The 111,209-nt window shown below is 64.1% G+C and carries 113 protein-coding genes, 1 tRNA gene, 1 pseudogene and 1 other annotated feature (2 of these 116 running past the window's edge); of the genes and pseudogenes, 70 read left to right on the forward strand and 45 right to left on the reverse strand.

What is annotated here, in order from left to right; all coding sequences use genetic code 11:
* Positions 1–85: the 5' portion of a hypothetical protein gene (locus V2I08_RS00250; protein WP_310221226.1), read on the reverse strand. The gene continues 137 nt to the left of window position 1, outside the view; only the first 85 of its 222 coding nucleotides appear in the window; it begins with the start codon at positions 83–85; its stop codon lies off the left edge, out of view.
* 142 nt (positions 86–227) lie between these two features.
* Between V2I08_RS00250 and rpmB the strand changes: the two genes are divergently transcribed.
* The gene (gene rpmB, locus V2I08_RS00255; protein ID WP_096061165.1) at positions 228–521 is read left to right on the forward strand and encodes a 50S ribosomal protein L28; all 294 of its coding nucleotides are present in this window, start codon (positions 228–230) and stop codon (positions 519–521) included.
* Between the two features lie 133 nt (positions 522–654).
* On the opposite strand, the gene V2I08_RS00260 is transcribed toward rpmB, so the two are convergent.
* Together V2I08_RS00260 and V2I08_RS00265 are read right to left on the reverse strand one after the other, a co-directional pair.
* Positions 655–1,749: an AI-2E family transporter gene (locus tag V2I08_RS00260; protein WP_349633359.1), complete on the reverse strand. Its 1,095-nt coding sequence runs from the start codon at positions 1,747–1,749 to the stop codon at positions 655–657.
* Positions 1,750–1,810: 61 nt separating this feature from the next.
* The gene (locus V2I08_RS00265) at positions 1,811–3,307 is read right to left on the reverse strand and encodes an alkaline phosphatase (RefSeq protein ID WP_349633360.1); all 1,497 of its coding nucleotides are present in this window, start codon (positions 3,305–3,307) and stop codon (positions 1,811–1,813) included.
* A gap of 143 nt (positions 3,308–3,450) precedes the next feature.
* Here V2I08_RS00265 and V2I08_RS00270 point away from each other — a divergent pair, with 143 nt between their 5' ends.
* The 7 genes from V2I08_RS00270 (at position 3,451) to V2I08_RS00300 (ending at position 9,136) form a co-directional block, all read left to right on the forward strand.
* Positions 3,451–3,804: a helix-turn-helix transcriptional regulator gene (locus tag V2I08_RS00270; RefSeq protein ID WP_349633361.1), complete on the forward strand. Its 354-nt coding sequence runs from the start codon at positions 3,451–3,453 to the stop codon at positions 3,802–3,804.
* Positions 3,801–4,322: an arsenate reductase ArsC gene (locus tag V2I08_RS00275; protein ID WP_349633362.1), complete on the forward strand. Its 522-nt coding sequence runs from the start codon at positions 3,801–3,803 to the stop codon at positions 4,320–4,322. Before V2I08_RS00270 ends, V2I08_RS00275 begins: the two co-directional genes overlap by 4 nt.
* Positions 4,319–4,765, forward strand: a complete 447-nt coding sequence (gene arsC, locus V2I08_RS00280) for an arsenate reductase (glutaredoxin) (protein WP_349633363.1) — start codon at positions 4,319–4,321, stop codon at positions 4,763–4,765. The genes V2I08_RS00275 and arsC overlap by 4 nt, the downstream gene beginning before the upstream one ends.
* Positions 4,766–4,767: 2 nt before the next feature.
* A complete protein-coding gene (gene arsB, locus V2I08_RS00285) occupies positions 4,768–5,826 on the forward strand; it encodes an ACR3 family arsenite efflux transporter (RefSeq protein ID WP_349633364.1) in 1,059 nt (352 codons plus the stop codon).
* Entirely contained in the window at positions 5,823–6,584 is a 762-nt protein-coding gene (gene arsH / locus V2I08_RS00290; protein WP_349633365.1) for an arsenical resistance protein ArsH, read from the forward strand. Before arsB ends, arsH begins: the two co-directional genes overlap by 4 nt.
* A 61-nt stretch (positions 6,585–6,645) precedes the next feature.
* Positions 6,646–6,699, forward strand: a sequence feature (sul1 is cis-regulatory element that is thought to sense ions involved in sulfur or methionine metabolism; They are found in Alphaproteobacteria).
* Positions 6,700–6,788: 89 nt separating this feature from the next.
* Positions 6,789–8,273 (forward strand): SulP family inorganic anion transporter, encoded by a 1,485-nt coding sequence (locus V2I08_RS00295; protein ID WP_349633366.1) that lies wholly within the window; start codon positions 6,789–6,791, stop codon positions 8,271–8,273.
* An 11-nt stretch (positions 8,274–8,284) separates the two neighbouring features.
* The gene (locus V2I08_RS00300) at positions 8,285–9,136 is read left to right on the forward strand and encodes a universal stress protein (RefSeq protein ID WP_349633367.1); all 852 of its coding nucleotides are present in this window, start codon (positions 8,285–8,287) and stop codon (positions 9,134–9,136) included.
* A 34-nt stretch (positions 9,137–9,170) separates the two neighbouring features.
* Here the strand turns inward: V2I08_RS00300 and rpoN are convergent, their stop codons facing one another.
* The 8 genes from rpoN to araD1 form a co-directional block, all read right to left on the reverse strand.
* Complete coding sequence (rpoN, locus tag V2I08_RS00305; protein ID WP_349633368.1) at positions 9,171–10,691, reverse strand: RNA polymerase factor sigma-54; 1,521 nt, start codon at positions 10,689–10,691, stop codon at positions 9,171–9,173.
* A gap of 134 nt (positions 10,692–10,825) precedes the next feature.
* Positions 10,826–11,611, reverse strand: coding sequence for an LPS export ABC transporter ATP-binding protein (gene lptB / locus V2I08_RS00310; protein WP_349633369.1), 786 nt, complete (start codon positions 11,609–11,611; stop codon positions 10,826–10,828).
* Positions 11,612–11,845: 234 nt separating this feature from the next.
* On the reverse strand, positions 11,846–14,797 hold the full coding sequence (locus V2I08_RS00315) for a TonB-dependent receptor (RefSeq protein ID WP_349633370.1): 2,952 nt from the start codon (positions 14,795–14,797) through the stop codon (positions 11,846–11,848).
* A 256-nt stretch (positions 14,798–15,053) separates the two neighbouring features.
* Positions 15,054–16,481: a glycoside hydrolase family 43 protein gene (locus tag V2I08_RS00320; RefSeq protein ID WP_349633371.1), complete on the reverse strand. Its 1,428-nt coding sequence runs from the start codon at positions 16,479–16,481 to the stop codon at positions 15,054–15,056.
* 12 nt (positions 16,482–16,493) lie between these two features.
* Positions 16,494–17,495: an arabinan endo-1,5-alpha-L-arabinosidase gene (locus V2I08_RS00325; RefSeq protein WP_405053604.1), complete on the reverse strand. Its 1,002-nt coding sequence runs from the start codon at positions 17,493–17,495 to the stop codon at positions 16,494–16,496.
* Between the two features lie 190 nt (positions 17,496–17,685).
* Complete coding sequence (locus V2I08_RS00330; protein WP_349633372.1) at positions 17,686–19,251, reverse strand: alpha-L-arabinofuranosidase C-terminal domain-containing protein; 1,566 nt, start codon at positions 19,249–19,251, stop codon at positions 17,686–17,688.
* Positions 19,252–19,273: 22 nt separating this feature from the next.
* Positions 19,274–20,200 (reverse strand): Gfo/Idh/MocA family oxidoreductase, encoded by a 927-nt coding sequence (locus tag V2I08_RS00335; RefSeq protein ID WP_349633373.1) that lies wholly within the window; start codon positions 20,198–20,200, stop codon positions 19,274–19,276.
* A 4-nt stretch (positions 20,201–20,204) separates the two neighbouring features.
* Positions 20,205–21,197 carry an AraD1 family protein gene (gene araD1 / locus V2I08_RS00340; RefSeq protein ID WP_349633374.1) on the reverse strand — a complete coding sequence of 331 codons (993 nt, stop codon included), beginning with the start codon at positions 21,195–21,197 and terminating at the stop codon, positions 20,205–20,207.
* Between the two features lie 191 nt (positions 21,198–21,388).
* Here araD1 and V2I08_RS00345 point away from each other — a divergent pair, with 191 nt between their 5' ends.
* Positions 21,389–22,153 carry a FadR/GntR family transcriptional regulator gene (locus tag V2I08_RS00345; RefSeq protein ID WP_349633375.1) on the forward strand — a complete coding sequence of 255 codons (765 nt, stop codon included), beginning with the start codon at positions 21,389–21,391 and terminating at the stop codon, positions 22,151–22,153.
* A 376-nt stretch (positions 22,154–22,529) separates the two neighbouring features.
* Here V2I08_RS00345 and V2I08_RS00350 read toward each other — a convergent pair whose 3' ends face one another.
* The gene (locus V2I08_RS00350; protein WP_349633376.1) at positions 22,530–23,840 is read right to left on the reverse strand and encodes a sugar MFS transporter; all 1,311 of its coding nucleotides are present in this window, start codon (positions 23,838–23,840) and stop codon (positions 22,530–22,532) included.
* A 123-nt stretch (positions 23,841–23,963) separates the two neighbouring features.
* Here V2I08_RS00350 and V2I08_RS00355 point away from each other — a divergent pair, with 123 nt between their 5' ends.
* Together V2I08_RS00355 and V2I08_RS00360 are read left to right on the forward strand one after the other, a co-directional pair.
* Positions 23,964–25,109, forward strand: a complete 1,146-nt coding sequence (locus V2I08_RS00355) for an aldose epimerase family protein (RefSeq protein WP_349633377.1) — start codon at positions 23,964–23,966, stop codon at positions 25,107–25,109.
* On the forward strand, positions 25,109–25,966 hold the full coding sequence (locus V2I08_RS00360) for an SMP-30/gluconolactonase/LRE family protein (protein ID WP_349633378.1): 858 nt from the start codon (positions 25,109–25,111) through the stop codon (positions 25,964–25,966). The genes V2I08_RS00355 and V2I08_RS00360 overlap by 1 nt, the downstream gene beginning before the upstream one ends.
* Before the next feature lie 164 nt (positions 25,967–26,130).
* Here the strand turns inward: V2I08_RS00360 and V2I08_RS00365 are convergent, their stop codons facing one another.
* Complete coding sequence (locus V2I08_RS00365) at positions 26,131–27,315, reverse strand: cation:proton antiporter (RefSeq protein WP_349633379.1); 1,185 nt, start codon at positions 27,313–27,315, stop codon at positions 26,131–26,133.
* A 133-nt stretch (positions 27,316–27,448) separates the two neighbouring features.
* Here V2I08_RS00365 and V2I08_RS00370 point away from each other — a divergent pair, with 133 nt between their 5' ends.
* The 7 genes from V2I08_RS00370 to V2I08_RS00400 all read left to right on the forward strand — a co-directional run bounded on the left by V2I08_RS00370 (position 27,449) and on the right by V2I08_RS00400 (position 31,474).
* On the forward strand, positions 27,449–28,042 hold the full coding sequence (locus V2I08_RS00370; RefSeq protein WP_349633380.1) for a nitroreductase family protein: 594 nt from the start codon (positions 27,449–27,451) through the stop codon (positions 28,040–28,042).
* Between the two features lie 181 nt (positions 28,043–28,223).
* Positions 28,224–28,499: an HU family DNA-binding protein gene (locus V2I08_RS00375; protein ID WP_310221272.1), complete on the forward strand. Its 276-nt coding sequence runs from the start codon at positions 28,224–28,226 to the stop codon at positions 28,497–28,499.
* Positions 28,500–28,505: 6 nt separating this feature from the next.
* The gene (locus V2I08_RS00380; RefSeq protein WP_349633381.1) at positions 28,506–28,769 is read left to right on the forward strand and encodes a hypothetical protein; all 264 of its coding nucleotides are present in this window, start codon (positions 28,506–28,508) and stop codon (positions 28,767–28,769) included.
* A 184-nt stretch (positions 28,770–28,953) separates the two neighbouring features.
* A complete protein-coding gene (locus V2I08_RS00385; RefSeq protein ID WP_349633382.1) occupies positions 28,954–29,697 on the forward strand; it encodes a DUF4198 domain-containing protein in 744 nt (247 codons plus the stop codon).
* 44 nt (positions 29,698–29,741) lie between these two features.
* Complete coding sequence (locus V2I08_RS00390) at positions 29,742–30,122, forward strand: hypothetical protein (protein WP_349633383.1); 381 nt, start codon at positions 29,742–29,744, stop codon at positions 30,120–30,122.
* Positions 30,123–30,131: 9 nt separating this feature from the next.
* Positions 30,132–30,866: a HupE/UreJ family protein gene (locus V2I08_RS00395; protein ID WP_349633384.1), complete on the forward strand. Its 735-nt coding sequence runs from the start codon at positions 30,132–30,134 to the stop codon at positions 30,864–30,866.
* The gene (locus V2I08_RS00400) at positions 30,863–31,474 is read left to right on the forward strand and encodes a hypothetical protein (protein ID WP_349633385.1); all 612 of its coding nucleotides are present in this window, start codon (positions 30,863–30,865) and stop codon (positions 31,472–31,474) included. Before V2I08_RS00395 ends, V2I08_RS00400 begins: the two co-directional genes overlap by 4 nt.
* Positions 31,475–31,530: 56 nt before the next feature.
* Here the strand turns inward: V2I08_RS00400 and V2I08_RS00405 are convergent, their stop codons facing one another.
* The 7 genes from V2I08_RS00405 to gluQRS form a co-directional block, all read right to left on the reverse strand.
* On the reverse strand, positions 31,531–33,978 hold the full coding sequence (locus V2I08_RS00405) for a TonB-dependent receptor (protein ID WP_349633386.1): 2,448 nt from the start codon (positions 33,976–33,978) through the stop codon (positions 31,531–31,533).
* Between the two features lie 227 nt (positions 33,979–34,205).
* Positions 34,206–35,165, reverse strand: a complete 960-nt coding sequence (gene egtD, locus V2I08_RS00410; RefSeq protein ID WP_349633387.1) for an L-histidine N(alpha)-methyltransferase — start codon at positions 35,163–35,165, stop codon at positions 34,206–34,208.
* A 5-nt stretch (positions 35,166–35,170) separates the two neighbouring features.
* Positions 35,171–36,439, reverse strand: a complete 1,269-nt coding sequence (egtB, locus tag V2I08_RS00415; protein ID WP_349633388.1) for an ergothioneine biosynthesis protein EgtB — start codon at positions 36,437–36,439, stop codon at positions 35,171–35,173.
* A gap of 76 nt (positions 36,440–36,515) precedes the next feature.
* Positions 36,516–37,367: a GGDEF domain-containing protein gene (locus tag V2I08_RS00420; protein ID WP_349633573.1), complete on the reverse strand. Its 852-nt coding sequence runs from the start codon at positions 37,365–37,367 to the stop codon at positions 36,516–36,518.
* Between the two features lie 128 nt (positions 37,368–37,495).
* Positions 37,496–38,065 (reverse strand): cob(I)yrinic acid a,c-diamide adenosyltransferase, encoded by a 570-nt coding sequence (locus tag V2I08_RS00425; RefSeq protein ID WP_333973452.1) that lies wholly within the window; start codon positions 38,063–38,065, stop codon positions 37,496–37,498.
* Positions 38,066–38,071: 6 nt separating this feature from the next.
* Positions 38,072–38,308 carry a twin transmembrane helix small protein gene (locus tag V2I08_RS00430; RefSeq protein WP_310221288.1) on the reverse strand — a complete coding sequence of 79 codons (237 nt, stop codon included), beginning with the start codon at positions 38,306–38,308 and terminating at the stop codon, positions 38,072–38,074.
* A 9-nt stretch (positions 38,309–38,317) separates the two neighbouring features.
* Positions 38,318–39,283 (reverse strand): tRNA glutamyl-Q(34) synthetase GluQRS, encoded by a 966-nt coding sequence (gene gluQRS, locus V2I08_RS00435; RefSeq protein WP_405053605.1) that lies wholly within the window; start codon positions 39,281–39,283, stop codon positions 38,318–38,320.
* 121 nt (positions 39,284–39,404) lie between these two features.
* On the opposite strand from gluQRS, the gene V2I08_RS00440 reads away from it, so the two are divergent.
* Positions 39,405–39,971 carry an HNH endonuclease gene (locus V2I08_RS00440; protein ID WP_037473320.1) on the forward strand — a complete coding sequence of 189 codons (567 nt, stop codon included), beginning with the start codon at positions 39,405–39,407 and terminating at the stop codon, positions 39,969–39,971.
* A 4-nt stretch (positions 39,972–39,975) separates the two neighbouring features.
* On the opposite strand, the gene V2I08_RS00445 is transcribed toward V2I08_RS00440, so the two are convergent.
* On the reverse strand, positions 39,976–40,710 hold the full coding sequence (locus V2I08_RS00445; protein ID WP_349633390.1) for a Crp/Fnr family transcriptional regulator: 735 nt from the start codon (positions 40,708–40,710) through the stop codon (positions 39,976–39,978).
* A gap of 27 nt (positions 40,711–40,737) precedes the next feature.
* On the opposite strand from V2I08_RS00445, the gene V2I08_RS00450 reads away from it, so the two are divergent.
* The 3 genes from V2I08_RS00450 to V2I08_RS00460 are packed head-to-tail and all read left to right on the forward strand — an operon-like array spanning position 40,738 to position 43,709.
* Positions 40,738–40,920 carry a hypothetical protein gene (locus tag V2I08_RS00450; RefSeq protein WP_349633391.1) on the forward strand — a complete coding sequence of 61 codons (183 nt, stop codon included), beginning with the start codon at positions 40,738–40,740 and terminating at the stop codon, positions 40,918–40,920.
* Positions 40,907–42,190: a UDP-N-acetylglucosamine 1-carboxyvinyltransferase gene (gene murA, locus V2I08_RS00455; protein ID WP_349633392.1), complete on the forward strand. Its 1,284-nt coding sequence runs from the start codon at positions 40,907–40,909 to the stop codon at positions 42,188–42,190. The genes V2I08_RS00450 and murA overlap by 14 nt, the downstream gene beginning before the upstream one ends.
* Positions 42,183–43,709 (forward strand): PAS domain-containing protein, encoded by a 1,527-nt coding sequence (locus V2I08_RS00460; RefSeq protein ID WP_349633393.1) that lies wholly within the window; start codon positions 42,183–42,185, stop codon positions 43,707–43,709. The genes murA and V2I08_RS00460 overlap by 8 nt, the downstream gene beginning before the upstream one ends.
* Here V2I08_RS00460 and V2I08_RS00465 read toward each other — a convergent pair.
* From V2I08_RS00465 to V2I08_RS00475, 3 genes are all read right to left on the reverse strand, one after another.
* Positions 43,657–44,091 carry a response regulator gene (locus V2I08_RS00465; protein ID WP_349633394.1) on the reverse strand — a complete coding sequence of 145 codons (435 nt, stop codon included), beginning with the start codon at positions 44,089–44,091 and terminating at the stop codon, positions 43,657–43,659. The two genes, V2I08_RS00460 and V2I08_RS00465, sit on opposite strands and share 53 nt — an antisense overlap.
* 101 nt (positions 44,092–44,192) lie before the next feature.
* Positions 44,193–44,423, reverse strand: a complete 231-nt coding sequence (locus V2I08_RS00470) for a DUF2188 domain-containing protein (protein ID WP_349633395.1) — start codon at positions 44,421–44,423, stop codon at positions 44,193–44,195.
* Between the two features lies 1 nt (position 44,424).
* Complete coding sequence (locus V2I08_RS00475) at positions 44,425–45,042, reverse strand: DNA-3-methyladenine glycosylase 2 family protein (protein ID WP_349633396.1); 618 nt, start codon at positions 45,040–45,042, stop codon at positions 44,425–44,427.
* Positions 45,043–45,122: 80 nt separating this feature from the next.
* Here V2I08_RS00475 and V2I08_RS00480 point away from each other — a divergent pair, with 80 nt between their 5' ends.
* Positions 45,123–45,440, forward strand: coding sequence for a 2Fe-2S iron-sulfur cluster-binding protein (locus V2I08_RS00480; RefSeq protein ID WP_043154185.1), 318 nt, complete (start codon positions 45,123–45,125; stop codon positions 45,438–45,440).
* Positions 45,441–45,515: 75 nt separating this feature from the next.
* Here the strand turns inward: V2I08_RS00480 and V2I08_RS00485 are convergent, their stop codons facing one another.
* Entirely contained in the window at positions 45,516–46,256 is a 741-nt protein-coding gene (locus V2I08_RS00485; protein WP_096060986.1) for an RNA methyltransferase, read from the reverse strand.
* Between the two features lie 105 nt (positions 46,257–46,361).
* Here V2I08_RS00485 and V2I08_RS00490 point away from each other — a divergent pair.
* The 4 genes from V2I08_RS00490 (at position 46,362) to V2I08_RS00505 (ending at position 50,579) form a co-directional block, all read left to right on the forward strand.
* Positions 46,362–46,448: transfer RNA gene (locus V2I08_RS00490), tRNA-Tyr, on the forward strand.
* A gap of 280 nt (positions 46,449–46,728) precedes the next feature.
* On the forward strand, positions 46,729–47,061 hold the full coding sequence (locus tag V2I08_RS00495; RefSeq protein WP_349633397.1) for a helix-turn-helix transcriptional regulator: 333 nt from the start codon (positions 46,729–46,731) through the stop codon (positions 47,059–47,061).
* Positions 47,058–48,359, forward strand: coding sequence for a HipA domain-containing protein (locus V2I08_RS00500; RefSeq protein ID WP_349633398.1), 1,302 nt, complete (start codon positions 47,058–47,060; stop codon positions 48,357–48,359). The genes V2I08_RS00495 and V2I08_RS00500 overlap by 4 nt, the downstream gene beginning before the upstream one ends.
* 366 nt (positions 48,360–48,725) lie before the next feature.
* Positions 48,726–50,579 (forward strand): ABC-F family ATP-binding cassette domain-containing protein, encoded by a 1,854-nt coding sequence (locus V2I08_RS00505; protein WP_349633399.1) that lies wholly within the window; start codon positions 48,726–48,728, stop codon positions 50,577–50,579.
* Between the two features lie 4 nt (positions 50,580–50,583).
* Here the strand turns inward: V2I08_RS00505 and V2I08_RS00510 are convergent, their stop codons facing one another.
* Both V2I08_RS00510 and V2I08_RS00515 read right to left on the reverse strand, forming a co-directional pair.
* The gene (locus V2I08_RS00510; RefSeq protein WP_349633400.1) at positions 50,584–51,081 is read right to left on the reverse strand and encodes a GNAT family N-acetyltransferase; all 498 of its coding nucleotides are present in this window, start codon (positions 51,079–51,081) and stop codon (positions 50,584–50,586) included.
* A gap of 20 nt (positions 51,082–51,101) precedes the next feature.
* Positions 51,102–51,464 carry a hypothetical protein gene (locus V2I08_RS00515; protein WP_349633401.1) on the reverse strand — a complete coding sequence of 121 codons (363 nt, stop codon included), beginning with the start codon at positions 51,462–51,464 and terminating at the stop codon, positions 51,102–51,104.
* Between the two features lie 115 nt (positions 51,465–51,579).
* On the opposite strand from V2I08_RS00515, the gene V2I08_RS00520 reads away from it, so the two are divergent.
* Genes V2I08_RS00520 through fixJ form a run of 3 tightly spaced genes read left to right on the forward strand, consistent with a single transcriptional unit; the run spans position 51,580 to position 54,187 of the window.
* Positions 51,580–52,395, forward strand: a complete 816-nt coding sequence (locus V2I08_RS00520) for a universal stress protein (protein WP_349633402.1) — start codon at positions 51,580–51,582, stop codon at positions 52,393–52,395.
* Between the two features lie 20 nt (positions 52,396–52,415).
* The gene (locus V2I08_RS00525) at positions 52,416–53,567 is read left to right on the forward strand and encodes a PAS domain S-box protein (RefSeq protein ID WP_349633403.1); all 1,152 of its coding nucleotides are present in this window, start codon (positions 52,416–52,418) and stop codon (positions 53,565–53,567) included.
* A complete protein-coding gene (gene fixJ / locus V2I08_RS00530) occupies positions 53,564–54,187 on the forward strand; it encodes a response regulator FixJ (RefSeq protein WP_349633404.1) in 624 nt (207 codons plus the stop codon). The genes V2I08_RS00525 and fixJ overlap by 4 nt, the downstream gene beginning before the upstream one ends.
* Positions 54,188–54,296: 109 nt before the next feature.
* On the opposite strand, the gene V2I08_RS00535 is transcribed toward fixJ, so the two are convergent.
* From V2I08_RS00535 to purM, 3 genes are all read right to left on the reverse strand, one after another.
* Positions 54,297–54,806, reverse strand: a complete 510-nt coding sequence (locus tag V2I08_RS00535; RefSeq protein WP_349633405.1) for a hypothetical protein — start codon at positions 54,804–54,806, stop codon at positions 54,297–54,299.
* Positions 54,807–55,195: 389 nt separating this feature from the next.
* Positions 55,196–56,146 (reverse strand): phosphoribosylglycinamide formyltransferase, encoded by a 951-nt coding sequence (gene purN / locus V2I08_RS00540; protein ID WP_349633406.1) that lies wholly within the window; start codon positions 56,144–56,146, stop codon positions 55,196–55,198.
* Positions 56,147–56,247: 101 nt separating this feature from the next.
* Complete coding sequence (gene purM / locus V2I08_RS00545; protein WP_349633407.1) at positions 56,248–57,342, reverse strand: phosphoribosylformylglycinamidine cyclo-ligase; 1,095 nt, start codon at positions 57,340–57,342, stop codon at positions 56,248–56,250.
* 131 nt (positions 57,343–57,473) lie between these two features.
* Here purM and V2I08_RS00550 point away from each other — a divergent pair, with 131 nt between their 5' ends.
* From V2I08_RS00550 to V2I08_RS00600, 11 genes are all read left to right on the forward strand, one after another.
* On the forward strand, positions 57,474–58,772 hold the full coding sequence (locus V2I08_RS00550) for a heavy-metal-associated domain-containing protein (RefSeq protein WP_349633408.1): 1,299 nt from the start codon (positions 57,474–57,476) through the stop codon (positions 58,770–58,772).
* Positions 58,769–59,407, forward strand: a complete 639-nt coding sequence (locus V2I08_RS00555; RefSeq protein WP_349633409.1) for a chromosomal replication initiator DnaA — start codon at positions 58,769–58,771, stop codon at positions 59,405–59,407. Before V2I08_RS00550 ends, V2I08_RS00555 begins: the two co-directional genes overlap by 4 nt.
* A gap of 3 nt (positions 59,408–59,410) precedes the next feature.
* Positions 59,411–61,549: an RNA degradosome polyphosphate kinase gene (locus V2I08_RS00560; RefSeq protein WP_349633410.1), complete on the forward strand. Its 2,139-nt coding sequence runs from the start codon at positions 59,411–59,413 to the stop codon at positions 61,547–61,549.
* 5 nt (positions 61,550–61,554) lie between these two features.
* Entirely contained in the window at positions 61,555–63,069 is a 1,515-nt protein-coding gene (locus V2I08_RS00565) for a Ppx/GppA family phosphatase (RefSeq protein WP_349633574.1), read from the forward strand.
* Positions 63,070–63,115: 46 nt separating this feature from the next.
* The gene (locus tag V2I08_RS00570) at positions 63,116–63,790 is read left to right on the forward strand and encodes a queuosine precursor transporter (protein WP_349633411.1); all 675 of its coding nucleotides are present in this window, start codon (positions 63,116–63,118) and stop codon (positions 63,788–63,790) included.
* 220 nt (positions 63,791–64,010) lie between these two features.
* Positions 64,011–64,928 (forward strand): acetylglutamate kinase, encoded by a 918-nt coding sequence (gene argB, locus V2I08_RS00575; RefSeq protein WP_349633412.1) that lies wholly within the window; start codon positions 64,011–64,013, stop codon positions 64,926–64,928.
* A gap of 97 nt (positions 64,929–65,025) precedes the next feature.
* A complete protein-coding gene (locus V2I08_RS00580) occupies positions 65,026–65,340 on the forward strand; it encodes a YggT family protein (protein ID WP_349633413.1) in 315 nt (104 codons plus the stop codon).
* 32 nt (positions 65,341–65,372) lie between these two features.
* Positions 65,373–65,663, forward strand: coding sequence for a DUF167 family protein (locus V2I08_RS00585; protein WP_405053606.1), 291 nt, complete (start codon positions 65,373–65,375; stop codon positions 65,661–65,663).
* The gene (folD, locus tag V2I08_RS00590; RefSeq protein WP_349633414.1) at positions 65,660–66,553 is read left to right on the forward strand and encodes a bifunctional methylenetetrahydrofolate dehydrogenase/methenyltetrahydrofolate cyclohydrolase FolD; all 894 of its coding nucleotides are present in this window, start codon (positions 65,660–65,662) and stop codon (positions 66,551–66,553) included. The genes V2I08_RS00585 and folD overlap by 4 nt, the downstream gene beginning before the upstream one ends.
* Entirely contained in the window at positions 66,550–67,206 is a 657-nt protein-coding gene (locus V2I08_RS00595; protein ID WP_349633415.1) for a hypothetical protein, read from the forward strand. Before folD ends, V2I08_RS00595 begins: the two co-directional genes overlap by 4 nt.
* Positions 67,203–67,823 (forward strand): MarC family protein, encoded by a 621-nt coding sequence (locus V2I08_RS00600; protein ID WP_310221341.1) that lies wholly within the window; start codon positions 67,203–67,205, stop codon positions 67,821–67,823. The genes V2I08_RS00595 and V2I08_RS00600 overlap by 4 nt, the downstream gene beginning before the upstream one ends.
* Before the next feature lie 144 nt (positions 67,824–67,967).
* On the opposite strand, the gene V2I08_RS00605 is transcribed toward V2I08_RS00600, so the two are convergent.
* Positions 67,968–68,648 (reverse strand): OmpA family protein, encoded by a 681-nt coding sequence (locus tag V2I08_RS00605; protein ID WP_349633416.1) that lies wholly within the window; start codon positions 68,646–68,648, stop codon positions 67,968–67,970.
* Positions 68,649–68,798: 150 nt separating this feature from the next.
* Between V2I08_RS00605 and V2I08_RS00610 the strand changes: the two genes are divergently transcribed.
* Positions 68,799–70,115 carry a hemolysin family protein gene (locus V2I08_RS00610; protein WP_349633417.1) on the forward strand — a complete coding sequence of 439 codons (1,317 nt, stop codon included), beginning with the start codon at positions 68,799–68,801 and terminating at the stop codon, positions 70,113–70,115.
* 15 nt (positions 70,116–70,130) lie between these two features.
* Here V2I08_RS00610 and V2I08_RS00615 read toward each other — a convergent pair whose 3' ends face one another.
* Entirely contained in the window at positions 70,131–70,742 is a 612-nt protein-coding gene (locus V2I08_RS00615) for a GNAT family N-acetyltransferase (RefSeq protein ID WP_349633418.1), read from the reverse strand.
* A gap of 15 nt (positions 70,743–70,757) precedes the next feature.
* On the reverse strand, positions 70,758–71,369 hold the full coding sequence (locus V2I08_RS00620) for a cytochrome c family protein (protein WP_349633419.1): 612 nt from the start codon (positions 71,367–71,369) through the stop codon (positions 70,758–70,760).
* A 186-nt stretch (positions 71,370–71,555) separates the two neighbouring features.
* Between V2I08_RS00620 and V2I08_RS00625 the strand changes: the two genes are divergently transcribed.
* The 7 genes from V2I08_RS00625 (at position 71,556) to V2I08_RS00655 (ending at position 76,382) form a co-directional block, all read left to right on the forward strand.
* Positions 71,556–72,446 (forward strand): prephenate dehydratase, encoded by an 891-nt coding sequence (locus tag V2I08_RS00625; protein ID WP_349633420.1) that lies wholly within the window; start codon positions 71,556–71,558, stop codon positions 72,444–72,446.
* A 49-nt stretch (positions 72,447–72,495) separates the two neighbouring features.
* The gene (locus V2I08_RS00630; RefSeq protein ID WP_349633421.1) at positions 72,496–73,227 is read left to right on the forward strand and encodes a sterol desaturase family protein; all 732 of its coding nucleotides are present in this window, start codon (positions 72,496–72,498) and stop codon (positions 73,225–73,227) included.
* On the forward strand, positions 73,224–73,661 hold the full coding sequence (locus V2I08_RS00635) for a DUF2141 domain-containing protein (protein WP_310221355.1): 438 nt from the start codon (positions 73,224–73,226) through the stop codon (positions 73,659–73,661). The genes V2I08_RS00630 and V2I08_RS00635 overlap by 4 nt, the downstream gene beginning before the upstream one ends.
* Before the next feature lie 84 nt (positions 73,662–73,745).
* A complete protein-coding gene (locus V2I08_RS00640) occupies positions 73,746–74,594 on the forward strand; it encodes a MipA/OmpV family protein (protein WP_349633422.1) in 849 nt (282 codons plus the stop codon).
* Positions 74,595–74,680: 86 nt separating this feature from the next.
* Positions 74,681–75,592 (forward strand): tetratricopeptide repeat protein, encoded by a 912-nt coding sequence (locus tag V2I08_RS00645; RefSeq protein ID WP_349633423.1) that lies wholly within the window; start codon positions 74,681–74,683, stop codon positions 75,590–75,592.
* On the forward strand, positions 75,592–76,206 hold the full coding sequence (locus V2I08_RS00650) for an LON peptidase substrate-binding domain-containing protein (RefSeq protein WP_069065984.1): 615 nt from the start codon (positions 75,592–75,594) through the stop codon (positions 76,204–76,206). Before V2I08_RS00645 ends, V2I08_RS00650 begins: the two co-directional genes overlap by 1 nt.
* Positions 76,203–76,382, forward strand: a complete 180-nt coding sequence (locus V2I08_RS00655; RefSeq protein ID WP_349633424.1) for a Trm112 family protein — start codon at positions 76,203–76,205, stop codon at positions 76,380–76,382. The genes V2I08_RS00650 and V2I08_RS00655 overlap by 4 nt, the downstream gene beginning before the upstream one ends.
* Here V2I08_RS00655 and V2I08_RS00660 read toward each other — a convergent pair.
* From V2I08_RS00660 to V2I08_RS00680, 5 genes are all read right to left on the reverse strand, one after another.
* A complete protein-coding gene (locus tag V2I08_RS00660) occupies positions 76,375–76,806 on the reverse strand; it encodes a RidA family protein (protein WP_349633425.1) in 432 nt (143 codons plus the stop codon). The two genes, V2I08_RS00655 and V2I08_RS00660, sit on opposite strands and share 8 nt — an antisense overlap.
* Before the next feature lie 16 nt (positions 76,807–76,822).
* Positions 76,823–78,076: an aminotransferase class V-fold PLP-dependent enzyme gene (locus tag V2I08_RS00665; protein ID WP_349633426.1), complete on the reverse strand. Its 1,254-nt coding sequence runs from the start codon at positions 78,074–78,076 to the stop codon at positions 76,823–76,825.
* Positions 78,073–79,209, reverse strand: coding sequence for an aminotransferase class I/II-fold pyridoxal phosphate-dependent enzyme (locus V2I08_RS00670; protein WP_349633427.1), 1,137 nt, complete (start codon positions 79,207–79,209; stop codon positions 78,073–78,075). The genes V2I08_RS00665 and V2I08_RS00670 overlap by 4 nt, the downstream gene beginning before the upstream one ends.
* 63 nt (positions 79,210–79,272) lie before the next feature.
* Complete coding sequence (locus V2I08_RS00675) at positions 79,273–81,846, reverse strand: TonB-dependent receptor (protein WP_349633428.1); 2,574 nt, start codon at positions 81,844–81,846, stop codon at positions 79,273–79,275.
* 257 nt (positions 81,847–82,103) lie between these two features.
* Positions 82,104–82,685: a TlpA disulfide reductase family protein gene (locus V2I08_RS00680; RefSeq protein WP_349633429.1), complete on the reverse strand. Its 582-nt coding sequence runs from the start codon at positions 82,683–82,685 to the stop codon at positions 82,104–82,106.
* A gap of 43 nt (positions 82,686–82,728) precedes the next feature.
* On the opposite strand from V2I08_RS00680, the gene argH reads away from it, so the two are divergent.
* Genes argH through V2I08_RS00700 form a run of 4 tightly spaced genes read left to right on the forward strand, consistent with a single transcriptional unit; the run spans position 82,729 to position 86,396 of the window.
* A complete protein-coding gene (argH, locus tag V2I08_RS00685) occupies positions 82,729–84,099 on the forward strand; it encodes an argininosuccinate lyase (protein ID WP_349633430.1) in 1,371 nt (456 codons plus the stop codon).
* A complete protein-coding gene (locus V2I08_RS00690) occupies positions 84,096–84,353 on the forward strand; it encodes a hypothetical protein (RefSeq protein WP_349633431.1) in 258 nt (85 codons plus the stop codon). The genes argH and V2I08_RS00690 overlap by 4 nt, the downstream gene beginning before the upstream one ends.
* A 19-nt stretch (positions 84,354–84,372) precedes the next feature.
* Positions 84,373–85,638, forward strand: coding sequence for a diaminopimelate decarboxylase (gene lysA, locus V2I08_RS00695; RefSeq protein WP_349633432.1), 1,266 nt, complete (start codon positions 84,373–84,375; stop codon positions 85,636–85,638).
* Entirely contained in the window at positions 85,638–86,396 is a 759-nt protein-coding gene (locus tag V2I08_RS00700; RefSeq protein WP_349633433.1) for a siroheme synthase, read from the forward strand. Before lysA ends, V2I08_RS00700 begins: the two co-directional genes overlap by 1 nt.
* Positions 86,397–86,399: 3 nt before the next feature.
* On the opposite strand, the gene V2I08_RS00705 is transcribed toward V2I08_RS00700, so the two are convergent.
* Positions 86,400–87,014 (reverse strand): response regulator, encoded by a 615-nt coding sequence (locus V2I08_RS00705; protein WP_349633434.1) that lies wholly within the window; start codon positions 87,012–87,014, stop codon positions 86,400–86,402.
* A gap of 53 nt (positions 87,015–87,067) precedes the next feature.
* A complete protein-coding gene (locus tag V2I08_RS00710) occupies positions 87,068–87,727 on the reverse strand; it encodes a TetR/AcrR family transcriptional regulator (RefSeq protein ID WP_349633576.1) in 660 nt (219 codons plus the stop codon).
* 88 nt (positions 87,728–87,815) lie between these two features.
* Between V2I08_RS00710 and V2I08_RS00715 the strand changes: the two genes are divergently transcribed.
* Genes V2I08_RS00715 through V2I08_RS00725 form a run of 3 tightly spaced genes read left to right on the forward strand, consistent with a single transcriptional unit; the run spans position 87,816 to position 92,009 of the window.
* Positions 87,816–89,330 carry an efflux transporter outer membrane subunit gene (locus tag V2I08_RS00715; RefSeq protein ID WP_349633435.1) on the forward strand — a complete coding sequence of 505 codons (1,515 nt, stop codon included), beginning with the start codon at positions 87,816–87,818 and terminating at the stop codon, positions 89,328–89,330.
* Entirely contained in the window at positions 89,323–90,468 is a 1,146-nt protein-coding gene (locus V2I08_RS00720) for an EmrA/EmrK family multidrug efflux transporter periplasmic adaptor subunit (RefSeq protein ID WP_349633436.1), read from the forward strand. The genes V2I08_RS00715 and V2I08_RS00720 overlap by 8 nt, the downstream gene beginning before the upstream one ends.
* 11 nt (positions 90,469–90,479) lie before the next feature.
* Positions 90,480–92,009, forward strand: coding sequence for a DHA2 family efflux MFS transporter permease subunit (locus tag V2I08_RS00725; RefSeq protein WP_349633437.1), 1,530 nt, complete (start codon positions 90,480–90,482; stop codon positions 92,007–92,009).
* On the opposite strand, the gene V2I08_RS00730 is transcribed toward V2I08_RS00725, so the two are convergent.
* Entirely contained in the window at positions 92,006–93,586 is a 1,581-nt protein-coding gene (locus V2I08_RS00730; RefSeq protein ID WP_349633438.1) for an ABC-F family ATP-binding cassette domain-containing protein, read from the reverse strand. The genes V2I08_RS00725 and V2I08_RS00730 overlap by 4 nt on opposite strands.
* Positions 93,587–93,790: 204 nt before the next feature.
* Here V2I08_RS00730 and V2I08_RS00735 point away from each other — a divergent pair, with 204 nt between their 5' ends.
* From V2I08_RS00735 to ccoS, 9 genes are all read left to right on the forward strand, one after another.
* Positions 93,791–94,534, forward strand: coding sequence for a Crp/Fnr family transcriptional regulator (locus tag V2I08_RS00735; protein WP_349633439.1), 744 nt, complete (start codon positions 93,791–93,793; stop codon positions 94,532–94,534).
* A gap of 143 nt (positions 94,535–94,677) precedes the next feature.
* The gene (gene ccoN / locus V2I08_RS00740) at positions 94,678–96,339 is read left to right on the forward strand and encodes a cytochrome-c oxidase, cbb3-type subunit I (protein ID WP_349633440.1); all 1,662 of its coding nucleotides are present in this window, start codon (positions 94,678–94,680) and stop codon (positions 96,337–96,339) included.
* Between the two features lie 12 nt (positions 96,340–96,351).
* Positions 96,352–97,101, forward strand: coding sequence for a cytochrome-c oxidase, cbb3-type subunit II (gene ccoO, locus V2I08_RS00745; RefSeq protein ID WP_349633441.1), 750 nt, complete (start codon positions 96,352–96,354; stop codon positions 97,099–97,101).
* Entirely contained in the window at positions 97,098–97,274 is a 177-nt protein-coding gene (locus V2I08_RS00750) for a cbb3-type cytochrome c oxidase subunit 3 (RefSeq protein ID WP_349633442.1), read from the forward strand. The genes ccoO and V2I08_RS00750 overlap by 4 nt, the downstream gene beginning before the upstream one ends.
* A complete protein-coding gene (gene ccoP / locus V2I08_RS00755; protein ID WP_349633443.1) occupies positions 97,267–98,205 on the forward strand; it encodes a cytochrome-c oxidase, cbb3-type subunit III in 939 nt (312 codons plus the stop codon). Before V2I08_RS00750 ends, ccoP begins: the two co-directional genes overlap by 8 nt.
* A 123-nt stretch (positions 98,206–98,328) precedes the next feature.
* Complete coding sequence (gene ccoG / locus V2I08_RS00760; protein ID WP_349633444.1) at positions 98,329–99,765, forward strand: cytochrome c oxidase accessory protein CcoG; 1,437 nt, start codon at positions 98,329–98,331, stop codon at positions 99,763–99,765.
* Positions 99,762–100,223: a FixH family protein gene (locus tag V2I08_RS00765; protein WP_349633445.1), complete on the forward strand. Its 462-nt coding sequence runs from the start codon at positions 99,762–99,764 to the stop codon at positions 100,221–100,223. Before ccoG ends, V2I08_RS00765 begins: the two co-directional genes overlap by 4 nt.
* Positions 100,223–102,370 carry a heavy metal translocating P-type ATPase gene (locus V2I08_RS00770; protein WP_349633446.1) on the forward strand — a complete coding sequence of 716 codons (2,148 nt, stop codon included), beginning with the start codon at positions 100,223–100,225 and terminating at the stop codon, positions 102,368–102,370. Before V2I08_RS00765 ends, V2I08_RS00770 begins: the two co-directional genes overlap by 1 nt.
* Complete coding sequence (gene ccoS / locus V2I08_RS00775; protein WP_037476351.1) at positions 102,367–102,510, forward strand: cbb3-type cytochrome oxidase assembly protein CcoS; 144 nt, start codon at positions 102,367–102,369, stop codon at positions 102,508–102,510. The genes V2I08_RS00770 and ccoS overlap by 4 nt, the downstream gene beginning before the upstream one ends.
* Here the strand turns inward: ccoS and V2I08_RS00780 are convergent, their stop codons facing one another.
* From V2I08_RS00780 to V2I08_RS00790, 3 genes are all read right to left on the reverse strand, one after another.
* The gene (locus tag V2I08_RS00780; RefSeq protein ID WP_349633447.1) at positions 102,511–105,435 is read right to left on the reverse strand and encodes a CHAT domain-containing tetratricopeptide repeat protein; all 2,925 of its coding nucleotides are present in this window, start codon (positions 105,433–105,435) and stop codon (positions 102,511–102,513) included. It abuts the gene before it with no gap.
* 76 nt (positions 105,436–105,511) lie between these two features.
* Complete coding sequence (cysS, locus tag V2I08_RS00785) at positions 105,512–107,023, reverse strand: cysteine--tRNA ligase (protein ID WP_349633448.1); 1,512 nt, start codon at positions 107,021–107,023, stop codon at positions 105,512–105,514.
* 291 nt (positions 107,024–107,314) lie between these two features.
* Complete coding sequence (locus tag V2I08_RS00790; protein ID WP_349633449.1) at positions 107,315–108,253, reverse strand: right-handed parallel beta-helix repeat-containing protein; 939 nt, start codon at positions 108,251–108,253, stop codon at positions 107,315–107,317.
* Between the two features lie 336 nt (positions 108,254–108,589).
* On the opposite strand from V2I08_RS00790, the gene V2I08_RS00795 reads away from it, so the two are divergent.
* The 4 genes and pseudogenes from V2I08_RS00795 to V2I08_RS20575 form a co-directional block, all read left to right on the forward strand.
* Positions 108,590–109,018 (forward strand): hypothetical protein, encoded by a 429-nt coding sequence (locus tag V2I08_RS00795; protein WP_349633450.1) that lies wholly within the window; start codon positions 108,590–108,592, stop codon positions 109,016–109,018.
* Between the two features lie 102 nt (positions 109,019–109,120).
* Positions 109,121–109,459 (forward strand): hypothetical protein, encoded by a 339-nt coding sequence (locus V2I08_RS00800; protein ID WP_349633451.1) that lies wholly within the window; start codon positions 109,121–109,123, stop codon positions 109,457–109,459.
* Entirely contained in the window at positions 109,456–109,842 is a 387-nt protein-coding gene (locus V2I08_RS00805) for a hypothetical protein (protein ID WP_349633452.1), read from the forward strand. The genes V2I08_RS00800 and V2I08_RS00805 overlap by 4 nt, the downstream gene beginning before the upstream one ends.
* Before the next feature lie 95 nt (positions 109,843–109,937).
* Positions 109,938–110,039: pseudogene (locus V2I08_RS20575) on the forward strand (IS5/IS1182 family transposase); the annotation flags it as partial.
* Here V2I08_RS20575 and V2I08_RS00810 read toward each other — a convergent pair.
* Positions 110,028–110,147, reverse strand: a complete 120-nt coding sequence (locus tag V2I08_RS00810; RefSeq protein WP_349633453.1) for an Arm DNA-binding domain-containing protein — start codon at positions 110,145–110,147, stop codon at positions 110,028–110,030. The pseudogene V2I08_RS20575 and the gene V2I08_RS00810 sit on opposite strands and share 12 nt — an antisense overlap.
* 367 nt (positions 110,148–110,514) lie before the next feature.
* On the opposite strand from V2I08_RS00810, the gene V2I08_RS00815 reads away from it, so the two are divergent.
* A protein-coding gene (locus V2I08_RS00815) for a helix-turn-helix domain-containing protein (protein ID WP_349633454.1) crosses the window boundary here: on the forward strand, positions 110,515–111,209 show its 5' portion. The gene runs 124 nt beyond the window's last position; 695 of the gene's 819 nt are visible here — the first part of the coding sequence; it begins with the start codon at positions 110,515–110,517; the stop codon falls past the right edge of the window.

The raw sequence follows: 111,209 nt of genomic DNA on the forward strand, positions 1-111,209 counted from the left end.
TCTTTTGCAGGTCGATGAAGCCCGTGGCGATACCGCCAGCCAGGACCAGCAGGATAATGACAAGTAGACCACCAATGAATCGCATTTCGACCTCGCTTAGGATAACAACGGCTCAACGCAGGCCTCACCCAAAGGGTTGCATTGAACGCGCGCGGGTTGACGGGAGGCACGAATCCCATTATCGGCGCGACTTTCCGAACGAACCCGAATTACAAGGTTGATTGACTATGTCGCGCATTTGCGAGCTGACCGGCAAGGGTCGCCAGGTGGGTCACAATGTTTCCCACGCCAATAACAAGACCAAGCGGGTGTTCCTGCCCAATCTGCAGAATGTTTCGCTGATCTCCGAAACGCTGGAATCCAGCTTCAAGCTGCGCGTGTCGACCCATGGTCTGCGTTCGGTCGAACATAATGGCGGCCTCGACAACTGGCTGGTCAAGACCAGCGACGACAAGCTGTCGCTCAAGGCCCGCCGCCTCAAGCGCGACATCGTCAAGAAGCAGGCCGCCTCCGCCGCCTGATTTCTCTCGATTCGTTTCGGCATAAGAAGCGGCCCCGCAACGGGCCGCTTTTTTGCGTGCCCGGTGCATGATGGCGCGATCTTTGTCGTGTAGCCTCGGCAGGCATCCGTCGCATGGCTACAGGGCGTCTTTCTCAGTCCTTGCCTGCGACCTTGATCGGCTTGCCGAGCATAGCCTGGACATATAGGCGCTGGACGAACACGAAGATGACGACCGTCAGCGGCGCGGCGAGCAGGACGCCGAGAAAGCCGAAGAGCAATCCGGCGGCAAAGACCGCGAACAGCAGCACGGCGGGCTGTACGTTGACCGCATGTTTCTGGATCATCGGTTGCAGGAAATTGCCCTGTAACTGCTGGATCGCCAGGAATAATATGATGGTCCATAGCGCCGTCATCGGCGATACGGTGAAGGCCAGCAGCACGGCGGGCACGCCGGCGATGACCGGCCCGATCATCGGAATGATATCGAGCAGGCCAGCGATGACGCCAAGCCCACCGGCCGCGGGCACGCCAAGCAGGGCAAGCCCCAGCCAGGTCAGCACGGCAATGACCAGCGACGATACCGCCTGGCCGAGCATCCATCCGCGCAGACCACCGGACGCATCGTCCAGCGCCATCGCCACCATGTCTTCCGCCCGCTTGGGGATGAGCAACAGCAGCCCCCGGCGATAGGTGGCGGGATCGCCCGCCAGAAAAATCGCCCCCACCAGAACGAGGACGAAGTCCGCCAGGCTGCTGCCCGCCGCAAGGGCATAGCCGCCCGCCTGGGACACGAGCTGGGACATGTCCTCGCCGCTGCCCTCGATCAACTGCCGCGCCCGGTCGCCAAGGCCATAGCTGTCCAGCAGATTTTCCACGCCTTGCAAAGCGCGGGGGACGGTTTCGCGGATCGTGTCGAATTCGCGGGCCAGTTGCGATCCGAACAGCGTGAAGGCGCCGATGAACAGGGCGATGATGCCGACAACGGACAGGGTGAGCGCAAAAGAGCGGTTCATGCCGGTGATCCGGCACAGCCAACTGGCAATCGTGTCGAACACCGCGCCGATCACGATCGCGGCGAAGACCAGCATCAGGAAGCGGGTGAGTTCGACCATGATCCATGCGAGGCCGACGATTCCCACCACGATCAACGTCGCGGTGGCGATACGGCCGGGGCTGTAGGACGATGAAGCGGCAGCCGGTATCGGCTGCGAGGGTGCCGTGGCGGCGTCGTCATGATCAGGGGTCATGCACATCTTCTATCGTGCATGACCCATCGTGCAACCTGTTGCTGGCGCGAAAACCTGACCCTTATTCGGCGGCAGGCCCGGCCAGCGCATCGCGCATGATATAATAAAGGCTGTGCTGCTCGATCGTGCCCTTGACCAAGTGCGCCATCGGCCCTGAAGCGCGGGCGAGGACATCATCGCCGCCATGGGTTTCCGACCCCAGCGGCACCAGCGCCTGCTGGCGATAGTCGAGCGCGGTGGTGTCTGTCTGGAGCGGATCGGCGCGCGGCGTGTCGATCGTCGCGCCGGGGCCATTGGCATAGCCCAATGTCGTATAGCCCTTGCCATCCTTGGCCTTGAGCGCCTGGCCGCCATTGGTCACTGTGCCCAAAATCGGGTTGCCCCGGCCAGGATAGCCGCTGATCGCGAAGGTGTGGCTATGGTCAGCCGTGACCAGCAGCAGCGTATCGGCGCGATCGGTCATGTCCATCGCGACCTTCACCGCCTCATCAAGGGCGATCGTGTCTTCCAGCGCGCGGCGGGCGTTACCGGCATGGTGGGCATGGTCGATCCGGCCCGCTTCCACCAGCAGGACATAGCCCTTGTCGCGGCTGCCCAACATGGTGATCGCCGAACGGGTCATGTCGGCCAGCGACGGTTCGCCGCCCGCATCCTTGGCGCGGTCGGCCTCATATTGCATGTGATCAGGCTCGAACAGGCCGAGCAGGCGGGGCGTGCGGGTCAGGTCAACCTTGGCGAAGTCCGCGCTGTTCCACACATAAGCCCCGCGCGGATTGCGTCGCTGCCATGCCTTGGTCAGATCCTTGCGGTCGGTGCGCTTGCCCATAATGGTGCCATATTCAGGATCGCGCGCGGTGGTCGGCAGGAAGTTGGCGCGGCCCCCGCCCAGGATCAGGTCGAGCCGGGCACCCACGTCGCCCTCCACCATCTGCCGGGCAATGTCGATGCACCCCTGCGCGCGGGCGTCGGCGGGCAGGTCGCTATCGGCTTCCCAGTCGCGCTGGGCGGTGTGGGCATAGGTTGCTGCGGGCGTCGCATGGGTGATGCGCGCGGTCGAGATCACGCCGGTCGCCATGCCCTGATCTTGCGCAAAACCGAACAGCGAGGGCAGGCGATGCGCCTTGCTGGCCGCGCAGTCATTTTCCGGTACTTCCGGGCCAACGCCGATGACGCCGTTGCGGGTCTTCACCCCGGTCAGGATCGCCGTCGCGGTCGGCGCGGAATCCGATACCTGCCCGTCATGCGAATAGGTTTTGACCAGCGCCGTACTGGACAGCCGATCCATGGTCGGCACGAAGGATTCGCCGTCCACGCCCTGCCGCTGTCCCTGATGGATGCGCGCCGCCGTCAATGTGCTGACCCCCATGCCATCGCCGATGAACAGGATGATGTTGCGCGCCTTGCCGACGACCGGCGCGTCTGCCTTGAGCCGTTCCAGTTCGGCCATCGCCTGCGCCCGATAGGCGTCGGTGGTGGTGGCATGTTGCGCCAGTGCCGGGCTGGCGGCGATCAGCAGGGCAAGAACGGACGAACGGGCAAGACGGCGGGCAGCGACCATGAAGAGACTCCTTTGCCGCACCCCCTTTCATCCAATCATGACAGAGGTGCTACACAATGCCTATATTTTCACATCTATCGAAATATCATTGACGGGTATGGCTCAGCGCCATATTTCGACAACTATCGAATAAAGGACTCGCCATGGATCAGGACAAGGCCGTTGCGGCGCTCGCCGCGCTGGCGCAGGACACCCGCCTTTCGGTCTTCCGCCTGCTGGTGAAGGCCGGACCTGACGGCATGATTGCGGGTGCCCTGGCCGAAGCGATGGATGTCCCGCCATCGACCATGTCACATCATTTGGCGAAGCTGGAACAGGCGGGCCTCGCCACCTCCTGGCGCACCAGCCGCCTCATTCACTATGCCGCTGACTATGCCGGAATGCAGGGCTTGCTCGGCTTTCTGATGGCCGATTGCTGCCAGGGCGATCCGACGCTGTGCGCCGGCCTTCTGTCTTCCATCCAATGCGACATCGTTTCTCAGGGAGCCTCAGCATGACCGACAAAGTCTATAATGTCCTGTTCCTGTGTACCGGCAATTCGGCCCGCTCGATCCTGGGCGAAGCGCTCATGAACAAGCTCGGCGCAGGCCGCTTTCGCGCCTGGAGCGCGGGCAGCCAGCCCAAGGGCGAAGTTCATCCCATGGCGCTCTCCGTGCTGTCGGGGCTGGGGTTCGAGACGGAGGGCATGCGCTCGAAAAGCTGGGACGAGTTCGCCGCGCCCGACGCGCCGCAGTTCGATTTCATCTTCACCGTCTGCGACAATGCGGCGGGCGAGGCCTGCCCGGTGTGGATCGGCCATCCGATGACCGCCCATTGGGGGATCGAAGACCCGGCCGCGGTCGAAGGGGAGGGGCAACGCGATGCCTTCCTGACCGCGCTGCGCTATCTGCGCAACCGCATCACGCTGTTCCTCGAACTGCCGCTCGACGCCCTGGATGCCATGGCGACGCAGCGCAAGCTCAAGGAAATCGGCCAGAGCGAGGGCGCCAGCGCCCAGGCGGGAGCGAACGCATGACGCCCGACATCATCATCTATCATAACCCTGAATGCGGCACATCGCGCAACACGCTGGCGATGATCCGCAATGCGGGCATCGAACCGCATGTGATCGAATATCTGAAGACGCCACCGTCGCGCGCACTGCTCGAAAGCCTCATCGCCCGCGCCGGAATGACGCCGCGCGCCCTGCTGCGCGAAAAGGGCACGCCCTTTGCCGACCTGGGGCTGGATGATGACAGCCTGTCCGACGCGGCACTGATCGACGCGATGATGGCCCACCCCATCCTCATCAACCGCCCGCTGGTGGTCTCGCCGCTCGGCGTCAAACTCTGCCGCCCGTCCGAAGCGGTACTGGATATCCTCCCGGCGGCGCAGCAGGGTGCGTTCGCCAAGGAAGATGGCGAGCAGGTGGTCGATGCGGCAGGACATCGCGTAGCGGCCTCGGTCGGGAGCGCCTGACCATGAGCGCTGCATCCGCCTCGCCGCTCGGCCTGTTCGAACGCTGGCTGTCACTCTGGGTCGCACTGGCGATCGCTGTTGGGGTGATATCGGGCAATGTCGCGCCCGGTGCCTTTGCGGTGCTGGCCGGGCTGGAAATTGCGTCGGTCAACCTGATCGTCGCGGTGCTGATCTGGGCGATGATCTATCCGATGATGGTCGGCGTCGATTTTAGCAGCATCCGCGACATCGGCCGCAAACCGCGCGGCTTGATCATCACCATCGTCGTCAACTGGCTGATCAAACCCTTCACCATGGCGGCGCTCGCCGTCCTGTTCTTCGACTATCTCTATAGCGGCCTGATCCCACGGGGCGATGCCGACCAATATATTGCCGGGCTGATCCTGCTGGGCGCAGCGCCCTGCACCGCAATGGTGTTCGTCTGGTCGCAGATGACGCGCGGCGACCCGGCCTATACGCTGGTGCAGGTGTCGGTGAACGACCTGGTGATGATCGTCGCTTTCGCGCCGATCGTCGCGCTGCTGCTCGGCGTCACCGACATCGTGGTGCCATGGGAAACGCTGCTGCTCTCGGTCGGCCTCTATGTCGTCATCCCGCTCGCGGCGGGGGCTTTCACCCGGCATCGGGTGATCGCGGCGCATGGCGGCGATGGGGCGGCGGTCGACGCCTTCACCGCCCGGCTCAAGCCCTGGTCGATCATTGGCCTGCTGGCGACGGTGGTGCTGCTCTTCGCCTTTCAGGCCGAAACCATCGTCGGCCAGCCATTGCTGATCGCGTTGATCGCGGTGCCGATCATCCTTCAATCCTATGGCATTTTCGCGCTTGCCTATGCCTGGGCCTTCGCCTGGAAGGTGCCGCACCGGATCGCGGCACCCTGCGCGCTGATCGGCACGTCCAACTTCTTCGAGCTGGCGGTCGCGGTCGCGATTGGGCTGTTCGGCCTGTCGAGCGGGGCCGCGCTGGCGACGGTGGTGGGCGTGCTGGTCGAAGTGCCGGTGATGCTCTCGCTGGTCGCCTTCGCCAACCGCACCCGGTCGCGCTTTGCGGAGGATGCGGCATGAGCGACACGGTGCCGTTCGCCTATCTCCGCACGCTGGCCGATCCCGACCATCTGCCCGCCCTTCACCCGGACTATGCCCACCGCCGACCCGCACTGGGCCTCGGCGCTCTCGACCCGCCGCCGCGCATCCTGCTGCTCTACGGATCGCTGCGCGAACGCTCCTATTCGCGGCTGGTGGTCGAGGAGTCTGCGCGCCTGCTCCAGTTTTTCGGCTGCGAAACGCGCATCTTCGATCCGCGCGACCTGCCACTCCCCGATCAGGTGGCGGGCGACGACCATCCCGCCGTCCATGAACTGCGCGCCCATTCGCTCTGGTCGGAGGGACAAATCTGGTGCAGCCCCGAACGCCATGGCCAGATCACCGGCATCATGAAGGCGCAGGTCGATCATCTGCCGCTGGCCTATAAAGGGCTGCGCCCGACACAGGGGCGCACCCTGGCGGTGATGCAGGTGTCGGCCGGATCGCAATCCTTCAACAGCATCAACACGCTGCGCGTCCTTGGCCGGTGGATGCGGATGTTCACCATTCCCAACCAGTCCTCGGTCGCCAAGGCCTATGAGGAATTTGACGAAGCGGGCCGGATGAAGCCCTCCGCCTATTATGACCGCATCGTCGATGTGGTGGAGGAACTGGTCCGCTTCACCGTCCTGCTGCGGCCCCATGCCGAGCAATTGGTGGACCGCTATTCGGAGCGCAAGGATCGTAACGAACCCGTTGCCACCCATGTCGAGAAGGCCGGGCTGGCGACATCGGTCTGATATAGGGACCGGCTTATCGCTCTTGCGTCGGCCCTGCATCTTGGATAGGGGAACGTCATCCATTGGACCCGGCCCTGCCGGGTGGCTCGGCCCGGCGCCTATCCCTGGGATAACCATTAGCGAATTTGGGCTTCGCTTTTGCGAGTTTCGTGCTTTTCCCGCGCACGCACGCGATGCCCCGCTAGCCAATCTAGGTTTTTTTGAATGCTATCCATCGCCTCGCTGCAACGCGAATGGCTCGCCAATCCGCGCGCCGACATCCTGGCCGGGATCGTCGTCGCCCTGGCATTGATCCCCGAAGCCATCGGCTTTTCGATCATCGCCGGCGTCGATCCGCGCGTTGGCCTCTATGCCTCTTTCTCGATCGCCGTGATCACCGCCCTAGTCGGTGGTCGCCCCGGCATGATTTCCGCTGCTACAGCCGCCATCGCGGTGCTGGTGCTGCCCCTGATCCGTGATCATGGCGTCGAATATCTGTTTGCCGCCACCATATTGATGGGCGTCATCCAGGTCGTCGCGGGCTTCCTGCGACTCGACATGCTGATGCAATATGTGTCGCGGTCGGTCATTACCGGCTTCGTCAATGCGCTCGCGATCCTGATCTTCATCGCCCAATTGCCGCAGCTTATGGGCGTGACCTGGGTCACCTATGCGATGGTCGCGGGTGGCCTTGCCATCATCTACCTGTTCCCCCGCATCACCAAGGCGGTGCCTTCGCCGCTGGTCGCGATCGTCCTGCTGACGATCCTGTCCATCTATGGCGGGCTGAGCGTCAACACGGTGGGCGACATGGGCGAACTGCCCTCAACCCTCCCTGCCTTCCTCATCCCCAACGTTCCACTGACGCTGGAGACATTGCAGATCATCCTGCCCTATTCGCTGACCATGGCGGCCGTCGGCCTGCTGGAATCGATGATGACGGCGCAGATCGTCGATGACCTGACCGACACCGGGTCGGACAAGCGCCGCGAGATGAAGGGGCAGGGCATCGCCAATTTCGCTACCGGCTTCCTGGGCGGCATGGGCGGTTGCGCGATGATCGGCCAGTCGGTCATCAACGTGAAGTCGGGCGGTTCGACCCGCCTGTCGACCTTCGTATCGGGCGTTTTCCTGCTGTTCCTGATCGTCGTGCTTGGCCCATTGGTGGCCCAGATCCCGATGCCTTCGCTGGTCGCGGTGATGATCATGGTGTCTATCGGCACGTTCAGTTGGCGTTCGATCAAGGATCTGCGGACCAATCCGTGGCAATCCTCGGTCGTCATGGTCGCCACCGTCGTCATCGTCGTGTGGACGCATGACCTGGCGCAGGGTGTGCTGGCGGGTGTCATCCTGTCCGGCCTGTTCTTCGCCAGCAAGGTCAAGCGCCTCTTCACGGTCACGTCAGCGCTGTCGGCCGATGGCAAGGCGCGCACCTATCGCGTCGCGGGCCAGGTGTTCTTCGCCTCGTCGGACAGCTTCACCGCCGCCTTCGACTATAAGGAAGTGATCGACCATGTCGTGATCGACGTCAGCGACGCGCATTTCTGGGATATTTCCGCGATCGGCACGCTCGACAAGGCGATCCTGAAATTCCGTCGCGAAGGCACTGTGGTCGAGGTGATCGGCCTCAATGACGCCAGCGCCGCGATGGTCGAACGCTATGCCCTACACGACAAGCCGGGTGCCGACGCGCAACTCGGCGCGCATTGAGGAAAGACGCCATGACCAAGATACTCGCCTGTATCGACGCATCGGCCTATGCGGCCAGCGTCGTCAACCTCGCCGCCTGGGCGTCCAAGCGCCTCGCCCTGCCGGTCGAACTGCTCCATGTCGTCCAGCGCAAGGATGCCGTGGCCCAGCGTCATGACCTGAGCGGCACCATCGGCCTGGGTGCCAAGAGCGAATTGCTGGAGGAATTGACCCGGCTGGAGGAAGCCGACTCCCGGCTCCAGATCGAACGCGGCCGCGTGCTGCTCGCCACTATGGCCGATCGGCTGCGCGCCGATGGGGCCACTGCCATCGCCCCGTTGCACCGCCATGGCGGCATCGTCGAAACGATCATCGAGCGGGAAGAGGATGCCCGCGTCGTCGTTATTGGCAAGCGCGGCGCAAGCCATGAATTTGCCACCGACCATATCGGATCGAAGATCGAGCGCGTCGTGCGCGCCAGCGCCAAGCCGGTGCTGATCGCCTCGCGCACGGTGCAAGCCCCACAGTCCGTCGTCCTCGCCTATGACGGCAGCAAGCCCGCCGACCGCGCGCTGGAACGGGTGGCCAACTCGCCTTTGTTCGCAGGGCTGCCGGTTCAGGTCGTGACGGTCGGCCCCGATGACGACAAGCATCGCGCCCTGCTCGACAAGGCCCGCGCCGCTTTGTCGGCCAGCGCGACCGTCACCGCGACGATCCTGTCCGGCAAGCCAGAGGATGCCATCGCCGAGTTAATGAATGAAAAGCCGCAAGCGCTGCTGGTCATGGGCGCCTACGGCCACTCACCGCTCCGCACCCTGATCGTCGGCAGCACGACCACCACCCTCATCCGCACCGTCCACGCGCCGGTTCTGCTGGTGCGGTGACCTGCCCTTCGGCCTGATCTCGCCATAACGGGGATCAGGCCGCCTTTCCCTTCAACGCCTTCTGCCGCCGCCGCTGCACCGACGATCCGATCCCCATCGCTTCGCGATATTTGGCGACGGTGCGGCGGGCTATGTCCATGCCGCGCGCGCGCAGCAGCTCGACCAGCGTGTCGTCGGACAGGATCGCCTGCGGCTCTTCGGCCATGATCAGCGTCTTGATATGGCTCTTGACCGCTTCGGCCGAGACGGAGCCATCACCTTCGGCATTCGACACGCCGCTGGTGAAGAAATATTTGAGTTCATATTGGCCGCGCGGGCAGGACAGATATTTGTTCGACGTCACCCGGCTGACGGTCGATTCATGCATTTTGATCGTGTCGGCGACGGTGCGCAGCGTCAGCGGCTTCAAATGCGCGACGCCCTTGCGAAAGAAATCCTCCTGACAACGGACGATCTCGCTCGCGACCTTGATGATCGTCTTCTGCCGCTGGTCGAGCGCCTTGACCAGCCAGTTGGCGCTGGCGAGGCAATCGGCCAGCCACGCCTTGGCATTCTTGTCCTGCTTGCCGGTCGCCAGTTCGACATAATAGCTGCGGTTGACCAAAACGCGGGGCAGGGTGGCGCTGTTGACCTCGATGCTCCATCCCTCGGCGGTCGGGCGCACGAACAGGTCGGGCGTGACCGGCGCAGCGCGGTCGCTCGAAAATTTAAGGCCTGGCTTGGGGTCATAGCCGCGCAATTCGGCGATCATGTCGGCCATATCCTCCTCATCCACCCCGCAGATGCGGCGCAACTGGGGCAGCGCGCCCTTGGCCAGCAGGTCGAGATTGGCGAGCAGGCGCGCGATGCAGGGGTCGTAGCGGTCGGCTTCCTTGGCCTGCAGCGCCAGGCATTCGGCCAGCGACCGCGCGCCGATCCCGGTCGGGTCGAAGCTGTGGATGACGCCCAGCACCCGCTCGACCTCGACCAGCGGCAGGCCCATCGCATGGGCGGTCTGTAGCAGGTCCGCCTCCAGATAGCCCGCCTCGCTGATCTGGCCGATCAGTTGCGCCGCGACGATCAGGTCCACACCCGACAGCACGGCGCGCGCCTGATCCATCAAATGTTCCTGCAGGCTGGCCCCCGGCGCGGCGAAACTGTCGAAGTCCGGCGCTTCGTCGCCATAGCCGCCCGTCATTGCGTCCATGCCGCCGCCGCCAGCGCCCAGCGCGCTCTCCATCCGGTCGCCGGGGCCATCGTCGATGAACGTGTCCGCGCCATGATCGACGTCGAGCGGGCTGTCCGCGCCGCCCAGCCCCTGCGCGATCAGATCGTCGCTCGCGCCGGTTTCGGCGGCCAGCGTCGGGCGGTCAAGCTCGCGGTCGATGCCGTCGGCGGGCGGCGGACCGTCATCGCCGCCACCCGATTCGAGCAGCGGATTTTTCTCCAGCTCGCCCGCGACAAACGCCTCGATCTCCAGATTGGACAGCGCCAGCAGCTTGATCGCCTGCTGCAACTGCGGCGTCATGACGAGCGACTGGCTCTGCCGAATGTCGAGGCGTGGACCCAGCGCCATCAGGCAGCGCGCCTTGTGCTGGCGCACCGGCTCGCGCCCCCACCCGGACGCCCAGCCAGCATAGACTGTGGGAGGCCGGGTGGGGGTGCGGGCCGGTGCGGCTCAGAAAGAAAATGCCCCCGCTTCATCTTACATCACAACGAGAAATTCTCGCCGAGATACAGGCGGCGGACGTCGGCATTGGCGACCAGCTCGATCGGGCTGCCGGTGAACAGCACCTGCCCGTCATAGATGATGCAGGCGCGATCGACGATTTCCAGCGTCTCGCGGACATTATGGTCGGTGATCAGCACGCCGATGCCGCGCGTTTTCAACTGCTTCACCAGGTCGCGAATGTCGGCGATCGACAGCGGATCAATGCCCGCAAACGGCTCGTCCAGCAGCACGATCGAGGGATTGGCCGCCAGCGCGCGCGCAATCTCGCAGCGGCGGCGCTCGCCCCCGGACAGTGCCATCGCCGCCGAATCGCGCAGCCGTGTGAGGCCGAACTCATCGAGCAACTGTTCCAGCCGCGCGGCGCGCGACGCCTTGTCCGGCTCCGCCATTTCCAGCACCGCGCTGATATTCTGCGCCACGGTCAGGCCACGGAAGATCGAGGTTTCCTGCGGCAGATAGCCAAGGCCCAGGATCGCGCGGCGATACATGGGCAGGCTGGTGATATCCTGCCCGTCGAGCAGCACGCGGCCGCGATCGGGCCGCACCAGGCCCATGACCGAATAGAAGCAGGTCGTCTTGCCCGCGCCATTGGGACCGAGCAGGCCGACGACCTCGCCCTTGCCGACGGTCAGCGACACGTCCGACAAGACCACGCGATTGTCGTAGCTTTTGGCGATCGAGATGACCGACAGGCCATCGCCCAGCTCGTGCGGGACGGGGGGGCGAGGGGCGGCGGGCCGTTCCTGGGTGGTGACGTCGTGCATGGGTCCATCCTTGCGGCCGGACGGCGAACCGCCCGCGCCAGTTGGCATCCTTTGTGCATGGGATCGCCGCCGGGGCAAGGGGAAAATGGCGCGATGGCCGTGCTGCGGGGCAGGGCGACCCCACCATCCACCCTCGCTCCAAACAAAAATGGCGGCCGTTCCGGGGTGGAGAGACTCCCGGAACGACCGCCACCATAGGGAGCGTGGCGAGGAAACGCCACGTTCCATGGGCACTCACTTGAAGGTGTAGCGGACACCCAGTGCGAAGGTCCGGTCGATCAGCAGCGTGCTCGAATTAAACTGCTGCGGATTGCCGACATCGCCGAACTTGTAATAATTTTGCTGCTTCGCCTTGGTCAGGTTCACCGCGTCGAAGGTGATGCCGATATCTTCGTTCACATTCAACGTAAGCTGGAAGTCCAGGCTCTTTTCTGGCGCGCGCCAGAAGCCGATGGGGTTGGCGAAGGACCGGCCTTCGTTGGACTGAAGGAAACCCTTGCGCCAGATATAGGAGAGGCGGGCACCGATCGGGCCTTTGTCATAGGCGAGCGTGGCGTTGTAGGACAGTTTGGACACGCCAAAGAAGGCCGACTTCGTTTCGCCGGTGATTTCGCCCGCATTGTTGACCACGGGGATCGTCTGTTCGGAATCCAGGATCGTCGCGCTGCCTGTGAAGCCCAGGCCATCAAGAACTGATGGCAGATAGGAGGGGAAGTAGGTCAGCCCCAGTTCCAGCCCCTTGAGCGTGCCGTTGGAGGCATTTTCCGGCCGGGTGATGTTGAAGATTTCGGTATAGGTTTCGTTGCGCGGCAGATAATTGTCGGGAATGACCTCGCGTGCGGTCAGCGGCACGACCAACCCCTCGATCTTGCGCTGGAACGCCGTCACATAGATGGCGCTGTTGCGGTCGAAATACCATTCGATCGCCAGATCCATATTCTTCGAATGGGTCGGCCGCAAATTGGCATTGCCTGACGTGCCGGTGCCAAAGCCGATCCGCGACAGATCGCCTGCCAATACGCGGTTGGGGTTGAGGTCGCCGAACGCCGGACGACGCAGCGTTTCGCCATAGTTGAAGCGGATACGCAGATTGTCGGTGATGGCATAGCGCGCGGTGAAGGACGGCAGGAATTTGTCCGAAGCGGTGGACACGGTCGTCCGGGCGAAATTGGCACCACGGTCGAAATAATCATAGTCGGTGTCGATCGCGACATAGCGCACGCCGCCCTGAAGCTGGAGCGGCCGACCGAAAATCTCCAGCTCGCCATCGGCCACGATATAGGCCGCCAGATTGCTTTCGTTGATGCCGAACACCCGGCCAAAGCTCAACTGGTCGGACAGCAGCAGGCCGGGGGCCACGGCGCGATACAGGCTGCGGACGGCATCCTTGTTCATGCTGCGCGGATCGGCCAGCACCCAGCTTGTCGGCACATCGGCGCGACCGTTGAAGAAGCCCTCATTGGTGAAGGGGTTGCCCTCACCAAACTGAGAGAGGCTGACGGGAAGGCGCTCAGGGTTGGCGGAACTGATCGGGCGCGTCGGGTCATAGGCTGGGTTGGGCAACGTGTATGCGCCAGCGCCCTGGTCGCGGACATAGCTGTCGGCCGTGCGGCTGTCATAGCGCCAGCCCGCCTTGACGCGGCGCAGGAAGCCCGTGTCCCACTCATATTCGCCGTCGAGCATCATCGTCAGCGCGCTGCCGGTGCTCTTGGTCCCGCTGTCGAACAGATTGCCGACGGTCCACTGGCTTGCGTCGGTCAGGACACCCTGATTGCCAAAGCTATAGGCGGGCAGGCCGCCGCCCGCGTTGAAATCGACATCAATATCGAGCGGGCCGCGATCGGTGCGAATGGCAAAGAAGCTCGTCTCGTTCTTGCTGTCCTGATAGGCGATGTCGGCCGAAATCTTGCCGCGCTCGCCCACGTCCCACTTGGCGTTGAAGGCATAGACATAGCTGTCGGTGCGGTTGGTGGCCAGGTCGCCGCTGTTGAAGCCTGCCACCGCACCGGCCCGACGCGACTTGATGATGTTCGTGCCTTCATACAATTCGAAGCTGTTGCCCACATCGGCGGGCAGATTGCCCCACCAATCGACGAAGCTGAAATTCAGGCTGTTGAACGTTTCACCCCGGAAACCCGTATAGAAAACCTCGGCGGTGTAGACCGAGCTGTCGTTCGGTGCCCATTGCAGCGCGGCGTTGATCGCCGGGCGCTCGCGCTTGCCGTAGAGATCAGAAGCGATCACCGCGTCGCGCGCGAGATAATAGGGCACCTCTACCCCGTTGATATTAAGTGTTGATCCTGCCTGGGTCGGTAGGCCGGCATCCAGTCCGGGCGTCCAAAGGTTACCCTGGGGGTTTGAAGCCGTGACTGCACGGCAATCCGTGGTGAACATGCGTTCCAATGCGCCCCAGGGTGCCGGTGGCCGCGCACAATTGTTAGCCGGACTAATGGGCGGGCGAGCGCCGTTAGCCGTCAGGAACGGCACCATGGCACCGGCCTGCAAATTCTGGTTGCGGAACTCGGCGCGGGTGAAGCTGGCATTCACCAGGAAGCCGATGTCGCCAATGCCGGTTTCCCAGCGGTTGCTGACCAACAGCGCGACATTGGGATTGGCCTTGTCCGCCAGTTCCGAATAGACGCCGCGCGCCAGGCCCGAAATGGTGAAGCCGTCAAAGTCGAGCGGGCGACGGGTCTGCACGTCGATCTGGCCCGCAAGCCCGGTTTCGAGCTGGTCGGCCGAACGGGTCTTGTAGACATCGACCTGCTTGACGAGGTTCGCTGAAATATCCTGCAACGCAAAGGACGTGCCGGCCGCGGTGAAGATGTTGCGGCCATTCAGCGTGGTCAGCGGATCGGTCAGGCCGCGAATGGTGATGGTCGCTGCTTCGCCGCCGGCGCGATCGGTAACCTGGATGCCGGTCACGCGCTGGAGCGCTTCAACGACATTGTTGTCGGGCAGCTTGCCGACATCTTCCGACACGATCGAATCGACGATCTGGGTCGATTCCCGGCGAACGTTCAACGCGCCGACGATCGAGGCGCGCACGCCGGTGACGACGATGTCGGCGACCTCCTCCTCAGGGGCGGCCTGCGGCGTGGCGGGCGCGGTCTGGGCCTGCGCGGCCGTCGCCAGCATCATCGCAAAGAGCGATGCGGAACCTAGTGCGATTGGCTTGATGGCCATGTCAGATATCCTCCCTGGAGCTGGCCCATGGCCATGCATGAATTACTCGGACTAATTATTGCTCCGACAAATGAATCGCAAGCGTAAAATGCTCCGGTCTCGATACGAATGATCGTGGCTAGTCACATTATTGCCACAGCCTTCAGATTGCTGGAAATGGCCGAGGCATGCGGGAGCAATATATATCGGAAAAGGCCAGCCTCCGGTGGGAGACTGGCCTTGAATGCCTTTTATTTGTCTGAGTAAATTATAATGGTCAGTCGGCACGCCAATAAGCCGTAGCGTCACGGCTGGGCACCAGCCGCAATTGATCGCCCGCCATGCCGATGGCTTTGCCCGGCGTTGAGATGGCCACGAAGCGCAGCATGTCGCCCGCTTTCTCCTCGAAACGGACGAACTGGCTGCGCAGTGCGAAGTCTGCGCTCTTGCTGTCCTTCTCCAGGCTGATCGACCCATCCTTGGCCGCGACCAGATAATGATCGGGCATCAATATGGGGGATAGCATGATGCTCTTGGCACCGGCGCGGCCCGGCGACTGGCGGAACTGCGTCTGGGGCAGGGCCGGGTTGCCCGCGACCAGGCGGGTGCCGTCATGCGCCATCAACCGCTTGGGGTCGGCCACCGCGATGAAGCGTTCGGGCATCGGCCCATTGCCCACCGGCACGCCGAAATCGGGCGTGCCATCGGCGGTATAATAGAGCCGCTGCACACGGGTATGGCGGTCGGGGTTGAGCAGCGGATCGCCCTGAATCGTCTCATAGTCGCGCCCATGATAGACCAGGATATCCCGGCCCTTCTCGTCCACGGTGAAGCTGTTATGGCCCGTCCCATAGACGCTGGTGGCGGCATTGGTGACGAACACCGGCTGCGGCGATTTGACCCAGCTCTTGGCGTCCAGCAGGTCGGCATTCTCGTCCGCCGTCAACAGTCCCAGGCAATAGCGCGCATCGGTCGCGCTCGCCGAATAGGTCATGAACAGACGACCGTTGCGATGCAGGATAGCGGGCGCTTCGGCGACCTTGTAGCCGCGGATTTCCCAATCCAGCGTCGGCACGGCGATCCGCGTCGCCTTGCCCAGCTTGAGCGCCGATTCCAGCTTGGCTATGTACAGGTTGCTGTTCGTTTCGATGCCCGGCTCGCGCTGCGCCCACACCATATAGCGCGTGCCCTTATGCGTGAAGATGGTCGAATCGAGGTTGAAACTGTCCCAGGGCGTCTGCAATTCACCCAGCACGCTCCATTTGCCGACCATCGGATCGGGGCCGTCGCACACCACCGCATAGGAGCGGATGCGGAACACATCCTCGCCGCCGCCGCTCGGACCAGCGGCGAAATAGACGATCCACTTGCCGTCCACCATATGCAGTTCGGGCGCCCACAGAAAACCCGACATCGGCCCGGTCTTTTCATGCCGCCACAGCACCACTTCGGTCGCGGTGGCCAGCCCCGCTATGGTCTTGGACCGGCGCAGCACCAGCCGGTCATATTCGGGGACCGACCCGGTCATATAATAATAGCCATCGTCATGGCGGAAAATCTGCGCATCGGCGCGCTGCTTGATCAGCGGGTTGACCGGCACGGGGCCGTCCGCAGTCGGCGCAACAGGCACAGCGCCCAGCTTGCCGCAGGCGGCCGGCAATATCGCGGCACCGGCCAGGAAGAGGCGGCGGTTGATGTTGTTCATAGGGTCGTTTCCTCAATAATCTGCGACGGGCCAGCCGTCCGCGCCCCAGCGCACCGGCGCGATGCGCAGGGTGGGGGCACCGTCGGCTTGCTTGTCATAGGCGTGGTAGACGACATAATCTTTGCCGTCCTTGTCGTGCAGCCATCCGGCATGGCCTGGCCCACGGAAGCGCTGCTGCTCCTGCAAATCGGCGCGCAGGAAGATGGTGCCGCCACCCTCCATCATCGCACTGCCATCCTTGCCCAGATACGGCCCGGTAATGTCCTTGGACCGGCCGATCACGGTATAATAGGTGCTGTTCACGCCCTTGCAGCAATAATCATAGGACGCCATCAGCCAATAATAGCCGCCATGGTCGATGATGAAGGGCGCTTCGACCGGGGCCGGGCCGCCAGCCGGGGCGGCGCGGCGCGCGATCGACACGGGCTTGGCCGTCGCATCCTTGGGCTTGCCGCTCTTGGGGTCCAGCTCGAACAATTTGAGGCCGGTCCAGAAGCTGCCGAGCGAGAGCCAGTGGCGGCCTTCGCGGTCGATGATGAAATTGGGGTCGATGGCATTATAGTCATCGTCCTTGGTGGACATGACGACCATGCCTTCGTCGCGCCATTTGAAGTCCGGCGACTTGGGGTCGAGCGTCGGGCTGGTGGCCAGGCCGATCGCCGAGCGGTTCGAACCGAAGGTCGAGACGGAGTAATAGAGCCGGTAGCGGCCATCCACGAAACTGATGTCGGGCGCCCACATGCCATCGCTGCCAGGGATAGCCTGCTTCGCCCAATCGGGCAGCGCGGTGAACACCGGCGGCCCTGCCGTCCAGCGCACAAGGTCGGGCGAGGTGCGGGTCTCGATCAGCCGCTGGCCATGACCCGTCCCGAACACATGATAGACGTCCCCCTGCCGGATGATCACCGGATCATGGGAGGGGGCAAGGTCGCCGGTCAGGCGGCTGTTGAGCGTCGGCGCGCTTGACTGGGTAGCGGTGGGCTGCGCGGTGGCCACCGTGGAAACGCCAAGCAGGGCAAGGCAGGTCAGCGGGATCAACTTCAACAATATCTGTCCTTTTCCAAGATAGGGTCTGGCGCGAAATCCCAACCCCTTGGTTCGTTCGCCCTGAGCCTGTCGAAGGGCCTTACTTCTATGAAGAAAGTGCAGGGCTTCGACAGGCTCAGCCTGAACGGCTCAGAAAGTCAGGTGTGTGGCTTCCGCTTTATTGCAGGTCGAGCACCACCACCGACATCGGTGGCAAGGTGACGGTCAGCGTGCCCCCATTCACCTGCGCGCCGGTGAAGGCGGCGGGCTTGATGGTTTCGGGCGCATCGAACGTGTTATGCGCGTTCATCACGCCAGCGGTCAGGACACGGCCCGATACCGTTCCGGCGGTCAGGCCATCGAGCTTCACCGTCACCGTGTTGGGCTGGGTCGGGTCGAGGTTGGACAGGCCGACATGGACCTTGCCATCCTTGCCCCGCACCGCAGACCCGCTGACCGCGGGCATCACGAACTCGTCCTTATTATACCAGGGCGTGTCGATGCTGATCGGCAGGACCGTGGCATCCTGCCAGGGCTTGTACATTTCGAACACATGATAGGTGGGGGTCAGCACCATCTTCTTGCCGTCGGTCAGGATCATCGCCTGCAGGACGTTCACCATCTGGGCGATGGCGCTCATCTTCACCCGGTCGGCATGTTTGGCGAAGATGTCGAGATGGATGGACGCGACCAGTGCATCGCGCAGCGTATTCTGCTGGCGCAGGAAGCCGGGATGGGTGCCGGGGTCTTGCGCATACCAAGTGCCCCATTCGTCCACCGCCAGGAAGACGCGCTTCTTGGGATCATATTTATCCATGATGGCGGTGTGCTTGGTGATCAGCTCGTCCATATGGACGGCCTTGGCCAGCGTGTCGGCCCACAGCGTCTCGTCGAAATTCACCGGGTCCGCCTTGGGCGGCCAGCCACCCTGGGGCAGGGTGTAATAATGGAGCGAAACGGCGTCGAGCTGATCGCCCGCCTCCCGCATCATCACCTCGGTCCAGTTATAATCATCGACATTGGCACCCGCCGCGATCTTGAGGATCTTGGTGCCGGCAGGTGCCTTGATGAAGGTGGCATAGCGGCGCGTCACGTCGGCGGCATATTCGGCGCGCATATTGCCGCCACAGCCCCACAATTCGTTGCCGATGCCGAAATAGGGAACGGCCCAGGGTTCCTTATGCCCGTTCTTGGCGCGCTCGTCGGCCAGCGTCCCGGCGGGCGAGGTCATATATTCGACCCATTCGCCCATTTCCTGCGGGCTGCCATTGCCGACATTGCCTGCGACATAGGCCTCCGCGCCGATCTGGCGGATCAGTTCGAAAAATTCATGGGTGCCGACCGTATTGGGTTCGGTTACGCCGCCCCAATGGGTGTTGATCTTGACCGGGCGCTTGGCCTTGCCGCCAATCCCTTCCCGCCAATGATATTCGTCGGCAAAGCAACCGCCCGGCCAGCGGACGACGGGCACCGACAGGTTCTTGAGCGCGGAGATCACATCGTTGCGAAAGCCATTGGTGTTGGGGATCGACTTGTCATTGCCGACCCACAGCCCGCCATAAATGCCATTGCCCAGATGCTCGGCGAACTGGGTGAAGATGCGCTTGTCATAGACCGGGCCGGGCTGGGCCGCATTGATCGTCGCGGTGGTCGGCTTACCGTTGGTGTCGGCAAAAGCGCTGGTGGTCAGCGCGCTTGCGCAGAGCAGCAGTGCGGCGGTGGTACGGCGCAGGGTTTTTATCATGTCGTCCTCTCCCAAGTGGAAATCAGTCGTGAAAAGCGTCGGTCGGTTCGCGGCGGCCGCGCAGGAAGGCGTCGGCCACCAGCCGCAACGGGCTGGTATCGACATCGCTGCGCCCACCCCGGATCAGCGTGGCGAAACGGCTGTAGAGCCCCGGATATTCGACATCCTCGCCATGTTCGGTGCCGCTGGGCAGCGTCAGCACCGCGCCGCCATGCGCCAGTTTCAGCGTGCCCGCGTCCGTTTCGACGATGATGTCCCAGCTTTGCGGCCCGGTCTGCCGCCAGTCGAGATCCATGTGGATCGGCGCGCCGCCAGTATCGCGGAAATGCAGGTCGGCCGCGATCGGCGCAGCGCGGTTCTCCGGCAGCACCAATGTCGCTTCCTTCAGGAAGAAGGGGCGCGGCAGGATATGGGTGACGATCGAGAGTGCATTGATCCCCGGATCGAACACGCCAAGCCCGCCCGGCTGCCAGATCCACGCCTGACCCGGATGCCACACGCGCACATCCTCGCGCCAGACGATCGACACTTTCTCGATCCGGCGCTCGGCCAGCCAGGCGCGGGCCGGGGCGACCCCTGCCGCGAACCGGCTGTGCCAGGCGGCGAACAGGGTCGCATCGACCTTGTCCGCCTGGACTTTAAGCGCCTCGACCTCCGCCAGCGTCGCGCCGGGGGGCTTTTCCAGAAAGACGTGGATACCACGGCTCAGCGCCTGCGCCGCCAGATCATAGCGGACCTGCGGCGGGGTGCAGAGCGCCACCGCGTCGACCGCCGGACCCTCGGCCAGCAGCGCGTCGAGGCTGGCCAGATGCGGCACCCCCGTCAGCCCGGCATCATGCGGACTGACGGTGGCGGCCAGGCTGAACGCATTATTGCCCCGGATTGCCGGGACATGCTGGTCACGCGCAATCTTGCCGATGCCGATGATCGCAATACGGATCGGGTCCATCGCTTCAGAGCGCCTTAACGGCCACTTCCTGCGGCGCGGCGCGCGTCAGCACATTGCGCACCGGCAGGGTGAAGGGCGCGGCGAGGATCTCGAACACATCACCCTCTTGGCACGATATGCCGTCGCTGAACGACAGGGTCGCGGTGCCGAAGAAATGGACATGCACGTCGCCCGCGCGGCGGAACAGATCATATTTGAAATGATGATGTTCCAGGTTCGCGAAGCTGTGCGACATATTGCCTTCGCCCGACAGGAACGGCTTTTCCCAGATCGTCGCGCCATCGCGCAGGATGCGGCTCGATCCTTCGATATGTTCGGGCGGCTCGCCCACCAGCAGTTCGGGGCCAAGTGCGGCCTGACGCAGCTTGGAGTGGGCCAGCCACAGATAATTGTGCCGCTCGGTCACATGGTCGGAAAACTCGTTGGCGAGCGCGAGGCCCAGCCGATAGGGCGTGCCATCCTCGCCAATGATATAGATGCCGGCCAGCTCCGGTTCCTCGCCGCCATCCTTGGCAAAGGCGGGCATGGTCAGCGGATCGGTCGGTCCGACCAGTTGCGACCCATCACCCTTGTAGAACCATTCGGGCTGCTGTCCCGTCTCGCCGGGGGCAGGCTTGCCGCCTTCCAGGCCTTCCAGGAACATCCGCATCGAATCGGTCTGCTTTTCGACCGCCGCCGCCTCGCGGTGCATCTTGTCGCGACCTTCGGCGGAACCAAGATGGGTCAGGCCCGTGCCGGTCAGCAGGATATGCGCGTCATCGTCATGGTCGATGGGGGCGAGCAGGCGACCCGCTTCGAATTCGGCGGCGATGTCCACTGTGTCGCCCTTGGGTGCGGCTGCCACGGCGGCGGTCAGGCTGATGCCCTGCGCGATGGCATGCAGCGCCAGGGCGCGGATCGAGGTGAAGCCGACCACGAAGGCGGCGCTGTCGCCTTGCGCGGCGATAACGCCCCGTTCGCCGCTTTCGGCACGGTGCTGCAACAGGCGCAATGTCATGAAAATCTCTCCTCCCGCGCGCCACTCACGGCGCTGAACGCTTGCCGAAGACACGCCATTGCCCACCTCGACCCAAGCCGGGGGGCAGTGAATCTCCGAATTACTCCGACATATTACAGGAAGATGGTAATGGCAATGCTTGTATTCTAGACGGAGTTGTGCCTGATTATAGGTGGGTGAGAGGAGCAGGAATGGCGAAGGAGGAACCGTCTTTGCACGAGGATGAGGCGGAGGCGGGCCTGTCGCCAAAGACTGCGCGTGGCCCCGGCAGGCGGCTGCACGGCGCGATCGCGCACAAGCTCGGCACCGCCATCTTGTCCGGCCAATATGCCCCTGGCGATGTCCTGTCGGGCGAAGTCGCCTTTGCCGAGGAACTGGAAGTGTCGCGCAGCGCCTATCGCGAAGCGATCCAGGTGCTGACCGCCAAGGGGCTGGTGGAAAGCCGCCCGAAAGCCGGCACGCGGGTCTTGCCGCGCACTCGCTGGAACCTGCTCGATCCCGAAGTCCTCGCCTGGGCCTTTGCCGGGGAGCCGGATATCCAGTTCGTGCGCGACCTGTTCGAACTGCGCGCCATCGTCGAACCGGCGGCGGCCAGGCTCGCGGCGCAGCGGCGCGACAAGGAAGATCTGCGGCTCATGAAGGAAGCGCTCGCCGCGATGCGCCGCCACACGCTGGCGACTGAACTCGGCCGTGCGGCGGATCGCGATTTCCACAACGCCATCCTGAACGCGACCCGCAACGATGCGCTGCAAGTGCTGTCCGCCAGCATCGGCGCGGCGGTCAACTGGACCACCCAATATAAACAACGCGCCCGCGCCCTGCCGCGCAACCCCATCCCCGACCATGTCCGCGTCTATGACGCGATCGCCGCCGGCGACACGGCCGCCGCGTCGGAAGCTATGGGCGCGCTGGTCGACCTGGCACTGGAAGACACGGCCAGCGCGATGGAACGCTAAAAAATCCTCCCCCGGCGGGGGAGGGGGACCGTTCGCGAAGCGAATGGTGGAGGGGTGTCACCCTATCGAGAGCGTGACACCCCTCCGTCAGCACTTCGTGCTGCCACCTCCCCTACCAGGGCAGGGCTATCGCATATGGCACCCAACCTATCCAAAGCCGTCACCCTGAACTTGTTTCAGGGTCCATCTATCATCACGAGCCGCCGTTTTTGGGGCACGATGGATGCTGAAACAAGTTCAGCATGACGAAGTAAAAGGGCAGCCGTTCCATATGCGATTGCCCTGCCTACCAGGGGAGGATTTCATACACATGAAAAAAAGCCGGAGCGAACATCCCGCTCCGGCCTTTTCAGCGCCTCAGGTGCGACCCTTGGGCTTATTCCGCCGCGACCTGTTGATCGGGCAGGGCGTTCGTCACCTTCGACCCCCACAGCGCGTAGAACAGGATGTACAGTTCGCATGCGGCGGTCAGCAGGAACGACCATTGCAGGCCATATTCGTCCGCCAGCCAGCCCTGCACCACCACCAGCGCGCCACCGGCGATCGCCATGATCAGCAGGCCCGAACCCTCTTCGGTCAACGGCCCCAGGCCCTTGATGCCCAGCGTGAAGATGGTCGGGAACATGATCGAGTGGAACAGGCCGACGAGGATCAGCGCCCACATTGCGATCGGCCCGGTAGTGAACACGGTGACCAGCATGACGATGAACGCGCCGATCGAGAAGGCTGCCAGCACATGGCCCGCATCGAACTTCTGCATGATCGCGGCGCCAGCGAAGCGGCCGACCATCATGCCCGCCCACAGGAAGGTCAGGTAGCGCCCCGCCTGTTCATGGGTCAGGTTGGCGATATCGGGCTGGCTGACGAAATTGATGAACAGGTTGGCGACGCCGATTTCCGCGATCAGATAGATGAAGATCGCCGGAATGCCCCACACCAGATTGCGGTGGTTCCACAGCGAATGTTTCTTGCGCTCTTCCTTGCTGTGGCGCGAGGTGGCGTTGCCCATGGCGGGCAGGGGGAAGCGCGCGATGATCACCGCCAGCACCACCAATATGACGGCGACGATGATATAGGGCAGGATCACCGACTGCGCGTCGGCCAGCCGTTCGGCCTGCGTCAGCACCGTGCCCGTTTCGGACGTGCCACCTTTGGACCGGCCCAGGATCAGATAGGCACCGAACAGCGGCGCGAGCATCGTGCCCGCCGAGTTCATCGCCTGCACCAGATTGAGGCGCGAGGAGGCAGTTTCGGGCTTGCCGACGACCGCGACATAGGGGTTGGCCGCGACCTGTAGCAGGGTGATGCCGCTCGCGATCACGAACAGCATCAGCAGCGTGACGCCATAGGAGGGGATCGACGCCGCCAGCGTCATGCCCAATGCGCCCGCCGCCATGACGAGCAAGCCCACCACCAGCGATTTCTGGTAGCCGACCCGCTCGATCAGCTTGGCCGACGGGATCGACGCGACGAAATAGGCGATGAACCACACCGATTCGATCAGCGTGGTCTGGGTGTAGCTCAAATCAAACACGCTGCGCAGATGCGGCAACAGCGTGTTGTTGATGACGGTGATGAAGCCCCACATGAAAAAGAGGCTGGCGAGCAGGCCCAGCGCCGGGCCATAGCGCGTTGCGGGATTATGCGTCGCGGTGACGCCCGCGCCTGATGTTACGGGTCCTGCCATCCATCCTTCTCCACTGCATTTCCGGGGACGGGCCACCCGGATAGGGGTTGCGCCCGCTTATTTTGTCGGAGTATATTCCCCGAAACCGCGCGTCAATGGGCGGTCGGTATCGGGAGGAAGTCCATGCAAAAGGTCATCATCAAAACAGCGCTGTCATACGCATTGGCCATGGCGCTGACAAGCACGGCGGCGCTGGCCGCCGACGCCAGCCGCGCGCCCGCAGGCACGCTGGCGGACGGCACGGCGGTCGAAACGATCACGCTGACCAACGGCTCTGGCGTATCGGCCAAGATCCTGACCTATGGCGCGACGCTCCAGTCGCTGTCGGGTCCGGACAAGGATGGCAAGATCGCCGACGTGCTGCTCGGCTATGATGATCTCAAGGGCTATGTCGATCATCCCAATTATTTCGGCGTGACTGTGGGCCGCTATGCCAATCGCATCGCGGGCGGCACCTTCAAGTTGGGCGACACCAGCTATCAGCTCCCGCTCAACGACAAGACCAATTCGCTGCATGGCGGGGACAAGGGCTTCGACAAGCTGCCCTGGAAGGTCGTGTCGGTAAAGAGCGGCCCGACCGCCACCGTGGTCCTGTCGCTCGTCAGCGCCGATGGCGATTCGGGCTATCCCGGAAAGCTCGACACGACCGTCACCTACACGCTCGACGAAGCAGGCAATCTGGGCATTGTCTTCGCCGCCAAGACCGACAAGCCGACCATCGTCAACATGACCAACCATGCGATCTTCAACCTCGCGGGTGAAGGATCGCCCGATGGCGCGCTCGGCCATATGCTGACGATTCCGGCCAAGGCCTATACGCCGGTGGATGAAAAGCTGATCCCGACCGGCGAATTGAAGCCGGTGGACGGTGGCGTGTTCGATTTCCGCGCGCCCCGCCGCGTCGCCGATGGCATTCGCGACGGGCGTGACCAGCAGATCGTCTATGGCCGCGGCTATGACCATAATTGGGCGCTCGACAAGGGCGCGACCAAGGCACCCGAACTGGCGGCGCGGCTGGAAGATCCCGTGTCGGGCCGGGTGCTCGAAGTGCTGACCACCGAACCCGGCGTGCAATTCTATGCCGGCAATTTCCTCGACGGCACATTGGTCGGCAAGGGCGGCCATCTCTATCGCATGGGCGACGGCATCGCGCTGGAGCCGCAGAAATTCCCCGATGCGCCCAACAAGCCCGCTTTCCTGTCGGCGCAGGTCGATCCCGGCAAGCCCTATCGCCATGCGATGGTCTATCGGCTGTCGGTCAAGCGCTGATGACGGCTTGGCGTCTGATCGAACGGGGCGTCGCCGATACGCTGGGCGAAGGCACGCTCTGGTCGGCGCGCGATAATGCGGTCTATTGGGTCGATATCCTGGCCCCGGCGCTCAACCGGCTGTCCCTGGCGGACGGCACGGTCGAGCGCTGGGCCATGCCCGAACCGCTCGGCTGGGTGGTGGAGCGCGAAGGCGGCGGCTTTGTCGGCGGCTTCCAGAGCGGCTTTGCCGACATCCGCCTCGATCCGCTGACGATCACGCCCTTCGGCGACCCCGAACCGCATTTTCCTGGCAACCGCATGAATGATGGCAAGGCGGACGCAAAGGGGCATATCTGGTGCGGCACGATGGACATGGCCGAGGACCATGATCGCGGTTCGCTCTATCGCCTCGCGCCCGACCGTAGCTGGAGCGTGATCGACGCCGACTATCGCGTGCCCAATGGGCCGGCCTTCTCGCCCTGCGGCCGCTGGCTTTATCATAGCGACACCGCCAAGCGGCAAATGTACCGCTTCACCCGGACGGCGGAGGGCGCGACCGATCGCCAGCCCTTCCTCCGCTTTGCCGAGGCGGATGGCTATCCCGATGGCATGACGGTGGATGCCGACGGCCATATCTGGGTTGCCCATTGGGGCGGTGGGCGGGTGAGCCGCTTCACCCCCGACGGCGTGCTGGACCGCTCGATCGCGCTGCCCGCGCGGCAGGTGACCAACATCTGCTTTGGCGGGGCCAACCTCGACCGCATGTTCGTCAGTTCGGCAACGGTCGGGCTGGACGATGCCACGCCGCACGACGGCGGCTTCTTCGAAGTCGATTGCGGCGTGCGCGGCCTGCCGACCCATCAATTTGCAGGCTGACGCCTAAAAAGCGCGCGCAAAGGGGCTTGCGGCGCGGCGCGGAATCTGTTTTATGGCGCGAGACAGCGTTGTCATACCTCTCCAAAGTGAGGCAGCGCTGCAATCCCGGACGGCCCGCTACGGCGAACTGCACGCGCCATGGGTCGTCCGGGACGATTTTTCCCTTATAGCTGCGTTAATTTCGCCAGGCCTCGGCGCGCCATGGGCATGGTCAGCATCGTGCTGCCGATCGCCATCAGCAGCAGCGCTGTAAAGCTGGTGCCGGTGATGATCTGCCGATCAAGCAGAATATTGGCGAAGATGATCATGATCAGCGCCTTGGTCTGCAGCAGCCAGCCGATCACCCCGGCCTCGCCTTTGGGCCAGCCCAGGAGTCGCCCGGCCAGCGCCACCCCGGCCAGCTTGCCGACCACGGCAGCCGCCAACAGCAGCAATGCCCCGCCGATCACCTCGAACCCGCCCATATCCCATTGGGTGCGCAGGCCTGTGCTGAGGAAAAAGACCGGCATCACCGTCAACAGCATATGGTCGCGCAGCATATCCATCTGCGCCTCGTTGAACCATTGCTTGTCCAAAATCGCGCCCGCCAGGAACGCCCCCACCATGAAATGCAGCCCGGCCCAATCGGCCGCGAAGCCCAATAGCGCGAGCGACAGCATCCCCAGATACAGCCGGTCGCGCCCGCCGATTCGTCGCATCACCGCGCGCAGCCCCCAGGCGACGAACGGGAACAGCAGCAGAAATCCCGCCTGCCGCTCCACCCGTTCCCAATCGAGCAGGATCAGCGCCAGAACGCCCCAGATGGCGATATCGTCCAGGCTGGCATAGCGCAGCACCCGTTGCCCCAGCGGTTGGCGCAGGATGGCGAGCCGATCCATCAATAGGACCAATATGGGCAAAGCGGTGACGGCACAGGCCATGCCCATGCCCAGCAACGCCTGCCAATACTGCCCCTTCGCGCCGATCCAGCCCGGCTGCGTCAGGATCAGCGCGGCGGCCAGCGCCCCCAGCACCAGCGGCGTCACCAGCGCCAGCCCCGCCGTCGTCCATGTCTCGCGCCGCGCGACCCAGGCCTGGTGCAGGTCCAGTTCGATGCCCGCCAGCCAGACGAAGATCATCACCGCCCACCAGGCGATGCCGTTCAGCGCGGCAATGACGCCGGGCGGAAACAGGAAATCATGCACCTGCGGCAGCGCGACGCCCAGCACGCCGGGGCCAAGCAGCACGCCCGCAACGATCTGCACCACCACCAGCGGCATCCAATTGTCGGTGCGCAGCAATCGCCACACCAGCCAGGGCAGCCCCATGACAAGCGCCAGCGCGAGCAGAAAAGTCTCTGTGATCGTCATGCCCCGCTCCCCGCATCGGTGCGCAGGATTAGCGGCGACGCGCGCCCTGCGCCAGCGGCACGCGCCAAAATCCCCGCTCTTCGCAGCCGCGAAAAATCCCCTATATGGAAGGCCAGCCTTTTAGGGAGATATTATGGACACTGACCCCCGCGCCGTCACCCGGCCTGTCGACCCCCTGTTCCTCGATCGCTGGTCGCCTCGCGCCTTCGACGCTTCCGCCCTGCCGCAGGCGGATCTCGACACCCTGCTCGACGCCGCCCGCTGGGCACCGTCGGCCTTCAACTATCAACCCTGGCGCTTTCTCTATGCCCATCGCGACAGCGCGGATTGGGTCCGTTTTCTTGGCCTGTTGCTGCCGGGCAACCAGGGCTGGGTGCAGCATGCGTCGGTCCTCACCTTCATCCTGTCTGACAGCCTCTCGTCCGCGCCGGGATCGCAGGAGGCAAGGCCCTCGCACAGCCATAGTTTCGATGCCGGCGCGGCCTGGGCGTTGCTCGCGTTGCAGGCGACCCGGATGGGCTATCATTGCCACGCCATGACGGGTGTCGATTTCGACGCCGCCCGCCGCGAACTCGCCGTGCCGGACCGTTTCCGCATCGAAGCTGCCATTGCCATCGGGCGCATGGGCGACAAGGCGACTCTCCCTGAAGCCCTGCAGGCGCGCGAAGCACCAAGCGGTCGCAACCCGATCGACAGCTTCGCTTTCGCGGGCAATTTCGTCGCCTAAGGAGTCGTCCCGGCCATCATCGTGCCGCCGCACTATGGCGTCATGACGGATTGGCCGGGGCAATCCGGCGCGTTCATGGCAATATGTCTAAGGGAAAGCGTCGAAATTTGCCCTTTAGGCGATGGACCGGCGCATACGAACGGGCTAGGGCGGATGCCATCACACTTGAAGAGGACGTCCTATGAATAACAGTGACCTGATCGACACCGTCGCCACCGCCCACGACCTTTCGAAGGCGGATGCCAAGAAGATCATCGACGGCGTGATCACCGCGATCGTCGATGCGGCGGCCAAGGGCGAAGAAATCTCGCTCAACGGTTTCGGCAAGTTCAAGGTCAAGGAAAGCGCCGCGCGCGAGGGCCGTAACCCCGCCACTGGCGAGACGATCCAGATCGCCGCGTCCAAGAAGCTGGGCTTCACCGCTGCCAAGGCGGTCAAGGACAAGCTGAACGGCTGATCCAATATGCAATTTGACGACCAGTTGCGTCGCTATTTCGGCCACACGGACATTAACGCCGTGCCCGCCGAGGCGATCGCAGCGGGCGTCGAGCGCATGCGCGTCGATCTTGGTCTGGAAAAGGACCGGGGTCGACGTTTTGCGTTGTGGTGCCTGCTCTTCCTGATGGGCGACGCCCCCGACCTCGACATCGCCTTCAAGGACGCGGCCGATCGCGACGCCGCCCGCAATTTCATGGATCTTGCGCAAAGCGGCGAACCGCTCGACTAGGCCCTTTCGGGTCATTCCAGCCCTCAACGATCCACATCCCCATTTCCGCCATCGGGCGATCATCCACTGTGCGCGCATCCTTTTCCGGCACATCTTGCCTGCGCACGCCTGAAAAACGGCATCCGGCGGGCCGTCGCTGACATAGCCTGTGTGCCAGGGCCATCAGGGCCAGGGGAGATGATCGATGAAACTGCCACGCATCCTTGCCGTCACCGTCGCCGGATCGGCGCTTCTGGCCATGGCCACGCCCTTGAGCGCGCATGGCATCTGGTTCGCCCAGCGCGCGACGCAGATCGCCCTTGTCTATGGCGTCGGGGCCGACGATCTCGATGCGGTCAAGCGCCTGCCGCTCGTGAAAACCGTTACCGGCTATGATGCCGACTGGGCACCCGTCACCACCAGTCTGCGCGCGGCCGGGCCGATCCCCGTCGTGGACAGCGAAGAGCCGATCGCGGCGGTCGCGGCGATCATGGACTATGGCCTGTGGAGCAAGACCCCCGACGGCAAATGGCATAATAAGGGCCGCGACGAAGTGCCCACGGCCACGCTTGCCGAACATAATTGGAAATATGCCGTCCATCTCGCCAAGATGCCGACCGGCCCCGTGCCCTTGTTCGAAGGACATAAGCTCCAGATCGTCCCCGTCGATCCCGCCATCCCGCAGATGATGGGTGAGCCGCTCAAGGTGCGCGCTTATTATGAGGGCAAGCCGATCGCGGGCGCGACCATCATGTCCGACTATGTCAACGATCCCGACGAAGTCGCGGTCAAGACCGGCGCGGACGGCACCGCCACCATCACGCTGCGCAACCAGGGGCTCAACGTGCTGATGGGCATCTATGTCGGGCCAGCCGACGACAAGGCGAAGGTCGATCATGTCGAATATCGCTCCTCGCTGTCCTTCGTGCTGCCGCATCTGCCCGAATAAGGCAGCGCCGCCACCTCTTGTCGCTACTCTGTAAGGAGACACCCATGAAACTCGACCTGATGAAGCTTGGCCTCGCTGTCGGCGCCCTCGCCCTGACCCCCACCGCCGCCTTCGCCCATGGCAGCATGAAGCCCCAGCATGGCGGCCTCGTTCAGATGTCGGGCGAAACCATGGTGGAACTGGTCGCCAGTCCCAAGGGCGTCGATATCTTCATCAGCGAAGAGGATGAGCCGCTGCCCGCATCGGCCTATACCGCCACGCTGACGCAGACCGCATCGGGCCAGAAGACGCAAGCTGCGCTCAAGCCCGCCGGTGGCAACAAATTGTCCGCCCCCGGCTTCAAGGCCGCCAAGGGCGCCAAGATCGTCGTCGCGCTGGTCGACAAGAGCGGTGCCAAGGTCTTCACCACCTTCCAGACCAAGTAAGCGGCGATCATGCGCAGCGCGATCCGCCCCTTGCCCGTCCCCTTCGGCCTGCGGCGGGTCGCGCTGCTGCTCCTGGGGCTCATGCTGGCCTGCATCGGCCAGGCCCTGTTGGCCCATGGCGTCAACGAGAATGACCGCGCCTTCATCGAAGGCGCATCGGGGGTCAACATCATCCCCTATATGTATCTGGGCGCCAAACATATGGTGACCGGCTATGATCATCTGCTCTTCCTCGCCGGGGTCATCTTCTTCCTCTATCGGTTGAAGCAGGTCGGCACCTACGTCACCCTCTTCGCGATCGGCCACAGCACCACCTTGCTGCTGGGCGTCATCCTCGACCTGCGCGCCAATCCCTTCCTGATCGACGCGATCATCGGCCTGTCGGTGGTCTATAAGGCGATCGACAATCTCGACGGCTTCCGCACCTGGTTCGGCATATCGCCCAATCCCAAGGCGGCGGTGCTCATCTTCGGCTTCTTCCACGGCTTTGGCCTTGCGACCAAGCTGCAGGATCTGACCCTGTCGAGCGACGGGATGATCCCCAACCTCCTCGCCTTCAACATCGGCGTCGAAATCGGCCAGTTCATCGCGCTCACCTTCATCCTGCTCGCCATGACCTTCTGGCGCAGGACCGACAGCTTCCGCCGCAGCGCGGTCCTCGCCAATGCGGCGCTGATGACCGCGGGCTTCGTCCTCGTCGGCTTTCAGTTGACCGGCTATCTGATCGAAAAGGGCCTGACATGACCAGCAGCCAGCAACCCGCGCCACCCACGCGCATCACGACCCCGCCCGCCACGCTGGCAAAAGCCACCGGGGCCGCCGCGATCGGCGCGGTCGCCATCCTGACCCTGTTCGTGCTGCCCGCCGAATATGGCATCGACCCGACCGGGGTTGGCGGCGCGCTCGGCCTCACCGCCATGGTAGCCGCGCCAAGTGCGCCTGCGCCAGCAGCGGCCCAGCCCGTAGCCAGCACCGCACCGACCCTGCCGACCAAGGACAATATCGCGCGCATCGCTCCCTGGCGGCAGGACAGCATGACCATCACCCTCGCGCCGCACAGCGGCCAGGAAGTGAAGGCGCATATGCAGCAGGGCGACAGTTTCGTCTTCGAATGGCAATCCACCGGCGGCCCGGTCAAGGTCGACATGCATGGCGAAGCACCCGATGCGACCGACGGCGCCTTCACCAGCTATTGGGAAGAGCGCGAACAAACCAGCGCCAGGGGCAGCTTCACCGCGCCCTATGCCGGCACCCATGGCTGGTATTGGCGCAACAAGGGCGACACGCCCGTCACCGTCACGGTCAAGACGACCGGCTTCTACAAGGACTTGTTCCAGCCCGCGGGCGCATGATCCCTTAAAAACGCAACCTGCGCCGGAGCATCCCGCCCCGGCGCAGGCCTTCCAGCTTAGAAACGATAGCCGACCGTCGCGCCATAGGTGCGCGGCGGCAGGTAGGTCACACCGATGATGCGCCCGGTCGAGATGGCAAAGGTGCTGCTCTCGCGCAGCGTATCGTTGATATTCTTGACCCAGAGCGATGCCGTCACCGTATCGGTCTTGTCCACCCAGCGCAGCGACGCATCGAACATCGTGTAAGCGCGCGTGCCTTCCACCAGCCGCTTGAACTCGGTGAAATAGATGTTGCTGCGCCCGGTCATGTCGCCGCTGATGGTGAAGGTGCCAGCTTCCTGCATGATCGGCAGGTCGACTTCGATCCCGGCGCTATAGGACCAGGTCGGCGAGTTGCGCGTGGGGTTGCCCGCCAACTGGATGTTGCACGGCGCATTGGCGTTGAGCGCATCGGCCCCGCATGGCGCACCAAAGGCGGTGGGATCGGGGTTGGTGACCGGGTTGTAAGCGGGCTGCCCCGCCTGCGCCACGTTCACCGGATCGAGCGGATCGACCGTGATGAAGTCATCATATTTGCTGTCGGTATAGGAAACCGATCCGCGCAACCGCACGCCATCGACCGGCCGCGCCAGCAGGTCGGCTTCAACGCCGGTCGCCGATGTCTTCGCCGCATTTTCGAAGATGGTGGTAAAGCCCGCCGGGCCACCGCCGATCGTCTTGTTGATCTGCAGATCGTCCAGCTTGTAATGATAGGCGGCCAGATTGACCTGCAAACGACGGTCGAGCAGTTCCGCCTTCACGCCGAGTTCGTGGTTCTTCATCTTTTCCGGCCGCACGATCGTCGTGCTGCCCGCCGCATTCTCACCCGACCCGGCCTTGAAGCCTTCGGAATAGGTATAATAGATCAAAAGATCGCTGTTGGGCTGCCATTGCAGGCCGATTTCCGGGGTGAAATCCTTGAATGTGCGTTCGCGATAGGTGCCCTCGATGGTCGTCTTGCGCACCTGCGCGACGGTGGGGTTGCCGTTGGCGGTCAGGATGATCGACGGGTTGGCACTATCCACCTTCTCATGGCTGTAGCGTCCGCCCAGTTTCAGCGACACGCCATTGAGGCCAAAGGCAGCGCCCAGGTCGAAATTCAACTGCCCGAACGCCGCATAGGCGCGGGTGCCAAGGCTCGACTTCAGGCAGACCCGGTTGGGTGATGTGCCCGCCGGGAAATTGCACATCGCCAGCGCTTCGGCCAGCGTCACCGATCCGACCGGCGCTGCCACATTGTCGACGAAGGTCGGCCGCGTCGCCAGCACGGTGATGTTGGACGCCAGGTCGTTGGTCGAACTCAACCCCACCTGATCGCGCGGCCGCTGGCGCTCGTGGAAATAATAAAGGCCAACGACACCCTTCACGATGTCGCTGTCATATTTGAACTGCAATTCGTTGCTGAACTGATGCGCGTCGATCGTGCGCGTCTGGATCGAGGTGGAGTTGGGCAGGGTGGCGACCAGCGCTGACCCGTCCAGATCCTGGATCAACTGCGTCTTGAAATCGCGATAATTGGTGATGTTGCCGATGCTGAACGCATCGCTCAGCTCGATGTTGAGCGTGCCGGTGACCGAATAGCTTTTGGTATCGACCGAGGGCGGCTCGTCGCTGCCCAGGTCACGCGGGTTGGTCGCGAAACCGCCGGTGCCGGTGGGCGCAAGGCGCGGCACGCCGGGGAAGGCGGGGCCACGATAATGGACCGCGCCGCTATTGTCGTTCTGGCGGAAATATTCGCCCGAAATCAGATAGTCGATCTTGTCCGACGCGATCAGGTGGATCTGGCCGCGCACCATGTAGCGATTAAGGTCATCGACATCGCTGCCGCCCTTGAACGGGTTGCCGCCATAGCCGTCGCGCGCTTCGACCTTGCCCGCCAGGCGAAAGCGGATCGCATCAATGATCGGCCCGCCGATCGCGGCTTCGCCGATCATTGCATTATAATTGCCATAGCCCAGCCGACCATAGCCGCTGAACTCGGCGGTCGGCTTGGCGGTGATCAGGTTGATCGACCCGCCGACCGCGTTGCGGCCATACAGGCTGCCCTGCGGCCCGCGCAGCACTTCGACCCGCTCCAGATCGAACAGCGACGTCAACTGCGCCTCGGCGCGCGCGACATAGGCACCATCGACATGCAGCGCGACGCCGGTGCTGGACCCGGTGGTGGAAGTATTGGCACCCACGCCGCGGATGAACACCTTGGCCTGGTTGAAATCATTGCCGAACGTGACCGACGGCACCAACTGCTGGATATCCTGCAGATTGTTGATCCCGGCATTGGTCAGCGCGTCGCCACTGACGGCGGAGACCGCAACGCTCACATCCTGCAACGACTGGCTGCGCTTCTGCGCGGTAACGATGATGTCCATGCCGTCCGTCTGCGCCAGCGTGGCTGGAGCCAGTCCCAGACTGGAAACAGATGCAAACAAGACACAAATGGCGCGTGATTTTGTGAATGCGGTCATGGCACCCTCCCAGGATACGGACATCGCGAAAATGTGTCCTGCGAATACAATTAACATACGGACTATCCCCGCGCAATTGCGGCTATTACCTGTTCAAAGGGGCATTTTTGACGGATAATGGGGGCGGTTGCCCGACCCCGAATCCAGCACAAGAGCGCAAAGCGCCTCTATTGCTGGTCTGTAAACACTGCGGAAAAGGCGCTCTGCCATTGTTGCTGGGGAAAATGCTACCCCGCCTGCGCCAGCATCAGCGAAAACAACCCGTCCGCATCGGTCCATTCCCGCACCGGCTCCCAGCCGCCCGATCGCAGCAGCAGTCGACCGTCGCGTATCCCATATTTATGGCTGCTTTCGCTGTGGATCGTCTCGCCCTGCGCCATGCGGAAGCTCTCTCCCGCGACATGGAAATGCAGCGGCCGCACCGCCTCCAGATGCATTTCGACCCGTGCCTTGTCGTCATTCCAGATCGCGCGATGGGCAAAGCCGTCGATCGGCATGTCACCCTCCAACTCGCGGTTGATCCGGGTGAGCAGATTGAGGTTGAACGCCGCCGTCACCCCCTCTGCATCGTCATAGGCGGTGATCAGCCGGTCGCGATCCTTGATCCGGTCCATGCCGATCAGCAACATGGCTTCATCGCCCAGCAGGCGGCGCATCGCCCGCAACAGGTCGACCGCCGCGTCCGGCTCCATATTGCCGATGGTCGATCCGGGGAAGAAGCCCAGCCGGGGCATAGCCTTGATCGCATCAGGCAGGGTGAGCGGCTGGTTGAAATCCCCTTCCACCGGGATCACCGGCAGGTCGGGAAAGCCGCGCGCCAATGTCGCGCTGCTCGCGCGCAGAAAATCGCCGCTGATATCGATCGGCACATAGGCACCCGGCGCGATCGCGCGCAGCAGGTGCGGCGTCTTGCGCGAACTGCCCGCGCCAAACTCCACCACCGCGCGGCCTTCGCCTACCGCCTGCGCAAAGTCCGTGCCGTGCTTCTCCAGCAGCGCCGTCTCGGTGCGCGTGGGATAATATTCGGGCAGGTCGGTGATCGCCTCGAACAATTCGGACCCGCGCTGGTCATAGAACCAGATGGGCGGCGTCGCCTTGGGGCTGCGCGACAGGCCTTCGATGATATCGCGGCGAAAGGCCGGGTCGACCGCTTGCGTCGCGGTCGGGGCGTCGTCGGTCAGCAGCATGGTCGTTACAGATCCTTCGCCAGTCGCAGCCCGGTGAACTGCCAGCGTTGATGGGGGTAAAAGAAGTTGCGGTAGCTGGCCCGCACATGGCCGCGCGGCGTGGCGCAACTGCCGCCTTTCAGCACGAACTGGCCCGACATGAACTTGCCATTATATTCGCCGACCGCGCCCGGCGCGGCACGAAAACCGGGATGCGGGCGGTAGGCGCTGCCGGTCCATTCCCACACATCGCCGAACATCTGCGTCAGCGAAGTGGTGGCATCGGCCGGTTGGGGGCGGGGGCAGGCGGCCCCATCCAGCAGATTGCCCGACGTCGGCGCGATATTCTGCGCTGCACTTTCCCATTCCGCCTCGGTTGGCAGCCGCGCGCCCGCCCAACTGGCATAGGCGTCGGCTTCATACAGGCTGATATGCGTCACCGGCGCGGCCGGATTGACGGGCTGGCGTCCATCAAGGCCAAAGCGGGTCCAGCCCTGTTCGCCCTGCGCCCAATAGGCTGGCGCATCGACGCTTTCCGCCTGCACCCAGGCCCAGCCATCGGCCAGCCAGTGGGCGGCGGTGCGATAACCGCCATCCTCGATAAAGGCGATCCATTCGCCATTGGTGATTGGCCGGTGCCCCAGCGCATGGGGATGGAGCAACGCCTTGTGCCGTGGGCCCTCGCAATCGAAGGCGAACCCACCCCGGCCCTCGTCGCCAATCTCGACCAGCCCCTCGCGCCCTTCGATCCAGTGCAGCGCATCCGGCAGGTCCATGGAGGCGGCGGCGGGTCCGGCGAACAACGCTGGTTCCATCGGATTGAGCGAAAACAGATGCAGCAGGTCGGTCAGCATCAATTCCTGATGCTGCTGCTCATGATGCAGCCCCAGCGTCACCAGCGTCCTCGCCTCGCGCGACAAGATGGGGATCGCCGCGAGCACCGCCGCATCGACATGCGCGCGATAGTCGCGGATCTCGTCCAGCGACGGCCGCGTCAGCATCCCCCGCATCGGCCGGGCATGGCGCGCGCCCTCCGCCTCATAATAGCTGTTGAACAGGAAGGCGTAGCGGGGATCGAACGGCCGATAGCCCGGCACATGATCGCGCAGCACGAAGGTTTCGAAGAACCAGGTGCCATGCGCCAGATGCCATTTGGCGGGGGACGCATCGGGCATGGACTGGACCGTCGCATCGGCGTCGGACAGGGGAAATCCAAGCGCCTGTGTCAGCGCGCGCACCTCGCGATAGCGCGACATCAGCGCGTCCCTGTCCAACTCGGTCCAGCTTCTGGCCATGCCTGCCCCTTACGCTATGCTCGCATGATGATGGAGCAAAAAGCGCATGACTGCCCTTTAGGGTTCCCCTCCTTTTTCAGCAGCAAACCGGCTGGGCGGCACGGCACACCCGGTCGCGCCCCTGTTGCTTGGCATCGTAGAGCGCCCGGTCGGCGCTCGCGATCGTCTCGTCGATCGGCGTCCCCTGCCAGCGCGCGACACCGGCGGAAAAGCTGATCGCGCGGCCATTGACCTGGCCGATCGGATCGTCGCGCATCTGGGTGGCGATCCGCGACAGCGACCAGCAGGCCTCATCCTCGATACAGTCGGGGAAGAAGACCATGAACTCCTCGCCACCCCAGCGCGCGACATGATCGACCCGGCGCAACTGCGCCGCCAGCCGTTGCGCAAAGGCCGCCAGCACCCGGTCGCCCTCGTCATGGCCCATCCGGTCGTTGACCTGCTTGAAATGATCGATGTCGATGATCGCCACGCATCCCTTGCGCCGCGCCTGGGGCAGCATGTCGATCTGCATCAGGAAACCGCGCCTGTTGGCGATGCCGGTCAGCGGGTCTTCATGCGCGGCGACGTTCAGATCCTGCATCTGGGCGCGGGTGACATGGGCGGCGCGATGCACCCCGGCATAAAGCGTCTGGATGACATCGCCGACCTGGGGCAGGGGCGTGGGGTCGCTATCCTGCCCCTGCAATGTCTGCGCCAGCGCATGGATGGGATTGAGCAGCGCGCCGATCCCGTACAGCGCGATGCCGGTGCCGATCACCGTCGCCAGCGTCAGCAGCACGAACTCCGCCAGCGCCAGCCGCCCGGTTGCCAGCCCCCAGGCCATATAGCCCAGCAGCGGCATATGGGTGGCGACGAAGCAGAGGGTGAAGAGCCGGAGCCTGAGCGATCGGGGGAAAATGAAGGAGGTCGCGAGGTAGAAATGCATATCAGCCCAGTCATGATTATCGACCGGGCGGAAAATCGTCGGCGCGCCTAAACGCATCCTGAAGAAATAGGGTTAATGCGCGTCCCTGCGACCAATCGTGCCAGGCATGAGTCGAGCGACCCGACCGCTCAGCGCGACGCGCCCGGCACCCATTTGACGTCGCGCGCGCCATTGTCGTTCAGGCGGCGTGCCATCACGAACAGCAGGTCGGACAGGCGGTTGAGATAGATCAGCGCCTGCACGTTCAGCGTCACGTCGACCGCCGCCGCCGTCGCGCTGCGCTCGGCCCGCCGCGTAATCGCGCGCGCCAGATGCACCGCCGCCGCGGCCGCCGAACCGCCGGGCAGCACGAAACTGTCGAGCGGTGCCAGCTCCGCATTCATCGCGTCGATCTGCTGCTCCAGCCGCTCGACCTGGCTTTCGATGATCCGCAACGCCCAGGGCGGGTCGCCCGCATCGGTGATCGGCGTCGCCAAATCAGCACCCAGATCGAACAAATCATTCTGGATCATCGTCAGCCACGCCGCTTCGGGCGCATCGCCGATCGCCAGTACGGCCAGGCCGATCGCGCTATTGGCTTCATCCACATCGCCCACCGCCTGCATGCGCGGGGCATATTTGGGCAGGCGCGTACCGTCGGCAAGGCCGGTGGTCCCCGCATCGCCCGTGCGGGTGTAGATCTTGTTCAGCTTGACCATGAAACCTTACCCGTTGCCCTTCATCAGCAGCAGGATCGCGACGATGACGATCGCGATGGCCTGAAACAGCACGCGGTTCATCATCGCCTTATTCTGCTTCAACCGCGATGGACCGGGACCGCTGCCTTCGGGCGCGTTCAATTCCTCCTTCGTCGTTTGAAGGAAGCTGATGATGCCACGGATCAGCGCGAACAGCGTCGCGGCCATGGCAAGGATGAGGGCGATGACGAGGACAATGTTCATGGAAGCAATCTAGGCGCTTGCCAGCCTGATTCCAACCGGAAAGCGTCTGCCTCTTAGGGCAGCCGCCAGTTCGGCGGGATCGACGCCCTGCGCGCGCAGATCGGCAAGCGCGATCGACCCGTCGCGCTTGGCCAGCCGCCTGCCATCCGGCCCGACCAGCAACGGATGGTGGCAATAGGTCGGGGAGGATAGGTCAAGCAACGCCTGCAACAGCCGGTGAATATCCGTCGCCCCTTTCAGATCATCGCCGCGCAGGACATGACTCACCCCCATCGCCGCATCGTCCAGCGTACAGGACAGATGATAGCTCGCCGGCGCATCCTTGCGCGCCAGCACCACATCGCCATGCGCCAGCGGATCGGCAGAGTGCAACGTCTCCCCCTTTTCATCGTCATCCCCGCGAAGGCGGGGACCCATCTCCCAACCTTGCGTCAATTCGATTCCGTCGGAGATGGGTTCCCGCCTGCGCGGGAATGACAAGGTAGAGAAGGCGAGCGCCCGCCACCTTACCGCCCCAACCCGCGCCACCGCCGCCGCCATATCGATCCGCCAGGCATGCGCCTCGCCCGCCGCGATCTGCCGCGCCCGCGTGCCCTCGCTCAACCCCCGGCACGTCCCAGGATAGACCGGCCCCTCCGGCCCATGCGGCGCGGTCAAACTCGCCTGAATGTCGCTGCGCGTGCAGAAACAGGGATAGAGCAGCCCCATGGCCCGCAACCGATCCAATGCCGCCTCATATACCCCCAACCGCTGCGACTGGAAAACGACATCCCCATCCCACGTCACGCCCAGCCAGGTGAGATCCTCGATAATCCCCGCCACATGCTCGGCCCGGCTGCGCGTCCCGTCAATATCCTCGATCCGCAGGCGAAAACGGCCCCCCGCCGCGCGCGCCATGTCCATGGCCAGCAACGCGGACCAGCCATGGCCGACATGCAACCGCCCCGTCGGGCTGGGGGCAAAGCGGGTCACCATATGCGGTAGGGCGTTCGTATCGGTCATACAGGCTCTTGACGGACGATATTGGTTGATGCTGTCATGCGGATGTCATGTTGCTGGTTAATCAGCGGCGTCGGCAAGGGGGTAGAAGGTTTCTATGTACCATCCCGACCTTATACGGCACCCGGAAAACTGCCCGGCGCTCGTACTCAATGCGGATTATACCCCGCTCAGCTATTATCCGCTGAGCCTGTGGCCGTGGCAGACGGCGATCAAGGCGGTATTTCTCGACCGCGTGGACATCATCGCCAGCTATGAGCGGCAGGTGCATAGTCCCAGTCTGGACATGAAAATCCCTTCGGTCATCGCGCTCAAACAATATGTGCGCCCGTCCGAACATCCCGCCTTCACCCGCTTCAACCTGTTCCTGCGCGACAAATTCGCCTGCCAATATTGCGGCGTCAGCACCGACCTGACCTTCGACCATGTCGTGCCGCGCCGCGCGGGCGGGCGCACGACCTGGGAAAATGTCGCCACCGCCTGTTCGCCCTGCAACCTCAAAAAGGGTGGGCGCACCCCCAAGCAGGCGGGCATGCGCCTCCATGTCGAACCGATCCGCCCGACGACCTGGCAGCTACAGGAGCATGGCCGCGCCTTCCCGCCCGGCTATCTGCACGATAGCTGGCGCGACTGGCTCTATTGGGATGTTGAACTGCTGGCCTGAGGCGTCAGCCGACCGGCAGCCAGTCCAGGTCCATGTCCTTCAGGCGATTGGTATAATGGCCAATCTCTTCCAGGCGGGCGATATCGCGCAGCGTGATGCGGCCGTTGGACCGGCTGATCAGCCCTTCCTCCTCCATCTGCCGGATCATGCGGTTCACATGCACCGAAGTCAGGCCGATGGAATCGCCAATTTCTTCCTGCGTCAACCTCAGGTCGAAACTGTCGGTAATCGCATCGTCCGTGACGCGGATGCGGTCGAACATGTCGAGCAGGAAGGAGGCAACCCGTGCCTTGGCCGATGTCCGCCCCAGCGACGCGAGCCGGTCGGTCATCGCCACCCGCTCGGCATTGGACAGCAGGAACAGCAACGCGGCCACCCGCGGCGATTCATCGAGCAGTCGGCGCAGCGCATGTTTGTCGAACGGACAAATAATCGCATCGGTCAATGCGATCAGCGATTCGGGCGCGCGGCTATAGATGGTGCTCGCCGACCCGATGAAGTCACCCGGAAAATAGACGCGCAATATCTGGCGGCTGCCGTCGGGCATGATGACGAAGCTCATCATCCGGCCTTCACGCAGCACGAACAGTTCGGTCACCGTATCATTGACACGCTGAACCATCGCCCCGCGCTTTACCTTGCGGGGGTTTTCTTCCAACCGTGCCAGTGCCGTCTTTTCCGCGTCCGACAGGGGCACCTGTTTGGCCAGCCTTGCGGCGAAACAACTCGTTGCCACCAATAACACCTTTTTCCAATTCTCGTTACGATGGCAGAACGCCCGAAGCGCCTTTTGGCTGCATTTACGTCCTTCGCACTAAACTCGATCAAGCTGGCGACGATTGTTGCGGCTATATTGCAAACGTGCCGCGCACAGGCGACGAATGCTATGGCGTCCGCCTTGCGCGGCGCGCATTTGCCGCTATTAACCCTGTCCGATGGACCGCATTGATATTCGCGGCGGCAACGCACTGAACGGCCGCCTTCCCATTTCCGGCGCGAAAAATGCGGCTTTGACGCTGCTGCCCTGCGCCTTGTTGACCGATGAACCGGTAACGCTGCGCAATCTGCCGCGTCTGGCCGACGTCGACAGCTTCGGCCACCTGCTGAACCAGTTGGGTGTCTCGACCATGATCGAGGGGGCAAGGCCGGAGGATTTCGGCCGCGTCCTCACCATGCGGGCAGGCCGCGTCACCTCGACCGAAGCGCCCTATGACATCGTGCGCAAGATGCGCGCGTCGATCCTGGTGCTTGGTCCCTTGCTCGCCCGTGCCGGCGAAGCGCGGGTGTCGCTGCCGGGCGGCTGCGCCATCGGCAACCGGCCGATCGACCTGCATTTGAAGGCGCTCGAAGCCTTTGGCGCTGTGCTTGAGATTACCGCAGGCTATGTCCGTGCGAGCGTGCCCGATGGCGGCCTGCCCGGCGGCCACTTCACCTTTCCGGTGGTATCGGTCGGCGCGACGGAAAATGCGCTGATGGCCGCCGCGCTCGCCAAGGGCACCTGCATCCTCGACAATGCCGCGCGCGAACCGGAAATCGTCGATCTGTGCAAGTTGCTGATCGCCATGGGTGCCGATATCGAAGGCGTCGGCACCGACCGGCTGGTCATCCACGGCCGCGAACGGCTGCATGGCGCGACCTACAGCGTGATGCCCGACCGGATCGAAGCGGGCAGCTATGCCTGCGCCGTCGCCATCGCCGGCGGATCGCTCGATCTCGCCGGGGCCAATGAAAACGACATGCACGCGATCATCGTCGCGCTGCGCGAGGCGGGGGTGCAGGTCGATCCCTATAAGGGCGGCATCCGCGTCGCCTCGGACGGCAAGCTGCGCCCGCTCACCCTCTCGACCGCGCCTTTCCCGGCCTTCCCGACCGACATGCAGGCGCAGTTCATGGCGATGCTGACCATGGCCGATGGCGCGTCGGTGCTGACCGAAACCATCTTCGAAAACCGCTATATGCACGTACCCGAACTGGCGCGCATGGGCGCGGACATTGCCGTCAATGGCCGCACGGCGGTCGTGCGCGGCGTGCCCCGCCTCGTCGGTGCGCCGGTGATGGCGACCGACCTGCGCGCCTCGATGAGCCTCATTCTCGCGGGCCTCGCGGCCGAGGGCGAAACCCAGGTCAACCGCGTCTATCATCTCGATCGCGGCTATGAACGGCTCGAAGAGAAATTGTCCGCCGTCGGCGCGGATATCGAACGGGTCAGCGATGGCTGAGGGCCGCGGCCTGGAGACGGATCGTGCCGCGCTGCTCGCGCTCTACGATCTCGATGCCGGTGGTTTCCGCAATCTGGACGAGATCACGGAGTTCGCCGCGACGCTGTGCGACGCGCCGATTGCGCTGGTCAGTATCGTCGAGGATGTGCGTCAGCGCTTCCTGGCCCGTACCGGGCTGGATGCGGAGGAAACCCCGCGCGACGTCTCCTTCTGCGCGCACGCCATGCTGGGGTCGGAGATTTTCGTCGTCCCCGACGCGACCCAGAACCATCGCTTCGCCGACAATTTGCTGGTCACTGGCCCGCCGCATATCCGCTTCTACGCGGGCGCGCCGCTGGTCGGTGCCGATGGCGTGCCGCTTGGCGCGCTATGCGTCATCGACACCAAGCCGCGCGCCGATCTGACGCCGATGCAGCGGCAGGGGATGGTCCTGCTCGCGCGGCAGGTGATGGTCGAACTGGAAGGGCGTCGGCGTGACCGCGACATCATCACCTTCCAGAATGAGAGCGCGGCCGCGCTCGCCACCAGCGATCGCATGTTCCACACGCTGGCTGACACGATGCCGCAAATGGTCTGGTCGACGCTGCCGGATGGCTTTCATGATTATTATAACGCCCGCTGGTATGAATATACCGGCACGCCTGCCGGCTCGACCGATGGCGACGGGTGGAGCGGCGTCTTCCATCCCGACGATCAGGAGCGCGCCTGGGGCCGCTGGCGCACCAGCCTCGTCACCGGCGAACCCTATGAGATCGAATATCGCCTGCGCCATCATAGCGGCGACTATCGCTGGACGCTGGGCCGCGCCTTGCCGATCCGCAATGCCGACGGCGAGATCACCCGCTGGATCGGCACCTGCACCGACATTCACGAACAGAAATTGATGATGGAAGAGCGCGAGATGATCGCGCACGAACTGTCTCACCGGATCAAGAATATCTTTTCGGTCATCGCTGGCCTCATTGGCCTGTCCGCGCGCCAGCATCCGCAGATCAGCGATGTCGCCGACGACCTGCGCGACCGCATCCTCGCGCTTGGCCGCGCCCATGATTTCGTGCGCCCCCACAGCGCTGAGTCCGCACCGCAGCCGGGGCAGGGGGTGGGCAGCCTGTCGGGCATTCTCAAGCAGATTTTTGCGCCCTATCGTGGCCCGGATGGATCGCGCATCCTGCTGTCGGGCGACGATGCCGCGATTGACGACCGCTCGGCGACCCCGCTGGCGCTGCTGTTCCATGAACTGGCGACCAATGCCGCCAAATATGGCGCGCTCTCCGTGCCGGAAGGGCGCGTCCACCTGACCGTCAGCGCGGAGGGCGATGATGTCCGCATCGACTGGCGTGAAGAAGGCGGCCCGACCGTCACCTCGTCCAATCTGGACGGGTTCGGCAGCCGGTTGATGACGCTCAGCGTCGAACGGCAGCTAGGTGGTCGACTGGAACGCGAATGGCGCGCGGAAGGGCTGGCGATCAGCCTCTGGATTCCGCGCCGGGCAATGAGCCGGGCGGCAGGAAAGGAATAAAGCCCGCAATATCGGCGCTGCTCAGTTCCGGGCTATCCTCCGCGGCCAGGCGCAGGGCGGCGGCGATGCTATGCGCGCGAAACGGCTTGGTGATCACGCCCAGCGCGGCAACGGATGCCGGGCCGATCTGCGCCGGATTGGCGGTCACGTAAATCACGCGAACCCCATGCTGCGCGGCCAGTTCGACGCCGATCGACGGTCCGGTCGGCCCATCGCGCAGGTTCAGATCGACGAGCGCGATATCGCACGAATTGGCGCAGGCGAGCGCTGCGTCCCGGTCAGCCGCGATCGCGCCGACATGAAAGCCGGCATCCTCGACGATCTGCTCGATTTCCAGTGCGACGAATATCTCGTCCTCGACGATCAAAACCTTCTTGCTCATTCCTGTTTCCATATAACCTGGATCAATGGAATGTCCCGCGTGCGGATTCAGTTCCCCCTCTGGCGGATAAAGCTTTGCAAACCTGCCCTATTAGGCAGGCTTTACGCCCCCTCACTGGTCCACAATGTCTCGAACGCCGTGCCCTTCATCAGCAGCACCGACGCCGGATAGCCGCCCTCGCTCGCCTGCCGTGCGGTCGCCGTCGCACTCTCGACCGCCGCGGCCTGGGTCGCGAACGGGCCATAATAAGTATTGTTCAAATTGATCTTCCACACGCCCTCATGGTGCAGGACGATGTAGCGGGCATGGGGCAGGGTGGGGGGCAGAGACATGTTACAAAACCTCAATATTATAATGGTGCCAGGCCATGATCGCCGCCGCGCCGCGATGCGGTCGCCAAGCGTCGGCCAAAGCGCGGGTCGCTTTCTCGCTCGGCCGTTCGGGCAACCCCAATATCCGCCCGGTCTCGATCTGCACCGCCAGGTCGCCCGCAGGCCAGATATCGGGCCGCCCTTCGGCAAACAACAGATAGATTTCCGCCGACCAGCGCCCGATCCCCTTGATCCGCACCAGTTGCGCGATCGCTTCCTCGTCATCGGCGGGCAGGGCGTGCAAGTCCAGCGCGCCCGAAACCACCATCTCGGCCAGGCTGCGGGCATAGCCCTGCTTCTGCCGCGACAGCCCGCACGCGCGCAACGCATCATAGTCCCGCGCCAGCAGCACGTCCGGCGCACAACCCGCGCCCAGTTCGGCCTCCAGCTTGCGCCACACCGCGCCCGCCGACGCGACGCTCACCTGCTGCCCGACGATCGTGCGCAGCAATGTCTCATAGCCCGGTTCGCGCACGCGCGGTTCGGGATAGCCCGCCCGCGCCAGCGCCGCGGCAAACCCCGGCTCGATCGCGGCGATCGCGTCCAGACTGTCGCGCAACTGTTGCGCCGTCGTCACCATGATCTTTCCCTCCGCAGCGCTTGATTTTCCGGCGTCGCTCCGTCAGAGCGGCGGAGATAATTTCCTAGGGGACTGGATAGATGCCGAAACTGATCGTGGTCAACCGTGCGGGCGAAGAACAGGCTGTCGAAGGCGACAATGGCCTGTCGGTGATGGAAGTCATCCGCGACAACGGCTTTGACGAATTGCTCGCCCTGTGCGGTGGCTGCTGCTCCTGCGCCACCTGCCATGTCTATGTCGATCCCGACTTCGCCGATGTGCTGCCCGCGATGAGCGAGGACGAAAACGACCTGCTCGACAGCTCGGACCATCGCAATGACACCAGCCGGCTGTCCTGCCAGGTCGTGCTGAGCGACGCGCTCGACGGCCTGCGCGTCACCATCGCCCCCGAAGACTGACCCAAATAATCCTCCCCTGTAAGGGGAGACGGAGGGGTGTCACCCTACCAAGTGGGCGACACCCTTTCCCTTCCGCTACCGACTCGCCGCCGCATACAACGCAATCGCCGCCGCATTGGAGACGTTCAAACTCTCCATCCTGGGGCTGATCGGCAGCTTCGCCAATATGTCGCAATGCGCCATGCTGTTGTGGCGCAAGCCTTCGCCCTCGGCCCCCAGCACCAGCGCCACGCGCGATTCGCCGATCGCCTCGCCCAGCACGGTGTCGGCGTCGCCATCCAGGCCGATGCGCCAATAGCCGGCTTCTGCAATCTCATCGAGCGCCCGCGCCAGGTTCACCACCCGCACCCACGGCATGATTTCCAGCGCGCCCGACGCCGCGCGCGCCAGCACGCCCGATTCGGGTGGCGCATGCCGGTCCTGCGTGACGATGCACAAAGCGTCGAACGCCGCCGCCGACCGCAGGATCGCGCCGACATTATGCGGGTCCGTCACCTGGTCCAGCACCAGGATCGGGCGCTTGTCGTCGCGCCCCTGTTCCAGCACTTCGTCCAGCCAGACATCGTCCAGCGGTTCGACTTCGGCGACGATGCCCTGATGCGGCGCGTCCGACGGGACCATCCGGCCCATGTCGGCGACGTCGGCATAGACGATCGGCAGCACCGGCGGCAGATCGAGCGGGGCGAGCGCTTCGCGCGTGCCCCATATCTTGCGCACGATGCGATTGGGGTTGGCGAGCGCCGCGATAACGGCGTGACGCCCATAGAAGCGCGGGAAGGCGCCCTTGGGCTTGGCGGAGCGATGACCTCTTTTCATGATTGCGCTCATTTCACATCCACCCATTGACAGGCAAGCCTCGTTTCGCCATTGAGCCGCCTCCGGCGCGATGAAAGGCAGTTTTCTGTCATCGCACAGGGTACTGGACAGGTGGCCGAGTGGTTAAAGGCAGCAGACTGTAAATCTGCCGGGCTACGCCCTACGTTGGTTCGAACCCAACCCTGTCCACCACCCTTGCCGTCGGCGCGGGCGGCCTTTCCTTCCCCTACGAACAAAGCACGCGGTTGAGCATGGTGGCTTTCCAACCTGCAGGCGTGTTTGGCATCCTAGATAATGCTTCAAAAGTGACGCATTGGAGAAAGAAATCCTCCTTTTATCCTCGAAATTGAAGCATTGTTATGCTGCACTCTTCGGTGTGGGCAACTTATCTATCTCCTCATATTTGAGGAATAAATGTTGAAATTTGCGGATAATGCAGTATATTTGAAGCATTATGCATATTGCGCCCACAATGCCGGAAGCGACGATATTGGCGGAGCTTGGCCAGCGCGCGCAACGCTATCGTGTCGGTATGAACCTCACGCAAGTTGAGCTTGCCAGGCATGCGGGCGTCTCACGGAGCACAATCGAGCGCTTCGAAGCCGGCAATTCTGTTCAGCTCGATAAACTGTTGCGCATATTGAGGGCGCTCCGCCTGTCCGCTAATCTGGATCAACTTATTCCCGAAGCAAGCATTCGCCCCATCCAGTTGGCGGATTCCGGGGTCGAAATGAGGCAGCGCGCCTACAAACGCAGGGCCGGCACTGCGAAAGAGCAGGCATGGACCTGGGGTGACAAAAAATGACGACTGCCGAAATATGGTTATGGAACAGCCGCATCGGGGCCGTGACGCTTCCGCCTGGCGAACGGTTCGCTAGCTTTGAATATGATCCAGCCTTCCAGCGCAGCGGGATCGAACTGTCGCCGCTCGCCATGCCGCTCGGCGGTGCCGTATATCGGTTCCCCGCCTTGGCGACGCAGAGCTTCCACGGCTTGCCGGGCATGCTCGCCGATGCACTGCCCGACAAATATGGGAATGCCCTGATCGACGCATGGCTTGCGACCCAAGGTCGAAAGAGCGCGGACTTTAACGCTGTGGAAAGACTGTGCTATACCGGCATGCGCGGCATGGGCGCACTCGAATTCATGCCTGCGCAAGGCCCTCCGTCAACCGTCGCCGCCGCGGTCGAGATTGATGCGCTGGTCAGGCTCGCGTCCGAAGTGCTCGTCCATCGCAAGGATCTGCGTGTCACATTCGCTGGCGATGAAAAGGCGGAGGCGCTCCGCGAGATACTGCGCGTCGGCACGTCCGCCGGTGGCGCACGGGCCAAGGCGATAATCGCCTGGAATCCTGATACCAACGAAGTGCGCTCCGGGCAGGTGCGGGCGCCTCACGGCTTTGGCTATTGGCTGATGAAGTTCGACGGGGTTGCCAATAACAAGGATCATGACCTTGCCGATCCCAAAGGCTTTGGGACGATCGAATATGCTTATTCGAAGATGGCTCTGGCCGCAGGCGTCGATATGACGGAATGCCGCCTATTCGCTGAAGGGGGCCGCCGACACTTCATGACCCGACGCTTCGATCGCCTGCCCGATGGCGGCAAATTGCACATGCAGTCGCTGGCGGCGCTTGCGCATCTCGATTTCAATGCGCCGCGTGCCAATGCCTATGAGCAGGCGTTCACGACGATTCGCGCGCTAGGGCTTGGCCAGGACACCCTCGACCAGCAGTTTCGCCGTGCCATATTCAACATCGTCGGTCGCAACCAAGACGACCATGTCAAGAATATCGCCTTTCTGATGGACCCCACGGGCGCCTGGCGGCTGGCACCGGCGTTCGATATTGCCTATGCCTATAATCCCGGCGGCGACTGGACGTCGCAGCACCAAATGTCATTGGCGGGCCTGCGCGACAATTTTACGCTCGACAGCCTGATCGCCGGCGGCAAATCAGCAGGCGTATCAGCGCGCGCTGTCCGCGCGATAGTCGGCGAAGTGACCGAGGCTGTCGCTCAGTGGCGTTTGATCGCCACGGATGTCGGGGTGCCGCCTGCCTTTGTGGATGACGTCGAAGCCCATCTTCGGCTCGACATCCGATAACGGTTGCGGTCCGCCGGCGGGACGGTCGGCATCCCGATCGAGCGTCGATCGGTGGAATGACCGGGGTGCAGCGGCGCGTTCACACCCCTTATCCACCATCGTCAAAAATCCCCCTGTCCTACATCCCCCACCCCATGCCACACTCCCCCCGCGCTCTTTCTCCCCGTCAGATTCCCCCACCCTGCGGCCCGTCCTCCGCACCCCACCCACTTCGCAAAAATTCTCCTATTGCGAAATCCGCGCCACCCGTCTGTCCCCACGCTTTTGCGTCGGCCACGACACTGTATACTTCGCAACTGCCCGCGCCCTTGCAAAACGCCGCTTCGTGGCCTTTGCTGCACCGCACGCCCATGCTAGGGGCGCGCCATGCTTAATCTGAATGCCATCACCGTGCGCCTGGGCGGCCGCATCATCCTTGACCGTGCCGCCGCCGCGCTGCCGCCCCGGTCGCGCGTCGGCCTCATCGGCCGCAATGGCGCGGGCAAGTCCACGCTGATGAAGGTGATGATCGGCCAGCTCGACCCGGACGAGGGCAGTTGCGACATGCCGCGCGACACCCGCCTTGGCTATATCGCGCAGGAAGCCCCGTCGGGCACAGCGACCCCGTTCGAAACCGTGCTGGAGGCGGACAAGGAACGCGCCGCGCTGATGGAAGAGGCCGAACATACGCAAGACCCCGATCGCCTCGGCCATATCTATGAGCGGTTGACGACGATCGACGCCTATACTGCGCCCGCCCGCGCCGCCCGCATTCTGGTGGGCCTGGGCTTTGACGAGGAAATGCAGGGCCGCCCGCTCGACAGCTATTCGGGTGGCTGGAAGATGCGCGTGGCGCTCGCCTCGCTGCTCTTTTCCAACCCCGACCTGCTGCTGCTCGACGAACCCTCGAACCATCTCGATCTCGAAGCCACGCTCTGGCTCGAAAATTTTCTCAAAGCCTATCGCGGCACCGTCGTCGTCATCAGCCATGAACGCGACCTGCTCAACAATGTGGTCGACTATATCCTCCATCTCGAAGGCGGTAAGGTCACCCTCTATCCCGGCGGCTATGATGCCTTCGAACGGCAGCGCGCCGAACGGCTCGCCCAGCTCGAATCGGCCCGCACCAAGCAGCAGGCCGAGCGCGAGAAGTTGCAGGACTATGTCGCCCGCAACTCCGCCCGCGCCTCGACCGCGAAACAGGCCCAGTCCCGTGCCAAGGCGCTGGCCCGGATGCAGCCGATCGCCGCCGCCATCGAAGATCCGACGCTGCATTTCGGTTTTCCCAGCCCGGCGGAACTGCGCCCGCCGCTCATCACCATGGACATGGCCTCGGTCGGCTATGGCGACACGCCGATCTTGAAGCGCATCAACATGCGCATCGACCCGGATGACCGGATCGCGCTGCTGGGCCGCAACGGTAATGGCAAGACGACGCTGGCCCGCCTCATCGCCGCGCAACTCGCGCCAATGGAAGGCGAAATGGCCAGCAGCCCCAAGATGAATGTCGGCTATTTCACCCAATATCAGGTGGAAGAACTGGACGTCACCGACACGCCGCTCGAACATATGACCCGTGTTATGAAGGGCGCGACCCCCGGTGCGGTGCGCGCCCAACTCGGCCGCTTCGGCTTCTCCGGCGAGCGCGCGGTGCAGAAGGTCGGCTCCATGTCGGGCGGCGAACGTGCCCGCCTGGCGCTCGCCCTCATCACCCGCGACGCCCCGCACATGCTGATCCTCGACGAACCGACCAACCATCTCGACGTCGACAGCCGCGAGGCGCTGGTCCAGGCGCTCAACGATTATTCGGGCGCGGTGGTGATCGTCAGCCATGATCGCCACATGATCGAACTGGTCGCCGACCGGCTCGTGCTGGTCGACAATGGCACCGCCCAGCCGTTCGACGGCAGCCTTGATGACTATACCGACATCATCCTGCGCAAGGCCGACGGCAACAGCAGCAGCGGCGACGCGCCCAAGGTCGACCGCAAGGCCGACAAGAAGGCCGCCGCCGAATGGCGCGAAAAGCAGAAGCTGCTCAAGAACGCCGTCAACAAGGCCGAACGCGAAATGACCGCGCTCGCCGCCGAACGCACCCGCATCGACGCCGCGCTCGCCAACCCCGCCAAGGCAACGGCCAAGACCAGCGACCTGATGGTCCAACGCGCCGCAATCGAAAAGAAACTCGCCGCCGCCGAGGAAGTGTGGATGGAAGCGGGCGCGGCGCTGGAGGCGGGGTGATCCGTTAGAAACAGCGCTCCAGCAGCATCAGCGCCGGATCGCCCTCGACGGCACGGGCGGTAAAGCCCATTTCCCGCTCCAGCGTGATCGCGGCATGATTGTCGCGGCTCTCGATCGACTGGAGCTTCTTGATGCCCCAGTGCCGCGCTTCCTGCGCCATATGGTCGAGCAGGGTCCAGCCGATCCCCTTGCCCTTAAATTCGGGCAGGATCGAAATGGCGACTTCGCCAATGTCGCCCGCCTTGTCCGCTGCCAGCGTTGCCGCCGCGATGATCGTCGCGCCACCCGGCTCGAACGCCAGCACCGTTTCATGCCGGTGATGCTCGAAGGCGGTGATGTCGTGCAACTGCGCCGGGCTGACATGGTGCACCGCGCTCAGAAAGCGGAAACGCCGGTCCTCGTCGGACACTTCGTCGAAGAAGGCGGCCAGTGCCACCTCATCGTCATGGGTGGCCGGGCGCACCGTGAAAGGAAAGCCGTACCGGGTTTCAAGCGCGATCATCAGATAACATCCTTTTGCATTCAGGCCGCCGCCAACGCCTTCACCAGGAAGGGCAGGGCAGCGCCATCGGGTTCGATCAGGGTGATCATATTGCCCGCCCGGATCGCTTGCGCGTCCAGCCGGAACAGCCGTTCGTCATCTTCCTTGCCCGGCGCATAGGCCAGCGCCCAACCCTCGGCCGTGCGCAACAGGCTGCCGTGCCGGTCGGGTTCGTTGGGCCAGAAGCGCCGCACCGTCGCCAGTTCGGGGTGGGCGCGATAGGCCGACTCGTCGATCACGCCATCCTCTCCCAGCGGCAGTCGCAGCACATAGCTGCGCGCCACCGACCCGTTGGGAAAAGCAGGAGAGCTGGCCAGCTCCAGGCGTATCGTGGTCCACGTCATGCCGGAATGAATCGGATTTAGGCGCAGAAAATTCTATAAGGACTATCCCTGATGGTGCGCGTGCCGGGGGACGCCTAGCCAGGAAAGGGAGACAAACCCTGCCGGGAGACGTGCGATGAAATCGATCCTGCTGCATATTCATGACGATATTGGCGCGGACAGCCGTATGCAGGCCGCCTGCGACCTCGCCCGCGCCTGTGATGCCCATGTCCATTGCGTCCAGGTGACGCCGCTGCCCGATCTGGTCGCGGCGGACGTCTATGGCGGTGCCGGTTACGCCCCCTCGATCTCGGCCGAACTGCATGAGATTGACGAAGCCTATCGCACCAAGGTGGAGGCACGGCTGGGGCAGGAGGACATCGCCTGGGACTGGCGTCAGATTGACGGCGATAGCGTCGCGGGCCTGCTGTCGGCCGCGCGGCTGAGCGACGCGATCGTCGCCACCCTGCCCGAAGGCGGTCGGGTCACCCTGTCCGATCCCTTGCCGATCGTCGCCGATCTGGCGCTGGGCGGACGGACGCCGGTGCTGGCCGTGCCGCAGGCGTGCAAGGGCTTTGCCGTCACGGGCACGGCGCTGGTCGCCTGGGACGGGTCGCCCGAATCCTGTGCCGCCCTGCGCGCCGCCGTGCCCTTGCTGCGACTGGCGCAGTCAGTAGAGATCGTCATCGTCGAGGAAGTCGACAAAGCCGAATTTCCCTCGACCGCCGCGCCCGAATATCTCGCCCGCCACGGCATCAAGGCGCAATTGCATAGCTGGCCGCGCAAGGGCCGGGCGGTCGATGCGGCCCTGCAGGAAGCGATTGGCACGCTGGCGGCGGACTGGGTGGTCATGGGCGCGTTCGGCCATAGCCGCTGGCGTCAACTCGTGTTCGGCGGCGTCACTCGCGCCATGCTGCGCGATACCCGCGTCCCCCTCTTGCTGGCGCACTGAAAGGGGGCCATGGTCGGCGCATGGCTGTAGCGGATGATGAAAGCGATGCGCTGACCGACGCGCACAGTCTGGAACAGGCTTTGCTCGGCTCGATCCTGGCGACCATTCCCGATGCGCTGATCGTCATCGACATGCGCGGGCGCATCGTGTCGTTCAGTGCGGCGGCGCAGCGCATGTTCCAATATGCCGAAACCGACGTTCTGGGCGAAAATATCTCGATGCTGATGCCGTCCCCGGATCGGGAGCGGCATGACGGCTATATCGGCCATTATATCGACACTGGCGAAAAGCGGATCATCGGCATCGGCCGCCTGACCGCCGCGCGGCGGCGCGACGGGTCGACCTTTCCCATCGAATTGTCGGTCGGGGAAGTGAATGATCAGGGCCAGCGCCTCTTCACTGGCTTCATCCGCGACCTGACCGAACGGCAACAGGCCGAACGGCGCGTCGCTGATTTGCAAGCCGAACTCGCCCATGCCGGGCGCGTTACGGCGATGGGCACACTCGCCTCCGCATTGGCGCATGAACTCAACCAGCCCCTGACCGCCATCGCCAATTATATGGAGGCCGGCCGCGACCTGCTCGCTGCCCCTGGCGACCTCGACCGCGCCATGCTGGGCGAAGCGATGGACGAAAGCGCGCGCCAGGCGCTGCGCGCGGGCGAGATCATCCGATCGCTGCGCGAATTTATCAAGCGCGGCGAAACCCTGCGCCAGCCCGAACCGCTGCGCGGCCTGCTGGCCGAGGGCGCAGCGCTGGCCTTCATCGGCACCGACAGCCGGGGCATCGACATGGACGTGCAGGTCGACCGGCAGGTCGACCGGGTGCTGGCCAACCGCGTGCAGTTGCAGCAGGTCATCATCAACCTCGTCCGCAATGCGGTGGACGCGATGCACGACAGCCCGGCCCGCATCCTGCGCCTCAGCGCCGCGCCCGCCGACGATGGCAAGGTCGAAGTGGTCATCGCCGACAGCGGCCCTGGCCTGGACCCCGCCATGTCGCGCACGCTCTTCACCCCCTTCACCACGACCAAGGCCAATGGTATGGGGGTTGGCCTGTCGATCAGCCAGACGATCGTCGAAGGCCATGGCGGGCGCATCTGGGCCACGCCCTCGCAATGGGGCGGGACTGCCTTTCATTTCACTTTGGACCGGGCGGACGACGAGTCATGAGCGAACCCTATCCCCTCTATGTCGTGGATGATGACGAAGCGATCCGCCGCTCGCTCTCCTTCCTGCTCAAGACCAGCGGCTTTGGCGTGCAGGTCTTCGAGGGCGGGCTGCCCTTCCTGAAGGCCGCCGCCACGCTGGAGCCGGGCTGCGTCCTGCTCGATGTGCGGATGCCCGACATGGACGGGCTGGAGGTGCAGCGCGAATTGCGCGCGCGCGGCGTCATGCTGCCGGTCATCATCATGACCGGCCATGGCGACATCGACATGGCCGTCGCGGCGATGAAGGCAGGCGCGAGCGATTTCATCGAAAAGCCGTTCGAAAAGGCGACCCTGCTCGCCTGCATCGAATCGGCCCGCAAACAGTCCATCGCCACACGCGGCCTGGGCGCACGCGCGCAGGAAGCGCAGGCCCGGCTCAACATCCTGACCGACCGCGAACGCGAAGTGCTGGACGGACTGGTCGAAGGCCTGCCCAACAAGACCATCGCCTATGACCTCGGCATCAGCCCCCGCACCGTCGAAATCCACCGCGCCAATTTGATGCAGAAACTGGAAGTCCGAAGCCTCGCCGAAGCGCTGCGCATCGCCTTCCATGCTGTCGAGGGGGCACCGGCGCAATAGGCCGGTCGATGACGTCTGCCCTAAAAATCCTCGCCTGGAAGGGAAGGATGACTGAAACGACCAATGCAGGTCATAGGTGGCGAAAAGATTAGAGCCTAATAGCAGACGTTCAAGTGAGCAGCCCCCAGCGTTTCATATCAGGCGGCGTATCCGCTGGGTGCAGGCTGTATTGACCATCTGCGCGAAAGGCGAAGACGGCATCTGGCCCATAGATAAACCATTGTTCGGTAGTTGGATCATCGCCGACTGCCCACGTTTCAAGAGCGCCACCGAGATCAAATTCAAATCGGGATCGGCCAACGGCAGGGAATACCGAAATATTGGTCAGTTTCTGCCCATCGAGGTTGACCATGGCGCGGAAAATATCATCTCTGCTATCCGCGCTCCACGCGATTGGCTGACCATCAACTGATACACGCCATTCGCAGCAATAAATCCAAATGTGCCACTGCCCCTGAACGTAGGCCTGCCGTCGTAATCCTTGCTGCTCCGAGCGCCATTCTTGAACTGTCAGTTTGGGATCACCAAACTCGAAGGTTAAAAAGCTGCCATAACCTTGTTTGGCTCCCCATGCCGGGTGGCCGATTATAGGCAAGGTAAAATCATCAAGAGCCATCATATGGCGTTGATCGCATCGGTCTCGAAAGTCTGCAATGCGCGGCTAAATCTAAAAACCCGTCAGTCGCTTACCCACCCTTTTCCGTCACCCCAGCGAAGGTTGGGGTCTCAGGAGATGGCGCGATAGAGGTGCGCCAGGCACCAAGCCCAACAGTTCCGCGCCTTCGCCTGAGATGCCAGCCTGCGCTGGCATGACGGGTGAAGTCACCCAATGTTGGCAGTATCCCGTTCCGTAGCGACCAAAAGCAGGGCCTGTTCCCCCTCCCGCCAGCGGGAGGGGGTTAGGGGGTGGGCTTGCGCGACGGTGCGTTGGCCCACGCCGCTGCGACCAAGTGGCTGCTACGCAACCCCAACTCTCGGCGCCCCGCCCGCCCTAAAAACGCAACCCCCCTAAAATGCTTCCGCAATATCCATCAGCCCCAGCAGCTTCTTCGGCGCAACCTGCCGCCAGCTCGCGCGCAGCCGTTCCGCGATATGGTCCCAGTCCGTATCGCCGAGGTCCAGGCGAATGCCGACCCAGTCATTGCCGAAATAGGCGGGGCGATAATAGCGCGCCGGGTCGGCCTCCATCAGGCTCGCCTGTTCCTCCGGCGCGGTGGTCTTGACCAGCAGCGCGATGATGCCGTCGCCATGATGGTCGCGCGTGAAATAGGCGAACTTCTTGCCCTTGACGATGCCGAAGCAGGGCATGCCATGCGAGAGGATCTCGTCCGCCTGCGGCAAGGCCAGCGCGCTTTCACGCACTTTGTTCAACAGCCAGTCGGGGTGGCGCTCGCGGCTGACGAAGGCGGCGAGGGTGCGGCTGTAAAGCTGATGCTCCGCGATCAGCGTGCGCGCCGCAAGCGTATCGGCATTGTCATCGGGCAGGATCGCCACCGGCGTCTGGCCCAGCACCGGCCCATCGTCCAGCGCCGCCGTCACGATATGCACAGAACACCCGGTATGGCTGTCACCCGCGTCGATCGCGCGTTGATGTGTGTCCAGCCCCTTATATTTGGGCAGCAGGCTGGGATGGATGTTGAGCATCCGCTCTTCCCATCCGGCAACAAATTCGGCCGACAAGAGCCGCATATAGCCCGCCAGCGCGACATAGTGCGCGCCCGCCGCACGCAATTGCGCATCCATGATCTGGTCGAACGCGGCGCGCTTCAAGCCCTTGTGGCTCTGGCCAAAGGTCGCGATCCCTTCGGCGGCGGCCAGCTTCAGCCCCGGTGCTTGCGGATCATTGGCGGCGACCAGCACGATCTCATAGGGGCAATCATCGGCCTTGGCGGCATAAAGCAGCGCCGCCATATTGGACCCGCGACCGGAAATCAGGACGCCGACTTTGGCTTTGTGCATAACAACATCCGTTCGGTTCGAGCTTGTCGAGAACTATGCGCGCCGTTCTCGCCCTTCGACAAGCTCAGGATTCTCGAACCGAACGGAGGAGGGGACGGGGCTCACCCCAGATGCGTCGCCGACCAGTCGGCCTTCGCGCTCCATGTCTCGGTCGACCCGCGCACGGTGCAGCCCTTGTCGCCCGCCTGCACCACGCCGATGCGGTGGACGCTTTCGCCCGCCGCGGCCAGCGACGTGGTGACGCCCGCGACATGGGCTTCGTCCACGGCCAGCACCATGCCGATGCCACAATTGAAGGTGCGCGCCATCTCCGCCGGCTCAATATGCCCCTGCGCCTGAAGGAAGGCCATCAGCCGCGGCTGTTCCCAGGTGTCGGCATCGACCATCGCGTGACAGCCGTCGGGCAGCACGCGGGGGATGTTTTCCAGCAAACCGCCGCCGGTGATATGCGCCAGCGCATTGACCATGCCTGCGCGCACCAGCGGCAGCAGGCTCTTCACATAGATGCGCGTCGGCGCCATCAGCGCGTCGATCAGCAGCACTTCATTGTCGAAGATCGCAGGACGATCGAGCTTCCAGCCCTTGTCGGCGGCGAGGCGACGGACCAGCGAGAAGCCGTTGGAATGGACGCCCGACGAAGCGATGCCCAGCAGCACGTCGCCCGCCTTCACCCGGTTGCCGGTCAGCACCTTGGTCCGTTCGACCGCGCCGACGCAAAAGCCCGCCAGATCATAGTCGCCCGGCGCATACATGCCCGGCATTTCGGCGGTTTCGCCGCCGATCAGCGCGCAGCCCGCGATCCGGCAGCCCTCGGCGATCCCGGCGATGACGCGCTCGGCCACGCCGCTCTCCAGCTTGCCGGTGGCATAATAATCGAGGAAGAATAGCGGCTCGGCTCCCTGCACGATCAGGTCGTTGGCGCACATGGCAACCAGGTCGATGCCCACGCCATCATGGCGGTCATGGTCGATCGCCAATTTCAGCTTCGTGCCCACGCCGTCATTGGCCGCGACCAGCAGCGGATCGGTAAAGCCCGCCGCCTTGAGGTCGAAAAAGCCGCCAAAGCCGCCAAGGTCGGCGTCCGCGCCGGGGCGGCGGGTGGCCTTGGCCAGGGGGGCGATGGCGCGCACCAGCGCATTGCCGGCGGCGATGTCGACGCCAGCCTTGGCGTAGCTATAGGATTCGGTATCGGTCATGGCAGACGCCCCTAGAGCAATCGATGCGAAAACGGAACCTTCCATCATTGGCCCCCTGTAACGGGCCGAACGGCATCAGGGGTGAAGGTTGGCGCTTGGCATATAGGGCAAATCCCGCCAAAAGGGCGCGCGTGAGCCTTGCCCAGACCTTCTCCCGCCTGTCCCTGTCGCCCGGCGCAGCCCTGCGCGCGCTGTCGCGCCCGGCGCAGATCCTGTTCGCCATCGCGCTCGGTCTGGCCGCCGCCGCGCTGTTCGCGCAGATGGAGGGGGAGCGCGGCGTCCCGCCGATCGCCAGCGGCGGCGATTTCGAGGTGCCGGGGGTCAAGGTCGATGTCGTCGCCAAGGATGCCGACAGCGCCCGCTATGCTGGCTGGCGCATGGCCCAGCGGCAGGCTTGGCGGATGCTGTGGAGCCGCACGCACAGCGGCGCGGGCGCGCCGTCCCTGTCCGATTCGCAGATCGAGGCGATGGTATCGGGCATCGAGATTGATTATGAACAGGTCGGGCCGACCCGCTATGTCGCGACGCTGACTATCTTGTTCGACCGCGCGCGGACCGGCCAGTTGCTGGGCGTTTCAGGCAATGTGATGCGCTCGCCGCCTCTGCTCGTCATTCCTGTGCTGTGGGATGGCGGATCGGCCGTCTCCTATGAACGCACCAATGAATGGCAAAAGGCCTGGGCGCGCTATCGCACCGGGGACAGCGCGATCGACTATGTCCGCGTCGCCGGGTCGATCGCCGACCCGATCCTGCTGAACGCCGGCCAGACCGGACGGCGCGGCCGCCTGTGGTGGCGCGTTTTGCTTGACCAATATGGTGCGGCCGATGTGGTGATCCCGATCGCCCGGCTCGATCGCGCCTATCCCGGTGGCCCGGTCACCGGCACCTTCACCGCCCGCTATGGCCCCGACAACAGCCTGATCGGCAGTGTCACGCTGCGCGCTTCGAACGACAGCGGCCTGGCCAAGATGCTGGACGAAGGCGCGCGGCGGATCGACGAACTCTATATCCGCGCGCTCAATGATGGCCGCCTGCGGCCCGACCCCTCGCTCATCATTGAGGAGCCGGTCGATCCGGCCACGCTGGAACTGGAGACTGTCAGCGAAACGATCGTCGAGACGAGCGAATTGCCCCCGGTCGCGCCCAGTGGCGCGAGCTTCACGATCCAGTTCGACACGCCCGATGTCGGGTCGGTGACACAGGGCGAGGCATCGGTGCGTGCGGTGCCGGGCGTCCGGTCGGCTACGACCAGCAGCCTCGCTTTGGGCGGCACCTCGGTCATGCAGGTCCGGTTCGAAGGCACGATGGACATGCTGCGCACCGGGCTTCAGGCGCGCGGCTACACCGTCGCTGCCTCCGGCACGACCTTGCGGATCGTCCGGCGTCAGGCACCGGCCGGGTCGGGCGGACCTGCTCCCACCGCGCAATGAGCCAGATCAGCCTGCCCTTTGACTGGCATGGCGATGCGCGCGACGGGGACTTCCTGGTCAGCGAGGCCAATGCCCAGGCCGTCACCCATCTGGAACGCTGGCGCGACTGGCCGCTATCGGTCAGCGTGCTGACCGGCCCGCCGCGATCGGGGCGCTCGACGCTCGCCCGCCTTTTCGCGCGGATGAGCGGCGGCACCATCATCGACGATGCGCAGGGGCAGGACGAACATCGCCTGTTCCACGCCTGGAACGCGGCGCAGACCGACCGGCGACCGCTGCTGCTGGTGGGGTTGGCCTCGCCTTCCACCTGGACCGTCGCCTTGCCCGACCTGCGCTCCCGCCTCGCGGCGGTGCCCCATGTCGCCATGGCCGAACCCGACGAGCCGCTCGCCCGCGCCCTGATCGCCCGCGCCTTCGATCGCGCCGGGGCGGGCTATGCGGCGGACCTGCCCGACTGGCTATTGCGCCGGATTGAGCGTAGCTATGGGGCGATCGACGCCGTCACCCGCCTGCTCGACGCGGCGGCGCTGTCATCTGGTCGTAAGATTTCCACCGCACTGGCGAAACAGGCTCTGCAAGATGCCGGTTTTCTGCCTATAGTGCCGCCCGATCCTTCCACCGCCAACCGCGAGTAATCCGTGGCCGAAGCCGATCCTACACCCAGCCTGTCGCTGCATGGCGACCGCTATTTTAACCGCGAACTCTCCTGGCTCGCCTTCAACCAGCGGGTGCTGGAGGAAGCGATGAACCGCGCCCATCCCTTGCTGGAACGGCTACGTTTCCTGTCCATCTCCGGCGCGAACCTGGATGAATTTTTCTCCGTCCGCGTTGCGGGGCTGAAGGGGCAGCAGTTGCAGGATGTCGACCTGCGCTCGGTCGACGGGCTGACCGCCGGGCAGCAGCTCGCCGCGATCGCCGCTGAAACGACGCGGCTGATGATGGCGCAGCAAAAGGTCTGGGGCATATTGCATGGCGAACTGGCGCAGGTGGGGATCGAGGTGGTCGGCCCGACCAGCCCGATGGACGCGCTGAGCGAAGCCTGGCTGCGCGATCATTTCCTCACCCAAATCTTCCCGATCCTGACGCCTCAGGCGCTTGATCCGGCGCATCCCTTTCCCTTCATCCCCAATCAGGGCCTGTCGATCGTGTTCGACCTGCTGCGCCTGTCGGACAAGCAACCGATCCGCGAACTGGTGATGATCCCCGCCACGCTCGCCCGCTTTGTGCGCGTGCCTGGCCCGACCGCCCGCTATATCGCGCTGGAGGCGGTGGTGCGCCGCTTTTCGGGCGACCTTTTCCCCGGCTATCAGGTGCGCAACAGCGGCGTGTTCCGCATCATCCGCGACAGCGACATTGAAATCGAGGAAGAGGCCGAAGATCTGGTCCGCCACTTCCGCAGCGCGATCAAGCGCCGCCGCCGCGGCCGCGTGATCCGCATGGAGATAGAAGAGCGTATTCCTGAGCCGGTCGAGGAAATGCTCCAGGACATGATCCAGGGGCATGAGGCGATGATTGCCGAGGTCGAGGGGTTTGTCGGCATCGGCGACCTGTCCGGCATCGTTGACGAGGACCGGCCCGACCTCAAATTCGAACCCTATGCGCCACGCTTTCCCGAACGCATCCGCGAATATGGCGGCGATTGCTTCGCCGCGATCCGCGCCAAGGACATTGTCGTCCACCATCCCTATGAGGCGTTCGACGTCGTCGTTTCTTTCCTGAAACAGGCGGCGGTCGACCCCGATGTGGTGGCGATCAAGCAGACGCTCTATCGCGCGGGCAAGCAATCGGCGATCATCCGCGCGCTGATCGACGCGGCGGAGGCGGGCAAGTCCGTAACCGCCGTGGTCGAACTCAAGGCCCGTTTCGACGAGGAACAGAATATCCTGTGGGCCGATGCGCTCGAACGCGCGGGGGTGCAGGTCGTCTATGGCTTCATCGACTGGAAGACCCACGCCAAGATTTCGATGGTGATCCGGCGCGAGGGCGAACAGTTTCGCAGCTACTGCCATTTCGGCACCGGCAATTATCACCCGATTACCGCGCGCATCTATACCGATTTGAGCTTCTTCACGGCTGATCCGGCCTATAGCCGCGATGCCGCCGCCTTGTTCAATTACATCACCGGCTATGTCGAACCCAAGCGGCTGGAAAAGCTGGTGATGTCGCCGCGCGACCTGCGCGATCGCCTCTGCGCGCTGGTCGATGACGAGATTGAGCATAGCCGCGCCGGACGGCCCGGCACCATCTGGGCCAAAATGAACTCGCTGGTCGATCCCGTGTTGATCGAAAAACTCTACGCCGCCAGCAATGCGGGCGTGCAGATCGACCTGATCGTGCGCGGCATATGCTGCCTGCGGCCCGGCGTTCCCGGCATGTCCGACAATATCCGGGTGAAATCGGTCGTCGGCCGCTTCCTGGAACATAGCCGTATCGCCGTGTTTGGCAACGGCAATGCGCTGCCCAATAATGGCGCGAAAGTCTATATCAGCTCGGCCGACTGGATGCCGCGCAACTTCGACCGGCGCGTCGAATTTATGGCACCGATCGAAAATCCCACCGTCCATGACCAGATTCTCGACCAGGTGATGGTCGCTAACCTCATCGACACCGAACAAAGCTGGGAACTGGATAGCGATGGCCATTATACCCGCGTCGATGCGGGCGAAAAGCCGTTCAACCTGCACCGCTATTTCATGACCAACCCGTCGCTGTCGGGCCGTGGCGCGGCGCTCGACAATGAAGCGGTGCCGACCCTGCGCCTGCGCGGGCGGGTTTGACGCGCATGAACTCGATGCTCAGCCGGGTCCGTGCCGCTGCCCAGACCATGGCGACCTCGCCCCAGCCCGCGAACGCGCGCACGGCGATCATCGACATCGGTTCCAACAGCGTGCGCCTCGTCGTCTATGACGGGCCACGGCGGCTACCCTTCATCCTCTTCAATGAAAAGGTGATGGCGGGACTGGGCGCGTCGCTCGCCCGGACCGGCCGGATCGAGGAACAACCGATGGAGCGCGGCCTGCGCGCGATCGGCCGTTTCGCCCATCTGTGCCAGGATATGAAGGTCGCCCATATTCGCTGCGTCGCCACGGCGGCGGTGCGCGACGCGACCAATGGCGATGAATTTATCGCCCGTGCCGCCGCCATGGGCCTGACCGTCGAGATATTGACCGGGGCGCAGGAAGCGATCGGTGCGGCCATGGGCGTGTTGTCGGGCATTCCTGGCGCGGACGGCATCGTCGGCGATCTGGGCGGCGGTAGCCTCGAACTGGCGCGGATTCGCAATGGCGCGGTCGAACAGACGATCTCGCTGCCCCTGGGTGTGCTGCGCTTGCCGGAAATCCGCGCGAAGGGGCCGGGCGCACTCGAACGGCGGGTCAAGGCGATGATGGAGAAGGCGGGCTGGCAGCCGGAACCCGACCTGCCCTTCTATCTGGTCGGCGGATCGTGGCGCGCGCTGGCGCGGTTCGACATGCAATTGACCAATTTTCCGCTGCCGGTCGTCCATCAATATGAAATGACCGCCGCGCGCGCCGAACAATTGACGCGCATCGTCTCGCATGTCGGTCGCGCCCGGCTCAAGAGCATCCCGGCGATGAGCGGGTCGCGCATCCCGACCCTGCCCAACGCCGCTGCCTTGCTGTCGGTCGTGGTGCGGCAATTGCGGTCGAGCCGCCTGATCGTCTCGGCCTATGGCCTGCGCGAAGGGCTGCTCTACGAGGATTTGCCCGCCGATATTCGACAGGATGATCCCCTGCTGGTCGCGGCCGAGGCGGAAGGGGAGGCGCAGTCGCGCTTCCGGGGCCATGGCGACCGCATCGAACGCTGGATCGCGCCACTCTTTCTGGACGACAGCGCCGATCTGCGCCGCATCCGCCGCGCCGCCTGTCTGCTGGCCGATGTTGGCTGGCGCGCCAATCCCGACTTCCGCGCCGAGCGGGGGGTGGAGATCGCGCTGCACAGCAATTGGGTCGGCATCACCGCCGCCGAACGCGCGATGCTGGCGCAGGCGCTGCACAGCAATTTCGGTGGCGGCCTGTCCGTGCCGGTGGGCGTCGAGCAGCTCGCCTCCCCCGAAGCCCTGCGGCATGCCGCGCTCTGGGGCCTCGCAATCCGGCTCGCCCAACGCCTGTCGGGCGGTGTCGAAGGGCCGCTCACCCTGTCGCGGCTGGGGCGGGCGGGCGATCTGCTCACCCTGTCGCTGCAACAGGAGGACGCGGAACTGTTTGGCGAGGCGGTGGAGCGGCGCTTGCGTAACCTGGCGCAGGCGATGGGCCTCAAATATCAACTGACCACCTGATCCGCGCCATCTTCCCCCACCTCGCAAATATGGCTAAGTGCCGACGATGACCACCTCTCCCGCGCCGATCAGCCGCTCGCTCTTTTCCTTCGCGATTTTTTATGGCGGCATGGTCTGCATTGCGGGCGTGCTCGGCAATAAACAGGTAACGCTGGGACCGATTTCCGCGCTTGGACCTATGGTTGGCTTGGGACCGCTGGCGGTGGAGGCGGGCATTTTCGCCTTCCTGCTGCTGGTGACGATTTCCAGCGCGGTGGCCGAACTCCATGGCCGCGCCGTCGCCAACCGGCTGGTGCAGATCGGTTTCCTGCCGCTGATCGCCTCAATCCTGCTGTCCATCATCGTCCTGTCCGTGCCTGCGGCCAATGACATGGACCCGGCGCGCGCCGACGCCTTTGCCATGATGATGGGCGGCACGCCGCGCATCTGGCTCGGCGGCATCATCGCCTATGGCCTTTCGCAGACGCTCAACGTTACCTTGTTCGCGGCGCTCAAGGGACGGGAGGGCAGCCGGATGCTCTGGCTGCGCGCGGCGGTCGCCAGCATCCTCTCGCAGATTGTCGATACGTTGCTGTTCGTATCGATCGCCTTTTACGGCATCTTCCCGATCGGCGAACTGCTGCTGGGGCAGATGCTGGCCAAGGTTGTGCTGTCCGCGCTGCTCGTCCCGCCGGTCATCTATCTGCTGGTCGGCCTCGGACGGCGGCTCGACCGCGCCTGACTTGCAGCCGAATCGTCATTGCGAGCGCCGCGAAGCAATCCACCGGCACCACAATGGATTGCTTCGCTGCGCTCGCAAGGACGAAGAAAGAACGTCAACGCATCAAACTCTTGGGAGTGGACTTGCGATTAGTTAGCTAACTAATCAAAATCGAAAAATGCGCGACCACTGTCCGGGTCGCTGTACGGTCCCGGCCTTGCGATACCCCCGCTTAGGGCTTATGCGCCCGCGCATGAACAGCAATCACGCCCCCGATCCCGCGCTCCTCGCCAAGGCCGAAACCCTGGTCGAAGCGCTGCCCTATATGCAGCGCTATGCGGGCAAGACCTTCGTCGTCAAATATGGCGGCCACGCCATGGGCGATCCTGAAGCGGCGCGCGACTTCGCCGAGGATGTGGTGCTGATGAAGGCGGTCGGCATTAATGTGGTCGTCGTCCATGGCGGCGGGCCACAGATCGGCGCGATGCTCAAGAAGCTCGGCGTCGAATCGGAGTTCGTCGGCGGCCTGCGCGTCACGGATGCCGAAACCGCCAAGATCGCCGAAATGGTGCTGGCCGGCTCCATCAACAAGGAAATCGTTGGCTGGATCGCTGGCGCTGGCGGCCGCGCCGTCGGCATCTCCGGCAAGGACGGCAACCTCATCCTCTGCGAAAAAGTGCTGGGCAAGCGGGAGGCCGACCCCAATTCGGGGATCGAGCGCAATGTCGACCTGGGCTTCGTCGGTGACCCGGTAAAGGTCGACCGCCGCATCCTCGACACGCTGACGCAGGACGGCATCATCCCCGTGGTCGCCCCCGTCGGCATCGGCGCGGACGGCCATACCTACAATGTCAATGCCGACACGATGGCGGGCGCGATCGCCGCCGAACTCGGCGCATCGCGCTTCTTCCTGCTGACCGATGTCGCGGGCGTGCTGGACAAGGACAAGAACCTCCTGACCGACCTCGACCCGCAGGCGATCGAGGTGTTGCAACAGGACGGCACGATCAGCGGGGGCATGATTCCCAAGCTCGAAACCTGCGTCCGCGCGGTCGAGGGCGGGGTGGACGCCGCCGTCATCCTCGACGGCCGGGTGCCCCATGCGATGCTGCTCGAAATCTTCACCCGGCGCGGCGCGGGCACGCTGATCCGGCGCTAAGCGCGCGTGCTGCCGCTTGTGGACGGCCTGCCGCCTGCGCTAAAGCATAGATCGAAGAACCCGTCCCCGTGGCGGGTGACCAGCGGAGAACGATAGCTTGTACGAACTTCTGAACGCCCTCAACGGCATCGTCTATATCGTGCTGGAAGCGGTGTGGTGGATCATCATCGTCCAGGCGGTGCTGAGCTGGCTGATCGCCTTCAACGTCATCAACACCTCCAACGAATATGTCCGCAACGGCCTCTATGCGCTCGATCGCATGACCGAGCCGCTCTACCGCCCGGTGCGTAAAGTGCTGCCCGATCTCGGCGCGCTCGATCTGTCGCCGATGGTGGTGCTGCTTGTCGTCATCATTCTTCAAGGGCCGGTGCGCACCAATTTGTTCGGGGCGCTGATGCGCGCGGTTGCCTGATCGCGGTCTGGTCACGCGCGGGCGATGATCTGCTGCTCGCCGTCCGGCTGACGCCGGGCGCTGCGAAGGATGCGATCGGCGGCGGCTGGACGGACGAGAAGGGCGCGGGCTGGCTCTGCGCCCGCGTGCGCGCCGTGCCCGAAAAGGGCCGCGCCAATGCCGCGCTGATCGCGCTGCTGGCCAAGGCGCTCGATTGGCCCAAAAGCGCGATTTTACTGGAATCGGGCGACACCAACCGGCTAAAGCGGCTGCGGATACGGGATGGGGCGCAAGCGGCGGCGCGTCTCACCGCCATCATCGACATATGGGTGCAAGCAACATGACCATCGGCAAGATCATCGACGGCAAGGCTTATGCGGCGGGGCTGCGCGACACGGTGGCCGAGGGTGTCGCCGCCTTCTCCGCGCAGACCGGGCGCAAGCCGGGCCTTGCCGTTGTGCTGGTCGGCGAAGACCCGGCCAGCAGCGTCTACGTCCGGTCCAAGGGCAAGATGACCGTCGCGGTCGGCATGGAAAGCTATGAGTTCAAGCGCCCGGTCAGCATCGGCCAGGACGACCTGCTCGACCTGATCGCGGAACTCAACCAGGACGACCGCATCGACGGCATATTGGTCCAGTTGCCGCTGCCTGATCATATCGACGAAGCCAGCGTCATCGCCGCGATCGACCCGGCCAAGGACGTCGATGGCTTCCATGTCGTCAATGCCGGCCGTCTGGCGACGGGGCAGGAGGCGCTGGTCCCCTGCACGCCGATGGGCTGCATCATGTTGCTCAAGGATGAGCTGGGCGACCTGTCGGGGCTGGAGGCGGTCGTGGTCGGCCGCTCCAATATCGTCGGCAAGCCGATGGCGCAGTTGCTGCTTGCCGAAAGCTGCACCGTCACCATCGCGCACAGCCGCACCCGCGACCTCGCCAGCATCGTCCACCGCGCTGATATCGTCGTCGCCGCCGTCGGCCGGGCCGAAATGGTCAAGGGCGAATGGATCAAGCCCGGCGCGACCGTGATCGACGTCGGCATCAACCGTGTGACCGATACTGAGGATGGCAAGAGCCGGATCGTCGGCGATGTCGCCACCGCTGAAGCGCTGGCCCATGTCCGCGCGATCACGCCCGTCCCCGGCGGCGTCGGTCCAATGACCATCGCAGTGCTGCTGCGCAACACGCTGGTCGCCGCCCATGCCCGCGCGGGGCTGCCCAAGCCGGAGGGCTTGTGAGGGCACGCGCCGCCCTCCTGACGCTCAGCGCGCTGGCGCTGCTCGCAGTGCCGGTCTCCGCCCGCCCGCCGCTGCGCTTTCAGCCCGACCCCAGTTCGGTCATCGCCGCCGAAATCGCCTTCAACCGGCTGGCCAGGCAAAAGGGGCAATGGACCGCCTTTCGCGAGACCGCAGCCGATGACGCGGTGATGGCCGTGCCGCAGCGCGTATTGGCAAAGGACTGGCTCAAGGGCCGCGCCGATCCGCCCGCACCGATGAGTTGGTCCCCCTCGATCGTCTATGTCGGATGCGACGGTGGCCTCGCCGCCAGCACCGGCAATTGGAGCGCCACCGACGGATCGGTCGGTTCTTTCACCACCATCTGGCGGCGCGACAAGAAGGGAGTATGGAAATGGATCTTCGATCATCGCGCCCCGCTCGCCAGCCCCCGCGCCGCGCCTGAATTTCTGACCGGCAAGGTCGCCACCTGCAAGCGGCCGCCGCGTGCCGAGGGGCCACCGCCGGGTAAAAACGACCTGCCCCCGCCGCCCGACGACAGCCTGCTCTGGAGCGCTGACGTCGCCGCCGATGGCAGCCGCACCGTCAACGTGCAAATATGGAATGGCAGCAGCTATGATGCCGTCATAGCGGACAGGGTAGGGGCCGGATCATGATCGAATTATTCCTGTCGGCCTTCGTCACCCTGTTCGTGGTGATCGACCCGCCGGGCTGCGCGCCCATTTATGCCAGCCTGACCAGCGCGGCAAGCGCGGCCGAACGACGCGCCATGGCGATCCGCGCAGTCGGCATCGCGGCGGCTATCCTGCTGGTCTTCGCGCTGTGGGGCAAGCAACTGCTCGGCGTGCTGGGCATCGAGCTGGACAGTTTCCGCATCGCGGGCGGCATCATGCTGTTCATGATCGCGATGGACATGGTCTTCGAAAAACGCACCCAGCGGCGCGAGGACCGGGCGCAGAAACTCACCGACGAAGAACCCCATGTCGAGGATGTCTCGGTCTTCCCGATGGCCATGCCCATGATCGCCGGGCCGGGGTCGATCGCCACGGTGATGCTGCTCATGTCGCGCGCTCATGATATGACCGAACGTCTGGTCGTGCTGGGCGCGGTGCTCTTGACGCTGGCGCTGATGCTCGGCGCGCTGTTGGCGGCCGGGCCGTTGATGGCGCTGCTCGGTCGCAAGATCGAGGCGGTGATCACCCGGTTGCTCGGCGTGCTACTCGCCGCCCTGGCCGCCCAATTCGTAATCGACGGCCTGAAAGCAAGTTTCTAATCCTCCCCGGAACGGGGAGGGGGTTTGATTGAGGCACGTGACTCAATCAAACGCCCGAAGGGCGTGGTGGAGGGGGAGTGCCACTGGGCGCACCCCCTCCGTCAGGCTTCGCCTGCCACCTCCCCGTACCGGGGAGGATATGCTTTAGCGCCGCACGTCGGCCTCGGTCACCGGCGAGATCTTGATCTCGACCCGGCGGTTGGCGGCCTTGCCTTCTTCGGTCGCGTTCGACGCGATCGGCTGGGTCTCGCCAAAGCCGCGCGTTCCGATGCGGGCGGACTGCACGCCACGGCTGACCAGATAGTTCGACACCGCCTGGGCGCGCCGTTCGGAAAGGGTCTGGTTATAGGCGTCGGCACCATCGCTGTCGGTATGGCCGAACACGTCGATATAGGTTTTGGGATATTGCGCCAGCACGGCCGCTACATCGTTCAGCGTCGGCTGGAACTGGGGCTGCACATCGGCCCGATCATAGGCAAAGGTGATGCCCGATGGCATGCGCAGCAGCAGGTCGTCGCCGTCGCGAATCACATCGACGCCGGTGCCGGCGGTGTCCTCGCGCAACTTGCGTTCCTGCGCATCCATATACGCGCCAACGCCCGCACCCGCGACCGCGCCGATGCCCGCACCCAGGATCTTTTCGGTGCGGTCGTTGCGGCCGCCAACCAGATCGCCCAACAGATAGCCGCCCAGCGCGCCGCCGATGCCGCCGATCGCGGCCTTCGAAATCGTACGCTGACCTGTGTTCGGGTCCGTGGTGCAGGCGGTGGTGGCGAGCATCGCGGCCAGACCGGCGGTGCCGATGATGCGGTGTGAAATCCTCATGAGACTATTTCCCTTGTCTTATCGCCCTGTGGAGCGGATGCCCCCCAAATCGCTGAGCGGGTGTCTTTGTTCCACAAGCGAACTGAACTGGCCATGATGGGACGGTTGTGCAAATGAAAGAATAGAGAGTATAGCCTTTCTTCGACCACCATGGCCACGATACCCCTCCCCAATCCGACGCCCTTTCCCTGGGCAGATCTTGTCATCATCCTGGCGCTGGTGGCGTTGAACGGCGTCTTTGCGATGTCGGAGCTTGCCATCGTATCGGCGCGCAAGCCCCGGTTGCAGGGGTTGGAAAAGGCGGGGCGCAAGGGCGCGACCACGGCGATGGCGCTGGCCAGCGATCCTGGCAAATTCCTGTCCACGGTCCAGATCGGCATTACCCTCATCGGTATCGGAACAGGTGCTTATTCGGGGGCCAGCCTGGGCGGGCCGGTGGGCGAGCAGTTGCGCGGGCTGGGCCTGTCGGCTACGGTTTCGGCAACGGTGGGCTTTGCCCTGGTGATCGGCCTGACGACCTATGCCTCGCTGATCGTCGGCGAACTGGTGCCCAAGCAATTCGCGCTGCGCGCGCCGGAGGCGATCGCGATCGTGGTCGCGACGCCGATGTTCTGGCTGTCGAAAATCACCGCGCCCATCGTCTGGATATTGGATGGATCGAGCAGCCTGATCTTCAAGCTGCTGCGCATGGACCGCGAATCGGAACATCATGTGACGGTCGAGGAATTGCACCTGATCGTAGCCGAAGCGACCAGATCGGGCGTGATCGAGGAAAGCGAGCGGGCGATCATTTCGGGCGTCGTGCGGCTGGCCGACCGGCCGGTGCGCGAGGTGATGACGCAGCGGATGGATGTCGACTGGATCGACATCGCCGCGGACGAGGATACGATTCGCGCGCGCCTTCTGGAAACGCCGCATACCAGGCTGCCGGTGGGGCGCGGATCGGTCGAGGATATTATCGGCATTGTCCAGGCGCGCGATATCATGACCGCGCTGTTCCGGGGCGAACCGCTCAATGTCGGCGCACTGATGCGCAAGGCGGAGGTGGTGCCCGATCAGGTCGATGCCATGGACGCGCTGGAAGTGCTGCGCCGGTCGGATGTGCCGATGGTCATGGTCCATGACGAATATGGCCATTTCGAAGGGATCGTGACCCCGGCCGACTTGCTGTCGGCGATAGCGGGCCATTTCGCCTCTGACCGCGATGCGTTCGACGAACCCGATCTGGTCGAGCGGGAGGATGGCAGCCTGCTGGTATCGGGGCAGATGCCGATCGACCAACTGGCCGAGCGGATCGGCGTCGATCTGTCGGAGGACCGCGACTATGCGACCGTCGCCGGCCATGTCCTGTGGCTGATGAAGCGCTTGCCCGAAGTCGGCGACTATATCGAGGACCAGGGCTGGCGGTTCGAGATCGTCGACATGGATGGCCGCAAGATCGACAAGCTGCTGGTGGCGGCCTGCTGAAGGGCGCCTGACCTGTCAGTCCAGATGCTTGAGCCAGAACTGCATCGGGTGGGCACTGTTCGCTGCTTCCCCCACATCCTTCCAGTCATAATGCGCGATCAGCCCCTCGACGGGCGCAAAGCCGCGTTTGCGCCAGAAGGGGTCGAGCGGGCTATAGTCGGTGGGACGGGCGGGGTGATCCGGGGGGCGGATCACTGCGCAAAAGGCCGCGATCGTGAAGCCCTCTGCACGCGCCTTGGCCTCACGCCGGTCGAAGAAGGCATGGCCTACGCCATGGCCGCGCCATCGGGGCAGCAACACGGATTCGCCGAAATAATAGACCTGAGCGATGGCGATGCCCTGCGCGCGGAAGGGGGCGGCGAATTCGGGGGCGTGATCGGCCATCGGTGCGGCGGTGGCCGCGCCGATCAGCCGTTCGCCACCGCCGTCATCAGCAAATGCGCCGACGATGAGCGCGCCGGGGCTTTGCGCATAGGCGGTCAGATAATCCTGTTCATAGGCGCGCCCCGCCGCACCTGATCCATCATAGAGATAGGGAAAATCGCGAAATACCGTGATTCGCAGGTCGGCGAGCGAATCAAGCGCGGCCCCTAGGGCCGCGCCTGTCAGATCCTCGATACGGATCATGCCGCCTGAGGCGAATTATTCGGCTGCGTTCTCGGCCGGAGCCTCGGCTGCATTTGCGGCATTATCGGCTGCGGCGGCGTTATCACCTTCGGCTTCCGGCTCCGCATCGGCGGCGGGCAGGGGCAGGTTGGAACCCTGCGTATTGAGCCAGGCGATCAGGTTGGCGCGATCGACGGGGTTGCCAAGGCCAGCAAAGGTCATCTTCGTACCGGGCGCATATTCACGCGGGCTCTTCAGCCACTTATCCAGTGCCTCGAACGTCCAGTTGCCCGGAACCGACTTGAGCGCTTCGGAATAGGCAAAGCCAGCGACATGGCCATGCGCCTTGCCGACCGAATCCCAAAGATTGGGACCAATGCCGTTCGCGCCACCCTGGTTGACGGTGTGGCAGGCGGCGCATTTGGCGAACACTTTTTCACCCGCCGCGACGTCCGCGCCGGCGAGCAGGGTGTTGAGGCTGGGACCGGCAACGGCACCTTCACCCTCGGCTTCGACGCCCTCAATCGCATAGCCCATGGTTTCGGGCCGCTCGTCATGGAAAATTTTGGAACTGACGATCGCGCCGCCCAGTGCGATAATGCCCGCGAACAGTGCCCAGCCCGCTATGGTATTAAAACGATCGCCCATTTCGCTCGATTTCCCTTGCGTATCTTTTCGGGCGGCTATGTTCCGCGCCCCCTCTTGTGCGCTGCCATAATGGCGGACACGTCAAGGTGCAAGCCGGGTTGACGTGGGAAATATGCCAGGGTGGCCGAGTACGGCCCCGCCGATGCTTGCGTGCGGCCAGACAACGGCTTAAGCGCCCAGCCACTTATGGACAACTATCCAGCCCCCGCCCGCGTGATCGTCGCCGACCTCGCAGCCAAGGCGGCCGCCGATCCGGCCCGTGCCGTCGCCTATCAGGGCGCGCCGGGGGCCAATTCGCACCTCGCCGCCTTGGGCTATGCGCCCGATTGCGTGCCCTTGCCCTGTTTCGCGTTCGAGGACGCGATTGATGCCGTGCGCAATGGCCTTGCCGCGCGCGCGATCATTCCGATCGAAAACAGCCTGCATGGGCGGGTGGCGGACATGCATTTCCTGCTGCCCGAATCGGGGCTGGCGATCGTCGACGAATATTTCCTGCGCATCCGTCATTGCCTGATGGCGCCGGACACCAGCCCGGTGAAGAGTGCGATCAGCCATCCCCAGGCGCTTGGCCAGTGCCGCCACTATCTGCGCGAGCGCGGCATCCAGCCGGTCGCCTATGCCGATACCGCGGGCGCAGCGGCGCTGGTGGCGGAACGCAAGACGCCCGGCGAAGGGGCGATCGCGCCTTATCTTGCTGCCGAACTCTATGGCCTGCGCCTGATCGCCGAGAATATCGAGGATAGCGACGATAATATGACGCGCTTCCTGGTGCTGGCGCGCGAATCCAAAATGCCGGTCGCTCATGTCGGGCCGGTCATGACCACCTTTTTGTTCGAGGTGAAGAATGTCCCCGCCGCGCTCTACAAGGCGATGGGCGGCTTTGCGACCAATGGCGTCAATATGACCAAGCTGGAAAGCTACCAACGCGGGGCAAGCTTTGCCGCGACCGAATTTTTCTGCGATATCGAGGGGATGCCGGGCGACCCTGCGGTCGACCGGGCGCTCGCCGAATTGGAGTTCCACACCAAATGGGTGCGGGTGCTGGGCAGCTATCGCCAGGCACGCCCCCGCACTTAAGTGCAGGCTTACGCTTTCGCAGGCGCGCAATCGCGCCTATAGGCGCTTCATGGTCGCAGCTATTCTTTTGTCCGCCCTGGCGATGAGCGCCATTGTCGGCGTGCGGTATCTGTTGGCGAGCGGGGGCTTTGCGCTCGCCACCCGGATTCGCCAGCCGGGCCTCTATCGGGGCCTGGAAAGGCAGATGGGGCGGGAAATAGCCTGGTCGCTGGCTTCCGCGCTCATCTATGGCATACCGGCGGGCGTGGTCGCCTGGGGCTGGCAGGCGCATGGCTGGACGCGCATCTACACCGATGTCGCGGCGATGCCGCTCTGGTATCTGCCGCTCTCGGTGCTGCTCTATCTCGCCGCGCATGACACCTGGTTCTACTGGACCCATCGCTGGATGCACCGACCCAAGCTGTTTCGCATCGCCCATGCGGTGCATCATGCCAGCCGCCCGCCCACGGCCTGGGCAGCGATGAGCTTCCACCCCTGGGAAGCGCTGACCGGCGCAGTGGTGATCCCGGCGCTGGTGTTCCTTATCCCCATCCATGTCGGTGCGCTTGGCGTCGTGCTGACGATCATGACGATAATGGGCGTCAGCAATCATATGGGGTGGGAGATGTTCCCGCGCTGGATGGTGCGGGGGCCGATCGGCGGATGGCTGATCACGGCAACCCATCATCAGCGGCATCATGATCGCTATAATTGCAATTATGGCCTCTATTTCCGCGTCTGGGACCGACTATGCGGCACCGACCAGGGACTGGGCGATTTCACGACGAAGGCGCGCGCATGATCGGGCGGGTGGCGATGGCTGTCATCGCATTGGCGGGATTGAGCGGGGCAGCACCGCTCAGCCAGCCCCAGTCGGTCAGCATGGCGGTGGAAGGGCTGCGGTCCGGCAAGGGGCAGCTATTAGTGTGCGTCACGCGGATGCCCGAACATTTCCCCGACTGCACCCAGGACCCCGACAAACGCCATTTCGCCGTCCCGGCGCAAGGCGGAGCAGTCGCGCTGGGTGCTATGGCACCGGGCCATTATGCCATCGCCATCATCCATGACGAAAATGGCAATGGCAAATTGGATACTTTTGCCGGAATCCCGCGCGAAGGCGTCGGCTTTTCGCGCAACCCGGTGCTGCGTTTCGGCGCGCCCAGTTTTCGGTCGGCCAGCTTCCCCGTAGCGGGTGCGCCGGTGGAGCAGGATATCAAGCTCAAATATTTCCTGTGATCCGATCGGTTGATCGCATCGGCGGGAACCTGTAACCAGCGCGAAACATTCTAGGCCCTGACGCACATCAAGACAGGGTTTTTCATGCCATTTTTCCGCTGCTCTCTGGCCGCGACGCTTGTCGCGACCCTGTCCCTTGTTGTGCCCGCGCTGGCTCAAGATGAACAACAGCATAGTACGCTGACCATCGGGGCCGGTGCCGCCATGATCCCAAGCTATGAAGGGTCGGACGACTATCGCGTCCTGCCGATCGCGCAAGCCCGCGGTAAAGTGCATGACTACGCCTTCTGGACGCGCGGCACGTCGCTCTATGTCGATGCGATCCCCGACCCCATCGGACCAAGCGTGAATTTTGAACTGGGGCCGATCGTGAACGTCCGGCTCGACCGGACCAGTCGCAAGCAGATCAAGGATGAGGCGGTGCAGATGCTGGGCAAGCGCGACCTCGCGGTGGAGGTCGGTGCCTTTGTCGGCATTGGCAAGACCGGGGTCATCACCAGCGACTATGACAATATATCGGCGCGGGTTGCCGTGACCAAGGATGTGGCGGGCGCCCATGGCGGTTATGTCATCACGCCGACGGTCGAATATTTCACCCCGCTGTCGATGACCACCTTCGCGGGCCTCAGCCTCTCGGCCGATTATGTCGGCAAGAAATATGGCCGCTATTATTTCGACATCACACCGCAAGAGAGCCTGGCCAGTGGCCTCGACGTCTATGACCGTGCCGGTCGCGGGTCCGGCTTCAAGCGGATGAGCGCCAACCTGACGGCGGGCAAGTCCCTGTCGGGCGATCTTCGCAAGGGTTGGGCGCTCTTCGGCCTGGCCGGCTATTCGCGGATGCTCGGCAAATATGCCGATTCGCCGATCGTGTCGGACGCCGGATCGCGCAACCAGTTTATCGGCGCGCTTGGCATTGGCTACACCTTCTGACAGTCGGTCTTGCGGGGAAAGGGTGACGCGCCCCATATGGCGATATATGGAGGCGGCGACACACCGCATTGGCAGGAGATTGAAGCGTGGCGACCCTGGGATTGAGCGAGGCCGACAAGGCGGCGATTGAGGCGTTCCGCCAGGATGTGGTGGAGCCATCGCGCACCCAGCTCGTGATCGTCGATTTCTGGGCCGAATGGTGCGGCCCGTGCAAGCAACTGACCCCGATCATCGAGAAGGTTTGCGCCGACTATGCGGCCAAGGGCGTCAAGCTGGTCAAGGTCAATGTGGACGACAATGGCTTCATCGCCAGCCAGTTCCGGGTCCAGTCGATCCCGACCGTTTATGCCGTGTTCCAGGGCCAGCCGGTCGCGGATTTGACCCAGGCGCGGACCGAAGGCGCGCTCAAACAATATCTCGACCAATTGCTCTCGCAATTGCCGATCGAATCGGAGGAAAAGTCGCAGGCCCAGGAAATCGCCCCGCTGATCGCCATGGGCGAGGAATTGCTGGCCGAGGGCGACGCCGAGCGCGCGCTGTCGGTATTCACCCAGATCGCGCAAATGGCCCCCGACATGGTCGAGGTGGTCGCAGGACAGGCGCGCGCTTTGGTAATGCTGGGCCAGTTGGACGAGGCCGAAGCGCTGTTGGCAGCCCTGCCCGCCGAGATTGCCCGGCATGGCGCGGTCGATCAGGCGCGCGCAGCGATCGCTCTGGCGCGCGATGTGAAGCCGTTGGCGGACCTGTCGGCGGTGGAAGCGAAGGTCGCGGCAGACCCCGACGATCATGAAGCCCGGTTCGAAATGGCTGGCGGCCTGATGGCCAATGGCGACCGTGACGGGGCGGCCGAGGCGCTGCTGGAGATCGTGCGGCGCGACCGGACCTGGAACGAGGGTGCGGCGCGCGCGCAACTCGTCACCATCTTCGAAGCCGTCGGGTTGGAAGATCCGTGGGTATCCGCGCAGCGTCGCAAGCTGTCGCAGATTCTCTTCGCCTGATGCCCCTCGCGCGCGTCTCGATCTTTCCCTTGTCCGGCGCGTTGCTGCTGCCGGGCATGGATCTGCCGCTGCATATTTTCGAGCCGCGCTACCGGGCGCTGATCCATGACGCGATGGCGCGCGACCGGCGCATCGGCATGATCCAGCCGCGCGAAGGCGGGCCGGTGCCCTCGCTGTTCGACATGGGCTGCCTGGGCCATGTCAGCCATATCGAGGCGATGGAGGATGGGCGGTTCAACATCATCCTGACCGGCCTCGCCCGCTTCCGCTTCGTGCGCGAATTGCCGGTGGCGACGCAATTCCGCCAGATCGAAGCGGACATCGAGCAGGCCCCACAGGAAGACGAAGTGCTGCACGCGGTCGAACGCGCTGCGCTGGAGCAGGAGTCGCGGCGCTTTGCCGATGCGCTGGGCTATGTGGTGGACTGGACAGCGGTGTCGCGGCTGGACGATACGTCGCTGGTCAACGGCATCGCCCAGATCGCCCCGTTCGACCCCGCCGCCAAGCAGACCTTGCTGGAAGCCGATACGCTGTCCGAACGGTCGGAGCGGATCATCCAGTTGATGCAGATCGTCGGCCGCGCCGACCGCGACGGCGGCGCGACGATGCAGTGAGCCAGGCTGCGCCCATAGACCCCTGGCTCCTCGCCAAGCTGGTATGCCCGGTGACGCGCACACCCCTGCGCTGGGACGCGGCGCGCAAGGCGCTGGTGTCCGACGCGGCGGGCTTGGCTTACCCGGTGCGCGACGGCGTCCCGGTGCTGTTGGCGCGGGAAGCCAGCGCTATTTGAACGCGGCGATACATTCCACCTCCAGCGGCGCGCCGAGCGCCAGGCCGTCCGCACCGAAAGCACTGCGCGCCGGCAGGCGCTTGCCCGCGAAATAGGGCGTATAGGCCGCATTGAAGCGGGGCCAGTCGGCCATGTCGTCCAGCATGACCGTGCATTTGACGACATCGCCAAAGTCGAGGCCATTATCCTTGAGGATGCCGCCAATCGCATCCATCGCACCCCTGACCGCCGCATCGAACCCTTCCTTATGCGCGTCCATGCCTTCCGGCACCTGACCGATCTGCCCCGACATATAGAGGATGTCGCCTACCCTAATGGCGGGGGAGAAAGGCAGGCTGGCGGGCATGGGCTGCGGAGCGGGGGCGGGTTGCGCGAACGCAGGCGTCGTAGCCATCAGCAGGGCGGCGGGGATCAGGCGGACCATCAGTCTCTCCACTATATCAGGCGCGAGGCAGGGCGGCGAGCAGCCGTTCGACATCTGTCGCATCGTTGAACACCGAAGGCGAGACGCGCAGATGATGATCGTGCAGCGACACACGCACCCCGGCCCTGGTCAGCGGGTCGGACAGCCGCGCCTTGGCATCGGGCAGCAGCGCGGTCAGCAGCGGCGCGGTGGTGCCGGATGGGGTGACGATCGCATAGCCCTTGGCGCGCAGGCCTTCGCGCAAGGGGGCGATCAGTTGCTGGGCATGGGCCTGGATCGCGGGCACCGACAGGCGGCCGATATAATCGAGCGAATGATCGAGCGCGGCGACGATCGCCTGCGCATAGGTGCCGGTCGCGAAATGGCCTAGCGCGCCCGTGCGGACGGCATAGCTGACTGGCGCGTCGCCCGGCGGGTCGAGCGGATAGGCGTGCGTCTGCGGCGGCGACAGGCCAATGCCCGGCGAGGCATCGGGCGCGGCAAAGCCGTAATAGCCATATTCGGTGCGGGGTAGCTGGTCCCATACGCCACGCCGGGCATAGAGGAAGCCAAGCCCGAAATCCCCCATCAGCCATTTATAGGTGGCGCAGGCGGCGAAATCGACGCCGCTGGCATGGAGATCGACCGGGACAGCCCCCGCCGCATGGATGATGTCGGCATAGACCAGCGCGCCGACCTTGTGCGCCAGGTCGCACACCGCCTTCAGGTCATGCTGGAAGCCATTATAAGTCGATACGAGCGAGAGGCTGACAAGCCGGGTGCCGGGCGTAATGGCGCGGGCCATGTCGTCCAGTTCGATGCGCCCCGCGCGCGCCTGGACCCAGGCGACATCGACGCCCTGCTTGGCCATTTCCAGATACATGGGGAAGGCGGCGTAGAAATGCAGCGTGTCGGTGACCACGCGGCCCTTGCTGCCGGGAAAGCCGAGCGCGCGCAGCACCGCTTGCTCGCCCATGGTGGTGGATTGGACCCAGGTGATTTCGTCCGCGTCGGCGTTCACCAGTCGCGCGAATTTGGCGATGACTCCCGCCCGATCGACCGGCTTGCGGGTAAGCGCGGCGGGATCAAGCGTGCGGCCAGCGACATAGGCATCCATCGCGGCGCGTGCGCCCAGGCTGATTGGGTGCGTCGATGCGCTGTCGAGATAGGCGACCGGCGTGGCGGCGAAACTGTCCTTGTCGGGAAGGGTGGGCGTCGCTGCGCGCGCCGTCCGCGCCGCCAGCGGCAGGGCCACCGCCGCGCTCAGCGCTTCGCGACGGCTAAGGCTCACGCCAGCGCCTTGAGCAGTCCGGCCTTGAACGCCTGCATTTCGGCCGGTGTGCCGAACGAGACGCGAACCCAGTCGTCCATATGCTTACGCGGGCCGCCAATATAGATTTTCTGCGCCGCCAGCGCGGCCGTCACGTCCGCGCCGGAGCGGCCGACATGGATCATCGCGAAGCTCGCCTGCGAGGGTAGGTAGCGCAGCCCTTGGGCGTCGAGCCAGCGATAGAGATTATCGCGCACCGCCTTATTCTCGGCCTTGCGCGTTGGCAAGAGCGTGGGATCGAGCAGGCTTGCCTCCGCCGCGATCACGGCGGGCATGGGCGTGATGTTGGTGCCATAGCGGGCCATGCCGTCGAGCAGATCCTTGCGCCCCGCGATCAGGCCGCAGCGCAAGCCCGCAAGGCCGTAAATCTTGGAAAAGGTCCGCGTCACCAGCACGTCCGCGCCACCGGCCACCAGATCGAGGCAGGTCCGGGCATCGCTGAAATCAATATAGGCTTCGTCGATCAGCAGGATCGCGCCCTTGGGCTTGTTGGCGAGCAGCCAGTCGATGTCGGCGCGCGCCGTGACCAGGCCGGTCGGGTTGTTGGGATTGCACAGATAATAGACGCCCGCATTCGGCGCGGCGGCGAGCAATGTGCGGGGGTCTGCGGCGAAATCGCCCGACAGCGGCACGGCGACCGATCGCGTCACGCTCTGGTTGCCAAGCCCCAGAAATCCCTGGTCGAAGGTCGGCTCGAAATAGGCGATGGGCCGGTCAGTCGAGGAATAGGTCAGCGCGACCGAACGCAGCGGCATGAAGGAGCCGGGATGGACCTGCACCTGTGTCGGCGAGAGGCCGTTCTGCCGCGCGAACAGGCTTTCCAGCTTGGCGGCGAACGCCATGCCATAGCGCCCCGACAAGGGCGGCAGCTTAGCCAGCGCGCCAAGCGCCGCAGCGCCAGGGCCGATGGGATGTTCATTGCTATTGAGGAAGATGCCGTCGGTCAGGCTGGCGACCATGGCGGCGGGATCGTCGGGCAGATCGACCTTGCGCCCGCGCTGGGCGAGGGCGGGCGTGGCCGTCGTGAGGGCGGTGGCACCCATAGCCCCGCGCATCAGCATGCGGCGGGACAGGCTGTCGGACGATCCGGTCATGCAGGCACCCTCCATAGCAAAAGGGCCGGTTCGTTCCCGAACCGGCCCCCTTCGTGACATGATTTAGAATTTGAAGTCGATACGCGCGTAATAATAGCCGCCCGCCGAACCATAGGCACCATGGCCATATACTGCGTTCCAGGCACCCGATCCGCTTTCATAGGGCGACTGGCCTGGCAGCACCGTTACTCCCTCCAGCAGTTTGGGCTTTTCGGGGCGCTTGTCGAACAGGTTGTTCGCGCCGAGCGAGAAGCTCATATTATCGGTGAAGCTATAACTGAGTTCCAGGTCGGTAATGCCCGTTGCCTTCACGATGCCGTCACGCAACTGGGGCTGGCCGTTCATCGCAGCAGCCGACAGAGCGGAGCGGACAAGGATGCTGGTCTTGCCATAGAAGGTCTGGCGCAGATTGGCATTGAACGGGCCGCTGGCGAAGTTGATGCCAGCGACGACCTTATATTCCGGCGATGCGTCCTCGATATAACTTTCCGACTGTGCGTTGAACAAAGCGGTGTTCTTGTTATCGGTGATTTTCGTCTTGTTATAGTTTGCCAGCACCGACAGGTCGAGCTTGCCAAAGTCCAGCGCCACCGGATAGCGGGCGGCGAAGTCGATGCCGTAGGTTTCGGTATCGATCATGTTGGTGAAGCTTGCCACGCCCAGCGTTTGCAGGCCGGTGTCAAGGACTAGCCCGGTCGAGGCGATGGCGGCCAAGATGCTTTCGGCACCTGCGACAGGAAGGCCACCCTGGATGGCAGGCAACGACGCGGTGGCCGAGATGCGATCCTTGATCTTGATATAATAGCCATCGATCGTGATCGCGAGCCGCGGGATCGGCCGCACCACGATACCGGCCGAGAAGTTGGTCGATTTTTCCGGTTTCAATGCATTGAAGCCGAGCAGCAAAGCAGCAGGCGAGCCAGCCGGGAGCTGCAGAACGGCGCTGGTCGGTCCGACATTCACGGTGGAATAGAAGGATTCGGCCAATGTTGGCGCGCGGAAGCCGGTGCTGGCTGTGGCGCGAATAGCGAAGGCATCCGAGAAGTCATAGCGTGTGGTGATCTTGCCGATCTGGGTATCGCCAAAGTCGCTATAATCTTCATAGCGACCGGCAAGATCGAGAGTCCAGCCTTCGATCGGGTTGGCGATCAGGTTGAGGTAGACCGCCTTGGAACTGCGGCTATGGTCACCGGCATCGACATCCTTGTAGCCGGGGAAGGACTGGACGCCTTCCTTATAGGTGGAGGCGAAATCGCCCTGCATGATCTCATAGGTGTCGCGCCGATATTCGCCACCAAAGGCGAAGGTCAGTGGACCCGCCATGCCAACATCGAATTCCTTGCGGATGTCGAGCGTGTTGGTGAGTTGGCTAAGCTTGAACCCGCCATCATAGGCGTCGCTAACCGTGCTTGGGACCACATTCGATCCAGGCAGCAATGACGCCTGGTAGGATTCGATCCACAGCGCGCGATGCGCCGATTCAATCGTCCAGATCTTGTTCTGGTCATAGCCATAGGTCGTGCTGACATCATAGTTCCAGCCGCCGCCAAATTCGCCCTTGGCCCCGACCGTGAAGCTATATTCCTTCTGTTCCACCTTCTGCTGCGGAACCATGCCGAAAGTGCCGGTATCGCCAAAGCAGGTGGAAAGATCGGTCGTGCTGGCACAGATGCGGTTGGGTGGGCGATAGCCCTGTTTGGCATAGCCGACACGCCGCGACACGTCGCCGAAGCTGTAGAGTTCGACGCCGCCGAAATCATAGCCCATATTGTAGAAGAGCAGGTTGAGTTGCGATTTGGCCTGGCCGCCATTGATGCCGTTGAGGTCGAGGTCAGCCCAGGCGGGATCATAATAGCCGCTCGTACCGCCGAACCAGCCGGTCGGCGTCGGGCCTGCCGGGACAGTGTAGGGATTGCCGTTGATGTCAGCCATCGAGACCTGGCCGGTGCCGTTCGACGTATAATTTTGACGCCGATGGAAGGCGGTTACGTTGAAGAAGCCGTCTTCGCCCAATTTGAACCCGACATTGCCCGAAGCAGAGAAGAGTTCGCCTTCACTGTTAAAATATTGGCCGCCGGTGACCTTGAAGCTGCCGCCTTCGCTCTGATCCTTGAGGATCATGTTGATGGCACCGGCAATCGCGTCGGTGCCGTACACGGCGGCCGCGCCGTCCTGCAGCACTTCGATGCGTTCCACCGCGTCTGGCGGGATAAGGTCGATGCTGGGCGCTGCCGAACCCTGGAACGGACCGGCGATCACTTGCAGAATGGCCGAACCGTGGCGGCGCTTGCCATTGACCATGACCAGCGTGTGATTGGGGCTGAGGCCGCGCAGGCGGGCTGACAGCGAGAAGTTCGACATATCAGTGCCCTGCGTCTGGGCAGTGAAGGACGGGACCAACTGGGTCAGCGCCTGGTTAAGGTTCGGCTGGCCGACGCGGCTGAGTGCCTCTTGGCTGAACACCTGGACGGGCGCAGCGCTGTCGGCCGCCTGCATGCCGACGGCGCGGGTGCCGGTGACGATGATGGTGCCGCCGTCCTCGGCCTGTGGTTCCTGCGGTGCTTCCTGCGCCAATGCGCAAGCGGACCAAGACGAAGCGAGAATCAATGAAAGTTTGAGCGCTGACAAGCGTGTCATTCATGCCCCCTGTTATTGCATTGTTGATGACAGGGGGTTTGACGATTGGTTCAGGCAAAGCCTCTATTGCGCCGCACAATTTTTAAGTAAAAATGCAATAATTATCACGGCTTATTTGGGTGGCGACTCATCAATATAATTTTCTTTTACATATTCACGCAATTGCCAATTTTGCACTGATGATGATGCATTTTGCATGTATCTGGCATGGTGGATTTTGCCGCTTGGTTCGTTTTAGCGACCCTTGGTCTTTCGGATCAAGAAGCCATCGCAGCGTCGATCAGCGCCTTGGCTTCCGCCCCTTCCCAATCCATCGCGCCAATGACGCGCACCATTTCCTTGCCCTGCGCGTCATAGAGGACGGTGGTCGGCAGCAGGCCGGTGGCATAGTCGAAGCCGAACTGGTTGTCGGGGTCCGCCCAGCCCTTCAAATGGGGCAGATCATGCTTGGCGAAAAAGGGCTTCACCGCCTTTTCGCCCTGATTATCCTGCGAGATGGTGAGGACGGCCAACCCCTTGGGACCATAGGTGGCGGCGATCCGGTCGAGCGTCGGCATTTCCGCAACGCAGGGCGTACACCAGGTCGCCCACAGATTGACCAGCATTGGCCGCCCGGCAAAATCCTGCAGCGTCGCCTCGCCGCCATCGGGGTTCTGGAAAGCGAAGGTCGGCGCGGCCGTTCCCGCCTTGCTGCGATCGAGCCGATAGTTGAACGCTTCGCTGCCCGTCGCTGCATTCCCGGACGTCGGAACCTCGCCGCTCATGCTCGCATTGGCTTGCCCAGCGGGCGGCGATTGCCTATCGCAAGCCGCCAGACCGGCAGCCAGGAGCAGTATCATTAGCGCGCGCGAAACAGGTTCCAAGGGAGAAGGCTCCAACAGCATGTGGGGTGGCCGGTTTGCGGCCGGCCCCGCGTCGATCATGCGCGAGATAAATGCCTCCATCCCGTTCGACAAGCGTTTGTGGCAACAAGACATCGCCGGGTCCAAGGCGCATGTCGCGATGCTGGCCCAGCAGGGCATCGTCGATGGAGAAGATGCGCAGGCCATTACCGAAGGGCTGAACCGGATCGCGACCGAATATGAAGCCGATGGCGTGCCCGTCGATCTCGACCTCGAAGACATTCATATGGTCACGGAATCGCGTCTGGCGCAACTCATCGGGCCGACTGCCGGACGGCTGCATACCGCACGCAGCCGCAACGATCAGGTCGCCACCGATTTCCGCCTCTGGGTGCGCGATGCGATCGACGAAGTGGCGGCGGGCTTGCTCGGCCTGCAACGCGCGCTGCTGGCGCGGGCGGAGGAGCATGCCGATGCGGTGATGCCGGGCTTCACCCATTTGCAATCGGCGCAGCCGGTGACGCTCGGCCATCATCTGATGGCCTATTATGAAATGGTGCGGCGCGACCGCAGCCGCTTTGCTGATGCGCGGGCGCGCGCCGATGAATGTCCGCTGGGTGCGGCGGCGCTGGCTGGCACCGGCTTCCCTATCGATCGCCAGGCGACGGCGGAGGCTTTGGGCTTCGCCCGGCCGACCGACAATAGCCTCGACAGCGTATCCGACCGCGACTTTGCGCTCGATTATCTGATGGCTGCAACGCAAGCGTCGCTGCACCTGTCGCGGCTGGCGGAGGAATTCATCATCTGGGCAAGCCAGCCCTTCGGCTTCGTGAAACTGCCCGACGCCTATTCGACCGGCAGTTCGATCATGCCGCAGAAGCGCAACCCCGACGCCGCCGAACTGGTGCGCGGCCATGCCGGGCGGATCATGGGCTGCATGACCGCGCTGTGCGTGACGATGAAGGGTCTACCGCTCGCTTATTCCAAGGATATGCAGGATGACAAGCCGCCGGTGTTCGAGGCGCACGACCTGCTCGGCCTGTCGATCGCGGCGATGACCGGCATGATCGAGACGGTGACCTTCCGCACCGACCGGATGCGCGGCCTCGCCGAAAGCGGCTTCGCTACCGCGACGGACCTGGCTGACTGGCTGGTGCGCGAAGGCGGCATTCCCTTCCGCGAGGCGCATCATATCACCGGCCGCGCCGTGGCGGCGGCGGAGGCGGCAGGCGTGCCGCTCGATCAACTGCCGATCGCGACGCTCAAGGATATCGACGCGCGGATCGACGATCGCGTCTATGCGGTGCTGACGGTCGATGCGTCGGTCGCCAGCCGGACGAGCCATGGCGGCACGGCCCCGGTGCAGGTGCGGGCACGGATCGCCCAGGCGAAGAAGGAACTGGACTCATGAAGACGCGCACGCTGGCCGGGCTGGCTATGGCCGCATTGGTGCTGGCGGGCTGCGGCGGTCGGCCTGCGCTCAAGCCGCTCAAGGACCAGAAACTGCCCGCCGTGCCCGTAGGCGCGGCGACGGCACCTACGAGCAGCGAACTCATGGCACCCTCCATTCAGGCGCGGCCCGAACGCAACGTCGAACTACTGACCCAATCGCGCCAGCGCGGCGACGATCCGTTCGACCTGCCGCCTGAGAAGACGCCGCAATAAGCCTGTAAGGACCGGAAATTTGGACCATTTCGATTATGTAGACGGCACCATGCGTGTGGAGCAGGTGCCAATGGCGGTGATCGCCGATGCGGTCGGGACGCCGGTCTATGTCTATTCGACCGCGACGCTGGAACGCCATGTCGGCGTGTTCCGCGAAGGGCTGGCCGCGCTCGACAATCCGCTGATCGCCTTTGCCGTCAAGGCCAACCCCAATGCCGCTGTCCTGGCGACGCTGGCGAAGCTGGGGCTGGGCGCGGACGTGGTATCGGGCGGCGAATTGCTGCGCGCGGTGGCGGCGGGCATAACGGCTGATCGCATTGTCTTTTCAGGCGTCGGCAAGACCGCCGAAGAAATGCAACTGGCGCTGGAGCACGGCATTTTCCAGTTCAATCTGGAGAGCGAACCGGAAGCCGAGATGCTGTCGCAAGTCGCGCTGTCCATGGGCAAGCGCGCGCCGGTCGCCTATCGCATCAACCCGGATGTCGATGCAGGCACCCATGCCAAGATTTCGACCGGCAAATCGGAAAACAAGTTCGGCATCCCCTATGACCGCGCACTGGAGAGCTATGCGGCCGCGCGCGATCTGCCGGGGCTGGATGTGCAGGGCGTCGCCGTCCATATCGGCAGCCAGTTGACTGACCTCGCCCCGCTGGAGGCGGCCTTCACCAAGGTTGGCGCACTCATCACCGCGCTGCGCGAAGCGGGCCATGACATCCGCACCGCTGACCTGGGTGGTGGCCTGGGCGTCCCCTACGACCCGTCGCAGCCATTGCCGCCCAGCCCCGCCGATTATGGCGCGATGGTGTGCCGCGTGACTCAGGGCTGGCCCGTGCGGCTGATGTTCGAGCCTGGCCGTGTGATCGTGGGCAATGCGGGCGCATTGCTATCGCGCGTGGTGCGCGTGAAGCAGGGGGCCAAGGCGCCCTTCGTCATTGTCGACGCGGCGATGAACGACCTGCTGCGCCCCAGCCTCTATGACGCCTGGCATGACATTCGCGCCGTCGCACCATCGGGCAAGCAGGCGGCGGCCAATGTCGTGGGACCAGTGTGCGAGACGGGCGACACCTTCGCCATGGGTCGCGATATGGACGTGGTCGAAGCGGGCGATCTGGTCGCCTTCATGACCGCAGGCGCCTATGGCGCGACCATGGCGGGCACCTATAATAGTCGCCCGCTCACGCCTGAAGTGCTGGTGTCGGGCGACCGCTGGGCCGTGGTCCGCGCGCGCCCGCCGATCGAGACGTTGATCGAGGGCGACTCGATCCCCGACTGGCTGGCCGACTGATGCACAGCCTGCCCGTGTTCTTGCGCCTGACGGGCAGGCCCGTGATCCTGACCGGCGAAGGCGAAGCGGCGGACGCCAAGCGCCGCCTGCTGGAACGGGCAGGCGCGCGGATCGTCGGCGAAGAAGATAGCGATGCGCGGATCGCTATCGTGTCGGACGGCGATGCCGTTACTGCCCAGCGCCTGCGCGCGCGCGGCGTGCTGGTCAATGCGACCGACAATCCCGACCTGTGCGACTTCACGCTGCCCGCGATCGTGGATCGCGATCCCGTACTGATCGCGATCGGGACGGGCGGCGCGTCGGCGGGATTGGCGAAAGCGTTGCGGCAAAGGCTGGAGACGCTGTTGCCTGCAGGCCTTGGCGCTTTGGCGAGCACATTGTCAGCGGCGCGGGGAGCGATCCGCGCGCGTTGGCCCGATGGCGGCGATCGGCGGCGGGCGATCGATGCCGGTCTGGCGGCTGGCGGGATGATCGATCCCTTGCGCGCGGGTGCGGCTGACGCTGTGCCGCGCTGGATCGAAGGGCAGGGCGATGCAGATGCGACGCGGTTGGAGCCGATCCGGCTGGCATCCAACGATCCCGATGATCTGACCTTGCGGGTCGCGCGACTGTTGGGGGAGGCCGACCGGGTCTATCACCAGCCAAGGGTTGCGGCTGCTGTCCTCGACCGGGCGCGGGCCGATGCGGTGCGGATCGCGGTGGACGCGCCACCTGCAGAGCCGGGTGAGGGCCTGTCGCTCTGGCTGACCCTGGGCTGACGCCTAGCCCTGCTGCGCGGTGACCCGTTCGAGTTCGTCATGCAAGGCCTGGATCGACGAGACGAGCCGGGCACGATCGATCTGCAATTCACGCAGCGTTTCGCGGGTTTCACCCAGTTCCACGGCACGGCGCGCAATACGGGCGTCGAGTTCGGCATTGTGGCGGGTCAGCGCCCCCATCTGTTCGGCGCGCTGACATAGATGCCGCAGGCGGGCATCGAATATGTCGAAATCGAACGGTTTGACGACATAGTCGTCCGCGCCCGCGTCCAGCGCTTCGACAGTCGCCTGGCTGTCGAGCCGCCCGGCGATCATGACGAAACAGGCGGCGGCCGCGAGGTTTGCGGCGCGAATTTGCTTCATGGTCGCGACGGCGGGCGGCATCGTCAGCCCCATGTCGATCAGGATGATATCGACCCTATGTGTGACCAGCAGGCTGAGCGCGCTGAATCCGGTGTCCGCGAGGGCGACGTCATAATTAAGGTGCGACAGGCGGCGGGCGATGACAGCGCGCGCGGTCGGATTTTCATCGATCAGCAGCACGCGCAGGCGGCGCTGGGTGCGCGCGCGATCGCCTTCGTCGGGTTGTCGACCCGCATTCCGTTTAAAAAGTGGCATAGCCTGTCCCTTCGGCGCTTACGGCAGAATAGGAAGATGCGGCAAAGAAATGGTTAACATGCCAACGGAGTAGGTTTGGGGGCATAGGCGCGCAGGAATAGATTTACGGCCAGTTCGACATCGGCCTGAATCTGGTCTGGCAAGGGCTCCGCAATCTGGCCGATCATCAATTGCTGATGACTGCCGGACAAGGTAAGCGCGATAAGGGCTGTGGCGGCTTTGAGGGGGTCCGCTTGCCTGAGTTCACCCCGTTTCATTGAACCCAGAATAAAATCGGCGAGCATGGCGCGCGCATCTCGCGGGGCGAGTTGGAAAAACATGCGGCTCAGTTCGGGAAATCGCCCACCTTCGGCATAGATCAGCCTGTGCAAGGCGATGGCTTCTGGCGAGGTCATTTTGTCCAACAGGCTATGGCAGGCACGGGTCAGGATTTGCTCAGGAACGCCACAAGGGGCCAGTATCTGCGAAAGTTCAGCGCGATAGGCGGCGACAATTCGGTCGAGTACTGCACTAAACAGCGCTTCCTTGGACGGGAAGTAGCTCCACAACGTCCCTTTCGATCCACCCATCGCTGCGGCAATGCCTGACATTGTCGTCCCGGCATAGCCATGTTCCAGGAAATAGGCTCTCGCGATCGTTAGAATAGTGTCGCGCCGGTCAAGGCGACGGGCTTCCCTCCGGCTAAGGGACTTGGTGATGGAGGTAGCTGTCATGAAACCGTACCATATGGTATGATAAAAATCTTGACAAGCCGATGTTGCGACGCCAGATGCGATTTTCATACTAAATGGTACAGTTTTCATGTCGGTGAGTCGTCTTTTCCCGTCCGCATGTCCGGTGGTGCTTGCTGCGAGCTTATCGTTGCTGGCAGGCTGCGCGGCGGTACCTGACTTGGGGGCCAAGCCTGAAATCCGTTTACCCGATACAATCGCTGCGCAGCAGAGTCTGGCCGCGCCACGGGTAGCATGGCCCGAAGCGGAGTGGTGGCGTGCCTATGGCGATCCGCAACTCACGACGCTGATCGAGGAAGGCTTGCGTAACGCGCCCGACATGGCGATTGCAGCGGCGCGTTTCCGACAGGCTCAGGCCATCGCGCAGCAGTCCGGCGCGGCATTGTTGCCCTCGGCCAATCTCGACGCCAGCGCGGCGGCGACCAAGCAAAGCTATAATATGGGCATGCCCAAGGAGTTCGTGCCGCAGGGCTGGCTTGGCACTGGACGGCTGGCGCTGGACCTGGGGCTTGACCTCGACCTGTGGGGCAAGAACCGCTCGGCACTGGCGGCAGCAACGTCGCAGGCGCGCGCGGCGGAACTCGACGCACAGCAGGCACGGCTGGCGCTGACCACGGGCATCGCCGACGCTTATGCCGACCTTGCCCGGCTTTATGATGAGGCGGACATTCAGGAGCGCACGCTCGCCATCCGCATGGCCAGCCAGAAGCTGGTTGTGGATCGGCGGCAAAATGGGCTGGAAACACGCGGCAGTGTGCGGCAGGCGGATGCGACCGTCGCATCGGCGCGGGCGCAACTGTCCGGCGCGCGCATGGCGATAGAATTACGGCAGCACCAGATCGCGGCGCTGATTGGCGCTGGACCGGATCGCGGCGCGACGATTACCCGCCCTAAGCCTGGCGCGCTGGCACCGCTCGGTTTGCCCGCCGATGTCACCACCAACTTGGTAGCCCGCCGTCCCGATATCGCAGCGGCGCTCGCCCGCACGGAGGCGGCCGCCAAGCGGATCAAGGTGGCGCGCGCTGATTTCTTCCCGGCGGTGCGGCTGAGCGCGCTGATCGGCTTGCAGTCGCTGGGCTATAACACAGTGTTTGCCAATGGCGGCGCGGTCGGATCGCCCCAGTCCTTCACCAACAATCTGTTTCAGAAGGACTCGATCTTCGGCAGTGCAGGTCCGGCGGTCAGCCTCCCCATCTTCCATGGCGGGGCTTTGCAGGGTCAGTATCGCGGCGCACGCGCGACCTATGACGAAGCGGTGGCAAGCTATGACAAGGCTGTACTGACCGCTTATCAGGAAGTGGCCGATGCCGTGACCGGCCGTCGTACGCTGGATGCGCGTCTCGCCGATGCCCGTGCGGCAGTGGCTGCGTCGCAGGACGCCTATGGCATCGCCAGGAAACGCTATGATGGCGGCCTCTCCACCTATCTGGATGTGCTGAATGTCGAGGATCAACTTCTTGCCGCGCAGCGCACCGTTTCCGGGCTGGAGGCCAATGCCTTCTCGCTCGATATTGCCCTGATCCGGGCGCTGGGGGGTGGTTTCACCCCCGGCGCTGCAATGCCCAAGGATGCACCATATGGCTGACGCCACTCCCGAACTTTCCGCCACGACCGATGAAGCCCAGGTCGATCGCAGCAGTGCGCGCAAGACCTGGCTGACCCGGCTGGCGCTCGCGGTCGTTGTGGCGGGGCTGCTCTGGACGGCCTGGTATGTCCTGGTCGGCAGCAACCATGTCAGCACCGACAACGCTTATGTGAATGCCGAAATGGCGCAGGTGACGCCTCTGATCTCCGCGCAGGCGATCGAGGTTCTGGTCAGCGATACCCAGGCGGTGAAGCGCGGCGACATATTGGTGAAGCTCGACCCGACCAATGCCCGCATCGCCATCGCACAGGCGCAGGCGGATCTGGCCGAGGCGGAGCGACGCTTCCGTCAGACCTCGGCGACGAGTGGCGCGCTTTCGGCGCAGGTGGATGCGCGCGGCGCGGACATCATTCAGGCGCGGGCGCAACTGGCCAGCGCGCAAGCGGATGTCGAAAAGGCAAGGGTCGATCTGCAACGGCGCGAGGCGCTGGTCGCAGGCGGCGCGGTGTCGGGCGATGAAGTGACGAGTGCCCGCACGGCCTATGCCGCAGCGCGTGCCGCACTCGATGTCGCGCGCGCCGGTGTAACCACGGCGCAGGCCACGCGCAGCGCTGCGAGCGGGCAACTGGCTGCCAATGATGCGCTCGTGCGCGGATCGCAAGTCGACACCGACCCAGCGGTGATGGCGGCGCAGGCAAAGCTCGACGCGGCGAAGCTCGACCTTGAGCGCACCGTCATTCGCGCGCCGATCGATGGCGTCGTGACCAAGCGCCAGGTGCAGGTCGGCCAGCGCGTCGCGCAGGGCACGCCCATTATGACGATCGTCCCGCTGGCGCAGGTCTATGTCGATGCCAATTTCAAAGAAGGGCAACTGGGCAAGGTGAAAGTGGGCATGCCTGCCACGGTGAAGGCTGATATCTATGGTGGCGACGTCGTCTATCATGGCAAGGTCGTCGGTTTTTCCGGCGGCACGGGCGCTTCGCTCTCGCTGATCCCGGCGCAGAATGCGACTGGCAATTGGATCAAGGTGGTCCAGCGGTTGCCGGTCCGCATCGCTCTGGACCCCAAGGAACTGGCGGCCCATCCGTTGCGCGTGGGCCTCTCCACGGAGGTCGAGATCGACCTTTCCGGTCGCTGAGAGGCCGGGACGTGAGTGATGAGGAAAGTATCTTTTCCCGGCTGACGCCGCGCCAGCGTACGCTCGCCGGTCTGGTGCTGGCACTCAGCAATTTCATGGTCGTGCTCGACCTGACCATCGCCAATGTCTCGGTGCCGCACATATCGGGCAATCTGGGCATCACGCCCGATCAGGGGACGTGGATCATCACCTCCTATGCAGTCGCTGAAGCAATCTGCGTGCCGTTGACCGGCTGGCTGGCCCAGCGGTTCGGTGTGGTGAAGATGTTCATCTGGGCGATGATCGGCTTTGGCATCTTTTCGGTGCTATGCGGCCTGTCCATGTCGCTGAGCATGATCGTCGCCTGCCGTATCGGCCAAGGATTGTGCGGCGGGCCGATCATGCCGATGTCGCAGACGCTGTTGCTGCGCATTTTTCCGCCCGATCAGCGCGCTCGCGCAATGGGGCTATGGGCAATGACCACGCTGCTCGGCCCGGCGATGGGGCCGATCATTGGCGGCTATATCAGCGACAATTGGAGCTGGCACTGGATCTTCTTCATCAACGTGCCGATCGCGATCCTGTGCGTGGTCGCGGCGATGGCGTTGCTTCGCCCGGTGGAAACCGAAACGGCGCGCGTGCCGATCGACCGGATGGGCCTGTTTCTGTTGGTCTTCTGGATCGGTTGCCTGCAGATCATGCTCGACATCGGCCGCGACCATGACTGGTTCGGCGATCCGCTGATCGTGATATTGGCGATCCTGGCGGCGATTGGCTTTGCGGCCTTCATTATCTGGGAACTGACCGAGGAACATCCGGTCGTGGATTTGCGGGTGTTCCGTCATATCGGTTTTACATCGGGCGTCTTTTCGCTGGCGCTGGGCTTTGGTGCCTATTTCGCGGGCATCGTGGTTATTCCGCAATGGCTGCAGACGTCGATGGGCTATACCGCGACAGATGCCGGGATATTGACCGCCTTCACCGCTATGGCAGCGCTGATGGCCGCGCCGATCGCGGCGAGGCTGACCGGGCGGGTCGATCCGCGCATCATGATTTCGGGCGCGCTCTTCTGGCTGGGGCTGATGACCTTGTGGCGGGCGCATTGGACCAGTTCGATCGATTTCTGGTCGATGGCCGCGCCGCAATTCATTCAGGGCTTTGCCATGCCCTTCTTCATGATCCCGTTGACGACCCTGACGCTAGGGTCGGTGCGGCCCGACGAGACGGCGTCGGCGGCGGGGTTGCAGAATTTCCTGCGGACGATGGCGCTGGCGATCGCGACCTCGCTGGTGCTGACCGGCTGGGGCAACGGCCAGCGCGTCTCGCGCAGCGAGATGGCGGGCACGTTGCAACCGGCCGATACGCAGGCGCAACTGAGCGCTATGGGCATGTCCGTCGAACAGGCGCGGCAGGTCATCTCCAATTTGGTCGATCAGGAAGCATTGGCGATCGCGGTGGATCATGTCTTCTTCCTGTCCGCGCTCGTCCTGTTCCTCGCCACGGCGATCGTCTGGCTCGCGCCCAAGCCGACTGGACCCGTGGACACGTCCGCCGCGCACTAAAGCGGGAGGGCGATCCGCCGGGTGATGCCGATCGCATGCAGGAAAGCCGCGTCATGGCTGACCACCAGCAGCGCGCCGTCATAGGCGTTCAACCCCTGTTCGATCGCCGCGATCGAATCGAGGTCGAGATGATTGGTCGGCTCGTCCAGCAACAACAGGGGCGGCGGCGCGGCCCCGCCCAGCACGCAGGCCAGCCCCGCGCGCAATCGCTGCCCGCCGCTCAGAGTCCCGACCTGTTGCAGCGCCAGGTCGGCGCGGAACCGGAAGCGGGCCAGCGCGGCATGGACTGCGTTGTGGGTCGTGCTGGGATGCAGCCGGGCGAAATTGTCGGCAATGCTGCGTGCCGGATCGAGCAGGGCGACGTCCTGATCGAGCAGCGCGCAATCGACAGGGCGATGAACCCGGCCCGTCATCGGCGACAGATCACCCGCGATCACGCGCAGCAGCGTCGATTTGCCCGACCCGTTCGCCCCGGTGATCGCCACCCGCTCCGGCCCGCTGATCGTCAGGCTGATGTCGCGCAGGATCGGGCGATCCGGTTCATGGCCCGCTGTTACAGCATCTAGCGTCAGGATGACGCGGCCCGGCGGCACATTGGCGGAGGGCAAGGCGATGCGGATCGGCTCCAATATCTCGATCCGCGCGCGCGCCGCGTCGATCGCCTGCCGCGCTTCGCCCTGTTGCTGCCCGGCGCGGCGCACCGCATCGCCACCCGATTGTTCGGCCTGCTGCTTGCGCTGGCCCAGCAGGATGCGGGGCATCCCGCCCTTGGCCGCGTCGCGCTTGCCTGCGCCATCGCGCCGCTGCTTGCGCTCGATCAGTTGCTGGGTCTTGTGCGACAGCGCCACGGCCTGCTTTTCGGCATGGTCGAGATCATGATGCGCGGCGGCCAGTTCGATCGCCTTGCGCGCCGTGTAGGCGGAAAAATTGCCGCCATAGCGGGCGATACCCAGCGTGGTGAGTTCGGCGATGGCGTCCATCGTCTCCAACAGCGCGCGGTCATGGCTGACGACGATTGCGCCACCACGCCAGCGCGCAAGCAGCGCGATCACCGCGTCCCGACCTTCGGCATCCAGATGGTTGGTCGGTTCGTCCAGCAGCAGGAAATCGGGCCGGGTAAAGAGCGCGGCGGCGAGCGCGGCACGGGTGCGCTGGCCGCCCGACAGGCTGACGAGCGGGGTTGCGGGATTAGCGCTCAGCGCCACGTCCGCCAGCGCATCGGCAATGCGCGCGGGCAATGTCCAGTCGCAGGCATCAAGGTCATCAAGCGTCGCGCTGCCCGCCTCCGCCCGGTCGATCACCGCCAATGCCTCGCGCGCGTCGAACAGGTCGGCAATGCTCGCGCCGGGCGCTGTTTCAAGATTCTGGCGCAGCACGGCGATGCGTCCGTCGATCGTGACATGGCCGTGTGTCGGGGTGCGCTCCCCGGCGATCAGTGCGAGCAGGCTGGACTTGCCGACGCCATTGCGCCCGATCAGGCCGATGCGTTCGGAGGAAAAGCGGAAATCGAGCCCGGCGATAACGGCAGTGCCGTCGGGCGCAGACCATCCAAGGGTCGAAAGGATAATGGCAGGCATGGACACAGGTTTTCCTGAAGGCAGAGCGGGTGGGCTAAGCGGTCAGGGCGATGTCCATGGCGAGTTCCTTTTAAGATTGATGCGAATAATAGAGGCTAAGGCATCGGTTGGCAAGATAGGCGGCGGCACTCCATCCATCCTCATCATGAAAGCTACGGACATTTACGCATAGGTCAAGGCGGGCTGTCGCGTCATGCAGCGGGAATGGACATGCAATTTGACGTGGCGCAAAATAGCGCTCTTCCGCTGATGACGCGCCCTTGTGCGCCACAGTCCTGCGCTCAGTGCGAGGTTCGCGATCGGGCGATTTGTGCCGACTTGTCGGACCCGGATCGCGATGCGCTGAGCCGGATCGGACGGCGGGTGACGCTTCATGCCGGGCAGACGGTGATGTGGGAGGGAGACGACAGCATGGTCGTCGCCAATGTCATCGACGGCACGCTGAAACTGGCGACGTCGACCGGCGACGGGCGCGAGCAGATCGTCGGCGTGGTCTATGCATCCGACTTTATCGGCCGCCCGTTCGGCGCGCGCACGCCCCATAGCGTCACCGCGCTGACCGATGCGCGGCTGTGCCTGTTTCCGCGTGGCAGCTTTGATGCTTTTGCCCGCGATCATGGCGACCTCCAGCACCGGCTGCTCCAGCGCACGCTCGACGATCTCGACCGGACACGTGCCTGGATGTTGCTGCTCGGCCGCAAGACCGCGCGGGAGAAGGTCGCGACCTTCCTGCTCGACATGGCGCGGCGGTTGCAGGCCGACCGGACAGGGACGATCGAGCTACCGCTCTCGCGCCAGCAGATTGCCGATATTCTGGGCACGACGATCGAAACCGTGTCGCGCCAGATGAGCGAATTGAAGCGGCAGGGGATCATCGCGCTGGTCGGGCGGCGCGGGGTGCGGCTGGTGGATGGCGCGGCGCTGGAGGCGTTGGCGGAGGGGGTTTGAGTATCGCGCCTGTCGCATCGGGCCGTCTCCCACCCCTCTACGCACTATCCCGTAAAGACCCGCGCCCGGCGGTTTGACAGAGGTCAATGCATGGGGGCGGCCTGTCGAACAGAGGGACCGCCGAGCCTTTGACGGGGAATATCATGGACCGATTGGTAATGAGGACGGGCGGCTGGTTCGCGCTCGCGCTGGCGGCCTTCGCGGCGATGCTGGGCGCGGTGGACAGCGGATTTGCCGTTCATATGGGGATCGTCTGCGCGGTCGGACTGCTGCTGGCGATCCTGACGATGCGCGGTGCGGATTATGCGGGGCTGGCGCGGGGCATGCTGAAAATGCCGGTCGACCAGGGTAAATATGATGATGATCCGATCCGCTGGGGCGTGATCGCGACCGTCTTCTGGGGTCTGGCGGGTTTTCTCGTCGGGCTGGTCATCGCGTTTCAGCTCGCCTTTCCCGCGCTGAACCTGGGCATTGAATATACCAGCTTCGGTCGTATGCGGCCGCTGCATACATCGGCGGTCATCTTCGCCTTTGGCGGCAACGCGCTGATCGCGACGAGCTTCTATGTCGTGCAGCGCACCTGCCGCGCACGGCTGGCATTCCCGTCCATGGCCCGCTTCGTCTTCTGGGGCTATCAGTTGTTCATCGTGCTCGCCGCGACCGGCTATTTGATGGGGATTACCGAGGGCAAGGAATATGCCGAGCCCGAATGGTATGTCGATCTGTGGCTGACGGTCGTGTGGGTCTGCTACCTGCTGGTGTTCGGCGGGACGATCCTCAAGCGCTCCGAACCGCATATCTATGTGGCCAACTGGTTCTACCTCGCCTTCATCATCACCATCGCCATGCTGCACATCGTCAACAACCTGTCGATGCCGGTCAGCCTGCTGGGGTCCAAGAGCTACAGCGCCTTTGCCGGCGTGCAGGATGCGCTGACCCAATGGTGGTATGGCCATAATGCGGTGGGCTTCTTCCTGACCGCCGGCTTCCTGGCCATGATGTATTATTTCGTGCCCAAGCAGGCGGAACGGCCGGTCTACAGCTATCGCCTGTCGATCATCCACTTCTGGTCGCTGATCTTCCTCTACATCTGGGCGGGTCCGCATCACCTTCACTATACCGCGCTGCCCGACTGGGCGCAGACGCTGGGCATGGTCTTTTCGGTCATGCTGTGGATGCCGAGCTGGGGCGGGATGATCAATGGCCTGATGACGCTCAACGGCGCCTGGGACAAGATCCGCACCGACCCGATCATCCGCATGATGGTGATGGCGCTGGCCTTCTACGGCATGTCGACCTTCGAAGGGCCGCTGATGTCGATCAAGGCCGTCAACAGCCTGTCCCATTATACCGACTGGACGATCGGCCATGTCCATTCCGGCGCTTTGGGCTGGAACGGGATGATCACCTTTGCCTGCCTCTATTATATGACGCCGCGCCTGTGGGGCCGGGAACGCCTCTATTCGCTGCGGCTGGTGAACTGGCACTTCTGGCTCGCGACGCTCGGCATCGTTCTCTACGCCTCGTCGATGTGGGTGGCGGGCATCATGCAGGGCTTGATGTGGCGCGAATATGGGGCCGATGGCTATCTGGTGTACGCTTTCTCCGAAGTCGTGACCGCCATGTTCCCCATGTATCTGATCCGCGGTGCCGGTGGCCTGCTCTACCTCGCCGGGGCGATCATCATGGCCTGGAATATCGGCAAGACCATCGCGGGCAGCAAACTGCGCGCGGAGAAGCCGATGCACGATGCGCCCTTCGATCCGGCGGCCGACAAGCCGCTCCTCGCTGCCCAGCCTGTATAAGGAGACGCCGACATGGCATCCAAAATCTTCGACCATGGCAAGCTGGAGCGGAATGTATCGCTGCTCGGCATTGCCGCCCTGATCGTCGTCGCCATCGGCGGGATCGTGGAAATCGCGCCCCTCTTCTGGATCGACAATACGATCGAGAAGGTGGAGGGGATGCGGCCCTATACCCCGCTGGAGCTGGCCGGGCGCAACATCTACATCCGCGAAGGCTGTTACAACTGCCATAGCCAGATGATCCGCCCGTTCCGCGACGAAACCGAACGCTATGGCCATTACAGCCTGGCCGCCGAAAGCATGTATGACCATCCGTTCCAATGGGGGTCCAAGCGGACCGGGCCGGACCTGGCACGGGTCGGCGGGCGTTATTCCGACGAATGGCATGTCCAGCATTTGAAAGACCCGCGCGCCGTGGTGCCGGAATCGATCATGCCGACCTATCCCTTCCTGGCCGAGCGCGAATTGAAGGCGGGCGACATGACGGCCGACCTGACGGCGCTGAGCCGGGTCGGGGTTCCGTACAGCGACACGGACATAGAAAAGGCCAATGACGACCTCAAGGCCCAGGCTGATCCCAACGCCGATACGACCGACCTGATCAAACGCTATCCCAAGGCGCAGGTGCGCGATTTCGACGGCGATCCGAACAAGCTGACCGAGATGGATGCGCTGGTCGCCTATCTCCAGATGATCGGTACGCTGGTCGATGTCGATGCGGCCAAGCCGCTCGAAGGCCAGCCGCAGGGGGGACGGCGATGAGTTACGATGCTTTGCGGCATTTTGCCGATAGTTGGGGGCTGGTCTTCATGGCCCTGACCTATCTCATCCTCATCGGCTGGCATTTCCTGCCGCATGGTCGCCGCGCCAGCACGCGCGCCGCCACGATGATCTTCGAGCCGGACACGGAAAAGACGGAGGCCGACCATGGCTGACGACAAGAACCCCAAGATCGACGCCGCCACCGGCACCCAGTTCAAGGGGCATGAGTGGGACGGTATCCAGGAACTGGACACGCCGCTGCCGCGCTGGTGGCTGTGGACCTTCTATGCGACCATCCTCTTCGCGATCGGTTATGTGATTGCCTATCCGGCGATCCCTATGCTTAACGACTATACGCGCGGTATGCTCGGCTGGTCGAGCCGCGGCGCGCTGGAACAGGAACTGGCCGCGCACGCCGATCAGGTGGCGCCCATTCACCAGGCGATCGCTGCGACGACGATCGAGAAGCTGGCGGGCCAGCCGGAACTTATGCAGGCCGCGATCGAGGGTGGGCGCGCCGCGTTCAAGGTCCATTGCGTCCAGTGCCACGGGTCGGGGGCAGCAGGTAGCAAGGGCTATCCCAACCTCAACGACGATGACTGGCTGTGGGGTGGCGACCTCGCCACGATCGAAAAGACGCTGATCGACGGCATCCGCAATCCGGGTCATGACGCGACGCGCGTGTCGATCATGCCCGCCTTTGGCCGCGACCAGTTGCTCACCGCGCCGCAGGTCGATGATGTCGTCGCCTATGTCCGGGTTGCCAGCCGACAGGATAAGCCCAGCGCCGCCGCGCAGCGCGGGGCGGGCCTGTTCGCCGACAATTGCGCGGTCTGCCACGGCACGGACGCCAAGGGCAATCGGACATTGGGTGCGCCCAACCTGACCGATGGCATCTGGCTCTACGGCGGGGACACCGAGTCCATCCACCAGAGCGTGTGGAACAGCCGCCAGGGCGTGATGCCGCGCTGGGACGACAAGCTCAGCCCCGCGACCATCCGCATGCTGGCCGTCTATGTCCATAGCCTGGGCGGTGGCGAAGCGACGCTGGTGGAAGCAGCGGCCGCGGCGGACAATGGAGTTGAAGGCAATGTGGCCCAATAAAGCCCCGATCCTTGCCTGGAATGGGAGGGGGTGCGCCCTTAGCGCAAGGCTTGCGACGCATTGCCTGCCCCCTCCGTCTGACCTGCGGTCAGCCACCTCCCCGTGCCGGGGAGGATTGGGCGCATGTTGATGCCGACCGATACGGGCGATCTCTATGAGAAGCGCAAGGGCGTCTTTCCCAAGGCGGTGGATGGCTTTTACCGCCGCCTGAAATGGGCGATCATGGTGGTGACGCTTGGCATCTATTGGGTGACGCCGTGGATCCGCTGGGATCGCGGCCCCTATGCCCCCGATCAGGCGGTGCTGGTCGATATGGCCAATCGCCGTTTCTACATGTTCGATATCGAAATCTGGCCGCATGAATTCTATTATGTCGCCGGACTGCTGGTGATGGCCGGTGTCGGTCTGTTCCTGGTGACATCGGCGGTGGGCCGTGCCTGGTGCGGCTATGCCTGTCCGCAGACGGTGTGGACCGACCTGTTCCAGCATGTCGAACGCTTCATCGATGGCGACCGCAACGCGCAGGTGCGGCTGGCCAAGGCACCCTGGACCCCGTCCAAACTGGCGCGGCGCTTGATCAAATGGAGCGTGTGGCTGATCATCGCCTTCCTGACCGGGGGTGCGTGGATCTTTTATTTCGCCGATGCGCCGACGTTGCAGCGCGAGTTCTGGACCGGCACAGCCGCGCCGGTCGCTTATGGCACGACCGCGCTGTTGACCGCGACGACCTTCGTCCTGGGCGGCTTCATGCGTGAACAGGTATGCATCTATATGTGCCCCTGGCCACGCATTCAGACTGCGATGCTCGACGAGAAATCGCTGGTCGTGACGTACAAGGACTGGCGCGGCGAAAAGCGCGGCAGCGTCAAGAAGGCGGCGGCGCATCCGGGCGAATTTGGCGACTGCATTGATTGCGACCAGTGCGTCGCCGTCTGCCCGACGGGCATCGACATTCGCGAAGGGCCGCAGATCGGCTGCATCACTTGCGCCTTGTGCATCGATGCCTGCGACAAGGTGATGGCGCAGGTCGGGCGGCCACGCGGGCTGATCGACTATTGTACGCAGGATGATGCCGATGCGGAGAAGCAGGGGGCTAAGCCACGCCCGGTGTTCAAGACATTGCTGCGCCCACGCACCATCGCCTATCTGCTGGTGTGGAGCAGCATTGGCGCAGCGATGCTGTTCGCGCTGGGGGCGCGCACCCGGCTGGATATCGCCGCGCAGCAGGATCGCAATCCCATCTTCGTGACATTGTCCGATGGGGCGGTGCGCAACGCCTATACCATCAAGATCCGCAATATGGAGACGCGACCCCGGCCGATGACGGTGCGGGCCGAAGGCTTGCCCGGCGCGCTGCTATGGACCGACGCGATGGCGCGGGAGCAGGCCCGCGCGACGGTGGACGTCACCGTGCCGCCCGATAGCGTGGCCAAGTTGCGCCTCTATGCCGCCGTGCCCGCCGCCGGGCCGCAGCGGCAGGATTTCCGCTTCGTCCTGACCGCCACCGACCGCGAAGGCGGCACCGCCAGCGAACCCGCCCGTTTCGAAAGGCCCCAATGATGCGTAGCTCCACCCCCCGCCGCTTCACCGGATGGCATATGACCGGCATATTGGTGGCCTTCTTCGCCGTCGTCATCGCCGTCAACATGCTGATGGCGACGCTTGCGGTGCGGTCCTTTGGCGGGGTGGTGGTCGATAACAGCTATGTCGCCAGCCAGAAATTCAACGGCTGGTTGGAGGCCGCGCGGGCGCAGGAGGCGCAGGGCTGGCGCGAGACGATCACGATTGATGCGCAGCGGCGGGTGCAGGTCAGCCTTGCCGATGCGGCGGGGGCACCGCTCAACGGCGTGGCGGTCACCGCTACCGCTGCGCATCCACTGGGCCGCGCGCCCGACATCGCCTTATCGTTCCGCGAGGTCGCACCCGGTCGATACAGCGCCGACCGGACGCTGCCCGCCGGGCGCTGGCGGCTGTTGCTCACCGCTGCCGACCATCATTTCGTCCAAGAGATCGACTGATGGCCAGCCAAGCCCTGATCCCGCCCGCAACGGACAGCGAAACGGACATAGATACGACGCAGATCAGCCTGTTCGCGGTGCCGGGGATGCATTGCGCGGGCTGTATCGGCAAGATCGAGAATGGGCTGGCCCGCACCCCCGGCATCGCGTCGGCGCGGGTCAATCTCTCGGCGAAGCGCGTCACCATCCAGCATGATTCCGCGCTCAGCCCGCCCGACCTGCGCGCCGCCATCGCCGCGCTGGGATTCGAGGCGGAGCCGCTCGCCGATCCCGGCGTCGATGTGGCGGCGGCGGAAAACCGCATGCTGATCCGCGCGCTGGCGGTGGCGGGCTTTGCCGCGATGAACATCATGCTGCTGTCCGTGTCGGTCTGGTCCGGGGCGGAGGGCGGCACGCGGCAGATGTTTCACTGGCTGTCGGCGCTGATCGCGCTGCCCACCGTGGCCTATGCGGGGCGGCCCTTCTTCCGCTCGGCCTGGGCGGCGGTGCGGCAGGGACGGACCAATATGGACGTGCCGATCAGCATCGGGGTGCTGCTGACGACGGGCATGAGTGTGTATGAAACCCTGATCGGCGGCGAAGACGCCTGGTTCGATGGGGCGGTGATGCTGCTCTTCTTCCTGCTCGCCGGGCGCTGCCTCGACAGCCTGATGCGGGGCCGCGCGCGCGCTGGCGTTGCCGCGCTGCTCAAACAATCCGCGCCGGGCGCGATGTTGTTGGACGATAGCGGGCAAAGCCGTTGGGTCGCGGCGAGTGCGCTGCGGCCGGGCATGGTGATGCTGGTTGCCGCGGGCGAGCGGCTGGCCGCCGACGGGCGCGTGATGGAGGGTGAGAGCGGCATCGACATTGCCTTCCTGACCGGGGAAAGCGCGCCGGTGCGCGTGCGTCCGGGTGACTTGGTGCAGGCCGGAGCGCTCAATATCGATGGGCCGATCCGCGTCGTGGTGACCGCTGCCGGGCCGGACACAGTGATCGCCGACATCGCCCGGCTGATGGAGGAAGCGGCGCAGGGCAAGTCGCGCTATGTCCGGCTCGCTGACCGGGCGGCGCGCTATTATGCGCCGAGCGTGCATCTGCTGTCGGCGCTGTCCTTTGCCGGGTGGATGATCGTAGGCGCGGGCATGCATCAATCGCTGCTGATCGCGGTTGCTGTGCTGCTCATCACCTGCCCCTGTGCGCTGGGGCTGGCCGTTCCGGCGGCGCAGATCGTGGCGTGCGGCGCGCTTATGAAGCGCGGGGTGCTGGTCAAGGATGGATCGGCCCTCGAACGGCTGGCGGAAGTGGACGAGGCGCTGTTCGACAAGACCGGCACGTTGACGCTGGGCCGCCCGGTGCCGCGCGATCTGGCGGGACTGGCGGCGGAGGATCGCGCCGTCCTGCTGGCCCTGGTTCAAGGCAGTCGCCATCCGTTGAGCGTCGCGCTGCGCCAGGCTTTGGAGGGCGAGGGTGTCGTCCCGGCGGCGCTGACCGACTTGCGCGAGCAAGCGGGCGAAGGGATGACGGGTCGGTTGGGCGATGAAGCGGTCGCGCTTGGCCGTCCGCGCAGCCTTATCACCCTGTTCGATCTGGCGGCGGAATATCGGCGCGGCGACCAGGCGGTGCTGCTACGCTTCACCGATGCGTTGCGGCCCGACGCGGTCGAAACGCTCGCTGATCTGCGCGCCATGGGCCTCAAAACGCTGATCGCCAGCGGCGACCGGCCCGAAGCGCTGACCGAGATTGCGCGCCAGACCGAGACGACCGCGATCGGCCATCTACGCCCACAGGACAAGCTGGCGCTGATCGAGCGGCTGCGCGCATCGGGGCATAGGGTGTTGATGGTCGGCGATGGGCTGAACGATGGACCTGCCCTTGCCGCAGGCCATGCCAGCATGGCACCCGCCTCGGCGAGCGACGCCAGCCAGTTGGCGGCGGATGCGGTGTTTCTGGGCGATCGGCTGGCCCCGGTGGCGATGGCGGTGCGCGCGGCGCGACGGACGGTGCGGGTGGTGAAGCAGAATTTCGCGCTGGCGATTGGTTATAATGTATTTGCCGTGCCGCTGGCGATTGCGGGCCATGTCACCCCGCTGGTCGCCGCCATCGCCATGTCGACCAGTTCGCTGATCGTCATCGCCAATGCGCTGCGGCTCAAGGCGGCGGCGCGATGACGGGTCTCACCGTCCTTATCCCCATCGCCCTGTCGCTGGGCCTGCTGGGCTTGGCAGCCTTTTTCTGGGCGCTGGGCAGCGGTCAGTTCGACGATAGCGATGGCGCGGCGGCGCGTATCCTGATCGACGATGACGAGTGATCAGCGTCCGACGAGGATGAAGGGTGCCCAGATATAGGGCTGGGTCGCGCCGGGGCGGTTCGATCGCATCAGTTTCAGCATCGCGCGTTGCAGCGCGACCGCGCGGGGCAGGCCCCGCCCCGCCCCCTTCACCGTTTCCAGCGTGACGAAGGCGCTGGCATCGTCGCGCACCGGCCAGTGCGAGACGAGCAGCGAACCCGCGCCCGCATAGCGGAACGCCTGTGCGAGGCCCGAATAAGCGGGGGCCTGCGCACTATCGCCCGCCGCCGTGTTGCAGGCGGACAGGATTACCCAGTCCGCGTCGATCCGCATCGCGGCGACTTCGGATGCGGTGAGCAGCCCGTCCTCGCCAGTCGCACCGGGCGCAGGTGGCGAAAGAACCAAGGCGGGTTCGGTCACGCCCTCCATCTGCCCGCTCACCAGGCCGTGCGTTGCGAACAGGATTACGCCATAGTCGGACAGGTCGAGCGCGCGCAGGGCGCTTTCGCTGGCCGCTTCGCCGAGCATCAGGGTCGCGCCTTGCGCGCCATAGCGGCTGGCGACGCCGCGTACTTCTTTGGCTGATCCGGGCAGCGGCGGCAGGTGCGAGAGCGCTTCGCCATCGGCCGCGCCACCGCGAAAATACTGGTTCGCAGCCATCAACGCGGGGGCAGGCGTGGCGTTGGCCGCGGCCGGAAAAGGCAGGGGCGCGCCGACGCCCAGAAAGCGAGATGCGGCGACCTGCACGGGGCGCTTGTCCGCCTCCATCGCGAAGGAGGGCTGCACCGCCAGCGCATAGCGGCGGATCAGCCAGGGCGTATCGCGACTAACCGCAGCGACGGGCCGCTGGGGCAGCAGCGCGAAGGGGAGCGAGGCGAAGGCGCCGGTCGGCACGATCCGCAAAGACTGCGCCTTGCCCAGGGTTGCGAGGATGGCGGGCGTGAAGATCTGGCCATAGAGGGTGTGGGCGGCGGGCAGGTCCATGCTGCCCGGCGTCATCGTCGCGCGCAGCCGGTCGATCAGCGCGACCATGGCGGCACGGCTCATCGCGGTGCGTTCGACCCGTGCGCCGGTGCGGCTGATCGCCAGCAGATAGACATGGCCAAAGGCGGGCGTCACCGCCAGCAGCGCTTCATCCTTGCCAAGCCCCGCCTGCATCTGCGCCAGATCGGGCTTCACCCCGCCGCGCGCTTCGGCCCAGCGGGGATAGTCGCGGCCGATCGCGGCGCGCAGGTTGTTCACTTCGGCATACAGCTGATCGCGCGCTTGGCGCGTGGCAGCAACATCACCTGCGGCCGCCAGTGCCCGGAGCAGCGAGCGGTCGGCGGTCTGCAAGGCGCGCACTTTGTCCTGCAACGCGCGCACCCGCTCGCCCAGCGCGGGATCAGCGACCAGCCTTTCGGTGACGAGCCGGTTGGCCTGTGCGATCTTCGACCCCGCCAGGATCGCCATGGCGTCGAGCGCCAACGCTGCATCCTGGCTGTCCGCCGCGATGGCGAGGATCGAATCGAGCGCCGCGCGCTGTTCGTCGGCCAGTTCGCCATCGTCGCGCAGATTCTGCTCGTCGCGCAGCAGGGCAGCAAGCTGGGCCGCAGCGGCGGTGCGGGCCGGATCGCCATTGGCCCAGCGTTGCATCATCGCGGCATTGGCAAGCGCGAAGGCGGGGCTGTTGTCGAGCCCGGCGGTTTCGGCGGCATAGTCGCGCGCGGCGATTGCGGCTTTGTCCTGCTGGTTCAGGTCCAGCAGCACCGGGATGAGATGCGGATAGACGCGCTGGCCGATGTCGCGATCCTGCGTCGTGGCCGCGCGCACGCGGGCGAGGGCGGTTTCCAGCTTGGTCGCGGCCTCCTCCGGTCGACCACTGGCCTGATCGATAAGCCCCAGGAAAGCGAGCGATCGCGCCGCCTGCGGGCTGGCTTCGCCCTCCACCGCGCGAAACCCCTTTTCCGCTTCGACATAGAGTGGCGCGGCATCGGCATAGCGTTCGAGGGTCAGGAAGATGCCGCCCAGATTGTAGAGGCCGAAATGGAAATAGGGACTTTTGCTTCCTACCGTTTCGCGTTTGATGGCGATCGATCGCTGAAGATAATCAAGGCTTTCGACCCGTCGGCCGGTTCGCGACAAGAGGATGCCCAGCATTTCCAGCGCGCGGGCGTAGCTGGGATGTTTGGTGTCGACATGGGCGATCGCGATTTCCACGGCCAAGCGCGCATATTTTTCCGCTTCGTCATTATTCTCCGCACGAAACAGCATTTGGGCATAATTATAATAGGAGGCGACCGTGTCGGGATCATGGGGACCGAGCCCGGCGATCCGTGCGTCCATGCTGCGCTTCTGCGCTTCCACCGCATCGCTGTTGCGGCCGAGGCGCGAATAGGCCTGCGCCAGCGAGAAGGCGATGTTGGACCTGAGCATATAATCGCTCTTGTCCAGCGTCTTGGGATCGACCTGTGCGAAATGGTGGTCGGCATAGGCACTGCCCTCGGCCAGCGTTTGTGCGCCGGTCGCGACATCGCCATTGACCGATTGGATATAGCCTTTGATCGACAGGCCCTGCATCCAGGATATGGGATAGGCATCGCGGAACGGGACGAGCATGGCCAGCCCCTTTTCCGCCATTGCCAGCGCCTGCGGATTCTTGCCCTCAATCTGGTCCATCGCCGCCAGATTGATTGTCGCCACCGCTGCCAGCGGATGGGGCAGGCCGCTCACTTTGACGCGGCTGGCCGCGGCGATCAGGCGGTGCCAGGCGTCGCGCGTGGCCGGCCCCATTGCCTGATCGAAATCGTCATTCTCGAACAAGGCCGTGCCGCGTGTCTCCATCGCGCGCAGATTGGCATAGCGGGCATCGTCGCGCTGGAAACCGCGCATCGCGTCCGGCGCGGCCAACGCCTGTGGGGCGGCCAGGGCCAAGAACAGACTGATTGCGCGCGTTAAAAAGCTCATGCCCATGCCCCCATGGATGTCTCGGCGGGAGCATAGGCGCGCGGCGCAAGCTAACGTCAAGTCAGAACCGCAGCCGTTACGATCCTTGGGTAAGCGTCAGGTGCCAGTCCCATCGCAGCGGATCGCCATCCATCACATCGACACCTTGTGCGACCAGCGCGTCGCGAATCTCGTCCGACAGGGCGAAATCCTTGTCGGCGCGGGCAGCGGCACGGCGCTCCAGTTCCACCTCGATCGCGTCGGGGGTGATGGCGGCATGTTTGGGTTGCAGGCGCAGGTCGGCGCGGCTGAGCGTCATCAGGTTCAGCCCCAGCGCTGCGTCGAAAGCGGCGATCAGACAGAGCTTTTCATCCACCGGGATCTTCTTGATCGCGATCGCCTCCTCCAGCAGCGGCAGGGCGCGCGGCGTCATCAGATCGTCGGCGATCGCCGCGTCGAATTGTTCCAGCAGCGGCACCAGCTTGGGATGGAGGTTGGCACGCAGATAATCGAGCCGTGGCGATTGCCAGGTCACGCCCTCGGCGCGTGCCTTCAACCCTTCGACGCCCATCACCAGCCGCTTGAGGCGCGTCAACGCAGCGGCCACGCCCTCGGCGCTGAACTCCAGTTCGCTGCGATAATGGGCACCCAGGCACAGCAGACGATAGGCGAGCGGATGCACGCCCGCGTCGATCAGCGAGAAGAGGGTGGTAAAGCCGCCCTTCGACTTGCTCATCTTGCCGCTGCGATCGACCAGGAAATTATTGTGCATCCACCAGCGCGCGCCGGTGAAGCCGGGCTCCGCGTCGGTGCAGCCGCAATAGGCCTGGTTCTGGGCGATCTCATTGGGATGATGGATTTCACGATGGTCGATGCCGCCGGTGTGGATGTCGAACGGATGGCCAAGGCGCGCCTGCGACATGACCGAACATTCCAGATGCCAGCCGGGCGCGCCCTTGCCCCATGGGCTGTCCCATTCCATCTGCCGCTGTTCGCCCGGCGGCGATTTGCGCCAGATGGCGAAGTCGGATGCGTTGCGCTTGCCAGCGACCGGGTCGATCCGGGCATGCGCCGCATCGTCGCGTCCTCCCGCCAACGCGCCATAATCGGGCACCGTCGAACTGTCGAAATAGAGGCCGCTTTCCAACTCATAGCAATGAGTCGGCGCGATCTTTTGCGCAAATTCGATCATCTGCGGCACATAGTCGGTCGCGACCGTCCATTCGCTGGGCGACAGGATGTTGAGGTCGGCGATATTCTGCTTGAACGCCTGCGTATAATGGGCGGCAATGTCCCAGATGCTCTTGGCGCTGGCACGCGCCGCCGCCTCCATCTTGTCATCGCCCGCATCGGCGTCCGACGTCAGGTGGCCGACATCGGTGATGTTGATGATGTGGGTGACCGACAGCCCCTTCCACAACAAGGTGCGGCGCAGCGTGTCGGTGAAGACATAGGCGCGCAAGTTGCCGAGATGGGCATAATTATAGACGGTCGGGCCGCAGCTATAGATGCGCGCATGGCCGTCCTCAATCGGCGCGAACGGTTCGATCGTGCGGGTCAGGCTGTTGAACAGGCGCAGCGGCGCGGTGATATGCTGGTCGTCGGACATGCGCCAAGCGATGGCGTGAAGCGGCTTGGGGGTCAACTCTCCTTCCTCCTTTGCGGCCCGGCTGGAGGGGTGAATTGTAAAATAATGTTGCGTCGACTTGCATCCCTTGCGCGACCTGTGATCGCTACCAATATGGTTGAGGCAGGCCCGCCTCTTTGACGATCTGGATTCCCCCCCTGTCCAGTCGTGCGGTCGGGCCGCATCGAGTGTGTCCGGTGCAGGTTTGGCGGCAGTTGCCCCCTCAATGTCGCAAGCGACCGCACCGGGCCACTCGATTCATACCCCTGATCTTCAGCGTCGATCCTTGACCTTCATTGATGGGGCGAGGTCGTTCGCGCCGATCTTGACCGCGTCGTCGGTGAAATTCGCGACGAAGGCGGAGCCGCGTGCCAGGCCGGGCACGAAACCGGCCTTGTTGCCCTCGATCACCAGTCCGCTGCTGTCATGTTCGCGGCCTTCGGGGGCGACGGTGATGAAGGCGGACCAATTGTCCTTGTCCTTGCCCTGCACCATTTCATTGCCGCGGATGAGGCCGCTCGCGCCGTTGGACAGGTCGATCATATAGTTGGTGAGTTTGCCGCCGCTATCATCGAAACTATTGTCGGTGATGGTGACGCGGCCGGTGCGCGTTTTGAGATAATGGCCGCCATCGCCAAGGTCAAAGCGGCTGTTGGTGACGGTGAGACTGGCGAGCCGCCCGATATAGATGCCATGCGCGCAATCCAGGTCGCGGTCGCAGCGGCCCAGGTGCCGGAAGGTCGACTTGTCGATGACGACCTGGCCGCCGTCATAATCGCCGGTCAAAATCCCTTCCTCGCTGTTGCGGAACAGGCTGTTGCGGACGGTGAGGTTGCCGCTTTCGAGGCGGATGCCCGCGCCATTGCCGTCGGGCACGCGGATATTCTGGAATATGATGCCGTCGACCACGCTTGCCCGGCCGCGCAGCACGAAGGCACCCTTGCCCTCGCACGGCACGCCGTCGAAGATGACGCTGCCCGGCGTCGCAGCGCGGATGGTGACGTCGCCGCCCTGCTGCACCGCGCATTGGCGATAGGTGCCCGGTGCCACGACCACCGTGCCCCGCCCGTCGCCGATCGCGCCCAGCGCATCGGCCAGCGACCCGAAGGCGCGGCCCGATTCGGCGAGCGTGAAGGGGGCGGGATTGCCCTGTGCCAGTGCGGTCGAGGCGATGGCGAGGGAGACGAGCAGGCTGGTGGACAAGATACGCATGGCGCGCACGATAGGCGCGGGCGACGCGCCGACCAAGGCGAGAAGGGGGTTAATGGCGCGCTGCCCCGCTATGGGACAGATGGGCGGGCAAAGGTTGCGGGGCATCAGGGGCACAGCGACGCGACGGTCCCGCGTCACCCACGCTTCAGCGACGCGCCGCCCTGGGGGCGGGTAGCGGGGCGAAGGGATCAGCGAGGCTCTACGCATGGAGCGCCAGCGCGCGTTCCCCGGTCCGGTCGAACGGCGTGCCCGCCAACCGATGGCGCAACCGACGGCATTATCACGCTGCGTTTCAGCCCAGATTCAACCGCGCTGCTAATCGCGTGCAAGACAACCGTGCTGTGGCAACTGGACGGAGCCGAGCCCGGCGGGAAGCTGCTGCCGGGCAGCGACAAGGGCACCTTCCACGCCGCGTTCAGCGGCGATGGCCGCTATCTCGCGCTCGGCCAGTGGGACAATAGCGTGCAGGTCTGGAATCTGACCAGCCTGCCTTACCACGCATTCACGCTGGACGGGCATGCCGGCTACAATCCGCATAACGGCTATGCCTATTTCGTCGCGATCAGTCATGACGGACGCCGTGTGCTGTCGCTGTCAGCCGATGACACCGGGCGGATCGGCGGGAAGGATGGTCCGTTGTCGCACCGTATCGAAAGCCATCGCAGCCGTACCCTGCACGCCGATTTCTCTCCCGACGGTCAATTGTGGACGTTGGCGGCCTCGCTGGTGGGCGTGCCGCCGCTCCGCCGCGAATGGTCCGGGTAGACACCCTATTCCGCCCAGCGCGCCGGGACGGAGCGTGCTGCCGTCCGGGGGGAGTTCAACCATAACGGTTCGAAAGCCGCCATCCTTTATGCGGATGGCACGGTGTTCCTTTGGGATATCGACCAGCCCCGACCGACCTTCGTCGATCTCGGCGGATTTTCGGAAGAGGCCACCGCAGTCGCCGAACTGGCGTTCAGCGCGGACGGTAACCACCTCTGGACCGCACTCGGATCCTCGACCAAAGATGACGAAGCGATCGTGGTCTGGGACCTGCGGGCAAGGCCGCCGCGCCCGGTCTTCGGTAGCGCGATGGCGGGAAGCTGGCTGATCGAGCGCTTTCGCCCCGATGATCGCGCCGCACTCTTCGCTTGGGGCGACGCCTCGCCCGCCAGCATGCGAATGACGCTGACGATATCCGGCAGGCTTTGGCGGACAGCATGACACCGACAGCCTGGGACCCGGACCGCCATTTGCGGGCGATCGGATCGGGCAACACCGTTGAGATTTGGGACATGCGCGCGACGGACGAGCCGGCTCGGCGGCTGGAATGCGGCGAATGCGCGACGACACTCCGCTTCACCCTGGACGGCACGAAACTCGTCGCCGCCTACATGCATGGCGCAGTGGGCGTCTGGGAGGTCGGCAGCCCGCAAGCCTTCGACGTTCGCCAGCACCATACGCCCGATTCGATGATCAATTCGCTGGCGATCAGCTCCAACGGCGCGTTTGCGGTGACCGCATCGTCGGCGAGCCGGAATCCCATCGACAATAGTTCTGTTTTTATTTTCATATGTAGTGAAAATGAGATGACCAGGTTTCGTTGACAAAGATTGCCAGAAGACTCTGCGTTTGATTCAAGGCTGTCTTTTGGAGGCGGCGTTGTGCGAGCGGAAAGGACTGAGGGACGACGAGTGGGCAATTGCTGCCGCCTGAAAGAGGGCGCGGTTGCCGTCCAGCGCAGGACAACCGGCAGTATTTCGAGGGCATGATGTGGATTGCCCGGACTGGTTCACAGTGGCGTCACCTGCCTGTTGTCCACGATGCTCAACGCCAGTTTCCGCTCCACGCCGTCGATACGGTATTTGATTCGCCACAGCTTGCTGCCTCTTGGACTGACGAGCAAATACAAACCCTGGGAGTCAGTGTAGCTTCATAAGGCTTATCTGCGGGCTTGGCATGGCGGATAGCGGTATCGGTTAGCGCCATTGGGGGCCTCGATTCTGCTGGGGCCTTTTGAGGCCCCCAAATTAGGCCCGCATCATCCGCAATTGCAGGCAAACAGGGGCATCCACTGACAATCAGAGAATGCCCATAAACTACTGACAATCAGGGATTTTCAACTGTTGGTAGGCGTCGCCAGGCAGGATACTGGAGGCCCGAGCCGGAATTATCGAATTCCGGTTTTCCGGCCCCGCGCGGCGTCTAACCCTATCGGATGCCCGAACGCAAGTCCTAGGCGTTCAAGCCTGTTTGTCTAACCCTCTGGGGGCGGGCAAATGAGCATTAAGATCATGACGATTGTCTGGGAACTCGAACTGCCAGACAGCGAAAAGCTGGCGCTCCTGGCGCTTGCCGACGCCGCCAATGATGAGGGCATTTGCTGGCCGTCCATGGAGACGCTGGCAAGGAAGTGCAGCAAGTCAGATCGAACCCTTCAGCGGGCGATCAAGTCGCTTTGCGACAAGGGGCATTTGTCGCGGGATGAGCGTCCCGGACACGGCATTCTGTATCGAATTCACCCCCGACACGGTGTCACCCCCGACACGGTGTCACCGGTGACAGGAACGACGGGAACCCCCGACACGGTGTCACCCAAACCGTTATTAAACCAAATACCCCCCAAAGCCCCCCAAGCGCAAAACGCGTCGGCGGCGAATGATGAGGGTGACGCCTACTGGCGGCTTCCCATCGAACGCAAGGCAGCGGAAGCGGCGGTGAAGGCCAGACGCACGTGCCGGGGCAAGCGGCGACCGGCGGAGCTGCAAGCGACAGCGCCCCCGGTTCCACGAGAACCGGAACCGATCACCCCGGTCGCAGCCAAGGCGAGAGAGGACGCCCGGTCGCAAACCATGCACGCCGCGCTGAAGGCAATCATCGGGGAAAAGGCTTGGCGGGATTGGTTTGCGGGTGCGGCGATGTTGCACACCGAACCGGGCGTCAGCGTGATCGTCAGCGAAGCCATGCCCCCGTT

Origin of the sequence: Sphingobium sp. MK2, from assembly GCF_040170545.1 — a bacterium.
Taxonomy (GTDB): Bacteria; Pseudomonadota; Alphaproteobacteria; order Sphingomonadales; family Sphingomonadaceae; genus Sphingobium.

Bases quoted from the DNA above. Each gene is read 5' to 3' on its own strand.
- rpmB (WP_096061165.1), top strand. From the start codon at position 228: ATGTCGCGCATTTGCGAGCTGACCGGCAAGGGTCGCCAGGTGGGTCAC.
- V2I08_RS00260 (WP_349633359.1), bottom strand. From the start codon at position 1,749: ATGACCCCTGATCATGACGACGCCGCCACGGCACCCTCGCAGCCGATA.
- V2I08_RS00265 (WP_349633360.1), bottom strand. From the start codon at position 3,307: ATGGTCGCTGCCCGCCGTCTTGCCCGTTCGTCCGTTCTTGCCCTGCTG.
- V2I08_RS00270 (WP_349633361.1), top strand. From the start codon at position 3,451: ATGGATCAGGACAAGGCCGTTGCGGCGCTCGCCGCGCTGGCGCAGGAC.
- V2I08_RS00275 (WP_349633362.1), top strand. From the start codon at position 3,801: ATGACCGACAAAGTCTATAATGTCCTGTTCCTGTGTACCGGCAATTCG.
- arsC (WP_349633363.1), top strand. From the start codon at position 4,319: ATGACGCCCGACATCATCATCTATCATAACCCTGAATGCGGCACATCG.
- arsB (WP_349633364.1), top strand. From the start codon at position 4,768: ATGAGCGCTGCATCCGCCTCGCCGCTCGGCCTGTTCGAACGCTGGCTG.
- arsH (WP_349633365.1), top strand. From the start codon at position 5,823: ATGAGCGACACGGTGCCGTTCGCCTATCTCCGCACGCTGGCCGATCCC.
- V2I08_RS00295 (WP_349633366.1), top strand. From the start codon at position 6,789: ATGCTATCCATCGCCTCGCTGCAACGCGAATGGCTCGCCAATCCGCGC.
- V2I08_RS00300 (WP_349633367.1), top strand. From the start codon at position 8,285: ATGACCAAGATACTCGCCTGTATCGACGCATCGGCCTATGCGGCCAGC.
- rpoN (WP_349633368.1), bottom strand. From the start codon at position 10,691: ATGGCGCTGGGTCCACGCCTCGACATTCGGCAGAGCCAGTCGCTCGTC.
- lptB (WP_349633369.1), bottom strand. From the start codon at position 11,611: ATGCACGACGTCACCACCCAGGAACGGCCCGCCGCCCCTCGCCCCCCC.
- V2I08_RS00315 (WP_349633370.1), bottom strand. From the start codon at position 14,797: ATGGCCATCAAGCCAATCGCACTAGGTTCCGCATCGCTCTTTGCGATG.
- V2I08_RS00320 (WP_349633371.1), bottom strand. From the start codon at position 16,481: ATGAACAACATCAACCGCCGCCTCTTCCTGGCCGGTGCCGCGATATTG.
- V2I08_RS00330 (WP_349633372.1), bottom strand. From the start codon at position 19,251: ATGATAAAAACCCTGCGCCGTACCACCGCCGCACTGCTGCTCTGCGCA.
- V2I08_RS00335 (WP_349633373.1), bottom strand. From the start codon at position 20,200: ATGGACCCGATCCGTATTGCGATCATCGGCATCGGCAAGATTGCGCGT.
- araD1 (WP_349633374.1), bottom strand. From the start codon at position 21,197: ATGACATTGCGCCTGTTGCAGCACCGTGCCGAAAGCGGCGAACGGGGC.
- V2I08_RS00345 (WP_349633375.1), top strand. From the start codon at position 21,389: ATGGCGAAGGAGGAACCGTCTTTGCACGAGGATGAGGCGGAGGCGGGC.
- V2I08_RS00350 (WP_349633376.1), bottom strand. From the start codon at position 23,840: ATGGCAGGACCCGTAACATCAGGCGCGGGCGTCACCGCGACGCATAAT.
- V2I08_RS00355 (WP_349633377.1), top strand. From the start codon at position 23,964: ATGCAAAAGGTCATCATCAAAACAGCGCTGTCATACGCATTGGCCATG.
- V2I08_RS00360 (WP_349633378.1), top strand. From the start codon at position 25,109: ATGACGGCTTGGCGTCTGATCGAACGGGGCGTCGCCGATACGCTGGGC.
- V2I08_RS00365 (WP_349633379.1), bottom strand. From the start codon at position 27,315: ATGACGATCACAGAGACTTTTCTGCTCGCGCTGGCGCTTGTCATGGGG.
- V2I08_RS00370 (WP_349633380.1), top strand. From the start codon at position 27,449: ATGGACACTGACCCCCGCGCCGTCACCCGGCCTGTCGACCCCCTGTTC.
- V2I08_RS00375 (WP_310221272.1), top strand. From the start codon at position 28,224: ATGAATAACAGTGACCTGATCGACACCGTCGCCACCGCCCACGACCTT.
- V2I08_RS00380 (WP_349633381.1), top strand. From the start codon at position 28,506: ATGCAATTTGACGACCAGTTGCGTCGCTATTTCGGCCACACGGACATT.
- V2I08_RS00385 (WP_349633382.1), top strand. From the start codon at position 28,954: ATGAAACTGCCACGCATCCTTGCCGTCACCGTCGCCGGATCGGCGCTT.
- V2I08_RS00390 (WP_349633383.1), top strand. From the start codon at position 29,742: ATGAAACTCGACCTGATGAAGCTTGGCCTCGCTGTCGGCGCCCTCGCC.
- V2I08_RS00395 (WP_349633384.1), top strand. From the start codon at position 30,132: ATGCGCAGCGCGATCCGCCCCTTGCCCGTCCCCTTCGGCCTGCGGCGG.
- V2I08_RS00400 (WP_349633385.1), top strand. From the start codon at position 30,863: ATGACCAGCAGCCAGCAACCCGCGCCACCCACGCGCATCACGACCCCG.
- V2I08_RS00405 (WP_349633386.1), bottom strand. From the start codon at position 33,978: ATGACCGCATTCACAAAATCACGCGCCATTTGTGTCTTGTTTGCATCT.
- egtD (WP_349633387.1), bottom strand. From the start codon at position 35,165: ATGCTGCTGACCGACGACGCCCCGACCGCGACGCAAGCGGTCGACCCG.
- egtB (WP_349633388.1), bottom strand. From the start codon at position 36,439: ATGGCCAGAAGCTGGACCGAGTTGGACAGGGACGCGCTGATGTCGCGC.
- V2I08_RS00420 (WP_349633573.1), bottom strand. From the start codon at position 37,367: ATGCATTTCTACCTCGCGACCTCCTTCATTTTCCCCCGATCGCTCAGG.
- V2I08_RS00425 (WP_333973452.1), bottom strand. From the start codon at position 38,065: ATGGTCAAGCTGAACAAGATCTACACCCGCACGGGCGATGCGGGGACC.
- V2I08_RS00430 (WP_310221288.1), bottom strand. From the start codon at position 38,308: ATGAACATTGTCCTCGTCATCGCCCTCATCCTTGCCATGGCCGCGACG.
- gluQRS (WP_405053605.1), bottom strand. From the start codon at position 39,283: ATGGTGACCCGCTTTGCCCCCAGCCCGACGGGGCGGTTGCATGTCGGC.
- V2I08_RS00440 (WP_037473320.1), top strand. From the start codon at position 39,405: ATGTACCATCCCGACCTTATACGGCACCCGGAAAACTGCCCGGCGCTC.
- V2I08_RS00450 (WP_349633391.1), top strand. From the start codon at position 40,738: ATGGCAGAACGCCCGAAGCGCCTTTTGGCTGCATTTACGTCCTTCGCA.
- murA (WP_349633392.1), top strand. From the start codon at position 40,907: ATGGACCGCATTGATATTCGCGGCGGCAACGCACTGAACGGCCGCCTT.
- V2I08_RS00460 (WP_349633393.1), top strand. From the start codon at position 42,183: ATGGCTGAGGGCCGCGGCCTGGAGACGGATCGTGCCGCGCTGCTCGCG.
- V2I08_RS00465 (WP_349633394.1), bottom strand. From the start codon at position 44,091: ATGAGCAAGAAGGTTTTGATCGTCGAGGACGAGATATTCGTCGCACTG.
- V2I08_RS00470 (WP_349633395.1), bottom strand. From the start codon at position 44,423: ATGTCTCTGCCCCCCACCCTGCCCCATGCCCGCTACATCGTCCTGCAC.
- V2I08_RS00475 (WP_349633396.1), bottom strand. From the start codon at position 45,042: ATGGTGACGACGGCGCAACAGTTGCGCGACAGTCTGGACGCGATCGCC.
- V2I08_RS00480 (WP_043154185.1), top strand. From the start codon at position 45,123: ATGCCGAAACTGATCGTGGTCAACCGTGCGGGCGAAGAACAGGCTGTC.
- V2I08_RS00485 (WP_096060986.1), bottom strand. From the start codon at position 46,256: ATGAAAAGAGGTCATCGCTCCGCCAAGCCCAAGGGCGCCTTCCCGCGC.
- V2I08_RS00495 (WP_349633397.1), top strand. From the start codon at position 46,729: ATGCCGGAAGCGACGATATTGGCGGAGCTTGGCCAGCGCGCGCAACGC.
- V2I08_RS00500 (WP_349633398.1), top strand. From the start codon at position 47,058: ATGACGACTGCCGAAATATGGTTATGGAACAGCCGCATCGGGGCCGTG.
- V2I08_RS00505 (WP_349633399.1), top strand. From the start codon at position 48,726: ATGCTTAATCTGAATGCCATCACCGTGCGCCTGGGCGGCCGCATCATC.
- V2I08_RS00510 (WP_349633400.1), bottom strand. From the start codon at position 51,081: ATGATCGCGCTTGAAACCCGGTACGGCTTTCCTTTCACGGTGCGCCCG.
- V2I08_RS00515 (WP_349633401.1), bottom strand. From the start codon at position 51,464: ATGACGTGGACCACGATACGCCTGGAGCTGGCCAGCTCTCCTGCTTTT.
- V2I08_RS00520 (WP_349633402.1), top strand. From the start codon at position 51,580: ATGAAATCGATCCTGCTGCATATTCATGACGATATTGGCGCGGACAGC.
- V2I08_RS00525 (WP_349633403.1), top strand. From the start codon at position 52,416: ATGGCTGTAGCGGATGATGAAAGCGATGCGCTGACCGACGCGCACAGT.
- fixJ (WP_349633404.1), top strand. From the start codon at position 53,564: ATGAGCGAACCCTATCCCCTCTATGTCGTGGATGATGACGAAGCGATC.
- V2I08_RS00535 (WP_349633405.1), bottom strand. From the start codon at position 54,806: ATGATGGCTCTTGATGATTTTACCTTGCCTATAATCGGCCACCCGGCA.
- purN (WP_349633406.1), bottom strand. From the start codon at position 56,146: ATGCACAAAGCCAAAGTCGGCGTCCTGATTTCCGGTCGCGGGTCCAAT.
- purM (WP_349633407.1), bottom strand. From the start codon at position 57,342: ATGACCGATACCGAATCCTATAGCTACGCCAAGGCTGGCGTCGACATC.
- V2I08_RS00555 (WP_349633409.1), top strand. From the start codon at position 58,769: ATGAGCCAGATCAGCCTGCCCTTTGACTGGCATGGCGATGCGCGCGAC.
- V2I08_RS00565 (WP_349633574.1), top strand. From the start codon at position 61,555: ATGAACTCGATGCTCAGCCGGGTCCGTGCCGCTGCCCAGACCATGGCG.
- V2I08_RS00570 (WP_349633411.1), top strand. From the start codon at position 63,116: ATGACCACCTCTCCCGCGCCGATCAGCCGCTCGCTCTTTTCCTTCGCG.
- argB (WP_349633412.1), top strand. From the start codon at position 64,011: ATGCGCCCGCGCATGAACAGCAATCACGCCCCCGATCCCGCGCTCCTC.
- folD (WP_349633414.1), top strand. From the start codon at position 65,660: ATGACCATCGGCAAGATCATCGACGGCAAGGCTTATGCGGCGGGGCTG.
- V2I08_RS00600 (WP_310221341.1), top strand. From the start codon at position 67,203: ATGATCGAATTATTCCTGTCGGCCTTCGTCACCCTGTTCGTGGTGATC.
- V2I08_RS00605 (WP_349633416.1), bottom strand. From the start codon at position 68,648: ATGAGGATTTCACACCGCATCATCGGCACCGCCGGTCTGGCCGCGATG.
- V2I08_RS00610 (WP_349633417.1), top strand. From the start codon at position 68,799: ATGGCCACGATACCCCTCCCCAATCCGACGCCCTTTCCCTGGGCAGAT.
- V2I08_RS00615 (WP_349633418.1), bottom strand. From the start codon at position 70,742: ATGATCCGTATCGAGGATCTGACAGGCGCGGCCCTAGGGGCCGCGCTT.
- V2I08_RS00620 (WP_349633419.1), bottom strand. From the start codon at position 71,369: ATGGGCGATCGTTTTAATACCATAGCGGGCTGGGCACTGTTCGCGGGC.
- V2I08_RS00625 (WP_349633420.1), top strand. From the start codon at position 71,556: ATGGACAACTATCCAGCCCCCGCCCGCGTGATCGTCGCCGACCTCGCA.
- V2I08_RS00630 (WP_349633421.1), top strand. From the start codon at position 72,496: ATGGTCGCAGCTATTCTTTTGTCCGCCCTGGCGATGAGCGCCATTGTC.
- V2I08_RS00635 (WP_310221355.1), top strand. From the start codon at position 73,224: ATGATCGGGCGGGTGGCGATGGCTGTCATCGCATTGGCGGGATTGAGC.
- V2I08_RS00640 (WP_349633422.1), top strand. From the start codon at position 73,746: ATGCCATTTTTCCGCTGCTCTCTGGCCGCGACGCTTGTCGCGACCCTG.
- V2I08_RS00650 (WP_069065984.1), top strand. From the start codon at position 75,592: ATGCCCCTCGCGCGCGTCTCGATCTTTCCCTTGTCCGGCGCGTTGCTG.
- V2I08_RS00660 (WP_349633425.1), bottom strand. From the start codon at position 76,806: ATGGTCCGCCTGATCCCCGCCGCCCTGCTGATGGCTACGACGCCTGCG.
- V2I08_RS00670 (WP_349633427.1), bottom strand. From the start codon at position 79,209: ATGACCGGATCGTCCGACAGCCTGTCCCGCCGCATGCTGATGCGCGGG.
- V2I08_RS00675 (WP_349633428.1), bottom strand. From the start codon at position 81,846: ATGACACGCTTGTCAGCGCTCAAACTTTCATTGATTCTCGCTTCGTCT.
- V2I08_RS00680 (WP_349633429.1), bottom strand. From the start codon at position 82,685: ATGATACTGCTCCTGGCTGCCGGTCTGGCGGCTTGCGATAGGCAATCG.
- argH (WP_349633430.1), top strand. From the start codon at position 82,729: ATGTGGGGTGGCCGGTTTGCGGCCGGCCCCGCGTCGATCATGCGCGAG.
- V2I08_RS00690 (WP_349633431.1), top strand. From the start codon at position 84,096: ATGAAGACGCGCACGCTGGCCGGGCTGGCTATGGCCGCATTGGTGCTG.
- V2I08_RS00700 (WP_349633433.1), top strand. From the start codon at position 85,638: ATGCACAGCCTGCCCGTGTTCTTGCGCCTGACGGGCAGGCCCGTGATC.
- V2I08_RS00705 (WP_349633434.1), bottom strand. From the start codon at position 87,014: ATGCCACTTTTTAAACGGAATGCGGGTCGACAACCCGACGAAGGCGAT.
- V2I08_RS00710 (WP_349633576.1), bottom strand. From the start codon at position 87,727: ATGACAGCTACCTCCATCACCAAGTCCCTTAGCCGGAGGGAAGCCCGT.
- V2I08_RS00715 (WP_349633435.1), top strand. From the start codon at position 87,816: ATGTCGGTGAGTCGTCTTTTCCCGTCCGCATGTCCGGTGGTGCTTGCT.
- V2I08_RS00720 (WP_349633436.1), top strand. From the start codon at position 89,323: ATGGCTGACGCCACTCCCGAACTTTCCGCCACGACCGATGAAGCCCAG.
- V2I08_RS00730 (WP_349633438.1), bottom strand. From the start codon at position 93,586: ATGCCTGCCATTATCCTTTCGACCCTTGGATGGTCTGCGCCCGACGGC.
- V2I08_RS00735 (WP_349633439.1), top strand. From the start codon at position 93,791: ATGGACATGCAATTTGACGTGGCGCAAAATAGCGCTCTTCCGCTGATG.
- ccoN (WP_349633440.1), top strand. From the start codon at position 94,678: ATGGACCGATTGGTAATGAGGACGGGCGGCTGGTTCGCGCTCGCGCTG.
- ccoO (WP_349633441.1), top strand. From the start codon at position 96,352: ATGGCATCCAAAATCTTCGACCATGGCAAGCTGGAGCGGAATGTATCG.
- V2I08_RS00750 (WP_349633442.1), top strand. From the start codon at position 97,098: ATGAGTTACGATGCTTTGCGGCATTTTGCCGATAGTTGGGGGCTGGTC.
- ccoP (WP_349633443.1), top strand. From the start codon at position 97,267: ATGGCTGACGACAAGAACCCCAAGATCGACGCCGCCACCGGCACCCAG.
- ccoG (WP_349633444.1), top strand. From the start codon at position 98,329: ATGTTGATGCCGACCGATACGGGCGATCTCTATGAGAAGCGCAAGGGC.
- V2I08_RS00765 (WP_349633445.1), top strand. From the start codon at position 99,762: ATGATGCGTAGCTCCACCCCCCGCCGCTTCACCGGATGGCATATGACC.
- V2I08_RS00770 (WP_349633446.1), top strand. From the start codon at position 100,223: ATGGCCAGCCAAGCCCTGATCCCGCCCGCAACGGACAGCGAAACGGAC.
- ccoS (WP_037476351.1), top strand. From the start codon at position 102,367: ATGACGGGTCTCACCGTCCTTATCCCCATCGCCCTGTCGCTGGGCCTG.
- V2I08_RS00780 (WP_349633447.1), bottom strand. From the start codon at position 105,435: ATGAGCTTTTTAACGCGCGCAATCAGTCTGTTCTTGGCCCTGGCCGCC.
- cysS (WP_349633448.1), bottom strand. From the start codon at position 107,023: ATGTCCGACGACCAGCATATCACCGCGCCGCTGCGCCTGTTCAACAGC.
- V2I08_RS00790 (WP_349633449.1), bottom strand. From the start codon at position 108,253: ATGCGTATCTTGTCCACCAGCCTGCTCGTCTCCCTCGCCATCGCCTCG.
- V2I08_RS00805 (WP_349633452.1), top strand. From the start codon at position 109,456: ATGACACCGACAGCCTGGGACCCGGACCGCCATTTGCGGGCGATCGGA.